This window comes from Actinacidiphila sp. bgisy144 (assembly GCF_057708105.1).
The window spans coordinates 167,153-282,495 of sequence record NZ_JBYIRM010000003.1 but is presented as its reverse complement, the minus strand read 5'-3'; the positions used below and the strand labels follow the sequence as shown (position 1 = coordinate 282,495).

Below are 115,343 nucleotides of genomic sequence, written 5' to 3'. Positions count from 1 at the left end.
GACGGTTCGGGAGTCCGGCTCCAAGTGGTGCTCGCCGAGGCGGACACCGAGGGCCGCCGGACCGTCGAGGTGTTCTCCCGCCCCGACAACGCCGACCCCGCCGCCACCGCCGACTCCGCGCAGGGCTGGACGCAGCACGCGAGCGGCCTGCTCGCGCCAGCCGTCGAACTCGCCGATGCCGACGAGGACTTCGCGATATGGCCGCCTGCCGGGGCCGCGGCCGTGGACGTCTCCGGACTGTACGAGGCCGCGAACGAGGGCCCGTACGGCTACGGCCCGGCGTTCCAGGGCCTGCGGGCGGCGTGGCGGCGCGGCGGGGATGTCTTCGCCGAGGTGGCGCTCCCCGAGGAAGCGGCGCAGGACGCGGCCGCCTTCGGCCTGCACCCCGCGCTGCTCGACGCGGTCCTGCACGCCGGGGTCCTGCACGGCGCGGACGCTCCGGCCGAACCCGGGCCGGTGCGGCTGCCGTTCGCCTGGACGGGCGTCGAACTGCACGCCTCCGGCGCCTCGGTGCTCCGCGCCCGGCTGCGCCGCGACCCCGACGGCGTACTGTCCCTCACCGCCGCGGACCCGACGGGGCAGCCCGTGGTATCCGTCGCGTCGCTCATCACCCGCCCGGTGGCCGACGGCCGCCTCGCCGCCCCCGACAGCGCCGCGCTGGACGCCCTGTTCACCGTGGAGTGGGTCCGACTGGCCGGGGCGCGGCCCCCGGCCGGGGAGTGGGCGCTGCTCGGCGCCGACCGCTTCGGTGCCGCCGAGGCGCTCGGCAGCGCGGGGACGGCGCCGCGGAGCTTCGCCACGCCCGGCGATGTCGCCGCCGCGGTGGCGGGCGGGGAGTACCGGCCCGCCGTCGTCGTGACCTGTGCCGGGGCCGAGGACGACGGCAGCAGCGACCCGGCGGCGGCCGCGACCCGCGCCACGGGCGGGACGCTGCGCCTGTTGCAGGAGTGGCTGGCCGAGGAGCACCTGAACGATACCCGCCTGGTGCTGCTGACCCGCGGCGGGGCCGCCGTCACGGCCGCCGAGGGCGTACCGGACCTGTCGGCCGCCGCGCTCGCCGGTCTGGCGCGGTCCGCGCAGGCCGAGCACCCGGACCGGCTGGTCCTCGTGGACCTCCCGGCCCAGGGCACCGCGGAGCAGATCGCCCTGCTGCCCGAGGCCCTGGGCAGCGGGGAGCCCGACCTGGCGATCCGCGGCGGCGCCGTCCACGGGCGGCGGCTGACCCGTCCATCCCGCGCCACGACGGCAGTTGAACGCCCCGCGGACCGCGCCGCCGAGCCGGCCGCGGGCCTGCCGCGGCCGGAGGAGTCCGGTGCCCGCTGCGCGCTGGTCACCGGCGGGACGGGCACGCTCGGCGGGCTGGTGGCGCGCCACCTGGCGGCGACGGGCCGGGCAGACCACCTAGTGCTGACCAGCCGGTCGGGTCCCGGCGCCGCCGGTGCGGCCGAACTGGCCGCGGACATCGCCGGGTCGGGCGCGGCCGTCGAGGTGGTGGCGTGCGACACCGCCGACCGCGGCGACCTGGCCGCCGTGCTCGCCGCGGTGCCGACGCGGGCCGGCTTGCGGACCGTGGTGCACACCGCCGGGGTGCTGGACGACGGCACGCTGGCCTCGCTGACCCCCGAGCGGGTGGCGGGCGTGATGCGCCCCAAGGCCGGCGGTGCCTGGAACCTCCACGAGCTCACCCGGGAACTCGCCCCCGGCCTCGAGGACTTCGTGCTGTTCTCGTCCTCGGCGGCGGCGTTCGGGGTGCCCGGGCAGGGCAACTACGTGGCCGCCAACGCCTTCCTCGACGCGCTCGCCGCCGACCGCAGGGCCGCCGGGCTGCCCGGCACGTCGCTGGCCTGGGGCCTGTGGGCGGACACCAGCGGCCTCACCGGGCAGTTGACGGACGCCGACCGCTCCCGCATGTCCCGCGGCGGCGCGGTCGGGCTCAGCGCCCGGGAGGCCCTCGGCCTGCTGGACCACTGCCTGAACCGGGACGAGGCGCTGCTCGTGCCGTCCCGCCTGGACCTGGCGGCCCTGCGCGCCCAGGCGGCCACCGCCGCCGAGGTGCCGCCGCTGTGGCGGGCGCTGGTCACCGCGGGCACCGGACGCCGCAGCGCCGCCGGAGCCGGCGACAGCGGCGCGGACCCGCTCCAGCGGCAACTGGCCGCGCTGCCCGCCGCCGAACGCGACGAACTGCTGCTGAATTTGGTGCGGGCCCATGTCGCCGCGGTCCTGGGACACGCCTCGGCGGAGGCGGTCGAGCCGGGCCGCGCCTTCACCGACCTCGGTTTCGACTCGCTCACCGCCGTCCAGTTGCGCAACCGGCTGAGCAGCGCGACCGGTCTGCGGCTGCCCGCCACGCTCGTCTTCGACTACCCCACCCCGGCCGCGCTCGCCGGCCACCTCCGCGGCCGCCTCGCCGACACTGCCGACGCCGCGGCCCCCGGCCCGCGCACCGCGACCGCCCCCGCCCCGGCGCAGGCCGCGCCGCAGGACGACCCGATCGCCATCGTCGGCATGAGCTGCCGCTTCCCCGGCGGCATGGCGAGCCCCGAGGACCTGTGGCGCACTCTCGCCGAAGGCGCCGACGCGATCTCGGAGTTCCCCACCGACCGCGGCTGGGACCTGGCGGGGCTGTACGACCCGGACGCCGCGCACAGCGGCACCTCCTACACCAGGGCCGGCGGGTTCGTGCAGGACGCCAGCGCCTTCGACGCCGGCTTCTTCGAGATCAGCCCGCGCGAGGCGCTGGCCATGGACCCGCAGCAGCGGCTGCTGCTGGAACTGTCCTGGGAGGCGTTCGAACGGTCCGGCATCGACCCGTCCACGCTGCGCTCCAGCCCCACCGGCACCTTCGTCGGCGGCTACACCTCCGGCTACGAGATGAGCGTGCTCGCCCACGGCGACAGCGAGTCCGAGGGGCACCTGATGACGGGGATCGCCACCAGCATCCTGTCGGGCCGCCTCGCCTACAGCTTCGGGCTGGAGGGCCCGGCCGTCACCGTGGACACCGCCTGCTCGTCGGCGCTGGTGGCGCTGCACCTGGCCGCGCAGTCGCTGCGGGCGGGGGAGTGCTCACTCGCCCTGGCCGGCGGGGTGACGGTCATGGCCACCCCCGGCACCTTCGTGGAGTTCTCCCGGCAGCGCGGTCTGGCCGCCGACGGCCGCTGCAAGGCGTTCGCCGCGGCGGCCGACGGCACCGGCTTCGCCGAGGGCGCCGGGATGCTCGTGGTCGAGCGGCTGTCGGACGCCCGCCGCAACGGGCACCCGGTCCTGGCGGTGCTGCGCGGCTCGGCCATCAACCAGGACGGCGCGTCCAACGGCCTGACCGCCCCCAACGGCCCCGCCCAGCAGCGCGTCATCCGCGCCGCGCTGGCCAACGCGGCCCTCACGCCCGCCGACGTCGACGCGGTGGAGGCCCACGGCACCGGCACCCGGCTCGGCGACCCCATCGAGGCGCAGGCGCTGCTGGCCACCTACGGCCAGGACCGCCCCGAGGACCGGCCGCTGTGGCTGGGCTCGATCAAGTCCAACATCGGCCACACCCAGGCCGCCGCCGGTGTCGCCGGCGTCATCAAGATGGTGCTGGCGCTGCGGCACGAGCAGTTGCCCCGCACCTTGCACGTGGACGCGCCGTCCCCGCACGTGGACTGGGCCTCCGGTGAGGTGCGGCTGCTCACCGACCCCGTGCCGTGGCGCGCCGCGGACCGGCCCCGCCGCGCGGGCGTCTCCTCGTTCGGGATCAGCGGCACCAACGCCCACGTCATCCTCGAAGAGGCCCCCGTGCCGCCCGCCGGGGCTCCCGCGGGGCCGGCGCGCGCTGCCGCGCCGGACCGCCCGGCCGGCCCCGGGCCGCTGCCGGCCCTGCCGTTGCCGCTGTCCGCCCGCACCCCCGAGGCGCTGCGGGCCCAGGCGGCCCGGCTGCGCGAGTTCCTGCTCGCCCACCCCGAGGCGGACGCCCTGGACGTCGCGTTCTCGCTGGCCACCACCCGCACCGCCTTCGACCACCGCGCGGTGCTGCAGGGCGCGGACCGGGACGCGCTGCTGGCGGGCCTCGCGGTGGCCGCCGCCGGGGTGCAGACCAGGGACGTGGCAACCGGCTGCGCCACGGCGGGCCGCAAGGCGCTGTTCGTCTTCCCCGGCGACACCGCGGGTACCGGCGGCGGCGCGGACCTCGCCGGCGCCCTGCGGTTCGACGCCGCGGCGGCGCTGCTGGACCGGTCGCCGGTCTTCGCCGACCGGATCGCCGACTGCGAGCGGGCGTTGGCGCCGTATGTCGACTGGAAGGCGGCCGAGGTGCTGCGGGCCGGCGACGACAGCCCCGCGCTCGGCGATCCGCGGGTCCGCCGTCCCCTGCTGTGGGCGGTGCTGGTGTCGCTCGCCGCGCTGTGGCGCTCCGCGGGTGTGCACCCGGCCGCGGTCGCCGGGCACGGCGTCGGCGAGATCGCCGCCGCCCAGGTGGCCGGCGTGCTGACCACTGAGGAGGCGGCGGAACTGGCCGCGCGGCCCGGCGACCGCGCCGCCGCGGTGCGCCCGCGGGCCGGGACGGTGCCACTGTTCTCCACCCGCGCCATGGACTGGGTGGACGGCGGCGCCCTGGACGGCGGGCACTGGCTGCCCGACGCGCGGGAGGAACCCGCCCTTCCCGCGGACGCGTTGGCCCAGGCGCTGGTGGCAGCGGGGTACGGCGCGTACGTCGAGGTCGGCCCCGACCCGCAGGTGACCGCCGCCCTGGCGCAGGCCGCGGCGGCCGTGGAGCGCGGCGCGGGCGACCGCGAGGGCGCCCCCGTCGTCACCGCGACCCTGCGCGGCGCGGAGAGCGGGCTGCGGACGTTCACCTCGGCGCTGGCCGCGCTGTACGTGCGGGGCGTCAGCGTGGACTGGGCGGCGGTGCTGGGCGGCGGACGCCGGGTCGACCTGCCCACGTACGCCTTCCAGCGGCAGCGGTACTGGCCGCAGCCCCCGGCCGCACCGGCCACCCCGGCTGCTCCCGCACCGTCCGCCGCCGGTGCGGCCTCGCCCGGCGAGCAGCGGTTCTGGGCCGCGCTGGCCGAGCAGGACATGGCCGCGCTGACCGAACTTCTCGGCGCGGGCGAGCCGTTGCGGGCGGACATGCCGCTGGGCGCCGTACTGGAGCGGCTGGCCGCCTGGCGCCGCGAGAGCGCCGCAGACGCCCCCGCCGGGCCCGCCGCCGGGCCTTCCGGCAGTCCCGCCGGCACTCCCGCGAACAGCGGCGACGGCGCGGGGGAGCAGGGCGCGCCCGACGGCGGCGCGCACTGGCGGCAGCGCCTGGCCGAAGTCACCCCGGCGGAGCGCCAGGAACTGCTGAGCGAGCTGGTCCGGCAGGAGATCGCGGTGCTCCTCGGATACGACACCTGCGACGCCGTACCGCAGTACGCCGATGTCTTCGAACTCGGTATGACCTCCATGTCGGCCGTTCAACTGCGGGAAAGGATGAACGAGCTGACTGGACTTACACTCCCGGAGGGCTTCGTCTATGACCTCTATATGCCGGAAGCCATCGCGGAGTTCCTGCTCGGTGAGCTTGCGGCCGCCCTTCGGGAAGGCACTCCCGAAGACCGGTGAGAGGTTCCCGGACATCCGGGAGAAACCGACGTCCGACCGGTTCTCGCTCCTCGGTGCGGCATGCCGTGGTGCGGGACGCAGGCAAGCCAAACTCCGATGATGGGATGAAAAAGTGCCGAACGAGAGTGCCTGGAGCGTCATCGCCGAGCCCGCCTCGAACGCGCTCGTACTCGGCGTCGACTTCCCCGCGGCCGGGCGCCACGAGGCGGGCTTCGAGGACCTCGTCGCGGGCGTGGGCGCCGGCTGGTCGGGCCTGGGCGTGCTCCAGACCTCGCCGCCGCCGGTGCGGCTGGCCGACCGCCCGACCGGCGACTCCTACACCGAGCACTGGATGCACGCGGGGGACTGGGAGAAGTACGAGGTCAAGGCGGTGCTCGGGTACTGCGTCGGCTCCGTGTACGCCGGCAAGGTCGCCGAGCGGCTGGCCGAGATCCACGGCCGGATGCCGCAGATCCTGCTCTTCGACGCGCAACTCGCCGACCTGCAACTGCTGGAGTCGGAGATGCACAAGATGATCGGGCAGGCCGGCCCGGTGCTCACCGCCGAGGAGGCGGAGCAGGGCCGCAAGCAGGCCGGCGAGATCGTCGCAGCGCCGTCCATCACGATGGCCGACGCGGCCGGGCAGATGGTCGACCTGTACCGGGGCATGGCCAGTTCCGCGTTCCGGCGGATCGGGCTCTCGGAGTCCCGCTGCGAAGAGATGGTGCTGCTTTTCGAGTCGTACATGACCTGGCTCGCGGCCTCCTCCGAGGTCGATCCCGGCAAGGCCTGGGAAGGCGCCATCGGCTTCACTTCGGCCGACTACGCCGAATTGGAGAAAACCGGCGCCACCACCGTCGTGAACGCCACCGCGACAATTGGCCGCCGCATACCGATCGATATCGGCCATGCCGACCTCCTGCGGGACGGAGCGACGGTCCGCGCGCTTCTCGCCCACGCCGAATTCTGACCGACATGGACTTCCAGCCCGACCCGCCGGCGCGTGCCCCCGAGCCCGCGGCCGCGCCCCCGGCGGCCGATCCGCGCCCCGCGGCCACCACCGCCAAGGAGAAGGCGCTCTGGCTGCTGGAGCAACTCGTCCCCGGCACCGGGGTGAACAACCTGGGCCTGGCGCTCCAGGTCAGCGGCCGGCTGCGCCCGGACGTCCTGGGCGCGGCCCTGGCGGTGGTGGCCGGACGCTACGAAGTCCTGCGTACCGTGTTCCGCGCGCGCGGCGCCGAACTGCACAAGGACGTCGTCCCGGCCGGGGAGTTCGCCGTTCCCGTCGAGCCGCTGGAGCTGTCGGGCGGGCCGGTGGCGGACGACCTGACGGCCTTCGTCGACCGGCCCTTCCCCCTCGACGGGCGGCCCCTGATCCGGGTCGGCACCGCCGCCACCGCCGACGGCGACCTGCTCTGCGTGGCCGTGCACCACCTGGTGTTCGACATGGTCTCGGTCGGGGTCCTGCTCCAGGCGCTGATCCCGGTCTACGACGCCGTCGCGGCCGGCCGCCCGCTGCCCGCGGAAGCCACCGCCCCGGTCCCGGCGCTGGCCGAACCCGAGCCGCGCCCCGCCGACCTCGACCACTGGCGCCAGGCCCTCGACGGCTTCGACCCGACCGGGCTGGACCTGTGGTGCGGCACCCCGCGCGGCCGGCAGCCGATGCTCGCGGGAGCCAGCACCACCCGCACGCTCGGCCCCGCCGCGCAGCAGGCCGCCGTCGCCTTGCAGCGGGCGGTACGCGCCCCGACCGGCGCGGTGATGCTCGCCGCGTACGCCGCGCTCCTCGCCGCCCACGGCGCCGGGCCCGACCTGGTGATCGGCTCCCCGGTCGACGTCCGCGGCGGGCAGAGCGGCGCCATCGGCTACCACGTCAACGTCGTGCCGATCCGTATCCGCGTGGACCTCGCCGGCGGCTTCCGCGACCTCGCCCGCCAGGCCCGGGACGCCTTCCTCGGCGCGATGGCGCACGCCCGCACCCCCGTGGACGAGATCACCGCCGGACTGCCGGGGATCGGCACGTCCTGGCAGACCCAGCTCTTCCGCCACCTGTTCAACTTCCTCCCGGACCGGCCGGTCGGCGAGCTGCGGGTGGACGGCATGCCGGCCCGGCTGCTGGCGGTGCAGAACCCGCACAGCAAGTTCGACCTGGAACTGGTCGGCTCCCCGGCCGGCGCGGAACTGATGCTCCGTCACTCCGAGACGCTCACCCGCGACGGCGCCGACGCCCTGCTGGCCCGGTTCGAGGACCTGCTCGTTGCGGCGGCCCAGGACCCCGACCGGCCCCTGGCGGTGACGGCCGGCTGGAGCGCCGCCGACCGCGCCACCGTCGAGCGGGCCCACACCGCCGCCGCGTCCGGCCAACCGGCCGCCGTCGACGCGGCCTTCCGCGCCCGCGCCCACAGCGCACCGGCCGACCCGGCGGTGCTGGATGGCGTACAGGCCCTCGACTATGGCCAGGTGGACGCGTCCGCGGACGCCGTCCGCGACCTGCTCGCGGCCGCCGGGATACGCGCCGCGGACGTCGTGGCGGTCGCGGCGCCGCCGGCCGCCGCGACCGCCGCCGCGCTCGGCTGCTGGCGGGCCGGCGCGGTCTGCCTGCCCCTCGACCCCGCCGAGGACCCGGCGCTGCTCGCGCGACGGGCCCGGCAGGCCGGCGCGAAGGCCGTCGTCACCGGGCCGGGGCTGCACCTGCCCGCCGACGCGGACCCGCCCCCGGTCCTTCCGCTGCCCGCGCCCGCCGCCGGGAAGTCCACCGCACCCGGCGACGCGTCCGGCGCGGCACCCGCCCCGGACACCACCGCCGGCCTGCTGCCCGCCGACGAGGACGCCGGGCGCCCGGCCGGCACCGCCCTGAGCCACGCGGCCCTCGCCGCCACCGCCGCCGACCTCGCCCGCGAACTCGGCGTCCGGCCCGGCACCTGCGTGCTCAGCCTCGCCCGCCCCGGCACCGCGGAAGCGCTCCTGGACACCGCGCTGGCCCTGACCACCGGCGGCCGCCTCGTCACCGCCCCCGAGCAGGCCCGCGGCGACGCCGACGCCCTGCACGCGGTCGCCCAGCAGCACACGGCCGGCGTCCTCGTCGTCCCCCCGGGCACCCCGCCCGCCCTGCTGGAGGACCTGGGCGGCCGGCTGCCCGGCCTGACCGTGCTCGCCGCGGGCGACGACCTGTCCCCCCGGGCCGTGCAGGAACTCCTCGCCGCGGACTGCCGGCTGTACACCGGCTACAGCACCCCGCAGAGCGCCGGCTGGGCCCTGCTGGGCCGGGTCACCACCCCCGACGGCACCCGCGGCGGCCGGCCGGTCGCCGGCACCCGGGCCTTCGTCGCCGCCCCCGACGGACGCGAACTGCCCGTCGGCGTACGCGGCGAACTGTGCCTCGTACGCGCCGGAACAGCCCCCGGCGAAGCCGGCGAACCGCGCCACCGCACCGGCCGGACCGCCCAGTGGCAGCCGGACGCCACCCTCACCTGGCACCCCCGCACCGCACCCGGCGCGGCTACCGCCACCGAACCCGCCGAAGGCGCCGCGGCCGACGACCCGCTCGTCGCCGACCTCGTCGGCATCTACCGGGAACTCCTGGGCGCCGACGCCGACGCCACCGCGCACACCCACTTCTTCGACGCCGGCGGCCACTCGCTGCTCGCCGCCGTGCTGACACAGAAGGTCGAGGACCTCACCGGCACCGCGCTCCAACTGCGCGACGTGTTCGACCACCCGACCCCCGCAGCCCTCGCCGCGAGGGTACGCGGATGACCCGGAACCAGCGGGCCGCCGGACCCGGCACCGGCCGGCCGGAACCGGGCCCACCGACCCCAGGGAAGAGACCATGAGCACAGCTTTCGATGAGCACCGGCTCGCCGTCGTCGGCGCCGGCGTGATGGGCACGAACATCTCGGCACTGGCCCTCGGCCACGGCGTCGACGTCGTCCTGGTCGAGGTGGACGAGACCGCGCTCGACCGGGCCCGCGGCACCGTACGGCAGAAGCTGCGGCACGCCCAGCTGATGGGCGTCCTGCCCGAGGGCCGCCCGCAGGGCACCCTCACCACCACCGCGTCGCTCGACGACATCGTGGATGCCCACACCGTCGTCGAGGCCGTCACCGAGGTCGCCGACGTCAAGAAGGAGGTGCTCAGCGCCGCCTCCAAACTCGTCGCGCCCGGCACCACCCTGATCTCCAACACCTCCTGCATCCCCATCGACGAGATGGCCGAGTGGACCGCGCGCCCCGAGGACCTGCTCGGCGTGCACTTCATGAACCCCTCGTACATGATCAAGATGGTGGAGGTCATCCGCGGCCCGCGGACCTCCCCCGCCGTCCTGGAACGCGCCACCGACCTGCTCGCGCTGCTCGGCCGGGAGTCCCTCGTCATCGAGGACTCCGCCGGCTTCGTGATCAACCGCCTGCTGCACCCGCTGATCAACACCGCGGCCATGCTCGTCCAGGAAGGCGTGGCGTCCGTCGAGACCGTCGACCGCCTGCTGGAAGGCTGCCTCGGCCACTCCACCGGCCCGCTGCGCACCGGCGACCTCATCGGCCTGGAGAACCTCGTCGACTCCCTCAACGTGCTCTACGAGCGCCGCGGCGACGAGAGCTGCCGCCCCTGTGACCTGCTGCTCGCCAAGGTGCGCGACGGCGACCTCGGCCGGAAGACCGGCCGCGGCTTCTACGACTACGGAAAGGTCGCGTCATGACCACCGAACGCGAAACCACCACGCTCACCGCCGAGACCCTCCACAAGGAGCTCCTCGACTTCCTCTCCGAGCGCATCCAGACCACCGTCGAACTCGACCAGGACCTGTTCTCCTCCGGCCTGGTCTCCTCCATGTTCGCCATGCAACTCGTCGTCCACCTCGAGGAGGCGTACGACATCGCCATCGTCGGCGGCGACCTCAAGCTGGACAACTTCCGCACCGTGCAGAGCATGACGGACCTGGTGCTGCGCCTGCAGGGCAGCGCGGAGACGGACTGAGATGCCCGCGACCCTGACCGACGAGCAGGCCCTGGTCACCAGCCTCGTGGGTGACCGGGCGGCCGGCTGGGACGTCGCCGGCGAACTGCCCGTCGACGTGCTGCGCACCCTGGGCAGCCGCGGCCTGCTCTGCGCCCAGGTCCCCACCCGCTTCGGCGGCCTGGGCCTGAGCAGCGCCGACAACGGCGAGTTCACCGCCCACGTCGGCAGCCTGTGCAGCTCCCTGCGGTCCGTGATGACCTCCCAGGGCATCGTCGCCTGGACCGTCCAGCGCTTCGGCGACCGCGAGCAGCGGCGCGCCCTGCTGGCCGAACTGACCGGCGGGAAACTCACCGCGGTCGGCTTCAGCGAACCGGGCGCCGGCAGCGACCTGGCGGCCATGCGGACCAGGATCAAGGCCGACGGCGACGGGTTCGTCGTCGACGGCGCGAAGAAGTGGGTCACCGGCACCCGTTACGCCGACTTCGTGCTGATCGTCGGCCGCTACGGCGACAGCGACGGCGCGGCCGCCGCCGTCGTCCCCGTCGACGCCCCCGGCGTCCACATCGACCCGGTCCCGCACCCGATGGGCTGCCGCGCCGCCGGCCACGCCGACATCCGCCTCGACCAGGTCCGGCTGCCCGCCTCGCACATCCTCGGCGGCGGCGGACAGCCGCTGTCGATGCTGTTCACCACCGCGCTGTCCTACGGGCGGATGTCCATCGGCTGGGGCTGCGTCGGCATCCTGCGGGCCTGCCTGGCCGCCGCCGGCCGCCACGTGCAGCAGCGGCACCAGGGCGACGTGGCACTCGCCGAGCACCAACTGGTCCGCGGCCACCTCGCCGACATGCTCGTCGCCGAACAGGTCGCCCTGCGCGCCTGCGAGCACGCCAGCCGGCAGTGGGACGCCGCCGCCCCCGACATGGGCACCATGGCCGTCCTCGCCAAGCACGTCAGCGCCGAACACGCCGCACGCGCCGCCGCCACCGCCGTCCAACTGCTTGGCTCCACCGGCGCCTCCGACGGCCACGTGGTGGCCCGCGCCTTCCGAGACGCCAAGCTCATGGAACTGATCGAGGGCAGCAACGAGATCTGCCGGCTGATCCTCGCCGACCACGTCCTTTCCACCACGAAGACCGGCTGAGCACCCGCCCGGCCCCGCCCCACCCCGCGCACGTACCGCCGTCCGCGCCCGCCCGTTACCACCCTCGGCTCGCGTCCGCGGGTGCGCGACACCCCGACGCGAGCCAAGCCCGTAGGAGAACCCGTGGCCGACAAGCCCACCCTCGTGAAGTGCCTGGTCTGGGACCTGGACAACACCGTCTGGGACGGCACCCTGCTGGAGGACCCGAGCGTCGAACCGTTCCCAGGCATCCTCGACACCCTGGTCGAACTGGACTCCCGCGGCATCCTGCACTCGGTGTCCAGCAAGAACGACCACGACCTGGCCTGGAAGCGGCTGGAGGAACTGGGCCTGGCCGAGTACTTCGTGCACCCGCGGATCGGCTGGGGCCCCAAGTCCGACGCGGTCCGCGAGATCGCCGAACGCCTCAACTTCGCCGAGAAGACCATCGCGTTCATCGACGACCAGCCCGCCGAGCGCGCCGAGGTCACCTACGCCGCCCCCGACGTCCGCTGCTACCCCGCCGACCAGGCCACCTCACTCCCTGGACGGCCCGAGTTCAGCCCGGAGACCATCACCGTCGACTCCCGCCGCCGCCGCGAGATGTACCAGGCCGGCGCCCGCCGGGAAGCCGAGAAGGAGACCTTCAAGGGCCCCGACGAGGACTTCCTGCGCAGCCTCGACCTGGTCATGGAGATCAAGCGCGCCGACCAGGAGGACATCTCCCGCGTCGAGGAACTCACCCTGCGCACCAGCCAGATGAACGCCACCGGCGTCCACTACTCCGACGCCGCACTGCGCGCCCTGCTGGCCGACCCCGACCACGAGGTGCTCACCGTCACCCTCACCGACCGCTTCGGCCCGCACGGCGCGGTCGGCGTACTCCTGCTGGAGCGCCACCCCGAACTGTGGCACCTCAAGCTGCTCGCCACCTCCTGCCGGGTGGTCAGCTTCGGCGCCGGCGCGGTCATCCTCAACTGGCTCATCGACCAGGCCGCCCGGGCCGGCGTCCACCTCGCCGCCGACTTCCGGCGCACCGACCGCAACCGCATGATGGACATCGCCTACCGCTTCGCCGGCTTCGCCGACGACCCCTGCGCCTGCCTCGCCGTGCTCGGCGAACCCGCCGCGGAGGGCGTCCAGCAGCTCCACCTGCACGCCGAGCGCCGCGACGCCCCGACCACGATGCGGCTCACCGCCCCCGAACTGGCCGCCGCGGCAGGCGAGAAGGACCCGGTCGGCTGACGCCCACCGCCCCGCACGCCCTCCCGCCCCGCCTCCTCCCCGTCGCAGCCCCCAGGTCCTCCGGCCGCCACCGCGGCCGGAAGACCGGCGGGCAGGCACCGTAGCCGACTTCCGGAATACCGAGGGACTTGTGAACGAGACCGAGCCGGTCCTGAAGGACACCGCCGCATCCGACCCGGAGCCGCTGGCGATCGTCGGTATGGGCTGCCGCTATCCCGGCCGCGTCCGTTCACCCGAGGACCTGTGGCAGCTGCTGGCCGACGGCGGACAGGCACTCTCCGGCTTCCCCGCGGACCGGAACTGGCACACCGACACCCTCTTCGACCAGGACCCGGACGGCACCGGCACCACCTACCTCACCCGCGGCGGGTTCCTCGACGACATCGCCGGCTTCGACGCGGGCTTCTTCGGCATCCCCCCGCGCGAGGCACAGGCCATGGACCCGCAGCAGCGCCTGCTGCTGGAGGTCTCCTGGGAGGCACTGGAAAGCGCCGCCCTCCTCCCGGCCGACCTCCGCGGCTCCCGCACCGGCGTGTTCGTCGGCGCCGAACCCAGGGAGTACGGCCCCCGCCTGCGCAGCGCACCCGGCACCGCCAAGGGCCACCTGTTCACCGGCACCTCGCCCGGCGTCATGTCCGGCCGCCTCTCCTACCTCCTCGGCCTGCACGGCCCCTCACTCACCGTCGACACCTCCGCCTCCAGCTCCCTGGTCGCCCTCCACCTCGCCGCCCAGGCCCTGCGGACCGGCGACTGCGCGATGGCACTGGCCGGCGGCGTGTCCGTGATGTCCACCCCGCAGAACTTCGTCGCGTTCAGCGGACTGCGCGCCCTGTCCGCCGACGGCGTGTGCCGCCCCTTCTCCGCCGCCGCCGACGGCACCGTGTGGTCCGAAGGCGTCGGCGTACTCGTCCTGGAGCGGCTGTCGGACGCGCGGCGCAACGGCCACACCGTGCTGGCCGTGCTGCGCGGCTCCGCCATCAACTCCGACGGCACCGGCGAGGGCCTGACCGTCCCCAACGGCACCGCCCAGCAGGCCGTCATCCGCCGCGCCCTGGCCGACGCGCGCCTCACCCCCGCCGACGTGGACGCCGTCGAAGCGCACGGCACGGGCACCAGGTTGGGCGACCCGATCGAGGCGCAGGCGCTGCTGGCGACCTACGGGCAGGACCGTCCCGAGGGGCGGCCGCTGTGGCTGGGGTCGGTCAAGTCCAACATCGGCCACGCGCAGGCCGCGGCCGGAGTCGCCGGCGTCATCAAGACCGTGCTCGCCCTACGGCACGGCGAACTCCCCGCGACGCTCCACGCCGACGAACCGACGCCCCGCGTGGACTGGGCGTCCGGCGGGGTGCGGCTGCTCACCGCGCCGGTCCCGTGGCCGGCCGGCTCCCGCACCCGCCGCGCCGCTGTCTCCGGCTTCGGCCTCGGCGGCACCAACGTCCACGTGGTGCTGGAGGAGGCCCCGGCGACCACGGGCCCGGCGGACGAAGGCAACGCGCCCGCTGCGCCGCGGGTCGTCTCCGGTGCGCGGGCGTGGGTCGTCAGCGCTCGTTCTGCGGCGGGGTTGGCCGCGCAGGCGGAGCGGTTGCGGGAGTGGGTCGACGGGCGTCCGGGTCTCGAACCGGCGGATGTGGCGTGGTCGTTGGCGGCGAGCCGGTCGGTGTTCGAGCACCGGGCGGTGGTGGTCGGTGGTGACCGGGCCGCGTTGGTGGGCGGGTTGGAGAGCCTTGCCGCGGGTGTCCCGGCAGGCGCGGTCGCCTCTGGCCGGGCCCGTTCGGCGGCGCGTCCGGTGTTCGCGTTCGCGGGTCAGGGGTCGCAGTGGGTGGGGATGGGGCGTGAATTGGCGGGTGTGTCGCCGGTGTTCGCGGCGCGCCTTGCGGAGTGTGCGGTGGCGTTGGCGCCGTATGTGGAGTGGTCGCTGCATGACGTGTTGGCGGGTGCGGAGGGTGCTCCGGCGCTTGAGGCGGCTGATGTGGTGCAGCCGGCGTTGTGGGCGGTGATGGTGTCGCTGGCCGCGGTCTGGGAAGCCGCCGGGGTCGCGCCCGAGGCTGTCGTGGGGCATTCGCAGGGTGAGATCGCGGCGGCGACGGTGGCGGGGATGCTGTCGTTGGAGGACGGTGCGCGGGTGGTGGCGTTGCGGTCGCAGTCGTTGAAGGTGTTGGCGGGTGCGGGCGGGATGCTGTCGGTGAGCCGGTCCGCGGGCGAGGTCGAGGAGCGGTTGGTCCGGTTCGGGGAGAGCGTGGCTCTGGCGGCGGTCAATGGGCCTTCGGCGGTGGTGGTGTCGGGTGAGCCCGCAGCTCTGGAGGAGTTGAAGGCGGAGTTCGAGGCCGAGGGCACCCGTGCCCGGATGGTGGCGGTGGACTACGCGTCCCACTCGGCGCAGGTGGACCGCCTGGAGGACGAGATCACCTCGGTCCTGGCCGGGATCACCCCCCGTCGGGGCCGGGTTCCGATGGTGTCCGCGATGACCGGGGAGACCCTGACCGGCGAGGAGTTGGACGCTGGTTACTGGTTCCGCAGCCTCCGCGCGACGGTCCACTTCGACCGCGCCGTGCGGACGTTGGCGGGCCGCGGCCACCAGCTCTTCGTAGAAGTGACCCCGCATCCCGTCTTGATGGGTGCCATGAACGACACCCTCGAAGAGGTCGCACGGGAAGCGGGCCCGGGGGTGGTGCCGGGCGCGGTGTGTGCGACGTTGCGGCGGGACGAGGGCGGCGCCGTACGGCTGCTGACCTCGCTGGCTGAGGCGTACGTCCACGGCGCCGGCGTGGACTGGACGTCGGTGCTGCCCGCCGGCGACATGGTCGAGCTGCCGACCTACGCTTTCCAGCACGAACGCTACTGGCTCGACGCCGAGCCGTCCTCGCCCGCGGCCGAACTCCCCCCGACCGGGCTCGACGCCCACCCCGTCGCCGACCCCGCGCCCGACGGCCTGCGCGGGCAGCTCGCCGGGCGGCCCCGGCCCCAACAGGAGCAGTTCGTCCTGGACCTGGTCAGGAACCAGGCCGCCGCGGTGCTGGGACACGGCTCGCCCGACGCCCTCGACCCGGCGCGCACGTTCAAGGAGCTGGGCTTCGACTCCGTCACCGGCGTCGACCTGCGCAACCGGCTGAGCGGCGCGGCGGCGCTCCGGCTGCCCACCACGCTGATCTACGACCACCCGACGCCGCTGCTGCTCTCGGCGTTCCTGCGCGGAGAGGCGCTGGGCGGCAGCGGCGCGGACGGTCCCGCTGACCCCGGCCCGACCCGGACCGGGACCGGGACCGACGAGCCGATCGCGATCGTGGCGATGAGCTGCCGCCTGCCCGGTGACGTCAGCACTCCCGAGCAGCTGTGGGACCTGCTGGCCGCCGGCGGCGACGCGGTCGGGGAACTCCCCGGCGACCGCGGCTGGGACCTCGCCCCGCCGCCCGGTTCGTCCGAGGACCGCTCCCTCGCGTCCGCCACCCGCGGCGGCGGATTCCTCACCGCGGCCGCCGAGTTCGACGCGGAGTTCTTCGGGATCAGCCCGCGTGAGGCGCTGGCCATGGACCCGCAGCAGCGGCTGCTGCTCGAACTGTCCTGGGAGGCCCTGGAGCGCGCGGGCATCGACCCGTCCGCGTTGCGGGGCACTGCGACCGGCGTTTTCGCGGGTGCCTCCGCGTCCGGGTACGGCGCCGACGCGCCCGAGGAACTCGAAGGCCACCTCCAGCCGGGCGTCACACCGAGCGTGATCTCCGGCCGGGTCGCCTACACCTTGGGCCTCGAAGGCCCCGCCCTGACGGTGGACACGGCGTGCTCGTCCTCCCTGGTGGCGCTGCACCTGGCCGCCCGGTCCCTGCGCTCCGGCGAGTGCACGCTGGCCCTCGCCGGGGGCGTCACCGTGCACGCCACCACGTCCTGGCTGAACTGGTTCCGCCGTCAGCGGGGACTGGCCGCCGACGGGCGCTGCAAGGCGTACGGGGACCAGGCCGACGGCATGGGCATGGCCGAAGGCGCCGGCCTCCTGGTCCTCGAGCGGTTGTCGGACGCGCGGCGCAACGGGCACCACGTGCTGGCGGTGGTGCGGGGGAGTGCGGTCAATCAGGATGGTGCGTCGAACGGTCTGACGGCGCCGAACGGCCCGTCTCAACAGCGGGTGATCCGGGCGGCGTTGGCGGACGCGCGCCTGACGCCGGCTGATGTGGACGTGGTGGAGGGGCACGGCACCGGTACGGCGCTGGGTGACCCGATCGAGGCCCAGGCGCTGCTGGCGACCTACGGTCAAGGCCGTCCGGACGACCGGCCGTTGCTGCTCGGCTCGGTGAAGTCGAACATCGGGCACACGCAGTCGGCGGCGGGCGTGGCGGGCGTGATCAAGCTCGTCCTAGCGCTCCGGCACGGGCTGGTCCCGCGGACCCTGCACGCCGACACCCCGTCCTCGCACGTGGATTGGGACGCGGGCGCGGTGCGTCTCGCCACCGACTCCGTGCCGTGGCCGGAGTCGGCGGACCGCCCTCGGCGCGCTGGCGTCTCCTCGTTCGGCATCTCCGGTACGAACGCGCACGTGATCGTGGAGCAGGCTCCGGCCGAGGCCGCGGTGGAGGCTGCGCCGTCTGGTGGTGTGGGGTTGCCGGTGGTGCCGTGGGTGGTGTCGGGTCGGTCGGTTGAGGGGTTGGCGGGTCAGGCGGGGCGGCTGCTGGAGTTTGTGGGGGAGGGGTGTGCGGCGGTTGACGCGGTGGATGTGGGGTGGTCGTTGGTGTCGTCGCGTGCGGTGTTGGAGCATCGTGCGGTGGTGCTTGGTGGGGATGGGGCGGAGTTGTGTGCGGGGTTGGGTGCGGTGGCGGGGGGTGTGGAGGGGCCTGGTGTGGTGTCGGGTGTGGTGGGTGGTGTAGGTCGGTTGGGGTTGGTGTTTACGGGTCAGGGTGCGCAGCGGGTGGGGATGGGTCAGGGGTTGTATGGGGCGTTTCCGGTGTTCGCGGAGGCGTTTGATGAGGTGTGTGGGGTGTTGTCGGAGCTGGTGGGTGGATCGGTGGGTGCGGTGGTGCGGGGTGAGGGCGAGGAATCGTGGCTGGGTGGGGGTGATGTGAACGAGACGGTGTGGGCGCAGTGTGGGTTGTTCGCGGTTGAGGTGGCGTTGTTCCGTCTGTTGGAGTCGTGGGGTGTGGTCCCGCAGGTCGTCGGCGGTCATTCGATCGGTGAGTTGGCGGCTGCTCATGTGGCGGGGGTGTGGTCGTTGGGGGATGCGTGTCGGGTGGTGGCGGCGCGGGGTCGGTTGATGCAGGGGTTGCCGTCGGGTGGGGCGATGGTGGCGGTGGAGGCGTCGGAGGCCGAGGTGCGCGAAGCGCTCAATGGACGGCCGGGTGTGGGGATCGCGGCGGTGAACGGTCCCCGGGCGGTGGTGGTGTCGGGGGTGGAGGACGAAGTGCTGGCGGTGGCGGGGGTGTTGGCTGGGAGGGGTGCGCGGACGCGGCGGTTGCGGGTGTCGCATGCGTTTCATTCGCCGTTGATGGAGCCGATGTTGGCGGAGTTCGGTGAGGTCGTCGCGAGTGTGGAGAGCCGGCGTCCGCGCCTGGTGATGGTGTCGGGGTTGACCGGTGGTGTGGTGTCGGAGGAGGTGACCGATGCCTCGTACTGGGTGCGGCATGTGCGTGACGGCGTGCGGTTCGCGGACGCGGTGGAGGCGATGCGCGCCGCCGGAGTAGGGACGTTTGTCGAGGTCGGTCCCGATGGTGTGTTGTCGGGTCTCGGGCCGCTGACGCGAACGGAAGACGCGGACGACTCCGACGTGGTGGAGTCGTGGACGCCGGTTCTGCGGCGCGGCCGGGATGAACCGCGGGCGCTGCTGACGGCGTTGGCGAAGGTGTTCGTCCGCGGGGTCCCGGTGGCCTGGGAGAAGGTCTACGCGGGGACGGGCGCGCGTCGGGTGGACCTGCCGACGTATGCGTTCCAGCGTCGCCGCTACTGGCTGAACCCGGCCACCAGCAGCCGCGCCGAGGACCTCGGGTTGGCGGGTCCCGGGCACGCGCTGTTGGGTGCGTCGGTGGTGTTGCCGGCGAGCGGTGGTGTGATGCTGACCGGGCGGTTGGCGCTGTCGTCGCAGCCGTGGCTGGCCGATCACGCGGTGGCCGGTCGGACGGTCGTGCCGGGTGCGGCGCTGGTGGAGATGGTGGTGCGGGCCGGTGACGAGGTGGGGTGCTCCCGTGTCGAGGAGCTGCTGAGCGAAGCCCCGCTCGTGCTGCCCGCGCACAGCGGGGTACGGGTCCAGGTGACGGTGGCGGAGCCGGACGACACCGGCCGCCGTACCGTCACGGTCCACGCGCAGGACGAGGCTGCCCCGGCCGAGGGCGAGTGGACCCGGCTCGCAAGCGGTGTGCTCGCCATCCCCGGTGAGATCCCCGCGGCAGCGGAAGCGGCCCCGTGGCCGCCGTCCGACGCCGAGCCCGTCGAACTGGAGTCCCTCTACCCGGAGTTGGCGGCACGCGGCCTGAGCTACGGGCCGGTGTTCCAGGGCCTGCGCGGCGCCTGGCGCAAGGGCGCGGAACTCTACGCCGAGATCGCGTTGCCGGAGGACGTGAGCACGGCCGGGTTCGGCCTGCACCCGGCGCTGCTCGACTCCGCGCTGCACGTGATCGTCGGCGCGGGGGACCGTACCGCCGGGCTGGAGGTGCCGTTCGCCTGGCGGGACGTCGAGCTGTACGCGACGGGTGCCAGGGTGGCCCGCGTCCGGATCGCACCGGAGGCCGACGGCGAAGGGAACGCCCTGACCCTGGCGGACAGCGACGGAACCCTGATCGCCCGCGTCGGCGGTGTCACCCTGCGCCCGTACAAGACCCCCGCCCCCGCCCCCGCCCCCGCAACGGACCACGGGCTGTACGGCGTCGAGTGGGTGCCCGCGAGCCTTCCCGACCAGGCCCCGGAATTGGCCGGTGGGCGCTGGGCGGTGATCGGCGACGCGGACGCCGTACCCGCGCTGCCGGAAGCCGCCGCGTACCCCGATGTCGCGGCGCTGGCGGCGGCCGTCGCCGCAGGCGCGCAGGTCCCGGAGACCGTCGTGGCCCTGGCCCCGGCGGCAGTTGAGCCCCAGGACGAGGACACGGCCCAGGCCGCCCGCCGCGCCGCCGCGGATGCCCTGGCGCTGGTGCGGCAGTGGCTGGCGGCCGACGCGCTGTCCGGCGCCCGGCTGCTGCTGGTCACCCGGCGCGCGGTGGACGCGGGGCCCGAGGTACCCGTGGACCTCGCCGCCGCCACGGTGTGGGGCCTGGTGCGGGTCGCGCAGACGGAGCACCCGGGCCGGATACTGCTGGCGGACGTCGACGAGGCCACCGGCGGGGCGACGGTCGAGGCCCTGCGGACCGCCGCGGCCCTGGAACTCCCGCAGTGCGCGGTGCGGGACGGCCGGACACGCGTGCCGCGGCTTGCCCGTACGGCGGCCGCGCTGCCGCCCGCCGAAGCGGAGCACAGCCGCCCGGGCACCGTGCTCGTGACCGGCGCCTCCGGCGCGCTGGGCCGGCTGGTCGCCCGGCACCTCGCGGAGAGCGGTCAGGCCGAGCACCTGGTGCTGCTCTCCCGCCGCGGCGGCGACGCCCCCGGCATGTCCGACCTCGTCTCCGCCCTCCATGAGGCGGGCGCGCGGACCACCGTCGCCGCATGCGACGCGGCGGACCGCGACCGCCTCGCCGAGGTCCTGCACGGCCTGCCGCTGACCGGGGTGGTGCACGCCGCCGGGGTACTGGACGACGGGCTGGTGTCCGCACTGACCCCGGACCGGCTGGAGTCGGTCCTGCGGCCGAAGGTGGACGCGGCCTGGAACCTGCACGAGCTGACCCGCGACCTGGACCTCGACACCTTCGTGCTGTTCTCCTCGACCGCGGGCGTGCTCGGCAACGCCGGGCAGGCCAACTACGCGGCGGGCAACACCTTCCTGGACGCACTGGCCGCGTACCGGCACCGGCAGGGCCTGCCCGCGGTGTCGCTGGCCTGGGGCCCGTGGGAGGACGGGATGGCCGGCGCGCTGAGCGACGTGGACCGGCTCCGGATGGCCCGGCAGGGGCTGCGCCCGCTGTCCGCACCGGACGGCCTGGCCCTCCTGGACGGCGCGCCCCGCACCGGTCACGCCTTGCTGGTCGCCGCCGCACTGGACCTGGCCGCACTGCGGGGCGCGGGCGAGGTCCCGCCGTTGCTGGCCGGCCTGCTGCCGCAGACGCGCCACGGCCTTGCCCCCACCCGTCGCACCGCCGCCGCCCTGGCCGCCGGCGGCCGGAGCGCGCTGGCCGCACGGCTCGCCGGACTCGGCCCCGACGAGCGGACCGAGGCCGTCCTCCGGATCGTCGCCACCCAGGCCGCGCTGGTGCTGGGGATGGCCGGCCCCGAGGCCGTCGACACCCGGCGCTCGTTCCGCGACGTCGGCTTCGACTCGCTGACCTCCGTCGAACTGCGCAACCGGTTGAACACCGCGACCGGCCTGCGGCTGCCGGCCACCGCGGTCTTCGACCACCCCACCCCGGCCGCACTGGCCCACCGCGTACGGGCGGAGTTGCTCGGCGAGGACGAAGAGGGCGGCGGGGACGGCAAGGTCACGGCTGCCTACCCGAACACGTCCGGCGCGGTGACCCGCGCCGTGCCCGCGGACGACGATCCCGCCGTCATCGTCGGGATGGCGTGCCGGTTCCCGGGCGGGGTGGCCTCGCCCGGCGACCTGTGGCGGCTGCTGGAGGCGCGCGGCGACGGCATCGGCCCCTTCCCCGCGGACCGCGGCTGGCCGACGGACCTGGTGGACCCCGACCCGGACGCCCTGGGCAAGTCCGTCTCGGGCGAGGGCGGGTTTCTCTACGGCGCCGCGGACTTCGACGCGGAGTTCTTCGGCGTCAGCCCGCGGGAAGCGGTCGCGATGGACCCGCAGCAGCGGCTGCTGCTGGAGACGTCGTGGGAGGCGCTGGAGGACGCGGGCATCGACCCGACCGGCCTGCGGGGCAGCGCCACCGGCGTGTTCGCGGGGCTCTTCTACCACGACTACCTGCCCTGGCACGCGGTCCCGCAGGAGGTCGAAGGCTACCTGGGTACCGGCAGCACAGGCTCCGTGGCATCCGGCCGGGTGGCGTACTCGCTGGGCCTGGAGGGTCCGGCGGTGACGATCGACACGGCGTGCTCGTCGTCGCTGGTGGCGTTGCACCTGGCCGCGCAGTCGCTGCGCTCGGGGGAGAGCACGCTCGCCCTGGCCGGCGGCGTGACGGTGATGTCCACCCCCGGCACCTTCATCGACTTCTCGCGGCAGCGCGGGCTGGCTGCGGACGGGCGCTGCAAGGCGTACGCGGACCGGGCAGACGGCACCGGCTGGGGCGAGGGTGTCGGTGTGCTGGTGGTGGAGCGGTTGTCTGATGCGCGGCGCAACGGGCACCGGGTGCTGGCGGTGGTGCGGGGGAGTGCGGTCAATCAGGATGGTGCGTCGAACGGTCTGACGGCGCCGAACGGTCCGTCTCAACAGCGGGTGATCCGGGCGGCGTTGGCGGATGCGGGGTTGGCGTCGGCTGATGTGGATGTGGTGGAGGGGCACGGTACGGGGACGGCGTTGGGTGACCCGATCGAGGCGCAGGCGCTGCTGGCGACCTACGGTCAGGGCCGTCCGGACGACCGGCCGTTGTTGTTGGGTTCGGTGAAGTCGAACATCGGGCACGCACAGGCCGCCGCGGGGGTGGCGGGCATCATCAAGGTGATTACTGCGATGCAGCACGGGGTGGTGCCTGCGACGCTGCATGCCGAGGTGCCGTCCTCGCATGTGGAGTGGGACGCGGGTGCGGTGGAGTTGGTGACGGAGGCGGTGCCGTGGCCGGAGACGGGTGGGCGGCCGCGTCGTGCGGGGGTGTCGTCCTTCGGGTTCTCCGGTACGAACGCGCACGTGATCGTGGAGCAGGCTCCGGTCGAGGGTGCGGTTGAGGAAGAGCCGACCAGTGGTGTGGGGTTGCCGGTGGTGCCGTGGGTGGTGTCGGGTCGGTCGGTTGAGGGGTTGGCGGGGCAGGCGGGGCGGCTGCGGGGATGGGTGACCGAGCATCCGCACCTTGAGCCTGCGGAAGTCGGGTGGTCGTTGGTGTCGTCGCGTGCGGTGTTGGAGCACCGTGCGGTGGTGCTCGGGGTGGATGGGGCGGAGTTGTGTGCGGGGTTGGGTGCGGTGGCGGAGGGCGCCGAGGGGCCTGGTGTGGTGTCGGGTGTGGTGGGTGGTGTGGGTCGGTTGGGGTTGGTGTTTACGGGTCAGGGTGCGCAGCGGGTGGCGATGGGGCAGGGGTTGTATGGGGCGTTTCCGGTGTTTGCGGAGGCGTTTGATGAGGTGTGTGGGGTGTTGTCGGGTCTGGTGGGTGGGTCGGTGGGTGCGGTGGTACGGGGTCAGGGCGAGGCGTCCTGGCTGGGTGGCGGGGATGTGAACGAGACGGTGTGGGCGCAGTGCGGCCTGTTCGCGGTTGAGGTGGCCCTGTTCCGTCTGCTGGAGTCGTGGGGCATCACGCCGCAGGTCGTCGCCGGGCACTCCATTGGCGAGTTGGCCGCTGCCCATGTGGCGGGGGTGTGGTCGTTGGGGGATGCGTGTCGGGTGGTGGCGGCGCGGGGTCGGTTGATGCAGGGGTTGCCGTCGGGTGGGGCGATGGTCGCGGTGGAGGCGTCGGAGGCCGAGGTGCGCGAAGTGCTCAATGGGCGGCCGGGTGTGGGGGTTGCGGCGGTGAATGGTCCGCGGGCGGTGGTGGTGTCGGGGGTGGAGGACGAAGTGCTGGCGGTGGCGGAGGCGTTGGCGGCGAGGGGTGCGCGGACGCGGCGGTTGCGGGTGTCGCATGCGTTTCATTCGCCGTTGATGGAGCCGATGTTGGCGGAGTTCGGCGAGGTCGTGGCCTCCGTGGAGAGCCGGCGTCCGCGCCTGGTGATGGTGTCCGGGTTGACGGGTGGTGTGGTGTCGGATGAGGTCACCGATGCCTCCTACTGGGTGCGGCACGTGCGTGACGCGGTGCGGTTCGCCGACGCGGTGGAGGCGATGCGCGCCGCGGGCGTGGGCACCTTCGTGGAAGTGGGCCCGGATGGTGTGCTGTCCGCGTTGGGGCCCGCGACGCGAACGGAGGCCGCGGACGCCGCCGTTGAGTCGTGGACGCCGGTTCTGCGGCGCGGCCGGGATGAACCGCGCGCGCTGCTGACGGCGTTGGCGAAAGTGTTCGTCCGGGGCATCCCGGTGGCCTGGGAGAAGGTCTACGCGGGCACCGGCGCCCGCCGGGTGGACCTGCCGACGTATGCGTTCCAGCGCCGCCGCTACTGGCTCAACCCGACCGCCGACACCGGCACCGACCCGGCCGGGCTCGGCCAGTCCGCCGTGCACCACCCCCTGCTCGGCGCGGCGGTGGTGTTGCCGGCGAGCGGTGGTGTGGTGCTGACCGGGCGGTTGGCGCTGTCGTCGCACCCGTGGCTGGCGGACCACACGGTGGCCGGCCAGACCGTCGTGCCGGGTGCGGCGCTGGTGGAGATGGTGGTGCGAGCCGGTGACGAGGTGGGGTGCTCCCGTATCGAGGAGTTGCTGAGCGAAGCCCCGCTCGTGCTGCCCGCGCACAGCGGCGTACGGGTCCAGGTGACGGTGGCGGAGCCGGACGACGCCGGCCGCCGTACCGTCACGGTCCACGCCCAGGACGAGGCCGCGCCGCCGGACAGCGAGTGGACCGCGCACGCGAGCGGCGTGCTCGCCCCGCCCGGCGAGGTCCCCGCAGCGGCGGAAGCGGCCCCGTGGCCGCCCTCCGACGCGGAGCCCGTCGAACTGGACGGCGTCTACCCGCAGTTGGCGGAGCACGGCCTCGGTTACGGGCCGGTGTTCCAGGGGCTGCGCGGCGCCTGGCGCAAGGGCGCGGAACTCTACGCCGAGGTCGCGTTGCCGGAGGACGTGGGCGTGGCCGGGTTCGGCCTGCACCCGGCACTGCTCGACGCGGCGCTGCACGTGATCGTCGGCGCGGGGGACCGTACCGGCGGGCTGGAGGTGCCGTTCGCCTGGCGGGACGTCGAGCTGTACGCGACGGGTGCCCGGGCGGCCCGTGTCCGTGTCGTCCCGCGTGACGACACCGTCGCCTTGACGTTGGAGGACGCCGGCGGGACACCGGTCGCCTCGGTGGGCGCGCTCGTCCTGCGGCCGTTCGACGCGACCGCCGCCGCCGTACTCCCCGAGGGCCTGTACGCGGTGGCGTGGACGCCCGCCGCGGGCACGTCGGGTTCGGGCGCCGGGGAGGGGCCGTGGGCGGTGCTCGGCGAGGAGGTCCCCGGCACGGCGGCCTACCCGGACCTGGCCGCTCTGGTGGCGGCGGTCGAGGCAGGGGCCGAGGCCCCGCGGACCGTCGTGGTGCGCGCCGTACCGGACCCGGCCGCCGGGGACGTGGCCGCGGCCGCCCACCGCACCGCGGCCGACGTCCTGGAACTGGTGCGCCGGTGGCCGTTGGTGGACGCGCTGTCCGGCGCGAAGCTGCTGGTGCTGACCGAACGCGCGGTGGACGCCGGGCCCGAGGCGCCGGTGGACGTGGCGGCGGCCCCTGTGTGGGGCCTGGTGCGGGTGGCGCAGGCGGAGAACCCCGGCCGGATTCTGCTGATGGACGTGGACGACACGGCCGTCCCCGACGCCGAACTGGCCGGCTGGCTGCGCGCCGGAGTGGAGCTGGACGAGCCGCAGTGGGCGGTGCGGGGCGGACAGGTCCGGGTGCCAAGGCTCACCCGCGCGGCGTCCGGCGCCGCTGAAGCGCCGGCCGCCGGCGCCGGGAGCCGTGCGGGCACCCTCCTGATCACCGGTGCCTCCGGTGTGCTGGGCGGCCTGGTGGCCCGCCACCTCGCGCGGACCGGGCGGGCCGAGCACCTGGTGCTGGTCTCCCGCAGCGGCGGTGAGGCCCCCGGGCTGCCGCAGCTCCTCGCCGACCTCGACCGCTGCGGCGTCCAGGTCACCGTCGCCGCCTGCGACGCGGGCGACCGCTACCAACTCGCCGACGTGCTCAAGGGCGTGCCGCTGACGGGGGTCGTGCACGCGGCCGGCGTGCTGGACGACGCGTTGCTGGCGACCCTCACCCCCGAGCGGCTGGCGGCGGTGCTGCGGCCGAAGGTCGACGCGGCCTGGAACCTGCACGAGCTGACCCAGGAGATGGGGCTGGAGCTGGACACGTTCGTGCTGTTCTCCTCGATCGCGGGTGTGGTCGGCAATGCAGGTCAGGCCAACTACGCCGCCGGGAACACCTTCCTGGACGCGCTGGCCGCCCACCGCCGGCAGCAGGGCCTGCCCGCCCTCTCGCTGGCCTGGGGCCCCTGGGAGAACGGCATGGCAGGCCGCCTCACCGACGCCGAGCACCGGCGGCTGGCCCGGCAGGGGCTGCTGCCGCTCACCGACGCGCGCGGCCTCGCCGTCCTGGACGCCGCCCTCGGCCGGTCCGAACCGCTGCTGGTGGCCGCCGAGTTGGACCTCGCCGCGCTGCACCGCTCCGGCGAGGTCCCCGCGCTGCTGTCCGGACTGGTGCGCGGCCCGCGCGCCACCGGGACTGCCCACCAGGCCCCCGGCGGCCGGCGCAGCGTCTCCGGCCAGGCCGCGGCGCGGCAGGAGTTCGCCGAGCGGCTGGCCGCGATGGGCCGCGGCGAGGCCGTCGAGACCCTGCGCGACCTCGTCCTGGCGCAGGCCGCCCGGGTCCTGGGCATGTCCGGGCCCGGCCGGCTGGACCCGGAGCGCTCCTTCCGCGACGTCGGCTTCGACTCGCTCACCGCCGTCGAACTCCGCAACCGGCTGAACGAGGCCACCGGACTGCGCCTGCCGCCCACCGCGGTCTTCGACCACCCCAGCCCGGCCGCGCTCGGCGGGCTCCTCGCGGAGGAGATGCTCGGCGCCCCGCCGGAGGAACCCGACGCGCTCGCCGCCCACGCGGGACTCGACGCGGTCGAGGCGTCCCTCGCCGGGCTGATGGCCGACGAGTCCGTACGGACCCGTGTCACGGCCCGGCTCAGGGACCTGCTCGGCGCGCTGGACACCACCGCGGCCGACGGCGACCACGGCAGCTCCTCGGTCGCCGACCGCATCCAGTCGGCCAGCGACGACGACATGTTCGACTTCATCGACAACCAGCTCGGGCTCTGAGTACGTCGCCGTACCACCGTGCGTAGCAAGGAAGGCGTCCATCGGATGGCGAACGAAGAGAAGCTTCGCGACTACCTCAAGCGGGTCACCACCGACCTCGCCCAGGTCAGGGAGCGCCTGCGGGAGGTGGAGGAACGCCGGCCCGAGCCGGTGGCGATCGTCGGGATGGCGTGCCGGTTCCCGGGCGGGGTGTCCTCGCCCGGCGACCTGTGGCGGCTGGTGGAGTCGCGCGGCGACGGCATCGGGCCCTTCCCCGACAACCGCGGCTGGCCGACGGACCTGGTGGACCCCGACCCGGACGCCGCCGGCAAGACGCTCTCCGGCGAGGGCGGCTTCCTCTACGACGCCGCGGAGTTCGACGCGGCCTTCTTCGGCATCAGCCCCCGCGAGGCCCTGGCGATGGACCCGCAGCAGCGGCTGCTGCTGGAGACGTCGTGGGAGGCGCTGGAGGACGCGGGCATCGACCCGATCAGGCTGCGAGGCAGCGCCACCGGCGTCTTCACCGGGCTCTTCTACCACGACTACCTGCCCTCCCACTCGATGCCGGAGGAGGTAGAGGGATACGTGGGCGTCGGCGCGACCGCCTCGGTCGCCTCGGGCCGGGTGGCGTACTCGCTGGGCTTCGAGGGTCCGGCGGTGACGATCGACACGGCGTGCTCGTCGTCGCTGGTAGCGCTGCACCTGGCCGCGCAGTCGCTGCGTTCGGGCGAGAGCACGCTCGCCCTGGCCGGCGGCGTGAAGGTGATGTCCACCCCCAACACCTTCATCGACTTCTCGCGGCAGCGTGCCGTCGCCGTCAACGGGCGCTGCAAGTCCTACGCTGAGGGCGCCGACGGCACCGCGTGGGGCGAGGGCGTGGGTGTTCTGGTGGTGGAGCGGTTGTCGGACGCACGGCGCAACGGACACCGCGTGCTGGCGGTGGTGCGGGGGAGTGCGGTCAATCAGGATGGTGCGTCGAACGGTCTGACGGCGCCGAACGGTCCGTCCCAACGGCGGGTGATCCGGGCGGCGTTGGCGGATGCGGGGTTGGCGTCGGCTGATGTGGACGTGGTGGAGGGGCACGGTACGGGGACGGCGCTGGGTGACCCGATCGAGGCGCAGGCGCTGCTGGCGACCTACGGTCAGGATCGTCCGGAGGGACGGCCGTTGCTGTTGGGTTCGGTGAAGTCGAACATCGGGCACGCACAGGCCGCCGCGGGTGTGGCGGGCATCATCAAGGTGATCGCCGCGATGCAGCATGGGGTGGTTCCCGCGACGCTGCATGCCGAGGTGCCCTCCTCGCACGTGGACTGGGACGCGGGTGCGGTGCGTCTCGCCACCGAGTCCGTGCCGTGGCCGGAGACGGGTGGGCGGCCGCGTCGTGCGGGGGTGTCGTCCTTCGGGTTCTCCGGTACGAACGCGCATGTGATCATCGAGGCGCCCGAGGTGCCTGAGCCGGTCGAGGAGGGTGTCGAGGTTCAGGGTGCGCCTGGGCTCGTGGGCGGGGCCAGTGTGGGGTTGCCGGTGGTGCCGTGGGTGGTGTCGGGTCGGTCGGTTGAGGGGTTGGCGGGTCAGGCGGGGCGGTTGTTGGAGTTTGTGGGGGAGGGGTGTGGGCGGGCTGATGTGGTGGATGTGGGGTGGTCGTTGGTGTCGTCGCGTGCGGTGTTGGAGCATCGTGCGGTGGTGCTTGGTGGGGATGGGGCGGAGTTGTGTGCGGGGTTGGGTGCGGTGGCGGAGGGGGCCGAGGGGCCTGGTGTGGTGTCGGGTGTGGTGGGTGGTGTGGGTCGGTTGGGGTTGGTGTTCACGGGTCAGGGTGCGCAGCGGGTGGGGATGGGGCAGGGGTTGTATGGGGCGTTTCCGGTGTTTGCGGAGGCGTTTGATGAGGTGTGTGAGGTGTTGTCGGGTCTGGTGGGTGGGTCGGTGGGTGCGGTGGTGCGGGGTGAGGGCGAGGGCTCGTGGCTGGGTGGGGGTGAGGTGGATGAGACGGTGTGGGCGCAGTGTGGGTTGTTCGCGGTTGAGGTGGCGTTGTTCCGTCTGTTGGAGTCGTGGGGCATAGCCCCGCAGGTCGTCGGCGGTCATTCGATCGGGGAGTTGGCTGCTGCTCATGTGGCGGAGGTGTGGTCGTTGGGGGATGCGTGTCGGGTGGTGGCGGCGCGGGGTCGGTTGATGCAGGGGTTGCCGTCGGGTGGGGCGATGGTGGCGGTGGAGGCGTCGGAGGTGGAGGTGCGGGAGGCGCTGGCGGGCTTTGCGGGTGTGGGGGTTGCGGCGGTGAATGGTCCGCGGGCGGTGGTGGTGTCGGGGGTGGAGGACGAAGTGCTGGCGGTGGCGGAGGCGTTGGCGGCGAGGGGTGCGCGGACGCGGCGGTTGCGGGTGTCGCATGCGTTCCATTCGCCGTTGATGGAGCCGATGTTGGCGGAGTTCGGTGAGGTCGTCGCGAGCGTGGAAAGTCACCGTCCGCGCCTGGTGATGGTGTCCGGGCTGACCGGTGGTGTGGTGTCGGAGGAGGTCACCGACGCCTCCTACTGGGTGCGGCACGTGCGTGACGCGGTGCGGTTCGCGGACGCGGTGGAGGCGATGCGCGCCGCGGGTGTGGGCACCTTCGTGGAGCTCGGGCCGGACGGTGTCCTGTCGGGTCTCGGGCCGCTGACCCGAACGGAGGCCGCGGAGGACACGGAGGCGAACGGGGACATCGTCGAGTCGTGGACGCCGGTTCTGCGGCGTGGCCGGGATGAACCGCGGGCGTTGCTGACGGCGTTGGCGAAGGTGTTCGTCCGCGGGGTCCCGGTGGCCTGGGAGAAGGTCTACGCGGGGACGGGCGCGCGTCGGGTGGACCTGCCGACGTATGCCTTCCAGCGCCGCCGCTACTGGCTGGGTGTGGCGGCCAGCAGTCGTGCCGAGGATCTCGGGCTGGCGGGTCCCGGACACGCGCTGCTGGGTGCGTCGGTGGTGTTGCCGGCGAGCGGTGGTGTGGTGCTGACCGGGCGGTTGGCGCTGTCGTCGCACCCGTGGCTGGCCGATCACGCGGTGGCCGGTCGGACGGTCGTGCCGGGGGCGGCGCTGGTGGAGATGGTGGTGCGGGCCGGTGATGAGGTGGGGTGCTCCCGTGTCGAGGAGCTGCTGAGCGAGGCCCCGCTCGTGCTGCCCGCGCAGGGTGGCGTACGGGTCCAGATCGCGGTGGCGGAGCCGGACGAGGACGGGCGCTGCGCGTTCAGCGTCTACGCCCAGGACGAGGATGTGCCCCCGGAAGGCGAGTGGACCCGGCACGCGAACGGCGTGCTCTGCGCCGCCGAGGCGGTGGCGGAGGAGACCGGCGACGGTTTCCGTCCGTGGCCGCCCTCCGACGCCGAGCCCGTCGAACTGGACTCTCTCTACCCGGAGTTGGCGGCGCGCGGCCTGAGCTACGGGCCGGTGTTCCAGGGGCTGCGCAGCGCTTGGCGCAAGGGCGCGGAACTCTACGCCGAGGTCGCCCTGCCCTCCGACGTGAGCGTGGCCGGGTTCGGCCTGCACCCCGCGCTGCTCGATGCCGCCCTGCATGTGGCGGCGGCGGACACCGGCGACGGCCTGACGCTGCCGTTCGCCTGGAACGACGTCACCGTGCACGCCTCGGGAGCGACCGCGGCCCGCGTACGGGTGGCGCCCGCCGCCACCGGCGAAGGGCTCACGGTGACGCTGGCCGACCTCGGCGGCGGCCTCGTCGCCACGGTCGGCAGGCTGGCGGTGCGCACCGCCTCGCCCGCCGAACTCGCGGCCGGTGCGCACACGGCGGACGACGCCCTGTTCGGGGTCGAGTGGGTGCTTGCCGCGGCTCCGGCGCCGGACGGGCAGCGGCAGCCCGCGGGCAGTTGGGCCGTACTCGGCGGAACGGCGGACGGCGCCGCCCTCGAACTCCCGGGCGCGGCGGCGTATCCGGACCTGGCCGCTCTGGTGGCGGCGGTCGAGGCAGGGGCCGAGGCCCCGCGGACCGTCGTGGTGCGCGCCGTACCGGACCCGGCCGCCGGGGACGTGGCGGCGGTCGCCCACCGCACCACGGCCGACGTCCTGGAACTCCTGCGCGGCTGGCCGGCCGCGGACCTGCCGGACGAGACGCGGCTCCTCGTCCTGACCGAACGCGCGGTGGACGCGGGACCGGAGGCCCCTGTGGACCTCGCCGCCGCCACGGTGTGGGGCCTGGTGCGGGTCGCGCAGACGGAGCACCCCGGCCGGATACTGCTCGCCGACATGGACGGCGTGTCAGGCGGCGCGGCGGACCGGCTGGCCGCCGGCGTGGAGTCGGGCGAGCCGCAGTTCGCCGTCCGGGACGGGCAGCTGCGCGTGCCGCGGCTCACCCGGGTACGGTCCACGACCCCGCCCGCCGAGCGGGCAGGCCGCCGCGGGACCGTCCTCGTCACCGGTGCCTCCGGTGTGCTGGGCGGCCTGGTGGCTCGCCACCTCGCGCGGACCGGGCGGGCCGAGCACCTGCTGCTCGTCTCCCGCCGCGGCGGCGAGGCGGCCGGGATGCCGCAACTCCTCGCCGCCATCGAGGAGTACGGCGTCCAGGCCACCGCCGTCGCGTGCGACACCGCCGACCGTGCACAGCTCGCGGACGTGCTCAAGGGCGCGCCGCTGACGGGGGTCGTGCACGCGGCCGGCGTGCTGGACGACGGCCTGCTGGCGACCCTCACCCCCGAGCGGCTGGCGGCGGTGCTGCGGCCGAAGGTGGACGCGGCCTGGAACCTGCACGAGCTGACCCGCGACCTGGACCTCGACACCTTCGTGCTGTTCTCCTCGATCGCGGGTGTGGTCGGCAACGCCGGTCAGGCCAACTACGCCGCCGGGAACACCTTCCTGGACGCGCTGGCCGCCTACCGGCACCGGCAGGGCCTGCCCGCGGTGTCGCTGGCCTGGGGCCCCTGGGAGAACGGCATGGTCGGCGACCTCTCCGAGGCCGATCTCCAGCGCATGGCCCGCCAGGGACTGAAGCCGCTGTCCGGCACCCGGGGGCTCGCGGTGCTGGACGCCGCCGCCGACCGGGCCGAACCGCTGCTCGTGGCCGCGGCACTCGACCCCGGAGTGCTGCGCCACTCCGGCGAGGTCCCGCCGCTGTTCTCCGGCCTCGTCCGGGGCCGTACGACCGCGCAGGCCGCCCGTCGGACGGCCGGCCAGCCCGCCGCCGAGGACCGCAACGCCCTCGCCGCGCGCCTGGCCGGGCTGAGCCGGGCCGAGGGCCACGACGTCCTCCAGGACCTCGTCGTCACCCAGGCCGCCCTGGTCCTGGGCATGTCCGGCCCCGGCAGCCTCGACGCCGACCGCCCGTTCCGCGACGTCGGCTTCGACTCGCTGACCGCCGTGGAACTGCGCAACCGGCTCGGCAAGGCCACCGGCCTGCGGCTGCCGGCCACCGCCGTGTTCGACTACCCGACCCCTGCCGCGCTGGCCGGCTACGCCCTGACCGAACTCGTCGGCCGGCTGGACGCGGCGGACACCGCCCGCCCGGGTGCCGCGGGCGCGGCCACGGCGGGCGGCGGCGCGGTGGACGACGACCCGGTGGCGATCGTCGGGATGGCGTGCCGTTTCCCCGGCGGCGCCGCGTCCCCGGCCGACTTCTGGCGGATGCTGGCCGCGGGCGAGGACGGGGTGGGCCCCTTCCCCGCGGACCGCGGCTGGTCGACGGACCTGGTGGACCCCGACCCGGACGCCGTGGGCAAGACCGTCTCCGGCGAGGGCGGGTTCCTCTACGACGCGGCCACGTTCGACGCGGAGTTCTTCGGCGTCAGCCCCCGCGAGGCCCTGGTGATGGACCCGCAGCAGCGGCTGCTGCTGGAGACGTCGTGGGAGGCGCTGGAGGACGCGGGCATCGACCCGGCCGGGCTGCACGCCAGCGCGACGGGCGTGTTCACCGGCATGTTCCACCACGACTACCTCTCCGCTACCGGACTGCCGGAGGAGGCCGAGGGATACGTCGGCCTCGGCGCCACCGGATCGGTCGCCTCGGGCCGGGTGGCGTACTCGCTGGGCCTGGAGGGTCCGGCGGTGACGATCGACACGGCGTGCTCGTCGTCGCTGGTGGCGCTGCACCTGGCCGCGCAGTCGCTCCGCTCGGGCGAGAGCTCCCTCGCCCTGGTCAGCGGCGTCAACGTGATGTCCACCCCGGTCACCTTCATCGACTTCTCGCGGCAGCGCGGGCTGGCTGCGGACGGGCGCTGCAAGGCGTACTCGGACCAGGCGGACGGCACCGGCTGGGGCGAGGGCGTGGGTGTCCTGGTGGTGGAGCGGTTGTCGGACGCACGGCGCAACGGACACCGGGTTCTTGCGGTGGTGCGGGGGAGTGCGGTCAATCAGGATGGTGCGTCGAACGGTCTGACGGCGCCCAACGGACCGGCCCAACAGCGCGTCATCCGAGCGGCGTTGGCCGACGCGCGCCTGACGCCGGCCGATGTGGACGTGGTGGAGGGGCACGGCACGGGGACGGCGTTGGGTGACCCGATCGAGGCGCAGGCGCTGCTGGCGACCTACGGCCGAGACCGTCCCGCCGACCGTCCCCTCTGGCTCGGGTCGGTGAAGTCGAACATCGGGCACGCACAGGCCGCCGCGGGCGTGGCCGGGGTCATCAAGACGGTGCTGGCGCTCCAGCACGGGCTGGTCCCGCGGACCCTGCACGCCGACACCCCGTCCTCGCATGTGGATTGGGACGCGGGCGCGGTGCGTCTCGCCACCGAGTCCGTGCCGTGGCCGGAGACGGGTGGGCGGCCGCGTCGTGCGGGGGTGTCGTCCTTCGGGTTCTCCGGTACGAACGCGCACGTGATCATCGAGGCGCCCGAGGTGCCTGAGCCGGTCGAGGAGGGTGTCGAGGTTCAGGGTGCGCCTGGGCTCGTGGGCGGGGCCGGTGTGGGGTTGCCGGTGGTGCCGTGGGTGGTGTCGGGTCGGTCGGTTGAGGGGTTGGCGGGTCAGGCGGGGCGGCTGCTGGAGTTTGTGGGGGAGGGGTGTGCGGCGGTTGACGCGGTGGATGTGGGGTGGTCGTTGGTGTCGTCGCGTGCGGTGTTGGAGCATCGTGCGGTGGTGCTTGGTGGGGATGGGGCGGAGTTGTGTGCGGGGTTGGGTGCGGTGGCGGAGGGGGCCGAGGGGCCTGGTGTGGTGTCGGGTGTGGTGGGTGGTGTGGGTCGGTTGGGGTTGGTGTTCACGGGTCAGGGTGCGCAGCGGGTGGGGATGGGTCAGGGGTTGTATGGGGCGTTTCCGGTGTTCGCGGAGGCGTTTGATGAGGTGTGTGGGGTGTTGTCGGGTCTGGTGGGTGGGTCGGTGGGTGCGGTGGTGCGGGGTGAGGGCGAGGAGTCGTGGCTGGGTGGGGGTGATGTGGATGAGACGGTGTGGGCGCAGTGCGGGTTGTTCGCGGTCGAGGTGGCCCTGTTCCGTCTGCTGGAGTCGTGGGGCATAGCCCCGCAGGTGGTGGGCGGTCATTCGATCGGTGAGTTGGCGGCTGCTCATGTGGCGGGGGTGTGGTCGTTGGGGGATGCGTGTCGGGTGGTGGCGGCGCGGGGTCGGTTGATGCAGGGGTTGCCGTCGGGTGGGGCGATGGTGGCGGTGGAGGCGTCGGAGGCCGAGGTGCTTGAGGCCCTGGCGGGCCGTGCGGGTGTGGGGGTTGCGGCGGTGAATGGTCCGCGTGCGGTGGTGGTGTCGGGGGTGGAGGACGAAGTGCTGGCGGTGGCGGGGGTGTTGGCGGCGGGGGGTGCTCGGACGCGGCGGTTGCGGGTGTCGCATGCGTTTCATTCGCCGTTGATGGAGCCGATGTTGGCGGAGTTCGGCGAGGTCGTCGCGAGTGTGGAGAGCCGGCGTCCGCGCCTGGTGATGGTGTCCGGGCTGACCGGTGGTGTGGTGTCGGAGGAGGTGACGGATGCTTCGTACTGGGTGCGTCATGTGCGTGACGCGGTGCGGTTCGCGGATGCGGTGGAGGCGATGCGCGCCGCGGGCGTAGGGACGTTCGTGGAAGTGGGCCCGGACGGTGTGCTGTCCGCGTTGGGGCCCGCGACGCGAACGGAGCCTGCGGAGGCCGCCGTTGAGTCGTGGACGCCGGTTCTGCGCCGGGGGCGGGATGAGCCGCGGGCGTTGCTGACGGCGTTGGCGAAGGTGTTCGTCCGGGGTGTTCCCGTCGCGTGGGAGAAGGTCTACGCGGGGACGGGTGCGCGTCGGGTGGACCTGCCGACGTATGCGTTCCAGCGCCGCCGCTACTGGCTCAACTCGACCACCAGCAGCCGCGCCGAGGATCTCGGGCTGGCGGCTCCCGGGCACGCGCTGCTGGGTGCGACCGTCGACCTGCCGGCGTCCGGGGAGACCGTGCTGACCGGGCAGCTGTCCCTGTCCGCGCACCCGTGGATCGGCCGCTCGACGGTTGCGGGGCGGGTCGTACTCCCCGCCGCCGCGCTGCTGGACATGGCCGTGCGGGCCGCCGACGAGGTCGGCTGCGACCGCGTCGAGGAACTGCTCGTCGACACGCCCCTGGTGCTCCCCGCGCGCGGCGGCGTACGGGTCCAGGTGACCGTGGGCACCGCCCGCGCGGACGGGCTGCGGGACGTCGCGGTCCACGCACGGCTGCCCGAAGGCGCGTGGGTGCGGCACGCCTCGGGCACCCTCGCCCCGGCCGGCGCCGGCACCGGCCCGGACGGCGGCCCGGACGACAACGCCACCGCGGACACGGCGCCCTGGAGCACCCCGTGGCCGCGGGCCGGCGCCGTCCCGACCGACGTGGCCGGGCTGTACGACGCGCTGGCGGCCGCCGGACTCGACTACGGCCCGGAGTTCCGGGGCGTGCGGGCCGCCTGGCGCCAGGGTGACGAGGTGTTCGCGGAGATCGCCCTGCCCGAGGGCACCGACGTGTCCGGGTTCGGCGTCCATCCCGCGCTGCTCGACGCCTCGTTCCACCTGACCGCCCTCGCCGAGGCCGAGCAGCGCCGGGCCTCCGACGACGGGCCCCCGCAGCCGCTCGCCTGGAGCCGCGTACGGCTGCACGCGTCCGGCGCGACGGCCGCGCGGCTGCGCGTTTCGCCGTCGGCCTCCGGCGAGGGCGTGTCGGTGGAGCTCGCCGACCCGGCGGGCCGGCCGATCGCCTCGGCCGGTTCGGTGGCCGTGGTGCCGCTTGCTCCCGGGGCTCTCGACACGGCCGCTGGAGCAGCTCACGACGGGTTGTTCCGGGTCGCCTGGTCCGTCGCGGACACGGCGCCCACCTCCGCCGCGCCCGAACGCCCCTGGGCCGTGCTCGGCGACGAGGGCGGGGCGGACGTCCCGGGCGCCCAGGTCTACGCGGACGTCGCCGAGTTGGCCGCGGCGCTCGACGCGGGTGCGCCGGTACCCGGCGCGGTGGTGTTCCGCGGCCTGCCGGACGCCGGACCGGACGAGGAACCCACGGCCGTTCCCGTTCCCGTTCCCGCTGCCGTGCCCACGGCCGTTCCCGTTCCCGAGACCGCACGCCGGGCCGCCGTGCGGACGCTGGAGACCCTCCGTGCGCTGCTGTCCGCGCCGCGGCTGGACGGCGCCCGGCTGGTGGTGGTGACCGAGTGCGGCGTGGACGCGGACTCCGGCACCGCGATACGGCTGGAGCACGCGGGCGTCGTCGGCCTGGTGCGTACGGCCGCGGCCGAGCATCCGGAGCGGATCGTGCTCGCGGACGTCGACCGGCTCGCCGGCTGCGGTCCCCTCCTGGTGGCCGGAACCGCCCTGGACGAGCCGCAGTTCGCGGTGCGCGACGGCCGGGTGCGGGTGCCGCGGCTGGCCCGCGCGGCCGGGGACGGACCCGCCCGCCCGGACGGCGAGGTGTCCGGGCAGGACCCGGCCGCGACAGCCGGGGAGACCGCGGACCCGACACCGTCCACCACCCCCGGGACGGTGCTGCTGACCGGCGCCTCGGGCGCCCTCGGCGGACTCCTCGCCCGGCACCTGGCGCGCACCGGCCGGGCCGGGCGGCTGCTGCTCACCTCGCGCCGCGGCCCGGTTGCCCCGGGCATGGCGCGGCTGGCCGCGGACCTGGCCGCGGCGGGCTGCCCGGCCCAGGTGCTGGCCTGCGACGTCGCCGACCGGGCCGAGTTGGCCGCTGTGACGGCCGGCGTCCCCGCGTCGGCGCCGCTGACCGGTGTGCTGCACACCGCGGGCGTCCTGGACGACGGCGTACTCGACTCGCTGACGCCCGAACGCGTCGACCAGGTGATGCGCCCCAAGGCCGACGCGGCCTGGCACCTGCACGAGCTGACCCGCGGCATGGACCTGGACACCTTCGTCCTGTTCTCCTCGGTCGCCGGTGTCCTCGGCACGCCGGGGCAGGCCAACTACGCGGCGGGCAACACCTTCCTTGACGCCCTGGCGGCCCACCGCCGGCAGCAGGGCCTGCCCGCGGTGTCGTTGGCCTGGGGCCCCTGGGAGCAGGGCATGGCGGGCCGGCTCACCTCCGCCGACCGGCGGCGGATGGCCCGCCAGGGGGTGCGGCCGCTGTCCGACGCCGACGGGCTCGCCCTGTTCGACGCGGCGCTCGACCGGAGCGACCCGCTGCTGGTCACCACCCGCCTCGACCCGGCCGCGCTGCGCGGTGCCGGCAGCGCGGTGCCGGCCCTGCTGACCGGCCTGGTCCGCCCGGGCCGGCGCACCGCGGGCGGCGCCGGCGGCGACGCCGGCCGGAACCTGCTGAACCAACTGGCGGCGCTGCCGGCCGCGGCACTCCGGGCGGCGGTGCTGGACCTGGTCCTCACCCAGGCCGCCCTCGTCCTGGGCCGGCCCGGCCCGGAGTCCATCGCCGCCGCCCGCTACTTCCGCCAGCTCGGCTTCGACTCGCTGACCGCGGTGGAGTTCCGCAACCGGATGAGCACCGCGCTCGGGCTGCGGCTGCCCTCGGCCGTGGTGTTCGACTACCCCACGCCCGCGGAGCTGGCCGACCACCTCCAGGAGCGGATCGCCCAGCAGGAGATCGACTACGCGCCGGTGCACGGCACCCTCGACCGGCTGGGCACGATGCTCGACGGGATCGTCCGGCGCGGGGGCAGGAAGGCCGACATCATCAGCCGCCTCGAACACCTCATGGAGGAGTTCCGGGGGGCGGAAGCGGACGACGCGTCGTCCGACGAGGACATCATCGACGCCACCGACGACGAGATGTTCGACCTCATCGACAAGGAGCTGGGAATCCAGCCGGGCACCGGAGGAGGAGCGGCGTGAGCAACCCCGCAGCAGGGCACACGCCGGCGAAGGCGTCGGACGGGTCCGGTGCCGCACCGGTGCCCCGGCCCCCCGGAGGGGACGTCTCCCCGGAGGAGGAGGCGCTGTGGCTCCTGGAGTCGCTGGCGCCGGGCACCGCCGTGAACAACCTGTCCGTGGCGTTCGCCGTCGCGGGACGGGTGGACGCGGTACGGCTGCGGGCGGCGCTGGCCGCCGTCGCCCGGCGGCACGAGGCGCTGCGCACCGTCTACCGCGGCGACGGCGCACGGCTCACCAAGGAGGTGCTGGCCGCCGAGGCACTGACCGTCCCGCTCACCGAGGCCGAACTGCCCGGTGAACCCGCGCCCGCGGACCTCGCCCCCGTGACCGCCGCTCCGTTCGCGCTGGACGGCGGGCCGATGGTGCGGGCCGCGCTGTTCCACGGCACCGGGGCACCCGGCAGCCGCGACGTGGTCTGCGTCACCGCCCACCACCTGGTCCTCGACGAGGTCTCCGGGCCGCTGCTGAGGTCCGAACTGGCCGCCGCCTACGACCAGGCCGGCACCGACGACCAGGACGGCACCGGCGGGGACCCCGTGCCGGTGCCGGGCCCGAGCCGGCCCGCGCCCCGCGCCGAAAGCCGCGCGTTCTGGCGGGCGGAGCTGGCCGGCACCGTCGCCGGGGCCGGCGAACTCGCCTGCGCCGCGCCCGAACCGGACCGGCCGACCCTGGCCACCGCGGAGGTCGACCGCACCCTCCCGCCGCACACCGCGCAGGCCCTGGACCGGCTCGCGGCGGCGACGGGCGTGCCCGAGGCCGCGATCCTGCTCGCCGCTTTCCATGTGCTGCTGGAGACCCACGGGGCCGGCTCGGACGTGCTGGTCGGCGTGCCCGTCGACCTGCGTCCCGCAGCCGCGGCCGGCGCCGTCGGCCGGCACACCCACCACGTGCCGCTGCGGCTGCGGGCCGCGTCCAAGGAGAGCATCCGCGACCTGGTGGTGCGCAGCGCCGAGCGGCTTGCCGCGGCCACCGCGCACGCCGACGTCGCCGTGGACGCGCACCCCGACCTGCTGCCCGCCCGGGCTTCCGGCCGCCACTCGCTGCCGTTCCGGTACGCCTTCGAGTACCGCGCGCCCGACGGCCCGCCGGGGTTCTCCTTCGGCGGGCTGCCCGCCGAGCCGTTCCCCGCGACCAGCGGCGCCGGCCGCTTCGACCTGCACCTGGCCGCGACCCGGCACCCCGGCCCCCAGGGCACCGTCGGGCTGCGGCTGCGCTACCGCACCGAGCTGTTCGACCCGGCGCCGGCCGCCCTGCTGCCGGCGCGTTACGAGGCGGTGCTGGCCTCGTTCGCGGCCGACCCGGACCGGGCCGTCGGGGACGTGGACTGGTGGAGCCCCCAGGACCACGCGATCATCGGCGCGGCCAACGACACGGCCGGTCCCGTCGAGCCCGCCACCGTGCTGGCGGCCGTCGAGCGGCAGGTGCGGCGCACCCCCGCCGCCGTGGCCGTCGTGGACGGCGACGACACCCTGGACTACCGGCAGTTGTGGCACGCCGCGCACACCGCGGCCGCCCTCCTGCGCAACGTGGGCCTGCGGCCCGGGGAGACGGTGGCGATCGCCCTGCCGCGCGGCGCCGAACTGGCCGCGGCGGTCCTCGGGACCTGGCTGGCGGGCGCGGCGTACATGCCGCTGGACGCCGCGCACCCGAAGGAGCGGCTGCGCCACCAGCTGTCCGACTCCGGCGCGCGGCTGCTGGTGGCGAACGGCGACACCGCGGCGCTCGGCGGCCCCGACGGTCCCGCGGTGCTGCTCGCGCCGCCCGCCCGCGACGCGGCGCCGCGACCGGAGGCCGACGCCCCGGCCGAGGCGGTCGGGGCGGCCGGGGCGGCGGACTGCGCCTACCTGATGTACACCTCCGGGTCGACCGGGCGCCCGAAGGGCACCCGGGTCGGCCACGCCGCGCTGGCCAACCTGGTCGTGCACTTCGCCGAGCAACTGGCCGCGGCCCCCGGGGACACCATGCTGTGGACCACCACGTTCGCGTTCGACATCTCCGGGCTGGAGCTGTTCGTGCCACTGGTCTCCGGCGGCACCGTGGTGGCCGCACCGGACCGTGCCAGGAGCGACGGCCGGGTACTGCGCGCGCTGCTGGAACGGCACGACGCGCGGTTCGTGCAGGCGACCCCGACCGCCTGGCGGCTGGTCATCGACCGGGCCGCGGACAGCCTGCGCGGCCGCCGTGTGCTGGTCGGCGGCGAGCCGGTGCCGCTGCCGCTGGTCCGCCGGCTGCTGGCCGCCGGCTGCGAGCTGCACCACGTCTACGGCCCCACCGAGACGACGATCTGGTCCACCTCCCGTGTGATCGCGGCCGACCCCGGCACCCGGCTGGACGTGGGCCGCCCGATCCGCAACACCCGCCTGCACGTCACCGACCCGCACGGCCGCGACCTGCCCGTGGGCGTACGGGGGGAGCTGTGCATCTCCGGCACCGGCGTCGCCCTGGGCTACCACGGCCGGCCCGACCTCGACGCGGAGCGCTTCGGCGTCCACCCCGAGCACGGCCGCTTCTACCGCACCGGCGACATCGCCTGCTGGCGCGCGGACGGCCTGATCGACCTGTTCGGCCGGACCGACCGCCAGGTCAAACTGCGCGGCAACCGCATCGAGTTGGGCGAGATCGAGGCGACGCTGCTGGCCCACCCCCAGGTCGGTGCGGCCGCGGTCGTCCTGGTCGGCGACCCGAGCGGCGACGGAGTGCTCGTCGGCTGCCTCGAACCGGCCGGCACCGAACTGGACCTCGCCGACGTGCACGCGCACGCCCGCGCCCGGCTGTCCCGCGCGATGCTCCCCGGGGAGCTGGTCGCGGTCGACGCCATGCCGGTCAACGGCAGCGGGAAGGTGGACCACCGGGAGCTGGCCCGTGTCGTCGCAGCCCGGCGGCCCCGGCCCGCCGTACCGGGTACGCCTGCCGCACCTGATGCGCCCGGCGGGCCGGAAAGCCCCACCGAACGGCTGACGGCCCAGCTGGTGGCGGTGTGGCGGCGCATCCTGCGCCGCGAGGACGCCGACGCCGACACCGACTTCTTCGCCGGGGGCGGGAACTCCATGCTGGCCGCCGTGGCGCTCCAGGAGTTCCAGAACGCCAGCGGGCGCTCACTGAGCCTCACCGAGATCTTCGAGCGGCCCACCCCGCGGGAGCTGGCCGCGCACGTCACCGACACCGCACCGGACGCGCAGGCACCCGCCGGGTGAGACCCGGCGCGGTGTCCGGCCGGCGGCCCCGACGTGTACGACGCGCACGACGTGTACGCGTGTACGTCGGGGCCCCGGACGGCTGCGGCGGTCACGACCCGTCGGCGGTGTTCTCGGCGTCGAGGTAGGCCAGCACGGCGCGGACCCTGCGGTTGGTGTCGTCGTCCGTGCCCAGTTCGAGCTTGGCGAAGATCGCGGTGGTGTACTTGCTGATGGCGCCCTCGCTGAGGAACAGCCGGCCCGCGATGGCCGCGTTGGACAGCCCCTCGGCCATCAGCCCCAGCACCTGCCGCTCGCGCTTGGTGAGCGACGCCAGCGGATCGGCCCGGGTCGGCCGCGCCAGCAGCTTCGAGACGACCGTCGGGTCCAGGGCGGTGCCGCCGTTCGCCACCCGGCTGACCGCGTCCAGGAACTGCTCGGCGTCCAGCACCCGGTCCTTGAGCTGGTAGCCGATGCCGCCGTGCCCGTCGGCGAGCAACTCCCGCGCGTACAACTGCTCCACGTGCTGAGAGAGGATCAGCACCGGAAGCCCCGGGATCTGGCGGCGCGCCGCCAGCGCCGCCTGGAGGCCCTCGTCGGAGAAGCTCGGCGGCAGCCGGACGTCCACGATCGCGACGTCCGGCCGGTGTTCGAGCAGCGCCTCCAGGGTGGCGGGCCCGGAGTCGACCGCGGCGACCACCGTGTGGCCGTACGCCTCGACGAGGTGCACCATCCCGTTCCGGAGCAGGAAGAGGTCTTCGGCTACGACAATTCGCACGGCACCGCCACGGTGATTCGAGTAGGTCCGCCGACGGGGCTGTCGATCTCCAGCCGTCCGCCGAACGCGTTCATACGGCGCTCGAGGCCGCGCAGCCCCGAGCCGGACGAGGGGTCGGCCCCGCCCACTCCGTCGTCCTGCACGTTCGCGGTGAGCACCCGCCCGTCATAGCCGAGCTCCACCGTCACGCGCCGCGCCGCCGCGTGCTTCGCGGCGTTCGCCAGCAGCTCCGCGACCGCGAAGTACACCGCCGACTCCACCGGCCGCTCGGGCCGGGAGGGCACCTGGCTGTGCACGTCGACGGCCACCGGCGAGTCGAGCGCGAGCGCCTGCACGGCGTCGACCAGACCGCGTTCGGTGAGCACCGGCGGGTTGATCCCGCGCACCAGCGTGCGCAGTTCGTCGAGCGCCGTCGCGGAAGAGGCGCGGGCCTCCGCGAGGATCGCCTTCGCGGCCTCCGGCTTGGTGTCGACCAGCTGCTCGGCGATGCCCATCGACATGCCCATCGCGACCAGCCGCGCCTGCGCCCCGTCGTGCAGACCGCGCTCGATCCGCTCCAGCTCCGCGGCCTGGGTCTGCGTGAGATCGGCGCGGATGGCCTCCAGTTCCGCCACCCGCCGGCCCAGCCGGGTGCTCGGGACCGGGCCGAGGAAGCGGGCCGCGACCGGGCGCAGCACCCGCCACGCGAACGGCGCCGCGGCCAGGCCCGCCACGATCGAGGCGGCGCCGTAGCCGGCGAGGGCGGGGGTGAACAGCAGGAAGACGCCGTACCCCAGACCGAGCAGCGGCAGCGCCGCGACCGGGAACACGGTGACCGACGCGACCACCGCCCACAGGCCGTCCCAGTGGAACTGCGGGTCCCGGAACCAGGCGTGCACCTTGGCACGGCGGCGGGCCTCCCGCTCGGTCTTGTGGTACTCGTGGCCGTCCCACCAGAAACCGGTCGCCATGCGCGTCACCGGCGGCACGGCGCGGTAGGCCACCTCGAGCCGCAGGTCCAGCCAGTCGGCGGCGCGGCGGCGCGCGGCCCCGGCCAGCGGCCGGCTCGCCAGCGGGTGCACCACCCACAGGGCGATGGCGACCCAGGCGATCACCACCAGGGTCTCCCCGAGCGTCGCGAGCACGCTGACCACCAGGGGCTCGCGCCGCCCCGCGCTCCAGGAGTAGGCCACCTCCGAACCGCCCACCCCCACGGGCACGGCGACGAGGGCCATCACGCAGGTGAGGCCCACCAGGACCGCGGACCGGTACAGCCCCCGCGCGGACGCGGCGCACCACCCCAGCGGACCGCCTCCAGGAGACATCCTCATCCGCTCGTTCCCTTCACCCACGGCGATCATTGTGTCAGCCGGGACGGCGGTCCGGGCCGACACGATCGACGGTACGCAGCCCGCGCCGCCCCCGATAGCCTGCTACGCCCCGCCGCCCGTGGGCCTAACCCCACCCGGCGCCGCCACCAGAGGCCGTGGCTGACGAATCCTGCCCGGCCGGCGGGGCCTGGCCCGCCCGCTCTCCCCCTGCCTTCGGCGGGTTGCGCCCCAGCGTTGCCGGTCGTCGGCGCAGGGCGCCGCGCTCTGTTCCCCAGAGCTTCGCCGGGGAGGGGCCCCGCCCATGCTGTAGGCGACGGGGGAGCACCACCCCCGTCGGCCTGCGCCCGTTGGTCGGAACGACGCTGTCCGCCGGCCACGGCCTCGGCGCCCGGGATCAGGGATGCGGCACCGTCACCGCGGTGGCGGCCACACCCCCGCCCACGATCCACCGCCCCTCGAAGTGCTGGAGCCGCCGCCCGCCCACCACCGGCCCGGGAACGAGCAGTTCCGCGCGGAACCGGCCCTGCGCCGCGTCACCCGCGGGCGCCCGTACGTCGATGTCCGCCTCGACGTCCGCCTCCTCGAAGCCCAGCCACTGCCCGGTCAGCGGGAACCACGCCTTGTAGACCGACTCCTTCGCGCTGAACAGCAGCAGGTCCCAGTGGACGTCCGGCCGCCGGGCCGCGAGAGCGGCGAGCCGCTGCCGCTCCGCGGGCAGCGAGACCGTCCTCAGCACCCCGTGCGGCAGTGGCGCGTGCGGCTCCGCGTCGATGCCGAGGGAGGCCAGGTCGGCGGCGCGGACCAGGGCGGCGGCCCGGTATCCGGCACAGTGCGTCATGCTGCCGCGCAGGCCCTCCGGCCAGCACGGGGCGCCGCCCTGGCCGGTCGGCACCGCCTGCGGCGGCACGCCCAGCTTCACCATGGCGCGGCGGGCGCAGGCACGCACGGTGGCGAACTCGCGGCGGCGCCTGTCCACCGCCTTCGCCACGAGCGCCGCCTCCTGCGGATACAGCGCGAGGTGCGCGGTCTCGTCGTCGCCGAGCGCCTCCACGACCGTCACCGGTTCGGGGAGGACCTGTTCGAGCACGAAGACCCCCTTCACCGGCAGGGCGCGGTACGGCCCGTCCGGTTCGGCAGCAGTCCTACCAGAGCGCCGACACCCGGGCGGGCCGCGGACCGGGGCGGTTGAACACCGCGTGCGCCGGCCCGGGGGTGGGACTGGCCCCACCCAAGCGTGTGCCCAGGCCCATACCGGGCCCGCCGCGCCCTCCGTAACGTCGGCAGCACGTTCAGACGGAGGAGAAGGACATGGCGAACACCAGCGTCACCACGACCACCACCACGGCCCCGGCGACCGTCGAGGACCCCCGGGTCCAGGAGGCGTTCAACACGGCGAAGAAGTTCCTCGTGGTCTACGGCGTGATCAGTGTCGTCTGCCTCGGGACGGTCGCCGGGATGGCGATCGCCGGCCATGACACCAGCCCCTTCATGTGGGTGCGGGGCGCCATCCTGCTGCTCATCGCCCCCTGGCTGTACCGGCTGGCGACCCGCGCCCCGCAGGGCGACGCGCGCGCCTACGACCGGCTGGCCACGGTGACCGCGATCCTGCCGATCGCGATCATCGTCGTCGACGCGATCCCCGGCCTCTGCCCGGCCTGGTACGCCGCGATCCAGGGGGTGTCGGCGCTGGCCCTGATCGGCGCCGCGGTGCTCACCCGCGGGTCCGCGGTGCGCGGCGTCTTCCCGAAGCCGGCGAAGAAGAAGGCATGACGGGCCGACCGGACCCGCGGCGCCCCGGTGTTCAACCGATGCGCCCCGGGCATCCGGTCCGCCGGTGGTGGTGAGCGCCCCGGTCAGCCGGCGTGGCGTGCGCCCTGCTCCCGGAAGTGGTCCTCGAGGACCCGCATGACCTCCGCGGCGCGCTCGCTGATGAAGAAGTGCCCGCCGGTGAACACCCGCAGGTCGCAGCCGCCCCTGGTGTGCCGGTCCCACGCCTTCGCCTCGTCCAGCGTGGTCTTGGGATCGCTGTCCCCGGTCAGTACGGTGATCGGGGTGTCCACGGCGACGTCGGGCCCGCACCGGTACGTCTCGACGGCCCGGTAGTCGGCGCGGAGCGCGGGCAGCGCGGCCCGCATCATCTCGTCGTCGCTCAGCAGGGACGCCGCGGTGCCGCTCAGCTCGCGCACCTCGGCCATGATCGCGTCGTCGCTGCCGAAGGTGCTCTCGTCCCGGTGGGTACCCGGTGCGCGCCGCCCGGAGGCCATCAGCCGTACCGGCCGCACCCCGTCGGCCTCGAAGCGGCGGGCGAGTTCGAAGCCGATCACCGCGCCCATGCTGTGGCCGAAGAGGGTGAGCGGAAGCTCGGGCTGGCGCCGGAGCACCTGGTAGATGCCGTCGACGAGCACCGACAGGTCGTCGAGGGGGGCCTCCGCCCGGCGGTCCTGCCGGCCGGGGTACTGGATCGACACGACGTCGACCTGCGGACTGAGCGCTGCCGCCACCGGCAGGAAGAAGGGTGCCGAACCGCCCGCGTGCGGAAGGCACACCAGCCGGGCTGCCGGGTTCGGGGCAGGGCGGAAACGCCTGCACCACAGGTTGTCTCCGGACGAGGGCTGGGACATGCCGCTCCTGAGGTCGTCACACCGAATCGTCAAGTGGGACGAGAACGTAGCCAACCGCCGGAACCCCTGCAAGGCTCGCGGCCGCCGCACGCCGCCCACCCGGAGGCCACCCAATGAACAGGGGGGAAAGGGCAGTTGAACGGTGAGGGTGGCTGCGCCCCCGCGCCCCTTGATAGGAAGGACGGGACGGGGCCCGCCTGTTGCGTCGTCCCCCCCGACGCGAAGCTCCGAACCGGGACGAAGTTCCCATCCCCCGTACGGCGGCCGCCTGTTCAACTGATGCGCCGCGCGCGGTTGAGCGCGCCGCGCGGAAGCCGTCGTCGAAGGACGTACGCACCCGGGCGCCGGCCGAGTTGAACGGCCGGGCGGTCCGCCTCTCCCCTGCCCCGCGGGCAGCGGCACCGCCGGTCGTCCGCGGATTTCCGCATGTCGGGCCGCGGACGCGGCGGAGCGAGGGATTCCGCCACGCGTGCGGGGAACCGGACGGACGGTGCGTGGCGTGTACCGGAACATGCCCGGCGGCAGAACGCTGTGTATCCGCTCGGGATTCCCGAGGGGCCTCATTCGGCCCTGCACCTTCAGGTTGAACGGGGATACACTCGCGATGTCCGGTTGACACCGCAGGCATTATCGCCGCAGGTCGGCGGAGGTCATCAGGCGGAGTTTGCTGCGGCGTGCAAATCTATTCACGCGGTGTCTACGGGGCGTCAGCGCCGCACAGCTTACCGTGATTGGCGAGAAATAGGAGAAATTTCGGGTTCACGCTCACTCCCGGTGATGGGCCGGGGCCCCGGCTCCTGCCGGGCGTCCACCGGACACAACGTGAGCTGCCGTGAACTACGGGGAAGTGTACGACGTTTCAGACATACCGCATGACCTCGGTATGTCTCGAGAGCCGTGGCAGGCGGCGTCTGGAGGCTTTTGGCTGCGCATGGCAAGCACGAGTTGTCAGGGGGAGGCAATGGTAGGTCTCGCTGAGACAAGCAGAGCGGTGGCCGCTGTGGTCGCCGTCCGGGGAGAACGGGGAGAACGGGGAGATGACGGACCGGAGATCGTTTCCGTCCCGATCATGCAGATTCTGCCCGGGGACTCACCGCGCCTGAAAGGTGAGGACAAAGGCCACGTACTGCAATTGGCGGCCATAGACGGCCCACTGCCGCCGATATTGGTCGACCGAAGAACGATGCGGGTCATCGACGGTATCCATCGTCTCATGGCGGCCTCCCTCAAGGGCCATAAGTACATCGACGTCAAATTCTTCGACGGCAGCCGTGAAGAGGCTTTCCTCATTGCGGTCGAGGCAAACGTCACGCACGGACTTCCGCTGTCGCAGGCCGACCGCACGGCCGCCGCGCTGCGCATCCTCAAGTCGCACCCCACGATGGCCGACCGGGTCATCGCCAAGTCGACCGGCCTGGGCGCCCGTACGGTCGCGGAACTGCGGCGCTCGTCCGACTCGGTGCCGCAGTCGGACTTCCGCATCGGCCGGGACGGGAAGGTCCGGCCGCTGGACGCGGCGCAGGGCAGGCTGCGGGTCGCCGAGCTGATCAGGGACAACCCGAAGGCGTCACTGCGTCAGGTGGCCCGGTCGGCGGGCATCTCACCGGCCACGGCGCTGGACGTCCGCCGCCGGCTGGAGCGCGGCGACGAGCCCGTACCCAGCCAACGCGGCCGGACCAGGGCCGAGGAGGGCAGCGCGCGCCCCGCACCGGCCGACCCGGACCCCATGGTGGCCAACCCGCCCACCGCCGCCACGCTCGAAAAACTCATGCGCGACCCGTCGCTGCGCCAGAGCGAGCTGGGACGGCGGCTGTTGCGGATGTTCCGGGAGAACGTGGTCGGGGCCAACGAGATGAACGACATCTGCGCCTCGGTGCCTTTGCACTGCATCGAACTCATCATCGAACTGTCCCGGCGCAATTCGCAGATCTGGGAAGGGTTCGCCCAGGAACTGAACCGGCGGGCGCGGATCGTGAACCCCGACTGACCGCACCGGAAACGGAACCCGCCTGCCCGGACGGGGCGCCGGGGGGACACTTGAGGGCGGGGCCGGCCGCACGGCGACGCTGCGGCCGGCCCCCGCTCAACCTCCGGACGGCCCGCCGCGTCCTGTTGAGCGTCCCCACCCGTGCCCTGCCCGAGGCAACCCGAGGTACCCGCCCGTGCTGATCAGACTCCTGAGATCCCACCTCAGACCGTACAGACGCCCCATCGTGCTGCTGGTCTTCCTCCAACTGCTGTCCACCATCGGGGCGCTGTACCTGCCGACCCTCAACGCCGACATCATCGACAACGGCGTGGTCAAGGGCGACACCGGCTACATCCTCGGGATGGGCGGGGCGATGCTCGGGGTGACCGTGGTGCAGATCGCGTGCGCGATCGGCGCGGTCTTCTTCGGCGCGCGCACCGCGATGTCGGTCGGACGCGACCTGCGGCGGTCCGTCTTCACCCAGGTGCAGCGCTTCTCCGCCCGCGAGGTCGGCCAGTTCGGCGCGCCGTCGCTGATCACCCGCACCACCAACGACGTCCAGCAGGTCCAGATGCTGGTGCTGATGAGCTGCACCCTGATGGTGCCCGCCCCGATCATGTGCGTGGGCGGCATCATCATGGGCCTCGACCAGGACGTGCCGCTGTCGTCGCTGTTCCTCGTCGTGGTGCCGCTGCTGGGCATCACCTCGGCCCTGATCGTGCGGAAGATGCGGCCGCTGTTCCGCACCATGCAGGGGCGGGTCGACGCGGTGAACCGGGTACTGCGCGAGCAGATCACCGGCATCCGGGTGATCCGCGCCTTCGTCAAGGACGGATACGAGAAGGACCGGTTCGGCTCCGCCAACGACGAGTTGACCGCGGTGTCGCTGGCCACCGGCCGGCTGATGGCCCTGACCTTCCCGACCGTGATGGCGATCGTGAACCTCTCCAGCGTGGCCGTGCTCTGGTTCGGCGCCCACCGGATCAACAGCGGCGGCATGCAGATCGGCGCGCTGACCGCGTTCCTCACCTACCTGATGCAGATCCTGATGTCGGTGATGATGGCCACCTTCATGTTCATGATGCTGCCGCGGGCCGAGGTGTGCGCCGACCGCATCGAGGAGGTGCTCGGCACCGACTCCAGCGTGGTGCTGCCGGCCGCGCCGGTCACCTCGCTGCGCCGGCACGGCCATCTGGAGCTGCGCGGCGCCACGTTCGCGTATCCCGGCGCCGAGGCCGCGGTGCTGGTCGGTATCGACCTGGAGGCCAGGCCCGGGCAGGTCACCGCGGTGATCGGCTCCACCGGCAGCGGCAAGTCCACCCTGCTCGGGCTGATCCCGCGGCTGTACGACGCGACCGCGGGCCGGGTACTGGTCGACGGGGAGGACGTCGCCGCGCTCGACCCGGCGCTGCTGGCCGAGACGGTCGGGCTGGTGCCGCAGAAGCCGTACCTGTTCTCCGGGACGGTGGCGAGCAACCTGCGCTACGGCCGGCCGGACGCCACCGACGAGGAGTTGTGGCACGCGCTGCGGGTCGCGCAGGCCGAGGACTTCGTCCGGAAGCTCGAAGGCGGGCTGGAAGCGCCGATCGCGCAGGGCGGCAGCAATGTCTCCGGCGGGCAGCGGCAGCGGCTGGCGATCGCCCGCTGCCTGGTGCGGCGCCCGGAGATCTACCTCTTCGACGACTCCTTCTCGGCACTGGACTACGCCACGGACGCGGCGCTGCGGCAGGCGCTGGCGGCGGAGACCGCGGAGGCGACGGTGGTGATCGTGGCCCAGCGGGTGTCCACGATCCGTGACGCGGACCGGATCGTGGTCCTCGACGAGGGCCGCGTGGTCGGCACCGGTACCCACAGCGAGCTGATGCGGGACAACCCGACCTACCGGGAGATCGTGCTGTCGCAGCTCACCGAGCAGGAGGCGGCGTGAGCGGCGGGGGCATGAGCGGCGGGGGCGGGGACCGGCTGAAGAAGGCGCCGGCGCAGCGCGGACCGGCCCCGGCGGCGGGGCCGGCCCGGTTCATGGGCGGCGGACCCGTCGAGCGGTCGATGGACTTCAAGGGCTCGCTCAAGCGGGTGATCGGGCTGATGCGCCCGGACCGGCTGTGGTTGTGCCTCGTGCTGGCGGTCGGCGTGGTGAGCGTCGCGCTGACGGTGTCCGGGCCGCGCATCCTCGGCCGCGCGACCGACCTGATCTTCGCCGGGGTGATCGGCCGGCAGACCGGCGGCGGCAGCCGGGAGCAGGTCCTGGCGGACCTGCGGGCACACGGCAACGGCAAGCTCGCCGACGTGATGTCCGGCATCGACTTCACCCCCGGCAAGGGCATGGACTTCGGCGCGATCGGCACCGTGCTGCTGGTCGTACTGGCGGTGTACCTCGGCGCGGCGGTGCTCAGCGTGGTCCAGATGCGCACCGCGACGAAGGTGATCAACCGCGCGATCTACCGGCTGCGCCGCGACTGCGAGGCCAAGCTGTCCCGGCTGCCGCTGTCGTACTTCGACCAGCAGCCGCGCGGCGAGGTGCTCAGCCGGGTCACCAACGACATCGACAACATCGGCCAGACCATGCAGCAGACCATGGGCCAGCTGGTGAACTCGCTGCTGACCATCGTCGGCGTGCTGGCGATGATGTTCTGGATCTCCTGGCTGCTGGCGCTGGTCGCGCTCGTCACGGTCCCGGTGACCCTGCTGGTGGCGACCGTGGTCGGCAAGCGGGCGCAGCCGCAGTTCGTGCAGCAGTGGAAGACCACCGGCAAGCTGAACGCGCACATCGAGGAGATGTACACCGGGCACTCCCTGGTGAAGGTCTTCGGCCGGGCGGAGGAGTCCGCGGCGGTCTTCGAGGCGGAGAACGAGGCGCTGTTCCGCTCCGGTTTCCGGGCGCAGTTCATCTCCGGCACGATCCAGCCGCTGATGATGTTCATCGGCAACCTCAACTACGTGCTGGTGGCGGTGATCGGCGGTCTGCGGGTCGCCTCGGGCACGCTGTCCATCGGCGACGTGCAGGCGTTCATCCAGTACTCGCGGCAGTTCAGCCAGCCGCTCACGCAGGTCGCGAGCATGGCGAACCTGATCCAGTCCGGGGTGGCCTCCGCCGAGCGGGTCTTCGAACTCCTCGACGCCGAGGAGCAGTCCGACGAGCCTGCGCACCCCGCCCGCCCGCAGCAGCTGCGCGGCCGGGTCACGCTGGAGGACGTCGACTTCCGCTACCTGCCGGACCAGCCGCTGATCGACGGCCTGTCGCTGGCCGTCGAGCCCGGCCAGACGGTGGCGATCGTCGGGCCGACCGGCGCGGGCAAGACCACCCTGGTGAACCTGCTGATGCGCTTCTACGAGGTCTCCGGCGGCCGGATCACCCTGGACGGCACCGACATCGCCGCGATGTCCCGGCAGGAGCTGCGCGCCGCGATCGGCATGGTGCTCCAGGACACCTGGCTGTTCGGCGGGACCATCGCGGAGAACATCGGATACGGCCACCAGGACGCGACCCGCGAGCAGATCGAGGAGGCCGCCCGCGCCGCGCACGCCGACCGCTTCATCCGCACCCTGCCCGACGGCTACGACACCGTCATCGACGACGAGGGGACCGGCGTCAGCGCCGGCGAGAAGCAGCTCATCACCATCGCCCGGGCGTTCCTGTCCGACCCGGTGATCCTCGTCCTGGACGAGGCGACCAGCTCCGTCGACACCCGCACCGAGGTCCTCATCCAGCGCGCGATGGCCAAACTCAGCCACGGCCGGACCAGCTTCGTCATCGCCCACCGGCTCTCCACGATCCGCGACGCCGACGTCATCCTCGTCATGGAGTCCGGTGCCATCGTCGAACAGGGCACCCACGACCAGCTCCTCGCCGCCGACGGCGCCTACGCCCGCCTGTACTCCGCCCAGTTCGCCCAAGCCGTCGCCGAAGTCGACTGACCCCGCACCCGGGAGCCCCGCGCCCGGGAGCCCCGCCCCGCGGCCGCCTCAGTCGAGGTAGCCGCGGAGGTGGGCGGTGTAGGTGTGGTCGCGGAGCTTGGTGAGGGTCTTGGACTCGATCTGGCGGATGCGTTCGCGGGTGACGCCGAAGATCTCGCCGATCTCCTCCAGGGTGCGGGGGCGGCCGTCGGTGAGGCCGTAGCGGAGCTGGACGACCTCGCGTTCGCGGTCAGCGAGGGTGGACAGCACCGCTTCGAGGTGCTCGCGCAGCAGCAGGAAGGCGGCGGACTCGACGGGGGAGGCGGCGTCGCGGTCCTCGATGAGGTCGCCGAAGGCGATGTCCTCCTCGCCGACGGGCGCGTGCAGCGAGACCGGTTCCTGGGCCAGCCGCAGCACCTCGGCGACCCGCGACGCGGGCAGCCCCAGGTGGTCGGCGACCTCCTCCAACGTCGGCTCGCAGCCGCGCTCCTGGACCAGCGCGCGCTGCACCCGCACCACCCGGTTGATCAGCTCCACCACGTGCACCGGCACCCGGATCGTCCGGGCCTGGTCGGCCAGCGCCCGGGACATCGCCTGGCGTATCCACCAGGTCGCGTACGTGGAGAACTTGTAGCCGCGCGCGTAGTCGAACTTCTCGACCGCGCGGATCAGGCCGACGTTGCCCTCCTGCACCAGGTCGAGCATGGTCAGACCGCGGCCGATGTAGCGCTTGCCCACCGACACCACCAGCCGCAGGTTCGCCTCGATCAGCCGCCGCTTGGCCATCCGGCCCATGACCACCAGCCGGTCGAGGTCGACCGCGAGCTGCGAGTCCAGGTCCGGGAAGGCCGCCAGCCGCTCCTCCGCGAACAGCCCCGCCTCGACCCGCCGCGCCAACTCGACCTCGTCCGCGGCGCTCAGCAGCGGGATACGGCCGATCTCCCGCAGGTACTGCCGGAACAGGTCGGCCGACGGCCCGGCCGCGGCGTCCGTACGGCGGCCGGGCAGCTCGCCGACGGGATCGGGCACCACCGGCTCGTCGAGGGCAGGGGGCACCGGCTCATCGGGCGTGACCTGGACCTGGGCGTCTGTCCGCACGGAAGCGACCTCCGCGGTGAGCGCGTCGTCGGGCTCAAAAGAGGGCTCGGCACCGGGACCCCAGTGTGACCCACGACGCCGCCCGCCACGAGGGTGCTGCGGACCCTTTTTTCACGCCATGTCACCGCCTGCGCCCCGCCCGTCACCGCAGTGCCGGACGGGCCCGCCCCGCGCTTCCCACCCGGCCTGCCGGCCGGACCTGCCGCCGCGTCACTCCCACCGGAACAGCTTGGCCGAGGCGCCCAGCAGCACCACCGCCCACGCCACCAGGGTGAGGATCTGCATCCCGTGCGGCCAGTCGCCCTGCGAGGCGTCCTGGAGCGCCTGCACGGCCGCGCCCAGCGGCATGGCGTGGCTGAGGTGCTGGAGCGCCTTGGGCATCGCCGCGATCGGCATCCACAGCCCGGCGAAGAACATCATCGGGTAGAAGAGGATCTGGCCGGCGTTCTGCGCGGTCTTCGCGGAGGGCGCCACCGACGCGATGAACAGTCCGATCCCCATCAGCGCGAGGTAGGTCAGGACGACCGCCAGCACGAATCCGCCGACCTGCTTCGGCAACGGCACGCCGTACCCCAGCCGCCCCACCACCAGCAGCACGACCGCGGTGACCAGCGCGATGCCGAGGTTCACGATCAGCTGGGCCGCCAGCACCCGCGACGGCCCGGCCGGGGTGGTGCGCAGCCGGCGCAGCACCCCGCGCTCGCGGTAGTCCGCCAGGGTCTGCGGCAGCCCGGTCAGAGCCAGCAGCGCACCCGAGAACGCGACGAGGATCGGCACGTACACATCGAGCGTCGTCTCGCCGTGGAAGGTGTCGCTGGCCTTGTTGAAGGACGGGATGGCGCCGAAGATGACCAGCAGGATCAGCGGCAGGGCGACCCCGAAGACCAGGCGCATACGCTCGCGGACGAGCAGCTTCAGTTCTATGGCGGTCAGCTGCCACAGCGCGTTGCGGCGCGGGGCGGTTCTGGTGGCACTGGCCATCGCGGTGCTGGCGGTGGTGGTCGACACGACGGGTCTCCTCGGGATCTCTTACTGCGCCGGGCTACTTCGAGTGGTGGTCGTTCTGCGTCAGGGCGAGGAACGCGTTCTCCAGCGTGGCCTGTTCGACGCGCAGGTTCATCGGCTCGACCTTCGCGTCCGCCAACGCCGAGGTGACGACGTTGAGGGAGTTGTTGTTGCCGGTGACCACCACGTACTCACCCTGGCGGGCCACCGAGGTCACGTCGGGCAGCCGGGTGAGGAGGCTGTCGTCGAAGGAGGTGGACGGCCGGAAGTGGATGCGCTGCTCCGACTCGACCCGGGAGATCAGTCCCGAGGGGGTGTCGATGGCCGCGACCCGCCCCTTGTCGATCAGGGCGATCCGGTCGCACAGCCGCTCGGCCTCCTCCATGAAGTGGGTGACCAGCAGGATGCTGACGCCGCTGGCCCGGACGGTCTCGATCAGCTCCCAGGTCTCGTGCCGAGCCGCCGGGTCCAGCCCCGTGGTCAACTCGTCGAGCACCGCCACCTTCGGGTTGCCGACCAGCGCCAGCGCCACCGACAGCCGCTGCTTCTGACCGCCCGACAGCTTGCTGTACGGCGTCTTCGCCTTGCCGGTCAGGCTCAGCGCGTCCATCAGCTCCTGCCAGTCCCGGGGGTTGCTGTAGAAGGAGCTGTACAACGACAGCGCCTCCGCCACCCGCATCCGGTCCGGCAGTTGGCCGTCCTGCAACTGGACGCCGAGCTGGCGGGTGATCTCGGCGCGCTCCACCTGCGGGTCGAACCCGAGCACCGTGACCTCGCCGCGGTCGCGCTGCCGCAGCCCTTCCACGCATTCCACGGTCGTGGTCTTGCCGGCGCCGTTCGGACCGAGAATTCCGAAGATCTCGCCTTCCTCGATGGAGAAGGAGACGTCGTCGACCGCGACCGTGTCCCCGTACTCCTTGTGCAGGTTCCGCACCTCAACCACAGCCGTCATTGGGGGTTTCCTCCGAGTTTTCCGCGCTCCGCCGACCATGTCTTCCCGCCGACTTCCGCTGCGCGCTCAGCCTGTGAAGTTCCGGCGATATCGAGAACGTACCGGCGGCGCGGTTCCGGCGTAATCCTGTTACGCCCCGGACCGGGTGGGCCTGCACCCACCTTTTCGCCGGCGGCGCGCGGCGCCTGAGGCCGCGTCAGGTCTGGGCGGGCGGTCGGCGGCCACCGGCCACCGGCCGCGCGACCCGCCTGCCGCGCCCGGTTCCCACCGCCGGCGTCCATGGCTGCTCCCGTCACCGGCGGGGCCGGGTCCGCCCGGTCGGCAGGCCGAACCTATCGCCGCCGCCCGCCGCGGGACATCCCGCTACACCCCGTCCGCGGTGGGTCCAGGCCCACCCGTCCCGCTCCGGACCTGCGACGTGCGGTGCGGCCGCTCAACCGAGGGGGCCGCGGCAGTTAAACGGCAGCGGGCCGATCGCGCGGCTGAACGGACCCGACTTCCCTGCCCGCGCCGGTCCGTGGGCGGTCGCGATCCCGCCCGCTGTTCGCCGGCGCTCGGGCGGACCTGCTGAGCATTGCGTGCGCGCGGAAGCTCCGGCTAGCGTTTCTCATAAAGTCGCGACGATGAAGAGGTGACGCACAGTGGGGCACAAATTCTCACTGATTCTCAGCCGGGAGATCACCGACGAGGAATCAGTCACGTTCAAGCAGGCCGGCGGCGGCAGCGCCGTTTTTCTCGCCGACACGCTTCCGACCAATTCCGCCGTCTCCGTCACCCGGATCGACTTCGACGACGCGGTGACGGAGACCCTGGCCGAGTCGATCCAGTCGGCGCTGGACGTCGCCGGGGAGATTCCGGACCTGACGGTTCCCGGGCTCAGCGTGCCGGCCGTGCCGAAGGAGGAGCCGCCGGCGGGAGAGGCGGCCGAGGGCGAGCTCGCGGAGAGCGCGCAGGCCGTCGCCGCAAGCGTGTAGCCACGTTTTCCGGGTTCGGAAGACATCGATATGGCGGCGCCGTCCCGGTCGCCGCAGCGCCGTTCCCCCGCAGTCCGTTCCCAGGCGGGGGAACGGCTTTTCCGCCCCCGGCCCCCGGCGGCTTTCGTGCCCACCCCGCCAGGGGTACCGCCCCGGATGCTGCCGTCCGCCCCGGGTGTCGCCGTCCCCGCGGGCTCAGCGCAGCGCGTCGAAGGCGCCCGGGTGCGTGTGCTCGCGCACCGACGTGTACTGCTGGCGGACCGCGGTGCCCACGGCCGCGTCCTCGCCCGGCTCGAAGTGCCGGGCGCCCTCCAGCGCCCACTGCGGCGGCTCGCCCTGCGTCCGCGACCCGAGCACCGCGCCCAGCGACCACGCGGCCTGCCTGGCGGCGCCCAGCGCGGCGTACTCCCCGGCCTGCGGCACCACCACCGGCGCGCCGAACAGCGGCGGCGCGATCCGCTGCACCGCGGGCAGCTCGGCCGCCGGGCCCAGCAGGAACACCCGGCGCACCTCGACGCCCTTGCCGCGCAGCACGTCCAGCGCGTCGGCGAGCGCGCACAGCATCCCCTCGAACGCCGCCCGCGCCAGGTGCTCGGGCTTCATCGAGTCCCGCCGCAGCCCGCTGAGGGTGCCCGCGGTGTGCGGCAGGTCGGGGGTGCGCTCGCCCTCCAGGTACGGCAGCAGCACCAGCCCGTAGGAGCCCGGCGTCGAGGTCAGCGCCCGCTCGGACAGGCCCGGCAGGTCGGTGCCGAGCAGTTCGGCAGTGCCGCGCAGGGTCCGGACCGCGTTGCGGACCTGGAGCAGCGGCAGGTGGTGGCCGGTCGCGTCGGCGTACGAGGTGATGGTGCCGGTCGGGTCCGGCAGCGCGGCGGTGTGCACCGCGAAGACGGTGCCGCCGGCGCCGAGCGAGACCACCGCGTCGCCGGGGCCCAGGCCCAGGCCCAGCGCGGCGGCCATCGCGTCGCCGGTGCCGGCGGAGATCAGCAGGCCCTCGGGGGTCTGCCCGGCCGGCTCGGCGGGGGCGAGCACGTCGGGCAGCCGGGCGCTGTGGCCGAGCGCGCGCTCCACCAGGTCCGGGCGGTACTCGCCGGTGGCCGCCGACCAGTAGCCGGTGCCGGAGACGTCGCCGCGGTCGGTGGTGCGGCGGTCCGGGCGGCCGAGCAGCTGCCAGACCAGCCAGTCGTGCGGGAGCAGCACCTCGGCGACGCGCTGGGCGGCGGCCGGTTCGTGCTGGGCCAGCCAGCGCAGCTTCGCCACCGGGAACGACGCCTGCGGCACGGCGCCGACCGCCTCGGCCCAGCCGGCCGGGCCGCCCAGCTCCTCCACCAGGTCCGCCGCCTGCACCTGGGCCCGCTTGTCGCCGCGCAGCAGCGCGGGGCGCACGGTGACACCGCCGGCGTCCAGCGCCAGCAGGCCGTGCTGCTGGCCGGCGATGCCGATCGCCTGCACGCCCTCCAGCACGCCGCCGCCGGCCGCCTCGCCCAGCGACAGCAGCCACGCCTGCGGATCGATCTCGGTGGGCTTCTCGCCGTCGTCGAGGGGGTGCGGGGCGTGGCCCTGCCGCAGCACCGCCCCGGTGTCCGTGTCGCACACGACGATGGTGGTGCCCGTGGACGAGCTGTCTATGCCGGCGACTTTCCCCATGGGCGAATGATGCCGTACGGCGGGGGCGCGCCGCGCGGGGGTCCGCCCTCGGCACCGGGCGGGGTGGCGGGCCGGGGGGGTACGGGTCAGGTGTTCGAGGTGCCCCACTCGCTGTCGGGGCCGTGGCCGTTGCGGCTGGCGCGGATCTTCCCGGCCAGGGCGTCGGGCATCCGGTCACCGACCTTGGCGGTCACCGTCTCCTTCGCCCGGCCCGCCGCGGTGCGGCCCTGCTGCATGGCGGACTCGGCGGTGTTGCGCACCGCGGGGTTCTGCGCGACCTTGCGGGCGGCCTCGCGGATCTGCTCGTACCGCTCCCGCCCGGCGCGGGCCCCGAGCACGAAACCGACCAGGGCTCCCGTGATGAACGTCAGCCGGTAGCGCATGGCTCCACCCTTCCTCACTCAGGTTCTGCCGGTCTCTAGGCGCCTTACCCTGCGTCGCGGGGTGCAACCCCCTGCAAGCGGTTGGCGGAGCACCCCCCTGCTTGCGCTAATGTATGTGTCGCACCGAGCGTGCGCCCGCCGGGAGGTCCCTGTGGGTGCATTCGGCGCACACAGTGCGATCCCCTGTAGCTCAATTGGCAGAGCAGCCGGCTGTTAACCGGCAGGTTACTGGTTCGAGTCCAGTCGGGGGAGCTGGTCCCCTGTAGCTCAATTGGCAGAGCAGCCGGCTGTTAACCGGCAGGTTACTGGTTCGAGTCCAGTCGGGGGAGCGCAGGATCAGGACCCTCCGGGGTCCTTTTTCGTCTCCCGGCCACGCCGCGCCGTCAGTTCGGGCCGCGCCGCGTCCACCTGACGACCTGTCCGTACACCCGCGAGGGCGACAGATCGTATGAGCGGCTATGCTGCGGCAGACGGCGTGCACGGCACGCCGTACGGGGCGGTAGCTCAGCCGGTTAGAGCAGCGGACTCATAATCCGTCGGTCGTGGGTTCGAGTCCCACCCGCCCCACCCCGCGGCACCCCGCTCGCAGCGGCTTCCACCTGGGGAAACGTGGTTTCCCCAGCGGTTCCGGGCGAGCCCTCGGGGGTGGCTGGAAGGCCCTGTGAGCCCGGTGTGAGCCCGGAGGTGTCGCCTCCCTCGATCGGCCGAGCGCGCGGCACGATCCTGGCGGCCCTCTCGGCCACCGCGCGGTCGACCTCGGGCAGCAGGCTCGTGTACGTGTCCGAGGTGAGCGTGATCGTGGAGTGCCGCAGCATCTCCTTGATCGTGTGGAGGTCTCCGCCTCCCGCGTGAGCGAGCGTGGCCGCCACGTGGCGGAGGTCGCGGAGATTGATCGGCGGCAGGTTGGTGGCCCTCCGGACGCGTCGGAAGGCGTCGGACAGCATCTCCGGGTGGAGAGGGCTCCCGTCCTCCTGCGTGAAGACCTTGCCCGAGTTCTGCCAGGACCTTCCCCAGCTGAGGCGTTCTTTGCGCTGGCGGGCGCGGTGCAGACGCAGCACCCGCACGGTCAGGCTGTCGATGTGGATGGGTGAAGCGCTCCCGTCGGTTTTGGGCGCCGACTCGTACGGAGTCCACCCGTCCTGGACGATCTCCTTCGCCGGCGTCAGCAGACCCGCCTCCAGGTCGATGTCGACCCACTCCTGGCCGACCGCTTCCCCCCGGCGGAGGCCGCGGAACGCGATGAGATGGAAGGCCGCGTAGAGGCGGTCGTCCGCTGCCTCGTCCAGGAAGACACCCAGCTGAGGCGGCATCCAGACCATCACCCGCCCTGGTATTTCGCCGGTCTCCTGCCACCTGCGGACGCGTTCATCCGTCCACAGCAGTGGCTTGGGTCGCCTGCCGGAGTCCAACTCGACGTGTTCCGCCGCGTTGAAGATGATCAGCTGGCGCGCGATGGCCGCGTTCAGCGCGGCTCGAAGTGTGGAGCGGATGCGCTGTCGTGTCGCTGCTCCCGTGACCAGGCGGTACGGCGGCATCTTGGCGAGTGCCGCTCGCTTGGCCGCGAGGCGCGTGCGCTCTCCCGCGGTCGGCGCGCCCGGCTTGCCAGGGGTGCACCGTGCCACCTGTGCCCGGCGTGCCGAGTTCTCGGCGAGGATCACTTCGTTGTGGTCTTTGATGGCGTCGAACATCTCCTGGATGTGGCCGACGTTCAGTCGGTCCAGGCGTATGTGGCCGATGCGGGGCTTCAGGTGGTTCTCGATGTGCGAGGCGTATCCCCGCGTTGTCGTACGGCGGGTCTTCTTCGCGTTCAGCCAGCTGTCCAGCCACTCGCCCACGGTCATGTCCGACCGTAGATCGACTGCCGAGTAGAGCAGGTCCCGCCGCCCCGCCAGGTACCACAGGGCTTCGGCGAAGTGGAACACCGGATTGGCCTTCCGCGCGGCCAGGTACGGCAACCGCTGTCCGCCGTGTGCTCCACGCTGCCACCCGATTTCGCCGAACGACCACGAACAGGACACCCGCACGATGAACCCCGCGGTCCCCGCGCCCACTGCTTTACCCGCCAAAGAGCCCGACGCCACCACCGGCTCGGTACGGCAGTGGGCGATCACTACGACCACCGGAGAGCGCACCACCAGGTCGGGCGCTGCCGGGAAGGCCAGCATCCAGTAGTAGGCCCGATGCCCTGGACCCCATCCCGGCCGCTCCCAGTGGTTCGTCATCCGCGTCCGCCCGCTCCTGGCTGTCGTCCGCGTCGACCTCGTGAACCTCTTCCCTGGATGAGGTCGCCGAGCGCACGGGCGAATCGGACTTCGCCGTCAGACTCCGGCCGGCTCTGGCGGAGCGTCGTCGCGGACATGGATGCCGAGGCGTGTGTAGGCGGCGGCGACGCGGACGAGCCACTCGGTGTCTTCGCGGAGGTCTTCGCGGGGCACTGTGTCGACCCGCGGCTGTTCGACGTCTTGGGCGAGGTGGCCGGCGCGCATCGCGGTGAGTGCCGCGTTCACGGCAGCGGCCTCGACGAGCGCGTCTCGCTCGTACGCATCGACGTCAGCGGCGCGTTGGGCGCTCACCAGGGCCTGCTGGGAGCGGTAAGGGCGAAGGGCGAGGATGGCGTAGCTGAGGTAGGAGATGTACAGCAGCACGTAGAGCGCGTACGCCTGCGGGGAGTCGTGGACCGTCTGCCGGTAGGTGAACAGCGTGGTCATCCCGAGGACTGTGGCGGAGAGGAGGGCCAGGTTGATCCGGACCAGGCGCCGCGCCTGCGCGGGTTCGAGGGTGAGGTGGACGCACACGGCGAGGGTGAGGTGCGCGGCCGTCAGCGAGGAGCAGTTGCTCAGCAGCCGGTCCAGGTGCGGTACCGCCGTGTCGGCGGCGTTCGCGCCCAGTGGTGAGTTGAGGGCGAAGGCGATCGCGAAGGAACCGAGGAGCGCTCCGACGGTGCGGGTGCCGGCTGGGCGGGGCGTGCCTCGGCCGAGGCTCCAGTAGCCGCGGCCGCGGCGAGCAGGCTGTCACCACCCGGCCACCGGTCTGGGCGCCCAGTCCCTGTAGTCGGCATCAGCCAGGATCTCGACGATCTCGACTACAGGCCCGTCGGCCAAGAGCTGACCACCCCCCGCACCGCACGTGCAAGAAGAGCGCCCCGGACCGGTACGAGGAGATCCACGAGGGCCAGCGCAAGGCGCACTCATCACGACGTATCCGTGTCGAGCACGGCATCGCCCATCTGAGGAACTGGCGAGCCCTGGCCCGCCATCACGGCCGCCGCGAGCGTATGGGCGGCACCCTCCAAGCCATCGCCGGCCTGCTGTCCCACCAGCAGAGCGCGGACCCGAACCCGACATGGCAGATGTGAAGCCGGGGCGCACCGAAGTTCGCGACGTCTCACCGCTTACCGTGCACGAGTTCGCCAGGCGGTGGGTGCCCGGGCGCACAGTCGCTCGACGGGGACGAGTCCGCGCAGCGCGGGTGAAGTTCTCTCTGACGACCTGGACGTGGGATACCGCTCACCTCATGGCATGGGGGAGTGGAGGAGGGTGAACTCGTGGCGGCCCGGCCCGACGTAGAAAGGCGGCTGGCCATCGGGGAGGTGGACCTGGGCCCGGGTGTTCGGCGGTATCAGTGCCGTGACGGTGAGGGTGCCGCCGTCGAGTCGCCAGTCGGCCTCTGCCCTGCCGTACGGCGTCTCGTGGGCGGCTCGGGCCCAGGTGAGTCCGGCGCCGGGGATGGGGGCGATACGGATGCGCCGCCAGCCGGGAGCGGCCGCGGCGAGCCCGGCAACCGTGCGGTGCATCCAGTCGGCGACGGCGCCCAGGGCGTAGTGGTTGAACGAGGTCATCTCGCCCGGGTTGATAGTTCCGTCGGGCAGTATCGAGTCCCACCGTTCCCATACCGTGGTGGCTCCCATCGTGACCGGGTAGAGCCAGGACGGGCAGCCGCGCTCCAGCAGCATGCGATAGGCGAGGTCGGGTTCACCGATGTCGCACAGCGCGTCGCAGATCAGAGGGGTGCCGGCGAAGCCGGTGGCGATCCGGAAGCCCGACGCCCGGACGATCTCGGCCAGTCGGCGGCCCGTACTCTCCTTCCTGCGGACGTCGGGTAGCAGGGCGAAGCGCACTGCGAGTGCGTACGCGGTCTGGGTGTCACTGGACAGCCGCCCGTTCGCGGTGGCGAACTCGGCGCAGAACGAGTCCCTGACCCGGTCGGCCAGCATCCGGTAGGCATCCGCGTCCTGCCGCTTGCCCAGCAGGTCCGCGACGTCGGCGAGTACGTCGGCGGATCGCACCAGGTAGGCGTTCGCGACCAGGTCCCCGTCGGTCCGGGACGATCCCGGCTCGTCGGCGGGGGCGGCTGGGTCGAGCCAGTCGCCGAACTGGAAGTCCTGCCGCCACAGGCCGCCGCCCTGCTCGGCAAGAGTCGCAACCTTGTCGACCCACGCGGTCATGCTCGGGTACTGCGCCCGCAGCAGCTCCTTGTCGCCGAAACGCGTGTACAGCGTCCACGGCAGCAGCACGGCCACATCGCCCCACACGGCGTACATCTCCCCGACCCCGAACCCCGGCGGCAGCGCCTCCGGCACGACCAGCGGCGGCACCCGGTCGGGCCGGGCGAACTGCTCGGCGGCCAGGTCGCGGAGCCAGCCGGTGAGCATTCCGGAGCAGTCGTACAGGAAGCTCGCGGTGGGCCCGAAGACCTGGATGTCGCCGGTCCAGCCGAGGCGTTCGTCGCGCTGCGGGCAGTCCGTGGGGATATCGAGGAAGTTGCCGCGCATGCCGCGCACCACATTGTCGTGCAGTCGGGTGACGAGCGGGGCGGAGCAGGAGAACCATCCGGTCCGCCGCATGTCGGTGTGCAGCACGACGGCCTCGATGTCGGCGGGGTCCAACGGGCCCGGCCAGCCCTCGATCTCGGCGTAGCGGAAGCCGTGGAAGGTGAACCGGGGTTCGTATGTCTCGCTGCCGCCGCGCAGTGTGTACCTGTCGGTGGCAGCGGCTTGCCGCAGCGGGCGGTAGGCGGGTTCACCGTTCTCCAGGACTTCCGCGTGGCGCAGCGTGACGGTGTGCCCGGCCGGGCCCGACACGCGTACCCGCAGCCGCCCGACGAGGTTGCAGCCGAAGTCCAGCACGGTGCGGCCGGCCGGGGTGCGCAGTACTTCCACCGGCCGCACGATCTCGGTCCGGCGTACCGGCGGTCCGGTGGGGGCGACCAACTCGGCCGTGGGCAAGGGGAGGTCTTGCACGCGTTGCCAGCCCGCCAGGTCGTGCCCGGGTAGTGACCACCCTGGGCGTTCGAGCCGCGCGTCGTACGTTTCGCCGTCGTACAGCTCCGAGCGGAGCAACGGCCCCTCGGCTGTGCGCCATTGGCGGTCCGTGCCGACGAACGTCGTGCTGCCGTCGAGGTGCCGGACCTCCAGTTGGGCGAGAAGGGCACGCCTGGTGCCGTAGCGGTTGCGGACGCCGCCGCCGAAGCCGAGCCGCCCGGTGTACCAGCCCTCGCCGAGGAGCGCGCCGATCGTGTTCCGGCCGGGACGTAGCAGGGCGGTGACGTTGTAGGTCTGGTAGCGCAGCCGGTGGTGGTAGGAGGTCCAGCCGGGTGCGAGAACGTGATCGCCGACCGGCTCGCCGTTGAGTTCCATCTCGTACACCCCGTATGCCGTGGCGTACAGCCGGGCGGAGACGGCGGGGGAGTGGAGGGTGAAGTCGCGTCGCAGCATTGCTACCGGAAGCGGCCCGGCGGGATCGTTCCAGTCGGGGGTGATCGGGCACGCCTTCCAGTCGGCGCGCTCCAGTAGGCCCGTCTCGACGGTCGTGGCCGCTGACCAGGCCGAAGGCGTCTCGTCCGCGGAGCCCCACACGCGTACCCGCACGTCCACCCGATCCCGTGAGCGCAGCGGGGCCCCGGGCCACGGCACGAGCACGGACTGTCCGCCCGGCATCCGTCCCGTGCGATGCAGGACGTGGTCGACCGCATCGGACGGGACGGGCGTACCGTCGGGACCGGCCGAGCAGACCGGGGTGCGGGAGTCGACCGTTCGGTCCCTGCCGACGACCTCGATCTCGTACCCGCCCTGCATCCAACCCGGCTGCCCGGTGACGGTCCGCCAGCTCAGGCGGGGCCTGCTCTCCCCGATGCCCACCGGCTCGCGGTGGTGCTCGACCGTCGGTGCCTCGACCCGCACGATGTCGGCTGGCTCCACCCTAGCCCTGAGCCCCCTCACGCCCGAGGCACCGCGGTGCTGCCGCGCACCAGCAACTCGGTGGTGGTGCCCCGCAGATGGCCGGCCTCCTCGCCGTCGACCAGCAGCACGAGCTGCCGGGCGGCGGCCATGCCGTACTGGAAGAGATCACGGTGCAGGGTGGTCATCGCCGGCCTGACCACCTCGGACAGTACGGAGTCGTCCCAGCCGATGATGGACAGGTCGTCGGGCACCGCGATGCCGCGGTGCTGGAGGTCGAACATGGCTTCCACCGCGAGGGTGGGGTCTTCGTGGATGAGCGCGGTCGGCGGATCGTTGGAGCGCAGCCAGCGGGAGAGGATGTCCTCCTCGCCGGAGTCGGACTTGTGGTGATAGCCCATCAGGTCCGCTGCCAGACCAGCATGTTGCATGGCGTCGCGGAACATCTGCTCGCGGGCGAGCGAGTGCCGGTACTGCGAGCGGACCCCGATCCGGCAGATCCGGCGATGTCCGAGGGCGGCCAGGTGTTCGACCGCGAGGTTCATCGCCGCCTCGTCGTCGGTCCACACCGACGGGATCGTCGACACCTCCCTGGTGTCGCCTATGATCACGGCGGGCAGGCCGATCTGCTCCAGGAAGGGCAGCCGTGGGTCGTCCTGGTAGGGGTTGAGCACCAGCACACCGTCCACTCGGCGCTCGTCGCGCCAGCTCTGGTATGTACGGTTGGCGGTGGCCAGGTCCGGGACGTTGTGCATGATCAGCAGGATGTCGCGGGCGGCTAGCTCTTCTTGGATGCCCGGCAGGAAGCGCAGCAGGAACTCGGGCAGCGCCCCCTTGATCTGGTTGGAACCGACAAGCACGATGCCGACCGCATCGACGCGTGAGCGGTGCAGAGCTCGGGCTGAGCTGTTGGGGCGCCACCCCATCCGGTCGGCGATCTCCAGGATGCGCCGCCGGGTCTCCTTGCTCACCCCGGGTAGATCATTGAGCGCGTACGAAACGGTGGCCGTGGACACCTGCGCCTGCCGCGCGATGTCGGTGATGGTGGCTCGTTTCGGCTCTCGCCTGGTGCCCATGTCCCGCACGCTCCTGATGGTGTGTGTGGTGCTGTCCGACTCGGTGCGGCCGTGCGGAGCCTGTTCGGGCAACTGTGTCCGGCCTCTTGCATCTTAAAGCTTTAAGGTGTTTCATCACCGTAACACAAGCCAAGGCGGCCGTGAGGTCGACCGAGAGAGCCACACGTACGCGCCGATGCGGTACTCGGAAACCGCCAACCCCCATGCACCGAGTTCGCCGCGGTGGGCGCGTCACCGAGAATCCCCCTGTTTTTTCAGACCGCCGGGGATGATTCTTGCCCATCGCATTAATCGATTAAGCCTGGAGAGACGATGTCCGCTTCGGACCCTTCGAGAACCCATCTCAGCCGGCGCGGCCTGCTCAGGTCGGCCGCAGCGCTCGGCGGAGCAGCCGCACTCGGCGGCGCACTCAGCGCGTGCAGTTCCTCGTCGGGTGGTAGCGGCGGCACCGCGATCACGCACTGGGACTACTACGACTCCCAGGAGCCGTGGGTGAAGAACGAGCTGGCGCTCTTCGGCAGGGCGCACCCCTCGATCCACGTGAAGCGCACCAAGAACGCCCAGGCCAGTTACGACAACCTCTTCAACCTGGCCGAGCGCAGCAACCGGGCCCCGGACACCTTCTTCCTCACCAAGCAGACCGTGCCAATCAACCAGCAGGTGCAGAAGGGCTGGCTGCTACCGCTGGACAAGTACGCCACCGCCGAGTGGATCCGGAGCTTCCCGCCCTATTCCTTCGTCGAGGGCCTGAACGTCTTCGACGGCAAGATCTACTCCGCGCCCTTCACCGGCAGCGGCCCCGCCAACCAGCTCTACATCAACAACAAGGTCTTCAGGGACGCCGGCCTCACCAACCCCAACGGCTCGGTGCAGGTGCCGAAGACCTGGGACGACATGAGCCGTGCGGCCGCCACGATCAAGGCCAAGAGTGGCGGGAAGACCTACGGGCTGGGCTTCGGCAACGGCTCGACCAACCTGTTCGCGTGGTGGTTCGACGTCCTGGTGCGCGCCGCCGGCAGCCCTGGTGGCGCCACCGGCCTCGACATGCGCACCGGAAAATACACCTACGGCACCGACCGCAACTACGCCGACCTGATCGAGCTGATCATGGACTGGAAGAAAAAGGAGTATTTCTACCCGGATTCGCTGAGTATCTCCGACGAGATCGCCCGCGCCTACTTCGAACGCGGCAAGTTCGGAATGACGGTCGGCGGCGTGTGGAACGAAGCCGAGTGGACCTCGCACGGATTCACCGATTACAGCATCACCACGCTCGTCGGGCCCGAGGAGGCGAGAAAGGGCTATTTCTACACCACGCCTGCCAGTAGTCCCTTGCTCGCCATCAACGCGCATACGAAACATCCCGACGCCGCCTGGGAATGGTTCTCCTGGTGGTACGGCAAGGACGCCGGGGTGCGGTGGACGCAGAAGTACCACGAGGACCTGTCGGTCCACCCGGAGGCGAACGACGCGTCGAAGATCTCTTTCAAGCCGTTCGCGGACTTCGTGGCGCTGGACAAGCTCGCGATCGGCGGCCCGCAGCCGTGGATCCGCAACCCCGCCACCTCCAGCGTGGTAGTCCCCCCGGTGCAGCCTGACCTGGGCGCCGTGGTGGCCGGCGTCTACAGCGGCCAGATCAAGAACGTCAGCAGCGCGCTGAAGTCGCTCGGCGACCGCAGCCAGTCCGCGCTGGAACAGGGCATCCAGGAGGCGAAGAAGCAGGGCCTCAAGGTCAGCGCCGCTGACTGGGTGTTCAGCGACTGGGACCCCACCAAGCCCTACAAGTGGGACATCCCGGAGTACCCGAAGTGACCGAGCACCTGGTGAGACCACCTCGCACCGGACCACCGCCACCAACCTCCGGCCGTCCGCGAAGCGCCGCGGTCCGGCCTGCGCGCCGCACCGGCCCCGGGCTACTCGCCCGGGTCAAGGCCGGCCGCTGGTCCTATCTCTACCTGACGCCGTTCGTGCTGCTGGTGGCGGCGTTCACGCTGTATCCGATCGGCGCATCGCTGGTGTACACGCTGTTCCAGTGGAACGGCGTGGGCTCGCCCAGCCACTACGTAGGGCTCGCGAACTTCCGCCAGGTCATCCACGACCACGTTTTCTGGCGGTCCTTCGGCCACACGTTCCAGTACACCCTGGTGCTGGTGCCGTTGCAACTCCTGCTGGCGCTGGTGCTCGCGGTGGTGCTGAACAACAAGAAGCTGCGCTTCTCCACCTTCTACCGCTCGGTGTTCTTCCTTCCGGCGGTGATGTCTCCGGCGATCATCGCCGTGGTCTTCCAGCTGATGCTGAGCAACTTCGGTGACAGCATCAACGCCTGGCTGATCAAGGGCCACCTGATGCACCACCAGGTGGACTGGCTTGGCGATCCGCACACCGTGATGTGGGTGGTCATCGCCATCGGTATCTGGAACACCCTCGGCTACAACCTCGTCTACTTCCTGGCCGGCCTGCAGTCCATCCCCGAGGAGTTGTACGAAGCCGCGTCGCTCGACGGTGCCGGTGCGTGGAGCAAGTTCTGGCACGTCACCCTGCCGGGGCTGCGCGAGGTCGGGTTGATGATCCTCTTCCTGGCGACTCTCGGCAGTCTCCAGGTCTTCGACCTCGTCCAGGTCCTCACCGGCGGTGGACCGTACTACTCCTCCAGCGTCGTCAACACCTACATCTACCAGGAGGCGTTCGGCGGGGGACTGTCCGCCGGCGGCGCCGGGATCAACGTGCAGCCGAACGTGGGGTTCGCCTCGGCCGCGTCGTTCTTCTACGGGCTGATCCTGATGGTGATCACGGTGTCGCAGGCGCTCCTGTTGCGGCGGATGCGTGCACGCAGGAACGCCGCCCGCGGCGTACGAGAAGGGCAGTGAACCATGGCCTCCACCGCCACCACACCCCCGCCGGCCGTGCGGCCGCGCACGGCGCGGAGCGCCCCCCGCCGTGGGCCCGGCCTGGCCCGGATACTGCCGCACGTGGTGCTGCTGCTGTGTGCCCTCGCGTGGCTGTACCCGCTGCTGTGGGGCCTGTCCGGGTCACTGAAGAGCAACGCGGGCTTCCTCGACTCCGGCCTTGGCCTGATCCCGCACGAGTACCGCTGGCACAACTTCGTCGACGCCTGGAACGGCGCGAGCATCGGCACGTACTTCGTGAACACGGTGCTCATCACGCTGCTGACGGTAGCCTTCACGCTGTTGTTCTCCTCGGCGGCCGGCTACGTGCTGGCCCGCACCGACTTCCCGGGCCGCCGGGCGCTGCTGGCCGTGATCGCGGTGACGTTCTTCCTGCCCCGCGGCTACACGATCATCCCGATCTACGACCTGGTGAACCATCTCGGGCTGCTGGACTCCATCTGGTCGGTGGTGCTGGTCCAGGTCGCGAACGGCATGGTGTTCAACACCTTCATGTTCATGGGCTACTTCCGCACCGTCACCAAGGACATCGAGGAAGCCGCCATGGTCGACGGCGCCGACTTCCACCAGCTCTACTTGCGCATCGCGCTGCCGCTGGCCAGGCCGATGCTCGCGACTCTCGGCTTGTTCGTGTTCATCAGCTCCTGGAACGACTTCCTGATCCCCCTGGTGTTCACCCTCGGCCGCCCGGAGCGCCAGACCATCTCGGTGGGCTTGTACTCCTTCATCGGCCAGACCTCCACCGACTGGAGCGTGCTGTGCGCCGGCTCGGTCATCTCGCTGCTGCCGATCGTGCTGGTCTTCGCCTTCGCCCAACGGCATGTCGTCTCCGCCATCGCCGGAGCAGTCAAGGGCTGAGCACCGCCGACTGTCCCCACAGCCGCTCCACACCCTCCGCCGGACCCAACCAGCCGGGGACGTACCCAGGAAGCAGACCATGACCTCACCACGCCTCGACACTCAGACGGAACGGCCGGTGCTGGCCGAGTTGTTCTCCGGCCCTCTGCCGCGGGGTTGGACTCCGGCGCCTGCCGCCTCGGACCGCGCGGCCTGGGCGCACGTACCCGACGCCACCCGCGAGCACATCACGCGCACCGCTGCCGGCGATCTCGGCAAGCCGTGGACGGCGCTGCCCGCGTCGCTCTTCGCCCGGTTCCAGCGCGACGGCGACCGGGCCGCGTACGAACAGCCTTACTTCGCCCGCCGCCACCGTCTGGCCTGGGCCGTACTGGCCGCGGCCATAACCGGACCCGCACCCGGACCGGACCCCGCAAATGGAACCGGAACCGCGCTGCGCGGCCGCCTCCTCACCGACATCGTCGACGGTCTGTGGCTGTTGTGCGAGGAGTCCACCTGGTGCTTGCCCGCCCACGACCCCCGCACCTACCTGGAGGACCACCCACTGGCCGACCCCGCACGCCCCCAACTCGACCTGTTTGCCGCCGAGACCGCCGCACTGCTGGTCCTCACCGACGGCCTGCTCGCCGACGACCTTGACGTGTACGACCCGGTGGTGCGCCGCCGCCTTCGCCAGCAGGTCCGCGAACGGGTGTTGCGGCCCTACCTGGAACGCACCGACCTGGGCTGGTACGACGGCACTACCGTGCCCGCCAACAACTGGAACCCCTGGATCCACTCCAACCTGCTGCTGGCCGCGCTGCGCTGCGCCGAGTCCGACGAGGCGCTGGAGACCGTGGTGCGCAGGGTGCTGCGCGGCCTGGACCACTACCTGGCCGGCCAGCCCGCCGACGGCGGCTGCGACGAGGGCCTGCGCTACTGGTGGCGGGCGGCCGGGAGTCTTTTCGAGTGTCTGGAGACGCTGACCGCCGCAACCGGCGACGACGAGGGCGTCTTCGCGCACCCTTTGCTGCGGGCCATGGCCCGGTACCCTCTGACCGCCGCCATCGGCACCGGATGGGTGATCAACTTCGCCGACGGTCCGGCTCGCAGTGAGGATGGTGCCTTCGGGCTGTTGTACCGCTTCGGCCGCCGCACCGGAGGGCCGGAGATCAGCGCGCACGCCCGGGCCCTGCGTGGCGAGGGCGGCCCGATCCCCGCCGACTACAGCGGCATCGTGCTGCGCCGGGCCCTGGACGACCTGCTCGACCGGCAGTGGGTACAGGCGCCGCCCGCCGACTTCCCGCTGCCCCTGCAGACCTGGCTGCCGCACACCGAGGTCCTGGTCGCCCGCGAGCAGGCCGGCACCATCGGCGGGCTGCTTCTGGCGGCAAAGGGCGGCCACAACGACGAGAGCCACAACCACAACGACGTCGGTTCCTTCGTCGTCGCCCTCGACGGGCGCCCGCTGGTGGTGGACGCCGGCGTCGGCACGTACCGGCGCGAGACCTTCAGCCCCACTGACCGCTACTCCATCTGGACCATGCGCAGCGCCTACCACAACGTCCCGCTGGTGGATGACGTCGAGCAGGCCGCCGGCGCCCGGTACCGCTCCCACGCTCCGGAGTGCGCACTCGGTCCGGACGAGGCCGAACTCGGCTTGGACCTGGCCGCCGCCTACCCCGAGACGGCCGGGCTGCGCAGCTGGCGGCGGACCTTCCGGCTGAACCGCGCCGCTGGGGAGATCACTGTCCACGACACCTGGCGTACAGCCGTACCGCCCGGCTCCCTCGCACTCCACCTACTGCTCAGCGGCGACCTCGAACTCAACGGCGTCGGCCGGGCCGTGCTCGCCGCTGACGGCGTGCGGCTGGGCTTGCGATGGAACGGTGACGCCTTCACCGCCCGCGATGAGGCCGTGTGCATCGACGACCCGCTGATCAGCCAGGTTTGGGGACCAGTCCTCCACCGCCTCGTGCTCACCGCGCGCCACCCAGCATCCGAAGCCGAGCACACGCTCGTGCTGCGGCGCGCCGATTGAGCCCCGCCTGACCGGACCCACCGCCCCCTGGAACCTGCATCCGATTCCCGACCGATCAACCAGCAATCCGAACAGGGCCCGGCCGACGACCGAGCCCACCCCCCACCCCGTACGGAAGGGCCGCCATGACCGCTCACGATCGGACACTCGCTACCCACAACTCCGACCCCTCTGCCACCCACGCGGCTGGCCTCACCCGCCGCGGGCTACTCGCCGCGAGCGGCGCGACCGCCGCGGCCCTCGCGCTCGGCGGCACCCTGGCCACCAGGGCGAGCGCAGCCACACCCGCCTTCTACGCCGGCGCCAACCTCTCCGGCCTGGAGGTCAACACCAGCGCCATCCCCGGGGTCGCACGCACCGACTACGCCGTGCCCACCACCACCGAACTGGACTACCTCAGGGCGCACGGCATCGGCGTCATCCGGCTGCCGTTCAACTGGCAGCGCATGCAGCCCACCCTCGGCAGCGACCTCGATCCCACCTACCTCGGCTTCGTCAACACCCTCGTGGACTACGCCGGCGCCCACAGCCAGGCCCTCATCCTGGACGTGCACACCTTCGGCTCGTACGGCAGCGACAAGATCGGGAGCGACGCCGTCACCACCGCCGACTTCGCCGACCTGTGGACCAAACTGGCCACCGAGTTCGCCGGCCGCCGGGGTGTCGCCGGGTACGACCTGATGAACGAGCCCAACGCGATGCCGACCGCCACCGCCTGGCCCGATGCCGCCCAGGCCGCCGTCGACGCGATCCGCGCGGTGGACAAGCACACCGCGATCTTCTGCGAGGGCGACAACTGGTCCTCCGCGGCCAGCTGGCAGTCCGTCAACGGCGACCTGGACATCACCGACCCCGGCAACAACCTCATCTACTCCGCCCACGTCTACTTCGACCGCGACTCCTCCGGCACCCACTTCGACTGGGCCACCGAGGTCGCCGCCGGGGACACCCTGCACAGCCCGCCCGCCGCCCTCACCACCGACATCGGCGTGCAGCGCATCACCGGCTTCGCCGACTGGTGCGCACAGAACGGGCACTACGGCCACATCGGCGAGGTCGGCACCGCCAACACCGACCCGAACTGGCTGACCGCCCTCGACAAGACCCTCGCCTTCTGCCAGACCAAGGGCATCGGCGTCACTTACTGGGCGGCCGGCGCCTGGTTCCGCAACTACCCCATGGGCATCGAGCAGCAGGCCGACGGCCGCGACACCGTGCAGCTCGCAGTCCTGGAGAAGTACACCGGAGCCCCCGCGCCCACCCAGCTCTACCTCAGCGGCCCCCAGCGCGGCAGCGCAGGCGAAGCGTCCGCCGCCTTCACCGCCGACTACCGCGGCTACCACACCGCGGCGCTCACCGTGGTGCCCACCGACTCCGGCGCCGGCGGCACCTTCAGCCCGGCCACCTTGAGCATGCCCGCCGGATTCAACGGGCTTGCCACCTTCACCTACAAGGCGGCCGGCGCTTCGACGTACGACATCGGCCTTACCAACTCCTCCGGCCTGACCAATCCGGCGCCGGTCGGCTACTCCACCCGCACCGACCCCTACAGCGCGCTCGACCCCGCGACCGTCCTGAACGTGCTCGCCACCCAGCGCCTGTACAGCCCGTACGTTGGTGACGCGGTGACCCTGCGCCGGGCGTCCGACGGGGCCACCAAGAGTTTCGGCTTCACGGCAGCCGACGCCCTCGACACCGCCGCCGTCACCGCCTGGGCCGGTGTCTCCACCGTCAACGTCGTCACCCTCTACGACCAGGGACCCAAGGCCGGCCACGCCGGAGTCATCGTCACCTCCAACCACGAAGGCAGCGGCAACACCCAACTGCCCTCCTCCACCGCCGACTACCCGCAGCTGGTGCTGGAGGGCCTGGGCAGCGCGCCGGTACTGCGCTTCAACAAGAACCGGATGGACGCCGTCTCACCGATCGACGGCCTGACCGGCTTCACCTGCTTCACCGTTGCCAAGCCCACCACCAAGTCCTCGATGAACCGGCTGCTGAGCTGGCACCTCACCCAGTACCTGCTGATGACCGGCGGCGCGGCCGGCACCTTCCAGATGACCGGCGAGCCCGACCTGGACATGGGTATCGACCCCAGCGCCTGGCACATCTACGCCGTGCGCTGGTCCGGCGGCGGCACGCTGGCCACCTACGTCGACGGTGTACAGGTCGCCACCGCCACCGCACAGACCAGCAAGATCACCTTCCAGTACGACAACCACGTCAACATCGGCTACTTCCGCTGGTACCCGAACGTCTACTACGCCGGCGACGTGTGGGGCATGTTCCCCTTCTCCGCCGCCCTGACTGACGCGCAGATGTCCGGCATGTGGACGGGGCTGTCGAACGCCACCGGCATCACCGTCTGACCGGGCAGTGGCGCCGCACCGCACGGGCGGTACGGCGCCGCTCCCACCCGCCCGCACCCCCGTACGAAAGGCCTTTCCAGATGGCGCTCCTGCCCCACGCGGTTTTCGCACTCGAGCCCGGGCTGATCCCGCGGCTCTTTCCGGCCGAGACCCTGGCGCGCCTGAGCTGGAGCGTTCGCTGCGACCCGGGCCACGCGCTTCGCACCCTGGACGACCCCATCCTGCGCACCGCCAGCCTGCTCATCACCGGCTGGGGCGCTCCCCACCTCGACGCCGGCCTGCTTGGCCGGGCCCCGGGCATCGAAGCCGTCATCCACACCGCGGGCAGCGTGAAGGAACTCGTCAGCCCGGTACTGCTCGACCAGGGTGTGGCGGTCTCCTCGGCGGCGTCAGCGAACGCCCGCCCCACCGCCGAGTTCGCCGTCGCCGCGATGCTGATGGCGGCCAAACGGACCTTCTCCGCCGCCCGGGGCTTGGCCGCCGGACTACCGCCGGCCGAGGACACCACGGACTCCGGCTGGTACCGCCTTACGGTCGGCCTGATCGGCGCCTCACGCGTCGGCCGCATCGTCATGGAACTGCTGCGCGGCTACGACGTGCGGGTGCTGGTCTGCGACCCCTACCTCAACCCGGCGCAGGCGCAGGCGCTCGGCGCGACCCTCACCGACCTCGACACGCTGTGCGCCGGCTCCGACGTGGTGAGTGTGCACGCACCCCAACTGCCCACCACCACTGGCATGCTGGGAGAGCGGCAGCTTGCCCTGATCCGCGACGGCGGCATCGTCGTCAACACCGCGCGCGGCGCCCTCATCGACACTGAAGCCCTCACCCGGCACTGCGCCACCGGACGGCTCGACGCCGTACTCGATGTCACCGAACCCGAACCGCTGCCGCCCGGCCACCTCCTGTTGCATTTGCCCAACGTCCTGGTCACCCCTCACCTTGCCGGCTCGCGCGGCCGCGAACTGCGCAGGCTCGGCGAGTTCGCCGTCGCGGAGGTGGAACGGCACCTCGCCGGGCAGCCACTGGCCGGCGCCGTCACTCCCGAGGAATTGCCCCGCAGCGCCTGAGCCCTGCCCCGTCGGGCGCGCGCCCCGACCGGACCACGAACCTGCCTCCCCCTACCGCCCAGCCGCCCTCACCGACAGGACCACCGTGCCGCACTTCGACATGTCCCTGGACGACCTGCGCCTGTACCGACCCGCCCGCGATGAACCCCACGACTTCGACGCCTTTTGGCAGCGCACCCTCGAGGAGGCCGCCGGCCAACCCCTGGGGGCACGGTTTGCGCCCCACAACGCGTCACTGAGCACCGTTGACGTCCAGGAGTGCTTCTTCAGCGGCTGGGGCGGCCACCGCGTCCGCGGCTGGATGCTCCTGCCGGCCGCCGGCAACGGCCCCTACCCCTGCGTGGTCCGCTACCTCGGCTACACCAACGGCCGCGGCACCCCCTACGACCACCTGGTCTGGCCAGCGGCTGGCTGGGCCGTGCTGGTGATGGACACTCGAGGCCAGGGCGCCGTCAACTCCCGTACCAGCGGGACCACCCCGGACCCGTACGGCGGCACCCACCCTGAGGGCAACGGCTTCATGACTCGCGGCCTGCTCGACCCCGACACCTACTACTACCGACGCGTCTTCACCGATGCGGTCCGGGCTGTCGACGCGGCCGCCACCCACCCCGCCGTCGATTCCGGCCGGATCGTCGTCCAGGGCGAGAGCCAGGGCGGCGGCATCGCCACCGCAGTCGCAGCGCTCCACCACCGCGTGCGCGCCGCGCTCGTCGACGTGCCGTTCCTGTCCCACTTCCGCCGCGCGGTCACGCTCACCGACCGGGCCCCTTACAGCGAGATCACCGCCTTCCTCGCCACCCAGCGCGGCACCGACGACGAAGTCTTCCGCACCCTGTCCTACATGGACGGCGTCAACTTCGCCGCTCGCGCCGACGTTCCCGTACTGCACTCCGTCGCGCTGATGGACGCCACTTGCCCGCCCTCCACCATCTTCGCAGCCCACAACCACTGGAAGGGCCCCAAGCGGATCAAGGTCTACCGCTGGAACGACCACGAGGGCGGCGCCGCCCACCACCGGGAGATCCAACTCCGCTACCTCAAGACGCTCTGACGGAAACCAGTCGTCTGCGTCTGGCCCGTTGCGTGGTGGACGACGCATGGCTGGCCGCTGCGGAGATGAACGCTTCCAGGTCTCGCCGACCACGGCCCAGCGCTGGGCCGGCTGCTACCGGGCTACGGGCGAGGCGGACATGAGCGACCGGTCCCCGGCTACGGCTTCATCCACACCGCCGTCGACGACCACTCCCGCCTGGCCTACAGCGAGATCCTCACCGATGAAAAACAAGGAGACCGCCGCTTCTGGACTCGCGCACAGGCCTACTTCGCCTCGGTCGGCATCACCGTAGAACGCGTCCTGACAGACAACGGCTCCTGCCACTCCTCCCGCCTTTGGCGCGAGACCCTCACCGCAGCCGGGATCACCCACAAGCGCACCCGGCCCTACCGACCCCAGACCAACGGCAAAGTCGAACGCCTCAACCGCACCTGCTCGAGGAATGGGCCCACGCACGCCCAATACAGGCTGCTGGACCTGGACAAGTCCAGTACGACGGGCCTGGTCTCCCGGGCCGAGCGTCGCGGACTCGTGGAACGAGTCGGAGGGCCCGAGGATGGTCGCGCGGCCTGCGTGCGGTTGACCGAACCGGGCCGGCGGCTCGCCGACTCGTACGTCGCCGAGGTCGGGCACTGCCGCGCACCAACCACGGCGAGGGTGACCAGGGCTTCATCGCGACCTGGGTGCGGACCGCCCGCGACCACGGCGTGGCGGGCTACTACGGCGACGGCACCAACCGCTGGCCCGCCGTCCACCGCCTGGACTCCGCGCACCTGTTCCGCGTGGCCCTGGAGAAGGCAGCCGCGGGATCGACGCTGCACGCCGTGGCCGACGAAGGAGTGCCTCTGCGGGAGATCGCCGAGGTCATCGGCCGCCACCTGGGCCTGCCATCGACCTCCGTCCCTCCCGAGCACGCCCAGGACCACTTCGGCTGGCTGGCCACGGTGATGGACACGGACCAGCCGGCCTCCAGCACGCTCACCCGCGAGGTCACCGGCTGGCAGCCCACAGGCCCAGGGCTCCTGTCCGACCTCGACGCAGGCCACTGCTTCCGCGCCGAGGCAAAGCCCCACACCACGGCGAGCCGAACCCAGGGCCGCGACTCGTAGATCACGCGGCCGGGACCCTGTCCGGGGCTTGATCGCGGAGACGCAGAGCGCTTACCTGGATGGTGGAGATCACCTGAGTCCTGTCCCGATCCGCCCTCGAGCGCGCCCCGGGCTTCTCACGTGCTGTTGGCTTTCCGAAGTTGATCGCTGTGTCCCTGCTGGTGGAGCACGGACGTGGAGCCTCGCGGCTGGAGGGTTGTCACGACGGGGGGATCGGGCCGTATCCCGGACCCCTCGACGACGCCGAGGATGCCCCGGGCTGTGCGTGCGCCGTAGTCGTACAGGTCGTGGCGTACGACGGACAGGGCTGGTTGGGTGACCTGGCACAGCGGGGAGTCGTCCCAGGCCAGGATGCTGAGTGAGCCCGGTACCCGGATTCCCATGTCCTTGGCGACACCCAGCGCGGCGATCGCGGCCATGGTGCTCTCGTGGATGACGGCGGTGGGCGCGCGCTCGGCTGCCAGCAGCGCTCTGGTCGCACGGCCGACGTCCGGGTCGGCACCCTGGGTGGCCGTGACGGCCTCCAGGCCCAGGTCGTCGGCGGCGCGGGTGAACGACTCGGTGCGCACCACCGCGTGGCCGAGCGCGGGGTTGTCCGTGACCCAGGCGATCCGCCGGTGCCTCATGGCGGCGAGGTAGCGGACGACGGTGTCCATGCACGCTTCGTCGTTGCTCCACACCGCGGGAATGCCGCCGGCGAGGTGCGGTGGGCCGGCGATGACGGCGGGCATGGACAGTTCGCGCAACAGGCGCAGGCGCTCGTCGTCGTGCCGTACGTCCACCACGATGACTCCGCAGACCCGCTGCTGCGCCCACCACTGCCGGTAGACGCGCGACTCGTGCTCCGCGTCCGAGGCCAGGCACAGTTTCAGCGCGTGGCCGGCGGCGCCCAGTTCCTTCCCGATCCCGGCGATGAAGTGCGTCCAGAACGGCTCGTGGCTCAGTTGCCTCGGTGAGCGGGTGATCACCAGGCCGACCGCGGTGTCGTGGACCCCGCGCAGAGCCCGGGCGGCGTGGTGCGGACGCCACCCGAGCTCTTCCGCCGCGGTCAGCACCCGGGCCCGCGTGGCAGCCGCGACACCGGGCTTGCCGTTGACGCTGAGCGACACCGAACTCCTGGAGACCCCTGCTCTGAGCGCGACATCGTCGATGGTGACCGAGCGGCGGCTGCGGGCGGGGCTCATTCCGCTCGCCGGCCTGGCCCCGAGTTGACGCAGAACAGGGCCTCCTGGACGGCAGCCGGGTCGGGGCGGGACCAGCCGGTGACGCGGAAGACGGCCTTCTCACCCGGCAGCAGCGTGACACGGCCGTGGTCGGTGACGGCCGCGGGGTCGAGCCGGTCGGCCTGGAGGAGCAGGTCGCGTACGACCGTCAGCGCGGTGACGGTGACCTCGACGGCCTGCTCTTCCGTCCCGGCCGTGCCGACCGGTGCCAGTTCCACGTCGTACCGCGCTTCGGGGTGGGCGAAGTCCTTGTCCTCCGCGCTGTACCGCACGGCCCGCAGTCCGTCGCAGTCGGCGACCCAGAACTCCTTGGTCGGGTCGGCGCTGCGTGTCAGCTCGTCGGGCAGCGGCAGGTGCGCCACCGCCCGGGCGGCCGCTTCGAACCGGAGCAGGCCGCGGGCGGTGATCGTGCCGTCGGCGCGGACCCGTGCGACCTGGGCCTCTCCCGACCAGGGCTGTGCGCCCTGGTTGACGACGGTGAGGGCCGCGGCCCCGTCGGCGTCGCGCAGCACCAGCAGCCGGTCGGCGTACAGCCTGCGCAACTCGTGGTAGAGCGGCTTGAGTCGGCCGTCGCCGTCGATGGCGGCCCAGGAGGTCACCGGCCAGCAGTCGTTGAGCTGCCAGACGATACTCCCGGCGCACAGCGGCCAGTGGGCACGCCAGTGCTCGATGCCGGTGGCGATGGCCCGGGCCTGGTTCAGCTGGGTGAGGTAGTGCCACTGGTCGAAGGAGGCGGGTTCGTCGAAGTGCGGGGCAAGGCCCCGCTCGAGCTTGCCGTTGCCGTCCTCGGCCTTCTGGTGGTGGAGCATGCCCGGCGAGTCCGGGCGCAGCGGGCGGTCGCTGATCGAGCGGCGGACCGTGGCGAACGCCGGGGGCGCCTGCCAGCCGAACTCGGCGACGAAGCGGGGCACGTGGGCGAGGTAGTCGGAGTAGTCTCGCCGGTTCCACGTCTCCCACAGGTGCGTGGTGCCGTGGCCGTAGTCGTTGGGGTGGATGCCTTCGTCGCCCGACCAGGGTGAGCCGGCCCAGTACGGCCGGGTGGGGTCGAGTTCGGCGACGACGCGGGGGAGCAGGTCGAGGTAGTAGCCGCGTCCCCAGGAGGCCCCGGCCAGTTCCTCCTTCCAGTCCCAGTCCTCGTGCCCCCACAGATTCTCGTTGTTGCCGTTCCACAGCACCAGGGAGGCGTGCGGCATCAGCCGTACCACGTTCTCGCGTGCTTCCGCCTCGACCTCGGCGGGCAGCGGACCCTCCTCGGGGTAGGCGGCGCAGGCGAACAGGAAGTCCTGCCAGGCCATCACCCCCAGTTCGTCGCAGGCGTCGTAGAACGCGGTGTCCTCGTAGATGCCGCCGCCCCACACCCGGACCAGGTCCACATTCGCGTGCCGGGCCTGCTCCAGGCGGGTCCGGTAGCGCTCGGGGGTGACGCGTGAGGGCAGGGCGTCGTCGGGAATCCAGTTCACGCCGCGGGCGAAGAGCGGTATCCCGTTGATCCGGAGGGTGAAGGCGCTGCCGAAGTCGTCGGGGGTGGTGTCGAGTTCGACGGTGCGGAAGCCGATCCTGCGCTGCCAGCGGTCCAGGGTCTCCCCGGTTCCGGTGTCCTGCAAGGTCACCTCCAGGCCGTGGAGGTTCGGTTCGCCGAGCGTGTGGGGCCACCACAGGGCGGGGTCGGGGACGCGCAACAACACAGTGCCATCGGCCCGTCCTGGGGGGATCGCGGCTTCCGCACGATGCTCGCCGACCACGGCGATCACTCGCAGCTCCCGGGTGGCGCCGGCCGCGGTACGCTCCACGGTCACGTTTACGGTGACGTAGCCGTCGCTGTCGCGCACCACCACCTCGGGGCGCACCGTGTCCAGCCGGGCGGTGCTCCAGCGCTCCAGCCGCACCGGCCGCCACACTCCTGCGGTCACCAGCGTCGGCCCCCAGTCCCAGCCGAAGCTGGAGGCCATCTTCCGTACGTAGTTGAACGGCTCCGGGTACGCGTTCGGGCGCGGACCCAACTCCTCGCGGAGCGCTTCCGCGACGGTGTAGGCGGAGTCGAAGTCGATGACGAGGTCCGCAGGGCCTGCCGCGAGGTCGCCGGTGACGTCGAAGCGGAACGAGCGGTGCATGTTCGCCGTCCGCCCCAGGTGCCGACCGCCCAGGCGGATGTCGGCGAAGGTGTCCAGCCCCTCGAAGACCAGGTCGGTGCGCTCGTGGCTGCCGTCCACCGCGTCCAGCGAGGTGGCGTACGTCCACGCGCTGCGCCCCACCCAGGCCACCGCGTCCTCGTTGCTGTCCAGGTACGGGTCGGGCAGCACTCCCGCCGCAAGCAGGTCGGTGTGCACACAGCCCGGTATCTGGGCGGCGTAGACGGCGTCCAGGACCGCGGACGGAGCGCCGCCGCCCGCGGGAGGGGCGCACATCCGAACCGACCAGGGGTGCCGCAGGGCTGACTCGACCAGCATGAAGACTCCAAAGAAAGGACAAGGGGCTGATGTTCGGCTCCGGACGGGCGCGCGCCGGTCCGGAGCACCGCACGGCTTTCGCGGACCCGGGCAGGCCACAGCCGTCCGGAGCGCGGTGGAAGGGCCGCCGCCTCGGCCGGCTGCTGGTCAATTTAAGCCGCCTGTACCGTGGATGTCTATTAACCGGTCTAGTTATGATGCCCGGGAAGCGGTGGACGGACTCCTCGCCCACCGCTCAGGCCCGGCGGGCGGGCGGCTGCCCGTCCGCCCCGCAGCTGCGTCTCCACCGCCGTCAGCGCAACCTCCACCGTCTCCGGAAGGGCTCCGCCATGCTCAGACAACCCTCAGCCGCGAGCCACGCGGCTCCTCTGACCGCGGCCCTGGACATCGGCGGTACCAAGATCGCCGCCGCCCTCGTCACCCGCGAGGGGGCGGTGGCCGTCCGCGCCCAGCGGCCCACGCCGCGCACCGCGGACGCGGAAGCCGTGCGCGCCGCCGCCGTGGACTGCCTGCTGGAGCTCGCCTGCCGTGAGGAGTGGCGGCAGGTCGGGGCCCTGGGGGTGTGCAGCGCTGGACCGGTCGACCGGGTGCTGGGAACCGCAAGCCCGGTGAACATCCCGGCATGGCGGGAGTATCCGCTGCTCAATGAGTTGTCTGTGGTCCCCGAGGTCTCGGGCCTGCGCACCGTTTTCGGCGGCGACGCGGTTGCGATGACGGCCGGCGAGCACCTCTTCGGCGCTGCCAGGGGGCACCGGAACGCGTTGTGCATGGTGGTGTCCACCGGGGTGGGGGCCGGCCTGGTGCTCGACGGGGCGGTCCGCTCCGGACGCACCGGAAACGCGGGTCACCTCGGCCACGTCACGGTCGACCTGGACGGCGAGGTGTGCCCCTGCGGATCATCCGGCTGCCTCGAGCGGATCGCCTCGGGTGAGGCCATCACCCGCCGTGCGCTCACCATGGGTTGGCTCCCGCCGGGCGGTACGACGCCGTCGACCGCGCTGGTCGCGGAATCGGCGAGAAGGGGACACATCGCAGCCCTGGAGGCGTTCGACCGGGCCGCTCGCGCACTCGCGGCGGGTATCGCCGGTTGCGCCACGTTGCTGGAACTGGAGGTCGCGGTGCTCGGCGGGGGCGTGATGCACGCCTCTGACCTGCTGATTCCGCGCGTCAGGCGGCACATGCGGCGGTATGCGCCACTGCCTTTCGCCAGGCTCGGCATCGTCGGCGCCGAGCTTGGCTCAGACGCTGGACTGGTGGGCGCCGCTGCTCTCGCCCAGGGCGGCTGAAGCGGTCTATGCAGGAAAACCACAGGTAGATCGATGATATCTGCCCTGATGCCGAGTACGACATGTAACGGTTACGTATCGAGGCTGATTCCGGGGCTTTACCATCCGAAAGTCTCGTGGAAGGGTTCCCGGCAACTAAAGCGCTTAAGCGTGAGGGATCGGGGCCCGTGTGCGGGCGTGAACAGGAGAGAGACATGCGCAGAAGAGTCCTGCCGGCAGTGGCGCTGGCGGCCTCCGTCGCGGTGATGGGCACGGCGTGTTCGTCGTCGGGAGGGGGATCGACGTCAGGAGCCGCCGCGACAGCAGCTTCCGATCCCTCGACGGTCTCCGGCACCATCACGGTGCTGACGAACCGCACGGACCTGATCGGCGACGGCACGATGAAGAAGTACGCCGCCGAGTTCAAGAAGACCTACCCGAAGGTCAACGTCAAGTTCCAGGGCCTCACCGACTACGAGGGGGAGGTCAAGATCCGTATGAACACGAAGAACTACGGAGATGTCCTCCTCATCCCCACCGCGGTGGACCGCACCGACTACCCGAAGTTCTTCGCGTCGCTCGGCAGCTCCAGCGAGCTCTCCTCGAAGTACCAGTTCACGGACTCCGGCACGGTGAACGGCAAGGTGTACGGCCTGGTGTCCTTCGCCTCGGCCAACGGCTTTGTCTACAACAAGAAGGTCTGGCAGCAGGCGGGCATCACGAAGTGGCCGACCACGCCCGCGGAGTTCCTGAACGATCTCCAGCAGGTCAAGTCCAAGACCAAGGCGACGCCGTACTACACGAACTACAAGGACGGCTGGCCGCTGACCGCCTGGACCAACGTCCTGGGCTCGGCGACCTGTGACTCGCAGGCGAACAACGAGCTGACCTCCCAGGACCCGTGGAAGAAGGGCGGTGACCTGCGGACCGGGGACACGCTGCTGTACAACATCGTGCACAAGAAGCTGTCCGAGGACGACCCGACCACCACCAACTGGGAGAACTCGAAGAACCTCCTGGCGACCGGGAAGGTGTCCAGCATGTGGCTCGGCACCTGGGCGGTACCGCAGCTTCAGCAGGCAGCCAAGAAGGCCGGCGCGGACCCGGCCGACATCGGCTACATGCCCTTCCCGGCCCAGGTCGGCGGCAAGTACTGCTCGGTGGAGGCGCCTGACTACCAGTACGGCGTGAACATCCACTCCTCCCACAAGGCCGCCGCACGGGCCTGGATCGACTGGATGCTCGACAAGTCCGGCTTCGCCACGTCGGTCTCCGGTGTCTCGTCCGTCAAGGGCTCGACGCTTCCCGAGATCCTTCAGCCGTTCCAGGCCGCGGGCGTGAAGATGCTCACGGTGAGCCAGGCCAAGACCCCGCAGGTCAACGACATCGACAAGGAGGCCGAGGTCGGCCTGCAGTCCCCGGACTACCGGCAGAAGCTCATCGACGCCGCCCGCGGAGCCGGCGGCGGGAGCCTCGACTCGATCCTGTCCGACCTGTCCAAGAAGTGGAAGTCGGCCCAGCAGACCGCCGGTCTGTGACCGAACGACAGGGCCCGGGTCGCCGCACGGCCGTCACGCCGTGCGGCAGCCCGCGGACGCGGGGGACAGCCGGGGCGGCCGTTCCCCGCGCGGCACGCGTCCGATGCAGCGAGGAGCAGCTACGCCCATGAGCGAAACACGTACCACTTCCGGCCCGGCGGACCTGGACGCCGCCCGGCCGCCAAGCCCATCCCGCCGGCGGCGCGCGAAGCCCACCAGGTCGCGCACTCCGTGGGGAGTGCGGCTCACCCCCTGGTTGTTCCTGGTGCTGCCGATCGGCTTCCTGGTGGTCTTCACCTACGTGCCGATCGCCAACATGGTGAGCTACAGCTTCACCGACTGGGACGGCATCAGCCCGGACAAGGCGTGGGTGGGACTGAAGAACTACACGGAGATCTTCACCCGGCCCGAACTCTTCCAGGTGTTCTACGTCAGCATCTACTACCTGGTCGCCTCGGTGCTGCAACTCGCCCTGGCCGTCTACTTCGCCACGATCCTGAGCTTCAACACCCGGTTCCGGAACCTCTTCAAGGGAATCCTGTTCTTCCCCTACCTCATCAACGGCGTCGCCATCGGGTTCGTCTTCCTGTACTTCTTCCAGTCCGGCGGCACGCTCGACACCGTGCTGTCCGCCTTCGGGGTGCACGGCAAGCACTACTGGCTCGGCAACCCGGACCTGGTCAACATCTCCCTGTCCGGGGTGTCGGTGTGGCGGTACATGGGCCTGAACTTCGTGCTCTTCCTCGGCGGCATCCAGTCGATCCCCGGTGAGCTCTACGAGGCGGCGGCGCTGGACGGCGCGAACCGCTGGGAGCAGTTCCGGTTCATCATCGCGCCGAGCCTGCGGCCGCTGATCAGCCTGAGCGCGATCCTCGCCGTGTCCGGGTCGCTCGCCGTCTTCGAGATCCCGTACATCATGACCGGTGGCTCGGGGAAGAGCGAGACCTTCGTCATCCAGACGATCAAGATGAACTTCGAATTCAACAAGACCGGGCTGGCGTCGGCGATGGCCGTGGTCCTGCTCGGGTTCGTCCTGTTGGTGACCTGGGTGCAGCGCACCCTGGTGCCCGAAGAGAGGCCCGATCCGGCATGAGCAACCTTCCCGTGTCCGCGCCCCGCGGCCGTGCGACCGGCTGGGTCGCGCCGTTCCTCAAGTACGCCTCGCTCATCGCCGCCAGCCTGCTGGTCCTGCTTCCGCTCGTCGCGGTGTTCCTGACCTCGCTGAAGACGCACAAGGAGATCGCCGGCGGAAGCGGCGCGCTGACCCCGCCGCACGACTGGTTCAACTTCGGCAACTACAAGACGGCGTTCGTCGAGGGCCACATGCTGCGCGGCCTTGGCAACACCCTCTTCATCCTGTTGTTCTCCGTGGTGGGCAGTGTGCTGATCGGCTCCATGGCCGCCTACGCCATCGACCGCTACCGGTTCCGGCTGCGGGGCCCGATCCTGGCGGCGTTCCTGGTGGCCACGCTCGTCCCGTCGGTGACCACGCAGGTCGGCACCTTCCAGGTGATCAACAAGTTCGGGCTGTTCGACACCCGTTGGGCGCCGATCCTGCTCTACACCGGCACCGACATCGTCTCGATCTACATCTTCCTGCAGTTCATGCGGAACATCCCGGTGTCGCTGGACGAGGCGGCGCGGATCGACGGGGCCTCGCCGCTGCGGATCTACTGGACGGTCATCATGCCGCTGCTGAAGCCGGCCATCGCCACCGTGGTGATCGTCAAGGGCATCCTGGTCTACAACGACTTCTACTACCCGTTCCTGTACATGCCCTCGGACAGCCTCGGTACGATCTCCACCTCGCTGTTCCGCTTCAAGGGCCCCTACGGAGCGGAGTGGCAGGACATCTGCGCGGGCGCGATCCTCGTCATCGTCCCCACCCTGGTGATCTTCCTGTTCCTCCAGCGCTTCATCTACAACGGGCTCACCCAGGGCGCGACGAAGTAGGGCGATCCGGCCGACCTGTCCCGTACCGGGCCGGGCGGCCGGATCGCACGGTCCCCGGTGTCGGGGAGGCGGCCGGTCAGGCCGGGGAGGGCGGAGGGGCCGTGGAGTCGCGCGGCACCAGGGTCGGCCCGGTGGCAGGCCGGGACGACGTCTCGCTGCCGTTGAGGACCTCGAAGAGCAGCGTCGCGGCCTGCGCGCCGAACCGGAACACGTCATGGCTCATCGCGGACAGCCGGGGCCGGACCAGCTCGCACAGCTGCGAGTCGTCCCAGGCCAGCAGGGACAGTTCGGTGGGCACGGCGATGTGCATCTCCGCCGCCACGCCGAGGCCCGCCACGGCCATGATGTCGTTGTCGTAGATGATCGCGGTCGGTCGCTGCGCGGACGTCAGCAGCGAACGCGTGGCCCGTGAGCCGTCGTCCCCGGAGAAGTCCGACGGGACCACCTTCGCGTCGGCGAGCCCGAGTTCGGCCGCGGCGCCCAGGAACGCCTCCGTACGGATGGCACTGTGTCCCAGCGCAGCCGGCCCGCCGACACGGGCGATCCTGCGGTGCCCGAGTGCCGCGAGGTAACGGACGGCCTCCCCTATGGCGGCGCCGTCGTCCGTCCACACCGCGGGGAACGGGCCGGCCAGGGAGGGGTGCCCGACGACGACCGCAGGCAGCCCTATCGACGACAGGGTCCCGATCCGGGGATCGTCGGCCTGGAGGTCCACCAGCAGGCTGCCGTCCACCCGGCGGCCCTGCCACCACTCGCGTTGGACCTCGACCTCGTCCTCGACGCTGTCCACCAGCCGCAGCAGCAGGGAGTAACCCTGTTTCAGCAGCACCGACTCGACGCCGCCGATGAACTCCATGTAGAACGGCTCGCGTCCCAGCATGGGTGCCGGCCGTGCCAGCACCAGCCCCACGGTGTGCACCTGAGCGGCCGACAGCGACACCGCCGCGGTGTTCGGCGTCCATCCCATCTCCCGGGCCACTGCCATGATCCGCCGGCGCGTGCCGTCCGAGACACCGGGCCGGTTGTTGAGTGCCAGCGACACCGCGGCCGACGACACCCCCGACTCGCGTGCGACATCGCGAATCGTCACTCTGCGCCCCATCTTCACTACGCACCTTCCGCTACGCGCGTGGACCCCCGCCCACCCGGGATCGTGCTCAACCTATTTGTTGAACTAAACATAAGTCCCAACGTCCCCCATGTCCATAAACCGCTTGAGCCTTGGACTTTTGCGGGCGTGGAGAGTCCGCGGGCCGGGCGGGCCTGACGTCGCGCCGGGTCGTGAAGGGGGGGCCATATCGGTTCCAGACATGACATTGGGAAGAGAAGTCGCCGCGGAACCCTGTCATTTCCGCCCAGGAGGCACCGATGTTCGCGCGACCCCTTGACGCGGCCTCGACTTCCCGGCACCTTGCTCGTGCTTAACCGGTAAAGGCACGTGTGCGCCGTACGGAGCGGGACGCCGCGCGGTGGTACACGGCCTTACTCGTCATGTCCGTTTGTGCCTCAGAAGGAGCACGCATGACATACAGAGCACGACGCCTTCCCACGGCGGCACTCGCCGCCGTGCTCACCGTCCTCGCGGCCGGCCTGGTCATCCTGGCCGGCGGAGGCAAGGCCAAGGCGGCCACCGCGGACTTCGTGCAGAGGTGCGGCACGCACTTCTGCGTCAACGGGGAGACCGCCTACTTCGCGGGCGCCAACTCCTACGACCTGTTCACGTACGGCAGCGGCTCGGGCGACACCGAGACGCAGTACATGGACAAGGCGGCCATCGACCAGCAGATGGCGAACATGGCCGCGGACGGCGTCACCGTCGTCCGGACCTGGATGTTCGACCACGAGTCCTGGCACGGCTTCGAGACCGCGAAGAACACCATGAACGACCAGGAGTGGGCGGAGTTCGACTACATCCTCTACTCGGCGGCCCAGCACGGACTGCGGGTCATCCCGACCTTCGAGAACTACTGGACGGCCTACGGCGGCGTCAACACGATCCTCGGCTGGGAGGGCGCCGACACCAACAACCCCGGCAACTTCTTCAACTCCAGCAAGTGCGCCGGCTGCCTCGCCGACTACGAGTACTACGTCAAGTACGCGCTGAACCGGGTCAACCACTACACGGGCGTCGCCTACAAGGACGACCCGACCGTCTTCGCCTGGGAGTTGATGAACGAGCCGCGCTACCAGGACGTCGACTCGGCCGACAACACCGTGGGTGCGACCTTCCGCGCCTGGGAGGACACCGTCGGGGCGTTCATCAAGAGCATCGACCCCCACCACATGATCGACAACGGCATCGAGGGGCAGGGAACGGACTACGGCTACGGCAGCGACAACGGCGTGCCCTACGTCCACGAGTGCGAGTCGGCCTACATCGACTTCTGCTCGGCCCACATCTACCCCACCGAGTACTGGGCCGACCTGTCCGCGGCACAGACCCAGTCGCTGGTCGCGAAGTACATCAGCGACGCCCACAACACGGTCGGGAAGCCCTTCTTCCTGGGCGAGTTCAACACCTCGACCTCGACGAGACAGGAGTACTGGAAGGCGATCTACTCCACCATCGAAGCGAACGACGGAGACGCCGACGCCTTCTGGTGGTACGAGAACAGCGGCAAGGACGGCACATACGGCGTGCTCCACGGAGACTCCGTGCTGGCGACCTTCACCGCGCACTCCGACGCCGACAAGGCGAAGAGCGGGGACACCGCCACCACGACTCCTCCCACGACGCCACCCACCACGCCACCCACCACGCCTCCGACGACACCTCCCACCAGTCCGCCGGCATCGGCGGCGTGCAGTGTGCACTACGGCCTGTCCGACTGGGGGTCGTCCTTCAACGGAGACGTGACCATCACCAACACCGGCTCGACCGCCGTCAACGGCTGGACGCTCGTCTTCAGCTTCCCGGGCGGGCAGACCATCAACTCCATGTGGAACGCGACCTACACGCAGAGCGGCAAGGAGGTCACCGCGAAGAACGCTGACTGGAACGCGACCATCGCCCCGGGTGCCAGCGTCAACTTCGGCCTCAACGGGACCTCCACCGCCGGCACGAACGGAGTACCCAGCACCTTCACCCTCAACGGTGGGGCATGCAGCATCTCGTGACGAGCCGCCAGTGAGCAGCTGACCTCGTTCCGCACCGAGAAGCCCTCGGTGCGGAACAAGGGCTTGTCAAGGGACCGACGACGGCAGAGACCGCGCGTCCCCCACGAGATCGCTCACCCCCACCAACGACTCGGAACCAGAAGGACGGCGGCGGGCCGGCGGACGGTCAGGCAGGCGCACGGGTGCCGTTCGTGCGCTCGCCACCGGCGTGTCGATGTCGGCCGGCGGGCACAGGCGGGACACCGCGTGCAGCAGTTCCAGGAGACAGATGTCACGCGGACTTCCCCGTCGGCGAACGCGCTGCCGCCTGAGCGCTCTGCTGCGTACCGGTCGGGGGCAACGGCCTCGTCCGGCGGGCGGAGGGCCGCCATGATGCGGTCGGAGTGGTTGGCAGTGGCCGTCCTTGAAGCCTGACGCCCGGTGGATGCCCGAGAGAGTCAGGCTCGGCCTGCGGTCCCGGGGGTGAGCGCGTGATCGGCCGTGTCGGTCATCGAGAGGTGGACGCGCCGCCCGTCGCGGCGGAGGCGGAGGTGCTGGTGCCGGGTCAGGTGGAGGATGCCGACGGCCAGGGCGGCAAGGCCGGACAAGGCTCCCACTGCGACGGCCCAGCGGGGGCCAAAGGTGTCCCCGACCAGTCCGATGACGGGGGCGCCGACCGGGGTACCGCCGAGGCCCACCGCGAGCATGATGGCCATCGCTCTTCCGCGCATCGCCGGGTCGGTCGAGAGTTGCACCAGGCTGAAGGTCGCGGTGGTGAAGGTCTGAACGGTGATTCCGACCACGGCCAGCGCGAGCGAGAACAGCAGGTAGGTCGGTGCGAGGGCGCCGGTGCCGAGTCCGGTGGCGAAGACAGCCGTCGCCCACAGCAGCAACGTGATCCTGGGTTTCTCGCGGCGTGCGGCGAGCAGAGCCCCTACGACCGATCCGACGGCCAGCACCGAGCTGAGGATCCCGTAGGAGCCCGCTCCACGATGGAAGACCGAGACGGACATGGTGGGGATGAAGATCTGGAAGTTGTCGCCGAAGGTTCCGGTGAGGAAGAACATCAGGAGCATGGCCCGAAGATCCGGCCTGCTCATCACGTAGCGGAATCCGTCGGCGAGGCCGCTGGATGTCGTGGCCGCCTGCCGGCGGGAACGGTGGAGTTCGGCGACCCGTATACAGAGCAGCGAACCGAGGACGGCGGCGAACGTGGCGGCGTTGGCGATGAACACCCAACCGGTGTCGACGACGGATATGAGGACGCCGGTGACGGCCGGCCCGATCATGCGCGCGATGTTGAACGAGGTGGAGTTGAGCGCCACCGCGTTGGGCAGGTCCGGGGCCTCGACCAGTTCCCCGACGAACGTCTGACGGGCGGGCGAGTCGAAGGCGGCCGCGGAGCCGAACAGGAACGCGAAGACATCGACCTGCCAGAGCCGTACAGCCCCGGTGACGGTCTGGAGGCCGAGGAACAGGGACAGTGCGCCCATCGTCGCCTGGGTCGCGATGAGCAGCTTCCGGCGGTCGAGTCGGTCCGCCGCGAGACCGGTGAGCGGGAGGAACACCACCTGCGGTGCGAACTGGAAGGCGATGACGACACCGACGGCGGTCGCGTCGTGGTGGGTGAGCCGGGTCAGGACGATCCAGTCCTGCGCCGTGCGCTGCATCCACGTCCCGACATTGGAGACGAGGGCCCCTGACGCCCAGATCCGGTAGTTGCGGACGGCGAGCGACCGGAACATCGCGTTCATGATTCGGCCAGTGCGTTGAAGATCAGCGCGGCCTCAGCCAGTACCTCGCGTTCATGATCGGTCATGTGTTCGAGTCTGGTGATCAGCCATTGGTGTTTGAGGCGCCGCCTCTCGAAGGTCAGGGCTCTTCCGGCGTCGGTCGCTGCGATCAGCACCTTGCGTCCGTCATTCGGATCGGGCCGCCGTGTGACCAGGCCCGCGTCCTGCAGCGCGTTCACGGTTTGGTTCATGGCCGGCGGCGATACCCGTTCGCGCTCGCTGAGCGCGCGAAGTGCCTGGGGCCCGTGCTTCACCACGTGGGAGAGCACTGAGGACTGCGTGCCGCCCAGTTGGTCATCCTGCGTCTCGGAGCGCACGCGGCGGTAGATTCGCGCGACCGCCCCCTGCAGATCGGCGGAGAGATCGGCCACGCACTGCCTGTTCGTAGCATCGGTCATGTTCGTTAAGGTACTTCATTAAGTTGCTTAATGGAAACTCCGGCGGTGCCGCAGCGGTGCCAGGACCGACCGCCCGGTGGCATGGCGGAGCCCTACGCGGCCAGCGGTGGCCGGCCGGGGAGGCGCCTGCTGTGGTCGCATCGGCCACGCAAGATCCTCAGCTGCAACCGGCGGCGACGAACGGCCCTCAGCAGACGTCGCCCGGCTCGCCCCACATGCTGCCGCCTTGACCGGTGCTAGAGTTTCGGCTCATGGCGACGGCTCGGCGTGGGACAAGCAGAGCCCGGGATCGCCTTCTCGACGCTGTGATCGTTCTCCTGCTTGAGGAGGGCATATCGCAGAAGTCGCTGCGCCAGATCGCGACCGAGATCGGCAGCAACCACCGGATGCTGAGCTATCACTTCGGCGACCTCCCCGGGTTGATCTCGGCAGCCGTTGCCGAGCTCCGTCGCAGGGAAACGGAGGCATTCGACGACTTGCTCGCGCAGAGTTCCGCCTTGGATGGCCGGGCGGTTCTGGAGCTGTTCTGGGAGCACAACGCCTCACCCGAGCTGCGGAACTACTTCCGCCTGCTGTTCGAGTACTGGGGAACCGCGCTGGCGGACCGGGAGCACTTCGAGGGGCTGCTGTCCGGGATCGTCTCCGCCTGGACCGAGCGGCTTACTTCGATCCTGGAGGCGAACGGCGCCGGCCCTGAAGCGGCGACGTCGGCCCGTCTGGCGGTCGGCGCCCTGCGCGGCCTCCTTCTCGACCTCGTGACCACCGGTGACTTCGCAGGGGTTGACGCCGCTTTCCGGCACCTCATCGCTCGTCTCACCTGAGCCGAGACCGCGAACGAGCCCGCCTGCTCCCAACCCACCCGACGGGGTGCGAAACCTCCTAGTGTTCCAGTTGGAACATCTCCGCAATCCGGGGTCTGTAGCTTCCCAAAAAGTGTTCCACGTGGAACACTTTTGGCGGCCTTCCCCGCGCCTGCTAGCGGCTCCAGCCCGGCCGGCCTGGGGTGCCCGTAGTTCGGAGCGTTCCATGAATCCTCCCGAGACCGTACCCGCCGTTTCGTCCTCGCCTTCTGATCGCGTTGCCGCGATCGAAAAACCGCTCCTCGTCCCGGTCCTGGCCGCGCTTGCGACGGTCTACACCGTCCTCGAGTCGATGCTGGGACCCGCCGTGCCATTGATCGAAAGCTCGCTGCACACCACGACTGCTGCCGGAACCTGGGTCTTCACCGGCTTGACGCTGGCCGGCATCGTGAGCACTCCGCTGGTCACCCGCCTGGCAGACGTGCGCAACAAGCGCTCGCTCCTGCTGGCCGTCTGGACGATCGCGACGGTGGGCGTGCTTGTCGGCTCCGTGGCCCCGGACATCCAGACCCTTGCCGTCGGGCAGGTCCTGCAGGGGGTCGGGCTGACGACCATTCCGCTGTCGATCGCCATATTCCGCGAGTCCCTCCCCGATGAGCGCCTGAAGCGCGCGAACGGCGTGATCATCGGGGCCACGTCCGTCGGATCGGCCATCGGTTTCCTCCTGGCCGGCCCGGTCACCGACTCGTGGGACTTCCGCTGGCTGTACCGCCTCCCGCTGATCGTGCTGGTGGTGCTGCTGCTGGCGGCCTTCAAGGTGGTGCCGTCGATTCCGGCCCGCCGGCGCGAGCCCGTGGACGTCGCCGGCGCGGCCTTGCTCGGGGTGAGTCTGACGACTCTCCTCGTCGGGCTGACGCTGGCGCCGACCCACGGCTGGACCTCCGCCCTCTTCGTCCTGTGTGCGGCTGCCGCGGCAGTCCTGTTCGCCGCGTTCGTCGGCTGGGAGCGGCGCACTGCCCATCCCCTGGTCGACCTGCGCCTCGGCGGCCGGGTCGTGTTGACCGTCTGCGCGATCTCCTTCGCAGTCGGCTGGGCCAATATGACCCTCTTCGTGGCCGTCCCGCTGATCGCGGAGGTGCCCAAGGCGACGGGATACGGCCTGGGCGGAACCGCGACGCTCGCCGGCTGGCTTCTTCTCCCCATGGGCGCTCTGGGCGCTGTCGCCGCCGGAGTCACGCACCATGTCCGACGTACCGTCGGCGCTCGGGGGACGATGATCGCCTCGGGGCTGCTGCTCCTGGGGTCGATGCTCGTATTGACACTGAGCCTCGCGCTTCCGGCCCTCATCGTGGTCACCGTCATGATGGGAGCAGGGCTAGGGCTCGGACTGACCGAGGCGCTCAACCTGCTGGCCGAGCACGTGCCCGGTGACCGCGTCGCGAGCGCTTCGGGACTGGTGTTCATGGTGCGCAACACAGGCTCCACGTTCGGCGCTCAGGTGGGCGGCAGCATATTGGCCAGCTCTCTGCTGGTGGGCCTGCCGGTCGCGTCCCGGCACGGGATGGAAATCATGTCGGCCGTGGCGCTCGCCGTGGCCGCCGTCGCGGCGCTGGGCGCCGTCACCCTGCCCCGCGCACGTCGCGGCTGACGGGCTGCCGGCAGCCGAAGCGACATCCGGGCCGGCATCCGCCGTGCCCGACGACCAATGGGACACAGGCCTCCGCCTGTGTCAAAGAGGGTGCGGACCCCGGTCGTTGCGCCTCATCGAGACGACCGGGACACCGCTGAGGGAGGCTTGAAGTGAACGACAAGACCTGGACCCTGCGTAATGTCGCGGTCATCGACGGAACCGGTGCGCCGCGAGAGGTGAACCAGGCGCTGGTCGTGGACGACGGGCGAGTCGCCTGGCGGGGGCCGGCGGAGCTCGCCCCGCCGTTCGAGCGCGGCCGGGTGATCGAGGGCGCCGGCATGACGCTCGTCCCCGGCCTCGTCAACTCACACGTCCACCTGGTCGGGGCCTGCACGGGGGATCTGGCACAGCAGGTGGCGAGTGACTCCACAACGCTCTCAGCGGTGCGCGCGGCGCGTAACGCAGCCGACACCCTGGAATGCGGCATCACGGCGGTCCGGGACTGCGGTGCGCGCGACGGCGTCGTCGTGGAGCTGGCCAGAGCCGTCGCTGCGGGACTGACGCCAGGGCCGCGGATCGTCCCCGCGGGCCGAGTGATCACGATGACAGGCGGGCACGGGCACTTCATGGGCCGTGAGGCCGATGGAGCCGATGCCGTATGCCGGTCGGTGCGCCGCGAAATCAAGGATGGCGCACACTTCATCAAGATCATGTCGACCGGCGGCATCGTCACGCCCGGCGTGGATCCCGGCCAGACGGGACTGGGGCTCGACGAGCTCCAGGCGGCAACCCGCGCTGCCCACGCCGCGGGCAAGCGGGTTGCGGCGCACGCCATCGGTCGCGAAGGGATCAAGAACGCGCTGCTGGCGGGCGTGGACTCGATCGAACACGGATTCTGGCTCGATGAAGAGCTGTTCGACATCGCCGGGGAGCGGGGGGTGTTCCTGGTCCCCACCTTGCTGGCTGTGCGCAGCATCGTCGAGCACGGTCCGCTTGGTGGAGCGCCCGGCTGGATGCTGGACAAGGCGGGCGCGGTGAGCGAGCGGGTGTCGGACATGTTCGCCTCCGCGGTCCGGGCGGGGATGAACATCTCCGCCGGAACCGATGCCGGTACCCCGTTCAACCCTCATACCGATCTGGTGCGGGAATTGACTCTCATGGTCCAGATCGGCCTGTCCCCGATGGACGCTCTGATGTCGGCGACGAGCCGGGCCGCGACGAACCTGGGGATCGACGACATCACCGGAACCGTCGAAGTGGGCAAGCAGGCCGACCTCGTGCTTGTCGGGTCCGATCCGCTGCAGGACATATCTGTGCTCCGGTCCCCGCAACTGGTGTCCATAGGGGGTCGGTTCGCCGTCGACCGAGTCAGCCAACGACACCGCGAGCCGGTCGCCTGCTGAAAAGGCCGGTTCGACTTCGACTGTCAGGGAATAGGATGAGGAAATTGAGCCACACCGAGCCCGAGTCGGCCGAGCCGACACCGCATCTCCCGATGCACACGCTTTCCTTGCCCGACGGGCGGACGCTTGCCTGGGACGAATTCGGAGATCCGCAAGGACCCGCCGTTTTCCACTTCCACGGGTCACCGGCGTGCCGCCTCATGTGGGATGGCGCGAAAAGGTCCGCCGAGCAGCACGGCGTCCGGTTGATCTCGGCTGACCGGCCGGGTATCGGTGACTCCGCCTTCGACCCGCACCGCACGATCGGCAGTTGGGCCGGCGATGTCGCCGCCATCGCGGATGAGCTCCGCATCGAGCGCTTCAGCGTCGTCGGGGCCTCCGGCGGCGGGCCGTACGCGTTGAGTTGCGCTGCCGGACTTCCGGACCGGGTCGCCGAGGCATATGTGCTCTGCGGGGTCGGGCCGCTTGACAGCGTGGAAGCCCGATCCGCCATGAACCCCATCAACCGCGGGTTCTTCGAGGCGGCTGCCCTCGGACCGTCGTCCGCGATCCCCGGCGTTGACGTCTTCCTCGGAAAAGCGGCCGCGTCCGGGGCGCCGGTGATCTCCATGGACGAGATGCTGGCGGCCACTCCCGCGCAGGACCTCGCCGCCATGAAGGAACGGCCGTCGTTCATGGCGGCGATGGCCGAGACGCAGGCGTTCATGGGAGCAAGGGACCCGCTCGGGCCGGCTTATGACCTGTGGCTTTACACCCGTCCATGGGATTTCGACCTGGCGTCGATCGCCGTGCCGGTTCATTTCCACGCGGGCGCCCACGACACCAATGTCCCTCTTGCCCACGTGCAGTTCCAGTACGGCGCGGTGCCCGGAAGCACCCTCACCGTCTGGCCCGACGAGGGGCACCTGGTGGGCACCGTGCGCCTGCCCGAGGTGCTCGAGCAGATCGCGGGCCGGGAAGGTCGCGCCACGCCTGGCTGAGTACGAGGCGTTCAGGAACGACGCCACCTGATGGTGCGAGACCCACCGGTCGCCGACGGCACCGCCTGGGCCGCGGGTTCCCTTCGGGTGGCGTCATCGGGGGGCGGCCGGGGTCGACCGTCCCCACCCTGTGCCCCGTGCCACCTCCTCAAGAAGCGGCTGCACCCGGTACGGCACGGGCGTGGACACCATGAACGTCGAGGTCGTCTTGCGCACCCCGTCGATCGCCACGATCGCCATCGTGAGCTTCTGGTGGTCTTCGAGCGACTCGATCGCCACGTGCACGAGTAGGTCCTCCCGCCCGGACTGGATCCGCACCTCTAGGACGGACGGCAATTCCCGCAGACCCCGCACGATCGACGGCAGGAGCCGCTGGTCGACCTCCAGGCTCACGAGCGCCTGCAGGGGGATGCCGACCGCCGGAAGGTTGATGATCGGCTGGAAGCCGAGCAGGATCCCCTCGTTCTCCAAGCGGCGCATCCGGATCTGCACGGTTGCCCGGCTGACGCCGAGCGCGGCCGCGATCTCGGCGATGCCCGTGCGGGCGTTCTCCGTCAGCCTGGCCAGGATCTCGACGTCCAACTGGTCGATGGCTGCCAATGTGCGCACCTCCGACTCCCGGCCGAGCTTGCAGATGAGCAAGATGCCATGTTGTGAGCGATTTTATTGACTGTGATGTGAGGCTATCACAGTATTTGATTGTCAATTCGTTGTTCATATCCGTTCATGGCGCGCAGACTGCACATCGCTCTGTCGCCGCTTATGGGGAGCGTGCACCTGCATGTCTGCTGACATCCTGACTCTCCGACAGGGAGTCTTCGAACGTGACGACGAGCTTGCCGCCGCAGGACACGAGCAGATCGTGTTCTGTCGCGACGATGCGTCCGCGCTGAAGGCGATCATCAGCATCCACGACACCACCCTGGGCCCGGCCCTGGGCGGTACGCGGTTCTACCCGTACGCCACCGAATCCGAGGCCCTGCGGGACGGCTTGCGGCTGTCGCAGGGCATGACCTTCAAGAATGCCGCCGCCAACCTGCCTCTCGGCGGGGGCAAGGCCGTGATCATCGGTGATCCGACGACCGCCAAGACACCCGAACTGCTACGCGCCTACGGCAGGTTCGTGGAACGGCTGAACGGGCTCTACGTCACCGCCGCCGATGTGGGAACCGACTCCGACGACCTGGACGTCATCGGCCGGGCAACGTCGCATGTGGTGGGCCGCAACGCCGCCGCGGGCGGATCAGGGGACAGTGGTGGGTCGACCGCGCTCGGCGTCTTCCACGCGATGCGGGCCGCCGCAGAGTTCACCTGGGGATCCGACGGGCTGAACGGGCGCACCGTCGGGGTGGAGGGCCTGGGCAAGGTCGGCCGCGTACTCGTCGACCTGCTTCGGCAGGAGGGCGTGACGCTGGTCGTCACCGACCCGAGCGACGAGGCCGTCCGCCGGGTGGCGGAGCACGGCGACGCGGTCCGTGTCGTCGGCTCGCTGGCGGGTGTGGCCATGGACGTCTACGCTCCCTGCGCGCTCGGCGCCACACTGACGGCAGAGTCCGTCGGCGCACTGCAGGCATCGCTCGTCTGTGGTGCGGCGAACAATCAGCTGGCCACCGGCGACATCGGCGCGCTGCTGTTCCAGCGGGGCATCACCTGGGTGCCGGACTACGTCGCGAACGCAGGTGGCGTGATCCAGGTCGGCGGTGAACTCCTCGGCCACACACCGGAACAGGTCCTTCACGACATCTGCCGCGTCGGCGACACCACCCGGGAGATCCTGACCCGCTCCGCCGAGGCGGGCATCCCGGCCGGCATGGCCGCGGCCGATATCGTCAACGCCCGCCTGCAGGCCGCCCGCGACCGGTCTTGACCGATGAACTCCGGAGAGACACCTCCCATGATGACAGTCGGCCGCTATCTGGCGACCCGTTTGAAGCAGCTCGGCGCCGGCCACGTCTTCGGCCTGCCAGGCGACTTCAACCTCAACCTCCTCGACGAGATCCTCGCCGCCGACGGCCTGACCTGGACCGGCTCGGCCAACGAACTCAACGCCGCCTACAGCGCGGACGGCTACGCGCGGGCAGGCCGCCGGGTCGGAGCGCTGGTCACCACCTACGGCGTCGGCGAACTGTCGGCGATCAACGGAACCGCGGGCAGCTTCGCAGAGCACGTGCCGGTCGCCCACATCGTCGGGATGCCGCCCCGCGCGGCACTCCTGTCCGGCGCCCGCGTGCACCACTCGCTGCTCGACGGCGACCACTACCATTTCGTCCGCATGTTCGACGAGGTGACCGCAGCGCAAGTGGTGCTGGGGGAGGACCCCGCATCCGCCATCGACGACATCCTCAGCACGATGCTCACCAAGAGCAGGCCCGTGTACATCGGAGTGCCGCTCGACGTCGCGCAGGCCCTCGTGTCCAGCGACCGGCTGCACACGAAGATCACCCCGGCAGCCAGCGATCCCGCAGCGGTCGCCGCCTTCGAGTCCGCGCTCCGGGCGCGCCTGGACGACGTCCCCGGAGTCGTGCTGCTCGTCGGACACGGCGTGCACCGCCGTGGCCTGGAACCGGACATCGAGACCCTCGCCGGGTTCCCCGGCGTCCGTATCGCCACCCAGGCCGGGGCCAAGGCGATCCTGGACGAAGGCCACCCGGCGAGCCTGGGCACCTACTTCGGCGCGGAAACGCTGACGGCCAGCACGCGGAGGCTGGTGGACGAAGCCGCGCTCCTGGTCATGGTCGGCACCGCAGTCAGCGACTTCATGACGGGCTTCTTCACCCACGGCTACACGCCCGAGAACGCAGTCGAGCTCGCCCTGGACCACGCCAGGATCGGCCACGCCGTCTACCCCGGCGTACGGCTCGCGGACTCTCTGGCGAGCCTGCGCCTGGCGATGGCAGAAACGAAGTTCACCCCGGTGTCAGGCGTCAAGCCGGACGAGCGTGACCGGCCGACCGGGCGCAGGCCGCAGTCAGCACCCCTCGACCAGCAAACCCTGTGGCAGGAACTGCAGGAGTGGCTCGAGCCTGACACCATCGTGATCGCCGAGGCGGGCACTGCCTTCTACGGCGCGCTTGACCTGACCCTGCCCGAGCGCAGCGACCTGCTCGGCCAGCCGGTGTGGTCGTCCATCGGCTACACGATCCCTGCCACTCTCGGCGCCGCGCTTGCCCGCCCGGACCGCAGACCTGTCCTGTTGGTCGGCGACGGCGCCGCCCAGTTGACCGTACAAGAATTCGGACGCCTGTTTGGCCAGGACAACAAGCCGGTCGTCTTCCTCCTCGACAACGACGGGTACACCGTGGAGCGGAAGATTCAGAGCCCCGATGCTTCCTATCAGGACATTGTCAGATGGGACTGGTCGCTGGTCCCCAGAGCCCTGGGCGCGGCCGGGGCACAAGTCCACGACGTGCGCACCGTCGGTGAGCTGCGGGCCTCTCTGCGAAAGGCCCGCGACCGGACGGCAGGCCACTTCGTACGGCTGCGCCTGAACAGACATGACGCCCCCCGCCTCCTGCTCGCCTTGGCCGCCGGCATCACCGGAGCCAACCGCGAAGCCCGACCCGGAAGTCCGCGACACTAATGTCGACACATCTGCTGCATCTGACCGCTACCGACAGCCCGTTGGTCCCTGCGCAAGTCTGTGGGCTGCTGGCCCAGCGGCGCGTGCCCGTGAGCGGCATCCAGGCCGCCCGCGGCACGGGGAATCGGTGGTCGTTGCGCCTGCGGTTGGACCTGCCGGAGCCACAGCGCCTCGCACTGGTCGTAGAGCAACTCAGGCGCCTGGTCGACGTCACGAATGTCGTCGAACGGGACTGCTCCGTCTCGTATCCGGGTGACGGAACGTGGTGAGGGTCGTCGACCCTCGTGGGCGGAGTAGCGCTCGGCGTCTGAGCGAGCGGGAGATCGACGATTTCCCGGACCGCTTCTCGGACAAGCGGTACATGATTCCGCCAGAACAGTAGTTGTCAAGCCAAGTGAGGTCTGTATGCGAGATCGATGGGAAGCTGGGAGCCTCTCTTGCTGGTCATTGAGGTGCGGCGGTCGGCGTGCACCGTCTCGGGCACGATGCCGGTGTGCCCGACGATGTGGCGGCTGTAGATAGCGTGGGCGTGGAACCAGATGCCCTTGGCCGGTCCGGGCAGTCAGGTGACGTACCAGGTGGACACCTGCGAGGGGCCGGCTGCGACGAGTTCGGGGACTGTCCTGGACGGGTGGGTGGCGTGGCGGCGGCGTTCGCCGTTCTGCCCGGCGAGGGACAGGACCCGGTACATCGTGCGCTGCGAGCACCAGTAATTCCCGGCGTCCAGCTCACGTGCCCGGACCTGAGAGGGCGGCAGATCGGCGTGCTCCGGCCGGTTCAGCAGCGCCAGGACTTCGCCCCGCTCGGCAGGTGAGAGAGCCGAGGCGGGCGTGGGTCTCGGGCACGGTTGGGGCTTCGGCTTCGGGTTGAGGTGGCGGAAGTGGGTGGCGCGCGAGGGGCCCGGTCAGCTGGCAGGCCGCCGCAGTCCCCACCCGCGCGCTCGCGAACACCTCATCGGCCACCGGCTGGGCGACGCGCTTCATTCCGCGGAGAACGTCCGCCGCTTCGGCTTCGGCGCCGGCTGGTCACCGGCAGCGGGTATCGGAGTGGTGCTGGCCATGCCGAGGGGATCTCCTATCTCGCCCATTCGGACCAACCCGGCCAACCGGGTGCCTCGGCCGAGACTCTCAGAGAGGGGCTGGGCGGTTTCCCGCGCGTCAGGGACGCACCACGGCCTTGCCCCGGACGCTGGTCTCCTGGGCCGCCGCGATCTCGCTGAGCCGATAGGCGGCCGTGACCTCGACCCGGAGGGTTCCTTCGGTGACGAGCCGGGCGAGCGCTTCCAGCGGCGCCCGGAGCGGCTGTCGGGCCACCGCGAGCGTGCCGACCAGCCGGGCCTCGAACCCGCCGGGTGGCGGCACGGGCGGATCAAAGAGACTGATCGCCAGGCCGCCCGGTCGGATCGCCGGATAGAGAGCAGACAGGCTCGCGGCGCTCACCCCGTCAATGACCAGATCCAGGCCGTCGAGCCGCGCGGCCCAGCCCGGTTCGTGATAGTCGATCACCTCGTCCGCGCCGAGCGCCCGGACGAAGTCATAGTTGGCCGGGGACGCCGTCGCGATCACATGCGCGCCCTGCATCTTGGCGAGTTGGACACCGAGGTGACCGACCCCGCCCGCAGCACCCTGGACCAGGACGCGCTGCCCCTGTCGTACCCGGCCGTCGTCGAGAACAGCCACGCGCGCGGTGATTCCGGCGACAGGCAGCGCCGCGGCCTCGTCGAAACCCAGCCCCTCAGGCTTGCGGGCGAGATCCGCCGCGTCGAAAACGGTGTACTCGGCGTAGGCGCCGCTGGTCGGCCACAGCGCGCCGAACACGGCGGTACCGGGCGGGAGATCCGCACCGTCCCCGGCCGCCTCCACCACTCCGGAGAAGTCGCTGCCCCCGGTGTAGGGGAGGGACAGCTGCCCGTCCATGTAGCCCTGCCGCACGCGCCGGTCAACGGCGTTGAGCGCGGCCGCCCGGACGCGGACGAGCACCTGCCCTGGGCCCGGAACGGGGCGGGGGACGCGTCGCTGGATGAGTTGTTCCGGTCCACCCCAGGCGTCGATCTGCACGGCGTTCATCAAAGGTTCGGCGGGTGACGGCATGCGGAGTGTCCTTGTCGTGAGAGTGGTTCGGGTCCATGAGGTGCGGGGTCGTCATGGACGGTGGTCCGGATGCCGGGCTGGCAGGCGGCGGTGCGTGACTTCCCGCTCGATACGTAGGGGCCCCTCCGTTTTGATTCTAGCCGAACCCACGGGCATATGCCGCAGCCCGTCGGCCGCAAGCGGGGAGAAGCTCTAGGGTGGGCGGCATGCCTGCCAAACCCGCCCGGACTGTCCGCAAGGACGTGGTGCGCAACCGCGAAGTACTGGTGGCGGCGGCGCGGGCGGAACTGTCGGTGCACGGCCTCGGGATGAGCCTGGAACAAGTGGCTCGGCGGGCCGGCGTCGGCATCGCGACGCTCTACCGGCACTTCCCCGAACGCGCTGTACTCGTCGACGCCGTACTCGTCGAGGCCGTCCAGCAGCACGCGGAACTGTCCGAAGCCGCGCTGCGCGAGCCGGACCCGTGGACCGCGTTCGCGACGTTCCTGGAGCGGACCGCCGAGTTGGAGAGCACCAACCGGGGCCTCAACGACCTGCTCTCCGTTCAGCTCGACGGAATGCCCGCGTGCCGCGCGGTAAAGCTGCGGCACTACCGCAACATCCGCACGATCGTCGCCAGAGCGCAGGAGGACGGCTCGCTGCGATCGGACCTACGAGCGGAAGACCTGGTCTTCATCACCTGGGGCAACGCCGGCATCCTGGAGGCATCCGCGCTCGCCGACGAGCCCGAGATCTGGCGGCGTCATCTGTCGTTCCTGCTCGACGGGCTCCGCGCCGGCGCGGCCACCCCAGCGCCCCTGCCGCCCATGGAGCCGGCCGAGATGCAGCGCGTCATGAAACGCCTCGGCGAGAGGCGGACAGGCCGGACCTGACGCCGGTCGCGGCGCCGGACGGCAGCGTGACCAGGGGAGACGCGCCGGAAGGCGGCCTGGCGCTCAAGCGTCCACCGTCTTTCTTGTGTGTGACCACTCCTGCGGATCTCAGCGATTCCCGCTGGACCAGCGGCGCGAGCATCACCGGCGCGGATCGTATCGGCTTGCGGGCCAGGCCGCCGGTTCGGGGAAGTAGCGCTCTTCGGGCTCCATCCCGGCCTTCGCGGGCGGGGCGCCGCTCGGAGTCGACGGGGCCAGCAAGTACTCGCGGGAGCAGGACGGCGCCAATGGCGGAGGGCGCAGCCGCGCCCTTGTAAACGGACTGACCGCAGAGACAGCGGCGGGCGTTCGACGACCCGGCCCGGAGCGGCCGGGTACCGGCACGGGAATGCTCGATCATCATGGCGGGACCGATTCTCATCACCATTTTCAGGCGTCGGCGAGTCGGCGCATGATTCGGGAAGCCTGCAGGAGCGTCAGTCGCTCTTCGTCGGACAGTTGGGCGAGCTGCCCCTCCAGCCAGTCCTGACGCGTTGCCAGTGCTCCACGAGCGACTTCGGCGCCGGAAGGGGTGAGGCGGAAGAGGACTCGACGCCCGTCCTCTGGGTCCTTCTGCCGCGTCGCGTGCCCGCCGGCGACGAGTCGGTTGACGGTCTGACTCATGGAACTCGGTGTCACCCGGGCGCGGCGGCTGAGTTCGGTCAGGCTCTGCGGGCCTTGCTTGAAGAGTGCGGTGAGCACGATGACAGCCGCCTCGGCCATCTCGCCTTCGCCGCGTTCGGAGCGGAAGCGGCTGTAGATCCGGGCCACCGCGACCCTCAACTCGCTGCCGAGGACCGTGCCCTCGTCGGACGGATCGCCGGATTTTGCGTTCACGCTCACGGTTCCTTAGTATAACGAAGGAAGATGTTTCGTACTAAGAAAGATGTGTCTTCGGGGGCGCCCCGCTTTGGCGCACTGCTTCCGCCCCCTGACCGATGAGGCCCCATGTCTCTCTCACCTCCCTCGCGCCCTGGCACGCCCGACGAACCGGCGGCAGCCTCCGATGACGGGTTCGGCCTGCGGTTCGCGTTCCCGTTGATGCTGGGCACGTCCTTGAACCCGGTGAACAGTTCCATGATCGCCACCGGTCTCGCCGGGATCGCCGCCGACTTCCACCTGGGTCCTGGCCCGGCCGCGTCCCTGGTGTCCGTGTTGTACTTGTGCAGCGCGGTGATGCAGCCCACCATGGGCAAGCTCGCCGCCATCTTCGGCCCCCGGAAGATCTTCCTCAGCGGCGTGGCCATCCTCCTGGCCGGCGGCGTGATGGGCGCCGTCGCCCCCGGCTTCCAGGTCCTGCTGCTCTCCCGCGCTCTGATCGGCATCGGCTCGTCCGCCTGCTACCCCGCCTCCATGGCGCTGGTGCGCCGCCGGGCCGAGCGGCTGAAGACCGGCGTGCCCAGCACCGTGCTGGGCAACTTCTCCATCGCCTCGCAGATCGTCGCCGTGCTCGGCCTGCCACTCGGCGGTGTTCTGGCCGGCGCTTTCGGCTGGCGTGCCCTGTTCCTCGTCAACGTGCCCCTGGCCGCCCTCGCCCTGGTCTTCGCCGCCAGGAACGTGGAGAAGGACCCGCCCGCCAAAGCTCGCGGCCTCAAGGGCTCTCTCGCGTCCGTCGACCCCCCCGGCATCGCCCTGTTCGCCCTGTCCGTGGTGTGCCTGCTCCAGTTCCTCAACGACCTCGACCACCCCGCCTGGCCACTGGGGGCGATCGTCCTCGTCACGCTCGCCGCGTTCATCTGGTGGGAATGGCGCACCGCCTCACCGCTGATCGACGTCCGCGCCCTCGCCCGCAACCCGGCGCTGTGCCGTACCTACATACGCCAGATGCTGGTGGGCCTGGGCGTGTACGCCTCGATGTACTCCCTCACCCAGTGGCTGGAGGGCAGCGCGGGCTACTCCTCCTTCCAGGCCGGCCTGATCCTGTTGCCGATGTCCGCGGTCAGCATGATCCTCGCGCGCCTCGTCTCCCTGCGCGGCTGGGTGCGCGGGCCACTGCTGACCGGGAACCTCGCGCTGATGGGGGGTGGACTCCTCATGCTCACCGCACACGAGGGCAGCCCCCTGATCCTGGTGCTGCTGACGACCGGCGTCCTCGGCTTCCCCAACGGCCTGTGCAACTTCGCCAACCAGACCACCTTGTTCGTCCAGACCTCCGCCGACGAAGTCGGCGTCGCCGCAGGACTGTTCCGCACCTTCGGCTACATCGGCGCGATCTTCTCCTCCAGCGTCATCGCCCTCAGCTTCGGCGACCACGTCACCGACGCCGGCTTCCACCACATGGGCTGGGTCGTCCTCACCCTGGGCGCCCTCACCGTTCTGACCACCCTCTTCGACCGCACCATCCCCACCACCGTGTCCCAGGACAAGGACTCCGATACTGCCGACAACTCCGGCACCGCAACCGAAGGAACCCCCCGATGAAACTGCTCGCAATCCTTCTCTACCCGCTCGGCCTGCTGCTGCGCCGCAAGCGCGCAGGCACCACGCACAGCATCAGCAACGCCCCCGAACTGGCCACCGCCCCAACAGGCACGCTCGGCCTCATCTCGCCCGCCTTCACCCACGGCGCAACGATCCCGTCGCACCACGCGACCATGGACCTCGGCCCCAACATCTCCCCGGCCCTGTCCTGGGAAGAACCGCCCGCAGGCACCCGGCAGATGCTCCTCGTGATGGAAGACACCGACACCCCCACATCCAGGCCGGCACGGCACATGGCCGCCTTCTTCGCACCCGAGCCGCCCCGTATCGAGATGGGCGAGCTCACCGAGGACAACCCGCGATTCACCTATCTGCCCGACCACCGGGGCCGAGGCGGCTACCAGGGTCCCCGCCCGCTGCCGGGCCATGGCACGCATCACTACCACTTCCATCTCTACGCGCTCGACACGGCGACCGACGCCTCCGCGGCGAAGGACCTCGACGCCCTGCTCCCGCAACTCGCCGGGCACGTCCTGGCATCAGACCACCTGGTAGGCACGCTACGCGGATAGCCGGAAACAGCGGCCACGCCCGCAGCCAGCAGGAACAAGGCACGCATCTGTTCAACAGTGCCGTCGCGGCGGACAAGCCCACATCAGGGCGCCGCCCCGCGCACGCCAGACGGCCCGGCCGCACGCCCTCACCTCGCTCCAGCCTGACTACCCACCTGACGCCGCTGCCCTCCCTCCCTCCCGAGGGGTGGCGGTGCACAGGTTCACCACATTGCAGAGGTCTTCCTGCCCCACCCAAATGCTCGCCTGACCATCCATGGCAGACGACTCCTGATCGGCCGGGTCCGGGCCGGGAGGCCCGTCGCCCACGTGGCAGACGAGATGGGTATATCCCGCGCTACGGCCTACAAGTGGGTCCGCCGCTGGCGGACTGAAGGCGACGCGGGGCTGCACGACCGCTCCAGTCGCCCTCTGACGACACCACGCCGAACCCCCGCCGACGTTGAGAGACGCATCTGCGCGCTGCGCCGCGAACGGAAGCTCGGCCCCGCACGGATTGGACCGATTCTGGCCGCACCTGTCTCTACGGTTCATCGCGTGCTGGCACGCCACCAACTCAACCGGTTGCGCTGGATGGACCGTCCTACCGGGCAAGTCATTCGGCGCTACGAGCGAGAGCGCCCCGGCGAACTGGGCCACGCCGACATCAAGAAACTCGGCAACATCCCGGACGGCGGCGGACACGGGTCATGGCCCCGCAGCAGGCCGCCGACAACCGGCAAGCCACAACCGACGCGCGTAAAGGCGGTAGCCCCGTGATCGGTTACAGCTCTGTCCACACCGTTTACCCAGACCCTCAGCGCCGCCGGGATCGTTCACAAACGCACCCGCCCCTATCGCCCGCAGACGAACGGCAGGGCCGGAGCGCCTCCTTGGCAAGGGCCTGCACCTCAAAGGCGTACCGCGCCGCGTGGGGGATGCGTTGTTGGCGCGCGTAAGCTGGGAACTCCCGCGGCCGGTCGATCAGCAGCACGAGTTCGAGCGCGTGCCCGACCAGGAACCCCGGGGTCGGGTCCAGCTCCACCAGGTTGTCGTCGGCCGGGTCTTCCGGGTCGCGGTTGACGCCTTCCTCCTCGGTGTCCTTGCCGTATGCCTGCATCTTCAGCCGTACGTAGCGGGCAAGAGGCTCTGCGTGTTCGGTGACCAGATCGGCGAGTTCGGCCACCGTCACTCCGGCGAGGCCTAGCGACTCTGCGTCGATCGCGGTGACCATCGGATGCTCGACGGGGTTCAGCGTCAGCCCGCTCAGCGTCAGCGCCCGGTCCAATGCCGCTCGGTACGGCGGCGAATTGATGAGGCTCCGCAGGGCGTCGAGGTCGTTCGGCATTCCCCGACGGTACGCGGCGCCGCCCGGCGACGTGGCGCCGGCCGTGTGATCCCGCACCGTACAGCTCCTGCGCTGCCTCTCGGATGCGCCGCTTCGCCGCTGGGTGACCGCGGCGATCAACAAGGTGGAGTCGGTCAACCGGTTCCAGTGGAATGGCCTCGGTGACAGCGGGGACATCGACGACAACGACCCCGTCGAGCAGGAGAAGGCGACGAAGTACAACGCGCTACCCACCAACGCGGTGAGCTTCCACGATCCCCTGGACAGCGCGGAGATCGGCGGTACCTGTGGAGGAGGGATGGGAGATCGCCGGAGAAGACCTGGCGCACATCTCGCCGTACCTGCCTGGGACACATCAACGCAAGGCGAGCACGGGCCGTACAGTCGAAGCGGCGCCCGAGCCGCCTCTTGTGTCTTCGGGCGTCGCTTCTCGTGGTGCGCTGTCAGGTGCGGGTGGATGTAGCGCCGGGGCGGCAGCCATGAGGCCGAAGGCCGGGGGAGAGTGAGACGCCTCGGATCATTGATCACGACTCCACGCAAGCCGTCGGGGCCGGACAAACTCATGGCGAGGTAGTACCTCCCGTGATCCACCACCCGAAACCGTGTGGGTGCCGGCCCTGCCTAGACCGCCAGGGCCGGCAGGTCGGGGGTGGTGATGACGTCGGCCTGGGTGGGGAAGATCTTCTCGGTCAGGACCCGGTGGATCTCGGCGTCGGGGTCGGCGGTGGCGTCCGCGAGCACGAAGGTGCGGTAGTCCGCGTCGGCGGCGTGCCGCACGGTGGACAACACGGCGCCGGAGGTGGCGATGCCGGCGAGGATCAGCGTGTCGATGCCCCGCGCGTGCAGGCGGGTGTCGAGGTCAGTGGTGCTGAAGGCACCGACGCGCGTCTTGCGTACCACCAGGTCCTCCTCCCGGACGTCCAGCGAGGGGTGGACCTGCGTCTCGGGGGTGTCGGCACCGAAGAGCTTGTGCTGTCCCACGGGAGCGAAGGTCTTGTTGTGCGGCGGGATGTCCTGGTGGTCCTGCTCGGTGAAGGCGACGCGCACGAAGCACACCTGGACCTGTGTCTTGCGGGCCCAGGCGAGCGCATCGCCGACGCGGGCCAGCAGCGTCTCGAAGTCCGGGAACATCCCCAGGCCGCCGGGCTGGAAGTCCATCAGCACCAGAGCGGTACGGGTCGGGTCGATGGGGGTTCGGGTGTCCGTCATGGGTGTGTTCTCTCTCTGCTGGGTGGGTTGGTGGGTTGTCGGCCGGGCCGGCCGACCGGTTGATCGCCGCGCGGGCCCCCGGGGGAGGGAATCTAGGCGGCGGTCCTGCTCGGGAGGGTGCGGTCGAGGACGGAGAGCAGGAGCAGGACCAGGCTGACGCCGATCATGATCCAGGCGATCAGGTGGACGCCGGAGTCGCTGACGCTGGTGTGGAAGACGAGTCCGGTGATGGCCGAGGAGGCGATCGAGCCGACGTAGCCGAAGGTACGCAGCAGTCCGGAGGCGGTGCCGAGTTGGTCCGGCGGCGCCTGGGCGTACAGGGCGGTCTGGTTGCCCGCGGCGGCGAAACCCACCACGAGGCCGAAGAAGAGGGTGATGACCACGACCCAGCCGATCCAGGCGGACGCGCTGAGAACGAGCACCCCGGCGGAGCCGACCACGCAGGCGATCGCGGCGGCGACGACGGGTCCGCGGACCAGGTTGCGCCGCGCGACGGGCGAGATGATCAGGCCGGAGACCAGCGTCATCGGGAGCAGCAGCAGGCCGGCCTGTGTCTCGCTCAGGCCCCGCACGCCCTCGACCCACTGGGTGATGCCGTACAGCACCACGTACTGGCACAGCAGGGCCAGGCCGAAGCGCAGGTAGGTGCTGGAAAGCGCTTTGTTGGAGCTGAGCATCCGCACGTCGAGGAAGGGGGCGGTGGCGCGCAGTTCCCACAGCACCAGGGCGATCCACAGTACGACGGAGACGCCCAGCAGGTACCAGTGCGCGGTGGGGAGGAAGAACAGGAACAGCAGCAGGGCGATCATCGCGGTGGCGAACCCGGTGATGCCGACGGCGTCCAGGCGGACGGCCAGTTCGCGCGGTCGGAGCGGGTGCTTGAGCGGCCCGTCGGGCGAGACCCACAGGAGGGTCGCGGCGAGGGCCACCAGCCCGACCGGCACGTTGATGAGGAAGACCGAGCGCCAGCCGAGTCCGCCGACCAGGACGCCGCCGAGCGGGAGGCCGAGGGAGGCGGTGGCGATGCCGGCGATCTGCAGACCTCCGAGCACGCCGCCCGGTGGCTTGTCCAGTCCGGCGTCGTGAGCCCGGCGCTGGATGAGGAGCATGGCGGTCGGGTAGGCGCAGGAGGTGCCAAGGCCGATCAGGACGCGGCTGATCAGAAGGGTGATCAGGTCCTGGGCCAGTCCGCCGAGCAGGCCGCCGACGGCGACCAGGATGGTCCCGGCCAGGAAGACCCGGCGTGGTCCGAGGACCTCGGCGGCCTTGCCCGCCGTGGGCTGCGCGATCGCGCTGGCCAGGTAAAGGGCGGTGACCAGTGCCGCGGTCTGGCCGATCGGCACGCCGATGCCGTGCGCGATCGGCAGCAGGGCGGTGGCGATCAGCGAACTGTTGACGGGGTTGAGGGCCGAGCCGATGAACAGCGGGGTGGTGAACCGCCACGAGAACGCTCGCTCCCGCAGAATCGCTGTGTCGCGGGTCGCGACGGAGGGGCGGGCCCCGGATGGTGCGGGCATTGAGCCTCCCGGTGGTGCGGGGAAGTTGGTGCTAGAGGAGTTCCGCGAGCCGCTCGATCAGGGGCGCCGCAGCGGAGAGGGTTTCGATGTCCGCGTCGGCGAAGGAGTCCTGGAGGACTGCTGTGACCTTGTCGACCACGGCATTGCGTCCGGAGTGGACGGCTACCTCGCCGTCCGGAGTGAGGCTCAGGTGCGAGCGACGCCGGTCCGTCATGTCCGGGCTGCGCGAGACCAGGCCGAGTTCCTCCAGGCTCGCGATGGTCGCCCCCATCGCCTGCGGGGTGATCTGCTCGCGCCTGGCCAGGTCGGAGATCGTCATAGGGCCGAGCCGGTCGAGCCGTGACAGAGCGGTGAGCTGCGGGTTGGTGAGCTCATCAACAGTCGTCACTTCCTGGATGCGGCGTTTGAACGCGCCGATGGCCATCCGCAGCCGATTGGCCGTCTCGCGGACGGCCGGCGCCTCGCTCGGCCGGTTCTCAGCTTCACTCATATCTTAAGCCTAAACTGAACAGCCTAGGCTTGCAAACCTGCCCTTCATGAGTTGCGGGCACTCCGGGGCCTACCAGCTGGCGGCGCAGAGTCCGGTCTGCACGGGGACATGGCGCACTGCCCGCGAACGGGAATGGAGTGCCGAGCGATGCTTGGGGCTGCGCTCACCATCGCGTACGTCGGTCCGCCGCGCCCGCGTCGTAGCGCGGCGGTCGAGCGCTACCTCACCGACGTGCGCGCCGCGAGGCACTCCGTGCGCATCTACCGGATCGCCCTCATGACGAGGGGATGGAGACTCTGCCTCACCGACGGCAAGCGTGACGGGGGAGCAATCGACGCTGGACCTGTGGCTTGGTGACCGCCGAGCCGCTGTCCAGCTGACAGGGTCGGGACACCGTGTGGGCCCGGCACCGGAGACACCCCGGTGCCGGGCCCACACGTGCGCTGTGCCGTGCGGCTGTCGTGCGGCTCAGCGGTGCGCCGGCCGCCCGTCGGCGGTCACGGCGACGCCGTTCACGGTCATCGCCCCGGACCGGCTGACGCTGACCTGCGCGGTCATCGCCGCCGCCAGGTCCAGCCGCTGCCAGCTGCCCCCGCCGCTCTCCTCGTCCATGACGTAGCCCGAGGGGATCTCGGTGGCGGCCAGCACCGTGGTCCGCTGCGCCGCCGTCAGGTTCGGGAACGCGGTGAGCAGCAGGTTCTCCGCGCCGTCCGGCACCGACGGTGCGAGGCCGGTGGCGCCGACCTGCGGGAAGCCGTACGTCATCCGCTGCCGGAAGACGCTCAGCGCGTCGCTCGTGCTGAGGTACGGCTGCTCGTTCGCGACGCACTGCGCGAGGGTGTCACCTGCGCCGGCCTCGCGGCACTTCTGCGCCAGCACCGTCTGCACCTCGCTCTGCGCCTGCTCCAGCAGCGACCGGAACCGCGGGTCGGACCAGCGCATCTGGGCGGTGTCCTCGCCCACGATCCGGCCGCCCATGATGTCGGTCGGGTAGTGGAAGGCCAGCACGATCCGGTTGTTGCCGTACTCCGAGGCGCGCGCCAGGATCTGCGGCGCCAACTGCGGCAGCAGCGTGGCCATCACGATGCCCTGCGCGTAGCCGTGGCTGGTGTGGCCGCTCGGGAACGAGCCGTCGCCGGCCAGCCCCGCGTAACCGCTCGCGCTGTCCCACTGCTTGATCAGGCCGCTGTCGCCGGTGAAGCCCATCCGCACGAACGGCCGCTTGTACTGGTAGGTGTTCTTGGCGGTCTGGTACCAGTCGGCCGACGAGGTCGGCGTGTGCTCGATCCGGCCGCTCAACAGCGCCTGCGTCTTGGGCAGTTCGCCGTCCTTCAGGGCCTGGAGGTACAGCGGCCCGAGTACCTTGCCGAGCCCGTCGGCCATCGTCTTGTACGGGCTGTTCGCGCCGTCCACCAGTGCCTTCTGCACCTGCGGGTCGGTGACCGACTGGTAGGCGTTGTTGATGTCGACGACCGTCCGGTCGTCCAGCGCGGTGAGCTGGTCGTAGGTGGTGCCCTTCGGCAGCACCGCGTTGGCGCCCATGATGCTCGGCGTGTTCTCCGCGTCGGTGAACGACCGCAGCAGCCAGGTGAAGTAGTCACCGCCGTCCGGCGCGGGCGGCTGGGTGTCCGAGGCGTAGGAGGTGTCCAGCTGGGCGTCGCTGAACGGCAGCGACGCGTCGGTCTGGGCCAGCGACGGCAGCCCGAAGTAGACGTCGGAGCTGGTGCTGTTGCACTGGTGGACCTCCACCGCCAGCGTGTTGGTGCCCGCCCGCAGGTCGGCCGCCGGGATCGCGAACGCGGACGCCACCGGGTCGCCCGCACCCGCGGTGCCGTCCGGCGTCTCGTACTGGAGGTTCGTGGTGATCTTGCCGTCGTTCCAGCCCGCCACGCGGGCGCCGTTGACGTAGATCGTCGCCGTGTCGTCGTAGACCACGCTGCCGACCAGGCCGGTGATCGAGTCGAGCGTCGCCTGGTCCATGGTGAACGACGTGCGGAAGAAGTACGCCTCCAGGTCGTCGCCGGTCGAGCCGTTCTTGCGCAGGTCCAGCTTGGTGGTGACCGGGAAGCCCGCGCCCAGGTCGGTGCCGTCGTCCTTGGCGCCGAACGGGCCGGCCGCGGTGTGCCACGGCGCGCTGCCGGTGTCGAAGTCCGGCCGCGTCCACGCCGTGCGGTCGGCCGCGCCGCCCGCCGGGTCGACGCCCGGCGCGTCCAGATAGTCCCAGCCCGTCGCGGTGTCCACCGCCTGGTGGCCGAGCGAGACCGCGTCCACCCAGCCGGAGACCGCGCCGGCCGCGGCCGACGGGTCGGCGTAGTCGAGCAGCACCTCGTGGACGTGTTTGCCCGCCAGCGAACCGAGGCCGACCGACACGGTGTTCCAGGTGCCCGGGGTCAGCGCCCTGCCCTGCGCCGCGGCGCGCAGCGGGTGCCCGGCGGAGTCGCGCGCCCCGCGCAGCGCGCTCAGCCGCTTGGTGTGGCGGCCGTTCGCGTCGGTGTACACCACGTCGAGCGCGGCGTACGCGGAGGCCGCGTCCGTCGGGCGGATCGCGTAGCTCAGCGTCGAGTCCGCGGCCAGCGGCACGTCCAGACCGGACTGCAGCACCACCGAGGAGGACGCGGCACCAGAGTGCAGCACTCGGCCGGCATACCGCAGGGCGCCGGTGCCGGCGGCCGCGCCGACCGACTCGGCGTCCTCCACGGACGCGCCGAGCGCGCTCGGCGCGGTCCCCGCGGAGGTGCGCAACGTCCAGTCGGCGATCTGGAACTTGCTGTAGTCGCCGGATGAACCCGTGCAGTCCTGGGCGCAGTTGGCGGTGACCCGCAGCTGGTAGTAGCGGTAGCCGCCGGTGCCGGCGGCCGGGTAGAAGTTCGTCTGGCCGCGGGCGCCGAAGCTCTGCCCGCTCTCGGTGTCCAGCGTCTTCCACGACGGGTCGTCGGCATCGGTGGCGGCCGAGGCGCTGTTGCTGCCCAGCACCGTCCACGCCCGCGGGTCGCGCGGCGGGGTGTCGTTGCCGGAGGTGATCGAGTAACCGGTCACCGCGGCGGCCGATGTGAGGGTGTAGATGGCGTACACCGGGTGGTCCGCTGTCGGTTGGCCGCTGCCGCTGGCGTACCACTTGGTCGAGTTGTCGTCGTCGGTCAGGCTCTGGACGTGCTCGGTGGTGCTGGTGGCGTTCGGGTAGTTCGACGCCACCGACTGGACGGTGGTGTTGACCTGCGTGGTCTCGCCGCGCAGGTCGGTGGCCGGTCCGGCGGCCGGGAACCCGGCGGGCCGGGCCGCGCCTGCCTCGTAGGAGGTGCCCCAGTAGCCGCCGACGGCCGGCGCGGTGCCGGCCCCCGCGGTGGCGTGGGCGGCCTGGACGCCCAGCGGGAGCACCAGGAGCGAGGCCGCGATCGCCGCGACCCCGCGTCTTCTGCTCGTCTTGTGCACGCGCACGGTTCCCTCTCTCGTCGACTGCGGTCGGCGGCCCGGGCCGGGGCCGCCCGTCGTGGAGTTGGTCACGCTTCCTGCGCCGCGTTCAGCAGGTCGAGCGCGCTGTGCTGGCAGCCGTTGCCGGTCACGGTGTACGCCCCGGCCCAGTGCGGACCGTACTGGTCGAGCGCGTCCCGGTCCTTGGCGTGCAGCGTGGCGGCCTGCGCCTTGAGGTAGGAGCTGTAGGGGTGGTCGGCCAGCTGCTTGTTGAGCAGGCCCAGGCCCCTGGCGTACTCGCCCTTGAACGAGTCGCCGTTGGAGGTGCAGCCGGTGCCGTCCGGCTCGTACGGCTCGTGCAGGGTGCCTCCCGGGTTGAGGTAGCTGGAGGAGGTGGAGGCGTCGGCGAGGGTGCGCGCGCTGTCCAGCACCGCGCTGTCGCCGGTGGCCTTGTACAGCTCGGTGAGGCCGCCGAGGATCACACCCTGGTTGTAGGTCCAGGTGGTGTCGCCGTTGTTGGCGCAGGAGCCGTTCAGGCCGTCGTTGACGGTGTGTCCGGAGTTGATCAGGCCGCTGCCCTGGAACCAGGACCACTCGTCCTTCGCGCGCTGGACGTAGGTGGTGTCGCCGCTGATCCGGTTGTGCAGCGCCGCGTTGAGCTGGAGGTACAGCTCGTTGGTGATCGCGTTCTTGCCGGAGGCGGTGGTCTCCCACTGCACCCCGCCGCCGCAGGTGGAGGTCCAGTAATCGTGCATGTGGTCGGCGTCGGTGCGGGCGGTGGCCAGGTAGCGGCTGTCCCCGGTGAGGTCGTAGGCGTCCACCCAGGCCAGGCCCCACCAACCGGTGTCGTCCAGGTAGGAGTTGGTGAAGTTGCCGTCCTCGGCGCCGATGAGCTTGTCGTACGTGGTGGAGATCGCGTACTTGTAGCTCGGCATCCCGCTGATCCGGATGTTGTCGATGATCGCGGTGAGCGAGGTGGCCGAGGTCCACCAGCCGGCGAACTTGCCGGTGCTCCGGTCGTAGTCCATCATCAGCGCGGTCGCGGCCGCTGTGCTCTGGCTGGCCGCGTTCCAGTCCACCCGCGCCCACTGGGTGCAGACCGTCACCGAGGCGCCGTTGGTGCGCGCGCAGGCGCGCAGCGCGCCGACGCCCGCGTTGTTCCAGTCGTCGACGTTGTACATCTGGCTGCGCCAACCGGTCCAGCCTGACGGGGTCTTGGTGTCGCCGAGTTTGCTGCCGTTGGTCCAGCTGACCCCGCCGTCGAAGGAGCGGTCCAGCCACACCTCGTCGCCGGCGGCGCCGCCGTCGATGGAGGCCCAGCCCATGACATCGTTGTCGGATAGATGGAGCGCAATCGTCCGGCCGTTGCTGGACGCCGTCACGGGGATGCGGTCGCTGGTCGCGTGCGAGGGGTCGCGGGCGTCGCAGTACTTGTTGCAGATCGACGAGTTGGCCGCGTGCGCGGGTGTCGAGGTGACGGCCGGCGCCAGGCAGGCGAGCAGGCCGGCGAGCACGGCTGCCCGGCGCAGCCGGGCCGGACGAGGGGCGGAATCGGTCGAGGGGGGCACGTCTTGTCTCCCGGTCACAGGGGGGCGGACGAAGGGCGGGTGAACCGTAGGCAGGTAAGCGGGCGCGGTTTCGCCTGTCAAGGGCGCCGGCGGGATCGCGGGCGCGGAGGCTGGGTCATACCGGGCGGTGCGCGGAGCCGTTCGTGCGGGTCGGACCTGGTGGGGCGTGGCGCTCCACGGCGTAGGCGGGTCGGGCGGGCTCGGTGCTGCCTGGGTGGTGGCCACGTCGGCGGCGCCGGAGGGAGCCCGAGCGGCTATGTCGGCCGCCGGCGCCGAGGTCCGGGACAGTGTTTCGCGCGGTCACCGGAGGGGGCGATGAGATCCGCGCGTTGGTGTCCGGGCCGGGCGCGGGTGTCGCGAGTCCCGCCGCACCGGCTGTCCGCGCCGGTGCGGCGGCGGGTGATGGGCAAGCCGCTGTCGCCGCGCGAGGTGGACGAGAGGCTGGTGCCGTCGGCGTGGCGCAAGGCGGTGTACGCGAACGCAGAGTTGTCGCGGGTCGGGGGACCGGGGCGCGTACGTGGTGTGCGTGCTGGAACGGAGCCGCACCCGACCCTGAACAACCGCAGCGTGTTCGCCTCCCCCTCGTACCGGTGGTCCGACCCGCGCCCGGCTCCTGGACGGTGCGGCGTGGGACGCGGTGTGCGAGGCCGTGCTGAGCCTGGGCACGCCCCGTCGCCGAGTACCTGGCGGGGCTGGTGCGGGGCCCTGGACGCAAATGGGAGCGGCCGGCCGAGCGCCTGGGGCAGGCGGGCAAGGACGTGACGGTGTCCGCTCGACGTCCTGCTGGACGGCCGGGTGGAGCTGAACGAGAAGCTCGGGGCGCTCGGCGAGCCGAAGTCGCCGGCCTGGCCGCGCGTGCGGGTCGAGAAGATGCTCGAAATCGACCTGCCGGACCTGCTGTTCGAGGTCCACTCCTGGACCGGATTCCTCGGAGCCTTCGTCCGCCTCGGGGACGGCACCACCCCCATGCGGGACCTGACCACTTCGGCGGTCGCGCTGCTGGTCTCCGAGGCGCGCAACGTCGGCATGACCCCGGTTGCCGACCCCGGCCAGGAGCCCCTGACCTGTTCCCGGCGTCAGGAGAGCTTTGCCTCGGGGGCGAAGGCGGGCAGCTTCTCCAGACTGCTTCGCACGGCCTCGGCGCCGTACTCGAACATCTG

Annotated in this window: 65 protein-coding genes, 3 tRNA genes and 6 pseudogenes (2 of these 74 running past the window's edge); 45 read left to right on the top strand and 29 right to left on the bottom strand. The window is 71.7% G+C overall.

Annotation, left to right across the window (positions count from 1 at the left end; all coding sequences use genetic code 11):
- The 10 genes and pseudogenes from AC3EVP_RS05710 to AC3EVP_RS05665 all read left to right on the top strand — a co-directional run.
- Positions 1–5,508: pseudogene (locus AC3EVP_RS05710) on the top strand (SDR family NAD(P)-dependent oxidoreductase); its annotated part reaches 9,423 nt to the left of the window's first position; the annotation flags it as partial.
- A gap of 178 nt (positions 5,509–5,686) precedes the next feature.
- Positions 5,687–6,523 carry a hypothetical protein gene (locus AC3EVP_RS05705; protein WP_435126785.1) on the top strand — a complete coding sequence of 279 codons (837 nt, stop codon included), beginning with the start codon at positions 5,687–5,689 and terminating at the stop codon, positions 6,521–6,523.
- 5 nt (positions 6,524–6,528) lie between these two features.
- Positions 6,529–9,309: a condensation domain-containing protein gene (locus tag AC3EVP_RS05700; RefSeq protein ID WP_435126783.1), complete on the top strand. Its 2,781-nt coding sequence runs from the start codon at positions 6,529–6,531 to the stop codon at positions 9,307–9,309.
- Between the two features lie 73 nt (positions 9,310–9,382).
- On the top strand, positions 9,383–10,249 hold the full coding sequence (locus AC3EVP_RS05695; RefSeq protein WP_335984206.1) for a 3-hydroxyacyl-CoA dehydrogenase family protein: 867 nt from the start codon (positions 9,383–9,385) through the stop codon (positions 10,247–10,249).
- A complete protein-coding gene (locus tag AC3EVP_RS05690; protein WP_335984207.1) occupies positions 10,246–10,527 on the top strand; it encodes a phosphopantetheine-binding protein in 282 nt (93 codons plus the stop codon). The genes AC3EVP_RS05695 and AC3EVP_RS05690 overlap by 4 nt, the downstream gene beginning before the upstream one ends.
- 1 nt (position 10,528) lies before the next feature.
- Positions 10,529–11,650: an acyl-CoA dehydrogenase family protein gene (locus tag AC3EVP_RS05685; RefSeq protein WP_335984208.1), complete on the top strand. Its 1,122-nt coding sequence runs from the start codon at positions 10,529–10,531 to the stop codon at positions 11,648–11,650.
- Between the two features lie 123 nt (positions 11,651–11,773).
- The gene (locus tag AC3EVP_RS05680; RefSeq protein WP_435126780.1) at positions 11,774–12,874 is read left to right on the top strand and encodes an HAD-IIIC family phosphatase; all 1,101 of its coding nucleotides are present in this window, start codon (positions 11,774–11,776) and stop codon (positions 12,872–12,874) included.
- A 130-nt stretch (positions 12,875–13,004) separates the two neighbouring features.
- Positions 13,005–26,939 carry a type I polyketide synthase gene (locus AC3EVP_RS05675; RefSeq protein ID WP_435126778.1) on the top strand — a complete coding sequence of 4,645 codons (13,935 nt, stop codon included), beginning with the start codon at positions 13,005–13,007 and terminating at the stop codon, positions 26,937–26,939.
- Positions 26,940–26,984: 45 nt separating this feature from the next.
- Positions 26,985–38,084 (top strand): SDR family NAD(P)-dependent oxidoreductase, encoded by an 11,100-nt coding sequence (locus AC3EVP_RS05670; RefSeq protein ID WP_435126775.1) that lies wholly within the window; start codon positions 26,985–26,987, stop codon positions 38,082–38,084.
- Positions 38,081–41,317, top strand: a complete 3,237-nt coding sequence (locus tag AC3EVP_RS05665; protein ID WP_435126773.1) for a non-ribosomal peptide synthetase — start codon at positions 38,081–38,083, stop codon at positions 41,315–41,317. Before AC3EVP_RS05670 ends, AC3EVP_RS05665 begins: the two co-directional genes overlap by 4 nt.
- Before the next feature lie 91 nt (positions 41,318–41,408).
- Here the strand turns inward: AC3EVP_RS05665 and AC3EVP_RS05660 are convergent, their stop codons facing one another.
- From AC3EVP_RS05660 to AC3EVP_RS05650, 3 genes are all read right to left on the bottom strand, one after another.
- Positions 41,409–42,074: a response regulator transcription factor gene (locus AC3EVP_RS05660; protein WP_435126771.1), complete on the bottom strand. Its 666-nt coding sequence runs from the start codon at positions 42,072–42,074 to the stop codon at positions 41,409–41,411.
- Positions 42,059–43,405: a sensor histidine kinase gene (locus AC3EVP_RS05655; protein WP_435126768.1), complete on the bottom strand. Its 1,347-nt coding sequence runs from the start codon at positions 43,403–43,405 to the stop codon at positions 42,059–42,061. The genes AC3EVP_RS05660 and AC3EVP_RS05655 overlap by 16 nt, the downstream gene beginning before the upstream one ends.
- A 373-nt stretch (positions 43,406–43,778) precedes the next feature.
- Positions 43,779–44,471 carry a 4'-phosphopantetheinyl transferase family protein gene (locus tag AC3EVP_RS05650; RefSeq protein WP_435126766.1) on the bottom strand — a complete coding sequence of 231 codons (693 nt, stop codon included), beginning with the start codon at positions 44,469–44,471 and terminating at the stop codon, positions 43,779–43,781.
- 221 nt (positions 44,472–44,692) lie between these two features.
- Here AC3EVP_RS05650 and AC3EVP_RS05645 point away from each other — a divergent pair, with 221 nt between their 5' ends.
- On the top strand, positions 44,693–45,154 hold the full coding sequence (locus AC3EVP_RS05645) for a hypothetical protein (RefSeq protein ID WP_335984235.1): 462 nt from the start codon (positions 44,693–44,695) through the stop codon (positions 45,152–45,154).
- 83 nt (positions 45,155–45,237) lie between these two features.
- On the opposite strand, the gene AC3EVP_RS05640 is transcribed toward AC3EVP_RS05645, so the two are convergent.
- Positions 45,238–46,005, bottom strand: coding sequence for a thioesterase II family protein (locus AC3EVP_RS05640; RefSeq protein WP_435126763.1), 768 nt, complete (start codon positions 46,003–46,005; stop codon positions 45,238–45,240).
- A 1,069-nt stretch (positions 46,006–47,074) separates the two neighbouring features.
- Here AC3EVP_RS05640 and AC3EVP_RS05635 point away from each other — a divergent pair.
- The 3 genes from AC3EVP_RS05635 to AC3EVP_RS05625 all read left to right on the top strand — a co-directional run bounded on the left by AC3EVP_RS05635 (position 47,075) and on the right by AC3EVP_RS05625 (position 51,889).
- The gene (locus AC3EVP_RS05635; protein WP_435173430.1) at positions 47,075–47,992 is read left to right on the top strand and encodes a ParB/RepB/Spo0J family partition protein; all 918 of its coding nucleotides are present in this window, start codon (positions 47,075–47,077) and stop codon (positions 47,990–47,992) included.
- A 175-nt stretch (positions 47,993–48,167) separates the two neighbouring features.
- Positions 48,168–49,901, top strand: coding sequence for an ABC transporter ATP-binding protein (locus AC3EVP_RS05630; RefSeq protein ID WP_435126761.1), 1,734 nt, complete (start codon positions 48,168–48,170; stop codon positions 49,899–49,901).
- Between the two features lie 11 nt (positions 49,902–49,912).
- Positions 49,913–51,889, top strand: coding sequence for an ABC transporter ATP-binding protein (locus tag AC3EVP_RS05625; protein WP_435126808.1), 1,977 nt, complete (start codon positions 49,913–49,915; stop codon positions 51,887–51,889).
- A gap of 48 nt (positions 51,890–51,937) precedes the next feature.
- On the opposite strand, the gene AC3EVP_RS05620 is transcribed toward AC3EVP_RS05625, so the two are convergent.
- The 3 genes from AC3EVP_RS05620 to AC3EVP_RS05610 form a co-directional block, all read right to left on the bottom strand.
- Positions 51,938–52,966 carry an RNA polymerase sigma factor gene (locus AC3EVP_RS05620; protein WP_335984231.1) on the bottom strand — a complete coding sequence of 343 codons (1,029 nt, stop codon included), beginning with the start codon at positions 52,964–52,966 and terminating at the stop codon, positions 51,938–51,940.
- Positions 52,967–53,176: 210 nt separating this feature from the next.
- Positions 53,177–53,974, bottom strand: coding sequence for an ABC transporter permease (locus AC3EVP_RS05615; protein ID WP_335984228.1), 798 nt, complete (start codon positions 53,972–53,974; stop codon positions 53,177–53,179).
- A 34-nt stretch (positions 53,975–54,008) separates the two neighbouring features.
- Positions 54,009–54,923, bottom strand: a complete 915-nt coding sequence (locus AC3EVP_RS05610) for an ABC transporter ATP-binding protein (protein WP_335984227.1) — start codon at positions 54,921–54,923, stop codon at positions 54,009–54,011.
- A gap of 641 nt (positions 54,924–55,564) precedes the next feature.
- On the opposite strand from AC3EVP_RS05610, the gene AC3EVP_RS05605 reads away from it, so the two are divergent.
- Positions 55,565–55,897, top strand: a complete 333-nt coding sequence (locus AC3EVP_RS05605; protein ID WP_335984226.1) for a hypothetical protein — start codon at positions 55,565–55,567, stop codon at positions 55,895–55,897.
- Between the two features lie 195 nt (positions 55,898–56,092).
- Here AC3EVP_RS05605 and AC3EVP_RS05600 read toward each other — a convergent pair whose 3' ends face one another.
- Together AC3EVP_RS05600 and AC3EVP_RS05595 are read right to left on the bottom strand one after the other, a co-directional pair.
- On the bottom strand, positions 56,093–57,541 hold the full coding sequence (locus AC3EVP_RS05600; protein ID WP_335984225.1) for an FGGY family carbohydrate kinase: 1,449 nt from the start codon (positions 57,539–57,541) through the stop codon (positions 56,093–56,095).
- A gap of 86 nt (positions 57,542–57,627) precedes the next feature.
- Positions 57,628–57,924, bottom strand: coding sequence for a YtxH domain-containing protein (locus tag AC3EVP_RS05595; protein WP_335984224.1), 297 nt, complete (start codon positions 57,922–57,924; stop codon positions 57,628–57,630).
- 179 nt (positions 57,925–58,103) lie between these two features.
- On the opposite strand from AC3EVP_RS05595, the gene AC3EVP_RS05590 reads away from it, so the two are divergent.
- The 3 genes from AC3EVP_RS05590 (at position 58,104) to AC3EVP_RS05580 (ending at position 58,491) form a co-directional block, all read left to right on the top strand.
- Positions 58,104–58,176 (top strand) — tRNA-Asn (locus AC3EVP_RS05590).
- A gap of 4 nt (positions 58,177–58,180) precedes the next feature.
- Positions 58,181–58,253: transfer RNA gene (locus tag AC3EVP_RS05585), tRNA-Asn, on the top strand.
- Positions 58,254–58,417: 164 nt separating this feature from the next.
- A tRNA-Ile gene (locus AC3EVP_RS05580) sits at positions 58,418–58,491 on the top strand.
- Between the two features lie 116 nt (positions 58,492–58,607).
- Here AC3EVP_RS05580 and AC3EVP_RS05575 read toward each other — a convergent pair.
- Positions 58,608–59,777, bottom strand: a pseudogene (locus tag AC3EVP_RS05575) (tyrosine-type recombinase/integrase); the annotation flags it as partial.
- Positions 59,778–59,949: 172 nt separating this feature from the next.
- Between AC3EVP_RS05575 and AC3EVP_RS05570 the strand changes: the two are divergent.
- On the top strand, positions 59,950–60,096 hold the full coding sequence (locus AC3EVP_RS05570) for a hypothetical protein (RefSeq protein WP_435126756.1): 147 nt from the start codon (positions 59,950–59,952) through the stop codon (positions 60,094–60,096).
- A gap of 146 nt (positions 60,097–60,242) precedes the next feature.
- On the opposite strand, the gene AC3EVP_RS05565 is transcribed toward AC3EVP_RS05570, so the two are convergent.
- The 3 genes from AC3EVP_RS05565 to AC3EVP_RS05555 form a co-directional block, all read right to left on the bottom strand.
- The gene (locus tag AC3EVP_RS05565) at positions 60,243–60,719 is read right to left on the bottom strand and encodes a DUF6545 domain-containing protein (protein WP_435126754.1); all 477 of its coding nucleotides are present in this window, start codon (positions 60,717–60,719) and stop codon (positions 60,243–60,245) included.
- Between the two features lie 716 nt (positions 60,720–61,435).
- Positions 61,436–64,120 carry a family 78 glycoside hydrolase catalytic domain gene (locus tag AC3EVP_RS05560; RefSeq protein ID WP_435126752.1) on the bottom strand — a complete coding sequence of 895 codons (2,685 nt, stop codon included), beginning with the start codon at positions 64,118–64,120 and terminating at the stop codon, positions 61,436–61,438.
- Positions 64,121–64,137: 17 nt separating this feature from the next.
- Positions 64,138–65,175, bottom strand: coding sequence for a LacI family DNA-binding transcriptional regulator (locus tag AC3EVP_RS05555; protein WP_435126750.1), 1,038 nt, complete (start codon positions 65,173–65,175; stop codon positions 64,138–64,140).
- A gap of 312 nt (positions 65,176–65,487) precedes the next feature.
- On the opposite strand from AC3EVP_RS05555, the gene AC3EVP_RS05550 reads away from it, so the two are divergent.
- The 9 genes and pseudogenes from AC3EVP_RS05550 to AC3EVP_RS05510 all read left to right on the top strand — a co-directional run bounded on the left by AC3EVP_RS05550 (position 65,488) and on the right by AC3EVP_RS05510 (position 76,564).
- Positions 65,488–66,987 carry an ABC transporter substrate-binding protein gene (locus AC3EVP_RS05550; protein ID WP_435126748.1) on the top strand — a complete coding sequence of 500 codons (1,500 nt, stop codon included), beginning with the start codon at positions 65,488–65,490 and terminating at the stop codon, positions 66,985–66,987.
- Between the two features lie 11 nt (positions 66,988–66,998).
- The gene (locus AC3EVP_RS05545) at positions 66,999–68,042 is read left to right on the top strand and encodes a carbohydrate ABC transporter permease (RefSeq protein WP_488179791.1); all 1,044 of its coding nucleotides are present in this window, start codon (positions 66,999–67,001) and stop codon (positions 68,040–68,042) included.
- Positions 68,043–68,045: 3 nt separating this feature from the next.
- Positions 68,046–68,939 carry a carbohydrate ABC transporter permease gene (locus tag AC3EVP_RS05540; RefSeq protein ID WP_435126744.1) on the top strand — a complete coding sequence of 298 codons (894 nt, stop codon included), beginning with the start codon at positions 68,046–68,048 and terminating at the stop codon, positions 68,937–68,939.
- 79 nt (positions 68,940–69,018) lie between these two features.
- The gene (locus tag AC3EVP_RS05535) at positions 69,019–70,959 is read left to right on the top strand and encodes a heparinase II/III domain-containing protein (RefSeq protein WP_435126742.1); all 1,941 of its coding nucleotides are present in this window, start codon (positions 69,019–69,021) and stop codon (positions 70,957–70,959) included.
- Between the two features lie 125 nt (positions 70,960–71,084).
- The gene (locus AC3EVP_RS05530; protein WP_435126740.1) at positions 71,085–73,328 is read left to right on the top strand and encodes a glycoside hydrolase family 5 protein; all 2,244 of its coding nucleotides are present in this window, start codon (positions 71,085–71,087) and stop codon (positions 73,326–73,328) included.
- Between the two features lie 80 nt (positions 73,329–73,408).
- Positions 73,409–74,398: a hydroxyacid dehydrogenase gene (locus tag AC3EVP_RS05525; protein ID WP_435126738.1), complete on the top strand. Its 990-nt coding sequence runs from the start codon at positions 73,409–73,411 to the stop codon at positions 74,396–74,398.
- Positions 74,399–74,483: 85 nt separating this feature from the next.
- Positions 74,484–75,452 (top strand): acetylxylan esterase, encoded by a 969-nt coding sequence (locus tag AC3EVP_RS05520; RefSeq protein WP_435126736.1) that lies wholly within the window; start codon positions 74,484–74,486, stop codon positions 75,450–75,452.
- A gap of 129 nt (positions 75,453–75,581) precedes the next feature.
- Positions 75,582–75,916: pseudogene (locus tag AC3EVP_RS05515) on the top strand (DDE-type integrase/transposase/recombinase); the annotation flags it as partial.
- Positions 75,917–76,138: 222 nt separating this feature from the next.
- Entirely contained in the window at positions 76,139–76,564 is a 426-nt protein-coding gene (locus AC3EVP_RS05510) for a Rossmann-fold NAD(P)-binding domain-containing protein (RefSeq protein ID WP_435126733.1), read from the top strand.
- 116 nt (positions 76,565–76,680) lie between these two features.
- Here AC3EVP_RS05510 and AC3EVP_RS05505 read toward each other — a convergent pair whose 3' ends face one another.
- Both AC3EVP_RS05505 and AC3EVP_RS05500 read right to left on the bottom strand, forming a co-directional pair.
- Positions 76,681–77,748, bottom strand: a complete 1,068-nt coding sequence (locus AC3EVP_RS05505) for a LacI family DNA-binding transcriptional regulator (RefSeq protein WP_435126730.1) — start codon at positions 77,746–77,748, stop codon at positions 76,681–76,683.
- Positions 77,745–80,192, bottom strand: coding sequence for a glycoside hydrolase family 2 protein (locus AC3EVP_RS05500; RefSeq protein WP_435126806.1), 2,448 nt, complete (start codon positions 80,190–80,192; stop codon positions 77,745–77,747). Before AC3EVP_RS05500 ends, AC3EVP_RS05505 begins: the two co-directional genes overlap by 4 nt.
- Positions 80,193–80,563: 371 nt before the next feature.
- On the opposite strand from AC3EVP_RS05500, the gene AC3EVP_RS05495 reads away from it, so the two are divergent.
- From AC3EVP_RS05495 to AC3EVP_RS05480, 4 genes are all read left to right on the top strand, one after another.
- Positions 80,564–81,520 (top strand): ROK family protein, encoded by a 957-nt coding sequence (locus AC3EVP_RS05495; protein WP_435126727.1) that lies wholly within the window; start codon positions 80,564–80,566, stop codon positions 81,518–81,520.
- A 194-nt stretch (positions 81,521–81,714) separates the two neighbouring features.
- Positions 81,715–83,037 carry an ABC transporter substrate-binding protein gene (locus AC3EVP_RS05490; RefSeq protein ID WP_435126724.1) on the top strand — a complete coding sequence of 441 codons (1,323 nt, stop codon included), beginning with the start codon at positions 81,715–81,717 and terminating at the stop codon, positions 83,035–83,037.
- Positions 83,038–83,164: 127 nt separating this feature from the next.
- The gene (locus AC3EVP_RS05485) at positions 83,165–84,130 is read left to right on the top strand and encodes a carbohydrate ABC transporter permease (RefSeq protein ID WP_435126721.1); all 966 of its coding nucleotides are present in this window, start codon (positions 83,165–83,167) and stop codon (positions 84,128–84,130) included.
- Positions 84,127–84,990, top strand: a complete 864-nt coding sequence (locus AC3EVP_RS05480; protein WP_435126718.1) for a carbohydrate ABC transporter permease — start codon at positions 84,127–84,129, stop codon at positions 84,988–84,990. The genes AC3EVP_RS05485 and AC3EVP_RS05480 overlap by 4 nt, the downstream gene beginning before the upstream one ends.
- A 76-nt stretch (positions 84,991–85,066) precedes the next feature.
- On the opposite strand, the gene AC3EVP_RS05475 is transcribed toward AC3EVP_RS05480, so the two are convergent.
- The gene (locus AC3EVP_RS05475) at positions 85,067–86,092 is read right to left on the bottom strand and encodes a LacI family DNA-binding transcriptional regulator (protein ID WP_435126715.1); all 1,026 of its coding nucleotides are present in this window, start codon (positions 86,090–86,092) and stop codon (positions 85,067–85,069) included.
- Between the two features lie 419 nt (positions 86,093–86,511).
- Between AC3EVP_RS05475 and AC3EVP_RS05470 the strand changes: the two genes are divergently transcribed.
- Entirely contained in the window at positions 86,512–88,107 is a 1,596-nt protein-coding gene (locus AC3EVP_RS05470) for a cellulose binding domain-containing protein (protein ID WP_435126712.1), read from the top strand.
- Between the two features lie 437 nt (positions 88,108–88,544).
- Here the strand turns inward: AC3EVP_RS05470 and AC3EVP_RS05465 are convergent, their stop codons facing one another.
- Together AC3EVP_RS05465 and AC3EVP_RS05460 are read right to left on the bottom strand one after the other, a co-directional pair.
- A complete protein-coding gene (locus AC3EVP_RS05465; protein WP_435126710.1) occupies positions 88,545–89,840 on the bottom strand; it encodes an MFS transporter in 1,296 nt (431 codons plus the stop codon).
- Positions 89,837–90,277 carry a MarR family winged helix-turn-helix transcriptional regulator gene (locus AC3EVP_RS05460; protein ID WP_435126708.1) on the bottom strand — a complete coding sequence of 147 codons (441 nt, stop codon included), beginning with the start codon at positions 90,275–90,277 and terminating at the stop codon, positions 89,837–89,839. Before AC3EVP_RS05460 ends, AC3EVP_RS05465 begins: the two co-directional genes overlap by 4 nt.
- 305 nt (positions 90,278–90,582) lie before the next feature.
- On the opposite strand from AC3EVP_RS05460, the gene AC3EVP_RS05455 reads away from it, so the two are divergent.
- The 4 genes from AC3EVP_RS05455 (at position 90,583) to AC3EVP_RS05440 (ending at position 95,090) form a co-directional block, all read left to right on the top strand.
- On the top strand, positions 90,583–91,098 hold the full coding sequence (locus AC3EVP_RS05455; protein WP_435126705.1) for a TetR/AcrR family transcriptional regulator: 516 nt from the start codon (positions 90,583–90,585) through the stop codon (positions 91,096–91,098).
- Positions 91,099–91,303: 205 nt separating this feature from the next.
- Entirely contained in the window at positions 91,304–92,725 is a 1,422-nt protein-coding gene (locus tag AC3EVP_RS05450; RefSeq protein WP_435126702.1) for an MFS transporter, read from the top strand.
- 152 nt (positions 92,726–92,877) lie between these two features.
- Positions 92,878–94,110, top strand: coding sequence for a metal-dependent hydrolase family protein (locus AC3EVP_RS05445; RefSeq protein ID WP_435126699.1), 1,233 nt, complete (start codon positions 92,878–92,880; stop codon positions 94,108–94,110).
- A gap of 44 nt (positions 94,111–94,154) precedes the next feature.
- Positions 94,155–95,090 carry an alpha/beta fold hydrolase gene (locus AC3EVP_RS05440; protein ID WP_435126696.1) on the top strand — a complete coding sequence of 312 codons (936 nt, stop codon included), beginning with the start codon at positions 94,155–94,157 and terminating at the stop codon, positions 95,088–95,090.
- 93 nt (positions 95,091–95,183) lie between these two features.
- Here the strand turns inward: AC3EVP_RS05440 and AC3EVP_RS05435 are convergent, their stop codons facing one another.
- The gene (locus AC3EVP_RS05435; RefSeq protein WP_435126693.1) at positions 95,184–95,732 is read right to left on the bottom strand and encodes an Lrp/AsnC family transcriptional regulator; all 549 of its coding nucleotides are present in this window, start codon (positions 95,730–95,732) and stop codon (positions 95,184–95,186) included.
- A 139-nt stretch (positions 95,733–95,871) separates the two neighbouring features.
- Here AC3EVP_RS05435 and AC3EVP_RS05430 point away from each other — a divergent pair, with 139 nt between their 5' ends.
- Both AC3EVP_RS05430 and AC3EVP_RS05425 read left to right on the top strand, forming a co-directional pair.
- The gene (locus tag AC3EVP_RS05430) at positions 95,872–96,957 is read left to right on the top strand and encodes a Glu/Leu/Phe/Val family dehydrogenase (RefSeq protein WP_435126691.1); all 1,086 of its coding nucleotides are present in this window, start codon (positions 95,872–95,874) and stop codon (positions 96,955–96,957) included.
- Between the two features lie 27 nt (positions 96,958–96,984).
- Positions 96,985–98,670 carry an alpha-keto acid decarboxylase family protein gene (locus tag AC3EVP_RS05425; protein WP_435126688.1) on the top strand — a complete coding sequence of 562 codons (1,686 nt, stop codon included), beginning with the start codon at positions 96,985–96,987 and terminating at the stop codon, positions 98,668–98,670.
- 562 nt (positions 98,671–99,232) lie between these two features.
- On the opposite strand, the gene AC3EVP_RS05420 is transcribed toward AC3EVP_RS05425, so the two are convergent.
- Positions 99,233–99,361: a hypothetical protein gene (locus AC3EVP_RS05420; protein ID WP_435126685.1), complete on the bottom strand. Its 129-nt coding sequence runs from the start codon at positions 99,359–99,361 to the stop codon at positions 99,233–99,235.
- 466 nt (positions 99,362–99,827) lie between these two features.
- A complete protein-coding gene (locus tag AC3EVP_RS05415; RefSeq protein WP_435126682.1) occupies positions 99,828–100,760 on the bottom strand; it encodes an NADP-dependent oxidoreductase in 933 nt (310 codons plus the stop codon).
- Between the two features lie 206 nt (positions 100,761–100,966).
- Here AC3EVP_RS05415 and AC3EVP_RS05410 point away from each other — a divergent pair, with 206 nt between their 5' ends.
- On the top strand, positions 100,967–101,632 hold the full coding sequence (locus tag AC3EVP_RS05410; RefSeq protein WP_435126679.1) for a TetR/AcrR family transcriptional regulator: 666 nt from the start codon (positions 100,967–100,969) through the stop codon (positions 101,630–101,632).
- A gap of 429 nt (positions 101,633–102,061) precedes the next feature.
- Here AC3EVP_RS05410 and AC3EVP_RS05405 read toward each other — a convergent pair whose 3' ends face one another.
- Complete coding sequence (locus tag AC3EVP_RS05405; RefSeq protein WP_435126676.1) at positions 102,062–102,514, bottom strand: MarR family winged helix-turn-helix transcriptional regulator; 453 nt, start codon at positions 102,512–102,514, stop codon at positions 102,062–102,064.
- 105 nt (positions 102,515–102,619) lie between these two features.
- On the opposite strand from AC3EVP_RS05405, the gene AC3EVP_RS05400 reads away from it, so the two are divergent.
- The 3 genes and pseudogenes from AC3EVP_RS05400 to AC3EVP_RS05390 form a co-directional block, all read left to right on the top strand.
- Positions 102,620–104,092: an MFS transporter gene (locus AC3EVP_RS05400; RefSeq protein ID WP_435126673.1), complete on the top strand. Its 1,473-nt coding sequence runs from the start codon at positions 102,620–102,622 to the stop codon at positions 104,090–104,092.
- On the top strand, positions 104,089–104,664 hold the full coding sequence (locus tag AC3EVP_RS05395; protein ID WP_435126671.1) for a YbhB/YbcL family Raf kinase inhibitor-like protein: 576 nt from the start codon (positions 104,089–104,091) through the stop codon (positions 104,662–104,664). Before AC3EVP_RS05400 ends, AC3EVP_RS05395 begins: the two co-directional genes overlap by 4 nt.
- 225 nt (positions 104,665–104,889) lie before the next feature.
- Positions 104,890–105,522 (top strand): annotated as a pseudogene (locus AC3EVP_RS05390) (helix-turn-helix domain-containing protein); the annotation flags it as partial.
- Here the strand turns inward: AC3EVP_RS05390 and AC3EVP_RS05385 are convergent.
- Complete coding sequence (locus AC3EVP_RS05385) at positions 105,461–105,991, bottom strand: hypothetical protein (protein WP_435126668.1); 531 nt, start codon at positions 105,989–105,991, stop codon at positions 105,461–105,463. The pseudogene AC3EVP_RS05390 and the gene AC3EVP_RS05385 sit on opposite strands and share 62 nt — an antisense overlap.
- A 64-nt stretch (positions 105,992–106,055) precedes the next feature.
- Between AC3EVP_RS05385 and AC3EVP_RS05380 the strand changes: the two are divergent.
- A pseudogene (locus tag AC3EVP_RS05380) lies at positions 106,056–106,454 on the top strand (Tn3 family transposase); the annotation flags it as partial.
- A gap of 158 nt (positions 106,455–106,612) precedes the next feature.
- Here the strand turns inward: AC3EVP_RS05380 and AC3EVP_RS05375 are convergent.
- The 5 genes from AC3EVP_RS05375 to AC3EVP_RS05355 all read right to left on the bottom strand — a co-directional run bounded on the left by AC3EVP_RS05375 (position 106,613) and on the right by AC3EVP_RS05355 (position 114,183).
- The gene (locus tag AC3EVP_RS05375; RefSeq protein WP_435126665.1) at positions 106,613–107,200 is read right to left on the bottom strand and encodes a cysteine hydrolase family protein; all 588 of its coding nucleotides are present in this window, start codon (positions 107,198–107,200) and stop codon (positions 106,613–106,615) included.
- 92 nt (positions 107,201–107,292) lie between these two features.
- Positions 107,293–108,717 carry an MFS transporter gene (locus tag AC3EVP_RS05370; RefSeq protein WP_435126662.1) on the bottom strand — a complete coding sequence of 475 codons (1,425 nt, stop codon included), beginning with the start codon at positions 108,715–108,717 and terminating at the stop codon, positions 107,293–107,295.
- A 31-nt stretch (positions 108,718–108,748) separates the two neighbouring features.
- Positions 108,749–109,207 (bottom strand): MarR family winged helix-turn-helix transcriptional regulator, encoded by a 459-nt coding sequence (locus AC3EVP_RS05365; protein WP_435126658.1) that lies wholly within the window; start codon positions 109,205–109,207, stop codon positions 108,749–108,751.
- 468 nt (positions 109,208–109,675) lie between these two features.
- On the bottom strand, positions 109,676–112,636 hold the full coding sequence (locus AC3EVP_RS05360; protein ID WP_435126656.1) for an acid phosphatase: 2,961 nt from the start codon (positions 112,634–112,636) through the stop codon (positions 109,676–109,678).
- Between the two features lie 68 nt (positions 112,637–112,704).
- Positions 112,705–114,183, bottom strand: a complete 1,479-nt coding sequence (locus AC3EVP_RS05355) for a glycoside hydrolase family 76 protein (protein WP_435126653.1) — start codon at positions 114,181–114,183, stop codon at positions 112,705–112,707.
- 375 nt (positions 114,184–114,558) lie between these two features.
- Between AC3EVP_RS05355 and AC3EVP_RS05350 the strand changes: the two are divergent.
- Positions 114,559–115,257, top strand: a pseudogene (locus tag AC3EVP_RS05350) (Tn3 family transposase); the annotation flags it as partial.
- 2 nt (positions 115,258–115,259) lie between these two features.
- Here the strand turns inward: AC3EVP_RS05350 and AC3EVP_RS05345 are convergent.
- Positions 115,260–115,343 carry the 3' end of an FAD-dependent oxidoreductase gene (locus AC3EVP_RS05345; protein WP_435126650.1) on the bottom strand. Its footprint extends 1,041 nt past the window's final position, so the window shows 84 of its 1,125 coding nt (coding positions 1,042–1,125); the start codon falls outside the window, past its right edge; its stop codon occupies positions 115,260–115,262.

What these genes read in the sequence shown, in the direction of transcription:
- AC3EVP_RS05525 (WP_435126738.1), top strand. Translation starts at nt 73,409, where the DNA reads ATGGCGCTCCTGCCCCACGCGGTTTTCGCACTCGAGCCCGGGCTGATC.
- AC3EVP_RS05400 (WP_435126673.1), top strand. Translation starts at nt 102,620, where the DNA reads ATGTCTCTCTCACCTCCCTCGCGCCCTGGCACGCCCGACGAACCGGCG.
- AC3EVP_RS05625 (WP_435126808.1), top strand. Translation starts at nt 49,913, where the DNA reads ATGAGCGGCGGGGGCGGGGACCGGCTGAAGAAGGCGCCGGCGCAGCGC.
- AC3EVP_RS05535 (WP_435126742.1), top strand. Translation starts at nt 69,019, where the DNA reads ATGACCTCACCACGCCTCGACACTCAGACGGAACGGCCGGTGCTGGCC.
- AC3EVP_RS05610 (WP_335984227.1), bottom strand. Translation starts at nt 54,923, where the DNA reads ATGACGGCTGTGGTTGAGGTGCGGAACCTGCACAAGGAGTACGGGGAC.
- AC3EVP_RS05460 (WP_435126708.1), bottom strand. Translation starts at nt 90,277, where the DNA reads ATGACCGATGCTACGAACAGGCAGTGCGTGGCCGATCTCTCCGCCGAT.
- AC3EVP_RS05465 (WP_435126710.1), bottom strand. Translation starts at nt 89,840, where the DNA reads ATGAACGCGATGTTCCGGTCGCTCGCCGTCCGCAACTACCGGATCTGG.
- AC3EVP_RS05375 (WP_435126665.1), bottom strand. Translation starts at nt 107,200, where the DNA reads ATGACGGACACCCGAACCCCCATCGACCCGACCCGTACCGCTCTGGTG.
- AC3EVP_RS05595 (WP_335984224.1), bottom strand. Translation starts at nt 57,924, where the DNA reads ATGCGCTACCGGCTGACGTTCATCACGGGAGCCCTGGTCGGTTTCGTG.
- AC3EVP_RS05490 (WP_435126724.1), top strand. Translation starts at nt 81,715, where the DNA reads ATGCGCAGAAGAGTCCTGCCGGCAGTGGCGCTGGCGGCCTCCGTCGCG.
- AC3EVP_RS05635 (WP_435173430.1), top strand. Translation starts at nt 47,075, where the DNA reads ATGCAGATTCTGCCCGGGGACTCACCGCGCCTGAAAGGTGAGGACAAA.
- AC3EVP_RS05415 (WP_435126682.1), bottom strand. Translation starts at nt 100,760, where the DNA reads ATGCCGTCACCCGCCGAACCTTTGATGAACGCCGTGCAGATCGACGCC.
- AC3EVP_RS05475 (WP_435126715.1), bottom strand. Translation starts at nt 86,092, where the DNA reads ATGGGGCGCAGAGTGACGATTCGCGATGTCGCACGCGAGTCGGGGGTG.
- AC3EVP_RS05540 (WP_435126744.1), top strand. Translation starts at nt 68,046, where the DNA reads ATGGCCTCCACCGCCACCACACCCCCGCCGGCCGTGCGGCCGCGCACG.
- AC3EVP_RS05685 (WP_335984208.1), top strand. Translation starts at nt 10,529, where the DNA reads ATGCCCGCGACCCTGACCGACGAGCAGGCCCTGGTCACCAGCCTCGTG.
- AC3EVP_RS05485 (WP_435126721.1), top strand. Translation starts at nt 83,165, where the DNA reads ATGAGCGAAACACGTACCACTTCCGGCCCGGCGGACCTGGACGCCGCC.
- AC3EVP_RS05505 (WP_435126730.1), bottom strand. Translation starts at nt 77,748, where the DNA reads ATGAGCCCCGCCCGCAGCCGCCGCTCGGTCACCATCGACGATGTCGCG.
- AC3EVP_RS05600 (WP_335984225.1), bottom strand. Translation starts at nt 57,541, where the DNA reads ATGGGGAAAGTCGCCGGCATAGACAGCTCGTCCACGGGCACCACCATC.
- AC3EVP_RS05450 (WP_435126702.1), top strand. Translation starts at nt 91,304, where the DNA reads ATGAATCCTCCCGAGACCGTACCCGCCGTTTCGTCCTCGCCTTCTGAT.
- AC3EVP_RS05420 (WP_435126685.1), bottom strand. Translation starts at nt 99,361, where the DNA reads ATGTACCGGGTCCTGTCCCTCGCCGGGCAGAACGGCGAACGCCGCCGC.
- AC3EVP_RS05645 (WP_335984235.1), top strand. Translation starts at nt 44,693, where the DNA reads ATGGCGAACACCAGCGTCACCACGACCACCACCACGGCCCCGGCGACC.
- AC3EVP_RS05480 (WP_435126718.1), top strand. Translation starts at nt 84,127, where the DNA reads ATGAGCAACCTTCCCGTGTCCGCGCCCCGCGGCCGTGCGACCGGCTGG.
- AC3EVP_RS05700 (WP_435126783.1), top strand. Translation starts at nt 6,529, where the DNA reads ATGGACTTCCAGCCCGACCCGCCGGCGCGTGCCCCCGAGCCCGCGGCC.
- AC3EVP_RS05670 (WP_435126775.1), top strand. Translation starts at nt 26,985, where the DNA reads ATGGCGAACGAAGAGAAGCTTCGCGACTACCTCAAGCGGGTCACCACC.
- AC3EVP_RS05500 (WP_435126806.1), bottom strand. Translation starts at nt 80,192, where the DNA reads ATGTGCGCCCCTCCCGCGGGCGGCGGCGCTCCGTCCGCGGTCCTGGAC.
- AC3EVP_RS05695 (WP_335984206.1), top strand. Translation starts at nt 9,383, where the DNA reads ATGAGCACAGCTTTCGATGAGCACCGGCTCGCCGTCGTCGGCGCCGGC.
- AC3EVP_RS05425 (WP_435126688.1), top strand. Translation starts at nt 96,985, where the DNA reads ATGATGACAGTCGGCCGCTATCTGGCGACCCGTTTGAAGCAGCTCGGC.
- AC3EVP_RS05370 (WP_435126662.1), bottom strand. Translation starts at nt 108,717, where the DNA reads ATGCCCGCACCATCCGGGGCCCGCCCCTCCGTCGCGACCCGCGACACA.
- AC3EVP_RS05690 (WP_335984207.1), top strand. Translation starts at nt 10,246, where the DNA reads ATGACCACCGAACGCGAAACCACCACGCTCACCGCCGAGACCCTCCAC.
- AC3EVP_RS05550 (WP_435126748.1), top strand. Translation starts at nt 65,488, where the DNA reads ATGTCCGCTTCGGACCCTTCGAGAACCCATCTCAGCCGGCGCGGCCTG.
- AC3EVP_RS05555 (WP_435126750.1), bottom strand. Translation starts at nt 65,175, where the DNA reads ATGGGCACCAGGCGAGAGCCGAAACGAGCCACCATCACCGACATCGCG.
- AC3EVP_RS05530 (WP_435126740.1), top strand. Translation starts at nt 71,085, where the DNA reads ATGACCGCTCACGATCGGACACTCGCTACCCACAACTCCGACCCCTCT.
- AC3EVP_RS05470 (WP_435126712.1), top strand. Translation starts at nt 86,512, where the DNA reads ATGACATACAGAGCACGACGCCTTCCCACGGCGGCACTCGCCGCCGTG.
- AC3EVP_RS05395 (WP_435126671.1), top strand. Translation starts at nt 104,089, where the DNA reads ATGAAACTGCTCGCAATCCTTCTCTACCCGCTCGGCCTGCTGCTGCGC.
- AC3EVP_RS05365 (WP_435126658.1), bottom strand. Translation starts at nt 109,207, where the DNA reads ATGAGTGAAGCTGAGAACCGGCCGAGCGAGGCGCCGGCCGTCCGCGAG.
- AC3EVP_RS05385 (WP_435126668.1), bottom strand. Translation starts at nt 105,991, where the DNA reads ATGCCGAACGACCTCGACGCCCTGCGGAGCCTCATCAATTCGCCGCCG.
- AC3EVP_RS05430 (WP_435126691.1), top strand. Translation starts at nt 95,872, where the DNA reads ATGTCTGCTGACATCCTGACTCTCCGACAGGGAGTCTTCGAACGTGAC.
- AC3EVP_RS05410 (WP_435126679.1), top strand. Translation starts at nt 100,967, where the DNA reads ATGCCTGCCAAACCCGCCCGGACTGTCCGCAAGGACGTGGTGCGCAAC.
- AC3EVP_RS05570 (WP_435126756.1), top strand. Translation starts at nt 59,950, where the DNA reads ATGAACCCCGCGGTCCCCGCGCCCACTGCTTTACCCGCCAAAGAGCCC.
- AC3EVP_RS05495 (WP_435126727.1), top strand. Translation starts at nt 80,564, where the DNA reads ATGCTCAGACAACCCTCAGCCGCGAGCCACGCGGCTCCTCTGACCGCG.
- AC3EVP_RS05640 (WP_435126763.1), bottom strand. Translation starts at nt 46,005, where the DNA reads ATGTCCCAGCCCTCGTCCGGAGACAACCTGTGGTGCAGGCGTTTCCGC.